Here is a 106,810-nt window from a genome sequence, read left to right on the forward strand (position 1 = left end):
ACGCCGCCGGCGCCCCGCTGGTGCGCATCGGCGGCCGGGACGGCGCCGCCCGCCGACGCCGCCCGCTGCGGCTGGGCCTGGCCGCGATGCTGGCCGCCGGCGCGGTCGGCGGGGTCGCGGTGGCGGCCGGGACCGGCGCGCTGGTGCCGTTCGGCGACGGCCCCGGGCCCGCCTCCTCCGCCTCCGCCGCGGTCAGCCCCGACCGTCCGCTGATGTCGCCCTCCCCGCGCGACGTCCCGCGGCGCGAGGACACCGACGGCTCCGCCACCGCCCCGACCGGGGAGGGTCCCTCGGCGGACGGGGACGGCGGCGCCACGGGGCAGGACCCCGGTACGGGCACGGGCGGGGGGACCGGTACGGACCCGGCCCCCGGGTCCGGCGCCGACGGCCCGGCGGACGACGGCACCACGGCGCGCGAGGGCGTCGCCGGGTCCTGCCGCGACCTGCGCGCGGGCAGGCACCTCGACCGCGGCCGCCGACGGGCCCTGACGGAGGCGGCCGGGGGCTCCGCCCGGGTCCGGGCCTACTGCGCGAAACTCCTCGCCGGCTCCGGGGAGGGGAGCGGGAAGGGAACCGGGAACGGCGTCCCGGACGGCTCCGGGGGGAAGAGCGCGGAGAACGGCGACGGCCACACCGGGGACGAGGGCCGCGGCGGGTCCGCCACGGGCGGCGGCGAGGGCGGGGACGACCGCGCGCACGGCGGGGACACCCGGCCGACGCGGAACGCCGACGCCCTGTCGGACACGGGCGCGGACACGCGCACCGGCACCGGCGCAGGCGGCCCCCGTACCCGTGCCCGTACCGCCGAGGGCCGCGGCACGGACGGCGGTGACCGGGGGAAGAGCCGGGGGGACCGGACCGGTGCGGGGCGCTTTGGACACCGCGCGGACACCCGGCGTCCCCCGTCCGGGCCGGACCCCGCCGCGCACTCGGTGACGGGCCCGGCGACGGACTCCGGCCGGCAGGCCACCCGGGTCGTCACGGCGCCGGTGTGACACTTTCGCGGGCCCCGGCGCAGTAGGAAGTGAGCCGACTGGTCATCGGCTTCGCACCGAGCCGGGATTCCCCCCGTATCCGCGGCTCGTGCACCCGCGCGGACGGGACTCGTTCCCCCGGTCCCGTCCGCGCCCTCTCGCTTCCCCGCTCCCGCCCTCTCGCTTCCCCGCTCCCGCGCTCCCCGTCTCACCGGTACACGACGACCTTGTCGCCGTCGCGGACCTGTGCGTACAGCTGCTTGATCGCCGCCTCGTCCCGGACGTTGACGCAGCCGTGCGAGGCACCGGCGTAGCCGCGGGCCGCGAAGTCCGACGAGTAGTGCACGGCCTGGCCGCCGCTGAAGAACATCGCGTACGGCATGGCGGAGTCGTACAGCGTCGACCAGTGGTCGCGGGACTTCCAGTAGACGGAGAACACGCCCTCCCGGGTCGGGGTGCCCCGCGAGCCGAAGCGGACCTCCGTCGTCGACACGGTCCGGCCGTCGATCATCCAGCGCAGCGTCCGGCTCCCCTTGCTGATGCACAGCACCCGGCCGGTCAGACAGCGCGGGTCGGGCGCGGCGGCGGGCTGGCCGCCCATGAGGTACAGGTCCCAGTGGCCCGGCTCGCGGGTCATGCCGCGCAGCCGCTCCCAGGTGACCGTGTCCGTCCGTCCGGTCACCGGCAGCCCGCGCTTGCGCTGGAAGCCGGTGACCGCCTTCTGGGTCAACTCGTCGTAGGTGCCGGTCGGTCCGTCGTACAGCCAGCCGATCTGGCGCAGCCGGGCCTGGAGTTCGCGGACGTCCCGGCCGGTGGCGCCGGGGCCCCAGAGCACGGGGGCGGGCACCACCGGGGGCGGCGGGTCGCTGCTCCGCCGCGTGGGGGCCGCGGGAGCCGTGGGGACCGCGGGAGTCGTGGGGGCGGTCGGGGCGACGGGTGCCGTGGCCGCCGGGCCACCGCTGCCCGGCAGCTCGATGTGCACCGGCGAGCGGCCCGTCCCGTCGCCGCCGACCGGCTGCACCGTGCAGCCGGCGACACCGCCGACACCCCCGACGGCCAGCGCCAGCAGCGCGGCGAACCCCGTTCCCGTACGCGCTCTACGCATCGACGTCACCCCGGATGTCTCCCCGCCCGGAGCGGTTCCGATACACGGACGGGTGACCGCGGGCGGAAGCCGCCGCGCCCCGGCTGCGCCCGTCACGCGGTGAGCCCCGCGGCGGAGGACGCCATGGCCGTACCGCGGCGGGGACGGCCGACGGAACCCGGCGGGGGACGGCCGGCGGAACCCGGCGGGGCGACGGCGCGGGCGGGGCCGCCGGGACCGGGCGTGAGCGGGTGCGGGGTCCCGGGCTGTGGCCGCCGGGGCGCTTCGGGCGCGGCCAGGACGTGCCCCTGCCAAAGTCGGCCGGCGTCCGTGCCGAGCTGTCCGCGGGCGCCCTTCCCGACGGCTGGAACGGCGCCGCGCGTTGTCGTACCCCCGTGCGACACTCCTTTCATGTTCGGCGTCATCGATCTGCCCACCTACCTCGCGGGCCTCGCCCTCATCATCCTGCTCCCCGGGCCCAACTCCCTCTACGTGCTCTCCGTCGCCGCCCGCCGCGGCGTGCGCGCCGGGTACCGGGCCGCCGCCGGGGTCTGGTGCGGGGACACGGTGCTGATGACCCTCTCCGCCGCCGGGGTCGCCTCCCTGCTCCAGGGCAACGCCGTACTGTTCGCGATAGTGAAGTACGCCGGTGCCGGGTATCTGACCTGGCTCGCCGTCGGGATGCTGCGGGCCGCCTGGGCGATGTGGCGGGCGCGGCGCGAGCGGGCCGCGGCCCGGGTGCCGGACGCGCCCGCCGGTGACGAGCGGCCGTTCCGCCGCGCCCTGGTCGTCAGCCTGGTCAACCCGAAGGCGATCCTGTTCTTCGTCGCCTTCTTCGTGCAGTTCGTGTCAGAGTCCAACCCGGTCATGGGCTTCGTGACTCTGGGCGTACTCGCCCAGTTGGCAAGCGTGTTGTACCTGTCTGCGCTCATCTTCGGCGGGTCCCGTCTAGCTGCTGCGTTCCGTCGTCGGAGGACGCTCAGCGCAGGGGCCGCCTCGGCCGCCGGGGTGCTCTTCCTGGGGTTCGCCGTCAAGCTGTCTCTGGCAAGCGCGTAGGGGGCTGGCATGTCTCACCTTGACGATGCTGCGGCCATGCTCGCTCGTATGAGCCTCCAGGAGCAGCGCGAGGCGCTAGGAGCCCTCGGTCTGCCTGAGCGGCTCCCGAAGCAGTCTCAGGAGCCCTCCAAGGTCACTCCGTTCTCTGCCCTTGTCGGCACGCCCAGCAGGCGGAAGCGGCAACCGCTCATTGTGAGGGCCGTGCGCAGCCCCGAGGCGTCCTGACCCTCGGTTTACCCGAAGACACCAATATTGCCGTGGCCGCATAGACGGGCCTGTCGGCCCCTCGTACCGTCGTAGCCACCCGGCCCCAACAGGGGCCAGCCACAAGAGGGTTTCAGCATGGCGCGTGAGGAACTGACCCGACTGACCGGCAACGGAAACGGCACCTGCGGAAAGGGCGACTGCCCGAACGTCTACCGCACGATCAGCCGTATCCCCTTGGGCCAGCCTTTGAGGCAGTCGCCGTCGAGTTCGGCCACCCAGGCGCCGTCGCGGATCTCGCCGTCAGGCTCGACGGCCGGTGTCCAGGCCGATGCCGGGACCTTCAGGACTGCCTGGTGGATGGTGTCAGTGATGGTCATGCCGACTGAGTAGGACAGCCACCGGCCGCGGGCGGAAAGCCAGTCGACGAACTCGTGGGTGCCTCCGCCCGAGTCGGTGCGGATCAGCGTCTGCCGTCCCCGTCGGTACTTCTTCGGCAGCTGCTTCAGGGCGAGTCGGGCGGCTTGGATGTGGTCTGCGGCGGTGTTGCTGCCCGCGTTCCCGGGCCTCAGCAGCCCGGCCACCGGTTCTCCGGACCCGCCCCGTCCGTGGTCGACGAACCCCATCAGCGGATGGCGTCCGAAGGCCTTCTTCCAGGTCGCGGCCGCATCCTGTTTCTCGGAATGCGCGAGGACGAGCACCCCGTCCAGGTCCACGACCACCTGCCCGGCCGCGTCCGGCGCCGCGTCACCGGCCAACCCCCAGACATTCTCGCGGACTTGAGTGCGGGCCTGCCGCAGTGCGGTCAGCACACGCTTCCCGCCCGTTGCCAGCGTGTCGATCAAGCGGCACCAGGCTCGCCTCCGCCTTCCGCCGCCGCAGGCGCCTGTCGGCGACGGTCATCTCGGCGGCCGGGGCGCTGTTCCTGGGCTTCGCGGTGAAGCTGTCGCTGGCCAGCGCCTGACCGGCACGACACGCCGGTTCGGCACTAGGCTTCCCCCGTGGCACAAGGGACTGCGGCGGCACTGGCCAGGGGCGGGCGGGAGGCCGCGGCCCGCTGGAGCGGGCTCGGCACCGTGACCCGGGACGCGGTGGTCACCGTTCTGCTCGCGCCCGTGGTGTTCGCGCCGGTGACGGCGTCGATCGGCGCGCGGTTCGGGGACCTGCCGCAGCGGCCGTACGACCTGCTGGGGCTGGTGCTCACCGCGGCGCTGTGGCTGCCGCTGGCGGTGCGGCGGCGGTGGCCCGGGGCCTGTCTGGTGCTGGTGGCGCTCGCCTTCGGGGCACGCGAACTGATCTCCTACCCGCCGGTGTTCGCGAGCGTGGGGCTGTACGCCGCCCTGTACGGCGCGGGCGCCCACGGCGGCCGTACGGCGGACCGGGTGCTGCCGGGCGCGGGCACCGCGCTGTACGCGGCGTTCGTGCTCGGGCTGCGCGCCCGCGGCGCCCCGCACGACGGGGCCGCGTACGCGCTGATGTACCTGGTGCTGGCCGCGTTCTGGGGCGCGGGCCGCACGGTACGGGCCCGGCGGGCCGCCGAGGCGGACCGCCGGCGGCTCGCGGCCGAGGCCGCCGTGGCCCGCGAACGGGCGGGGATCGCGCGGGAGTTGCACGACGTCGTCACCCACCACGTCACCGCGATGGTGGTGCAGGCCGACGCCGCGCGGTACGTGCTCGCCACCGCCCCGGAGAAGGTCGCCACCGGGCTCGGCGCGATCAGCGACGCGGGCCGGCACGCGCTGACCGACCTCCAGTACCTGCTGGGCGTGCTCAAGGCCGACGACGGACGGCCGGACCACGCGACGGCCGCCGCGCCCGCCCCGGGCAGCCTGGCGGACCTCGTGGCGCAGACCCGGGCGGCGGGCCAGCCCGTGGAGCTGACCGAGCGCGGCGAGCGGCGGCCGATGGCGTCGGCGGTGGAACTGGCCGCCTACCGGGTGGTGCAGGAGGCGCTCACCAACGCGCTCAAGCACGCCCCGGGGCGGCCGACGCGGGTGCGGGTGGAGTACGGGACCGAGCGGCTGGAGGTGGAGGTGGTCACCGCGGCGGCCACGGCCGCGGCTACGGTGGGCGCGTCCGCCGGGCCCCGGCCGCTCGGCCGGGGCGGCGGGCACGGACTGATCGGGCTGCGCGAGCGGGTGAGCGTGTGCGGCGGCGAACTGCTGGCCGGCCCGCGGCCGGACGGCGGGTTCGGCGTCCACGCCCGGATACCACTGACGGAGGCGGTATGACCCTGCGGGTGCTGATCTGCGAGGACCAGGAGCTGGTGCGGGCCGGCTACGCGATGATCTTCTCCGCCCAGCCCGACCTGGAGGTCGTGGGCGAGGCCGCCGACGGCCGGTCGGGCGTGGAGGAGGCGCGGCGGCTGCGTCCGGACGTGGTGGTGATGGACATCCGGCTGCCCGTCCTCGACGGCATCGAGGCGACCCGGCTGCTGGCCGGGCCCGAGGTCACCGACCCGGTGAAGGTGCTGGTCGTGACCACCTTCAACCTCGACGAGTACGTGTACGAGGCGCTGCGGGCCGGCGCCAGCGGGTTCCTGCTGAAGAACGCGCCGCCGCGCGAACTGATCGACGGCATCCGCACCGTCGCCGCCGGCGAGTCGCTGCTGGCGCCCGCCGTCACCCGGCACCTCGTGGGCCGCTTCGCCGACCGCATCCGCCCGGCCGGCGGACGCCACCGGGCGGCCGTACCGGAGGAGGTGTCGATGCTCGCCCCGCGCGAGACCGAGGTACTGCGGCTGATCGCCGAGGGGCTGTCGAACGCGGAGATCGCCGACCGGATGGTGCTCAGCCGCGAGACGGTGAAGACGTACGTCTCCCGCATCCTGACCAAGCTCGACCTGCGCGACCGGGTGCAGGCGGTGGTGCTCGCGCACCGGGTGGGACTGGTGTCCGCCGACTCCTAGAAGGCCGGACAGGGTCCCCCGGCAGTGGTGCCGGTGTCCCCCCGGGGAGCCACACCGCACTGTCCGCCACGGGGGGACGTCGCGCCCCGCCGCGCGCCCATAGCGTTCCGGGCATGGACCTCACCAAGGCGGCAGCGCCGTTCTCGCTGCTCAAGCCCCTGTTCGCGCAGACGCCGGTCGTCGCCTCCCGCCGGGTGCTCCCGGCCGGTGTCCGGCTGGCGGTGCTGGTGGCGGCGTTCCTCGTCGTGACGGCGCTCGCCGCCGGGGTGCGCGCCGTGGCCGGCGGCAACCCGGTGCTCTCCCTCGTGGGCGGCGCGCTGGTCGCCGTGGGCTCGCTGTGCGCCTACGCGGCCCTCGTCCGGGCCCTGGAACGGCGCCCGGTCACCGAACTGGACCCCGCGCGGGCCCGCCCGGAGCTGCGGACGGCGATCCTGACCGGCCTCGGCCTGTTCGCCGCCACGTTCGTCCTGATCCTCCTGTGCGGCGGCGGGTACGACACCACGGGCGGGGTGTCCGTCGGCGGCGCGGTCACCGTGTTCGGGCTGATGGCGGGGGTCGCCGTCACCGAGGAACTGCTCTTCCGCGGGGTGCTCTTCCGACTGGTCGAGGAGATGGCCGGAACCACGGGCGCGCTGACGGTCTCCGCCGTGCTGTTCGGCGGGCTCCACCTGGTCAACCCCGAGGCCACCGTGTGGGGCGCGCTGGCGATCGCCGTCGAGGCCGGCCTGATGCTCGGCGCCGCCTACGCCGCCACCCGCTCCCTGTGGGTGCCGATCGGCCTGCACCTCGGCTGGAACTTCGCCGTCAGCGGGATCTTCGGCGTGACCATCTCCGGCGACGACGGCGCCCCGGCCGGTCTGCTGCGCGGCACCCTCTCGGGCCCCGAGGCGCTCACCGGGGGCGGTTTCGGACCGGAGGCGAGCGTCTTCGCCATCGTGGTCTGCGCGGTGCCGACGGTGCTCTGCCTGCGGGCGGCGCGGCGCCGGGGCCGGCTGACCGGCCGCGGGCAGCGCGCCGCCTGAGCCCCGCCGCGCCGCCCGAGCCCCGCCGAGCCGCCTGAACCCCGCCGCACCGCCCGAGCCCCGCCGCGCCGCCGTCAGCTCCGGCGCCGCCGCCCCGGCCCCCGTGCGAAGGACGCCGGACATCCGCGCCGCCGGCCACCGGCTGACGCCGGGGCCGGCGGTGCCGGGGTCCCGGCGCTCCCCGGTCCACGGGGCACGGAGCGGGAGGAAGGCGGCCGGGAGGACGGTGAAACGCCACGCCGCACGGGAACGGCGGCACAGGTACGGCTGTGCGGGAACGGCGGCCCCGGGAACGGCGGCACAGGTACGGCTGTGCGGGAACGGCGGCCCCGGGAACGGCGGCCCCGGGAACGGCGGCCCCGGGAACGGGGCCGGGCCGCAGCGGGCCGACCGCCCGCAGCGGGCGGTCCCCACGGCACGCCCTGGCCGCCGTCCGGCGTCAGCCCAGTCCCACGCGCTCCAGGTACGCAGCCGGTAGGGCCGCCCCCGAGGCGCCGGCCCAGCCGACGTGACCGTCCGGCCGGACCAGGAACAGGCCGGCCCCGTACGCCCGGTGGGCGGGTCCGCGCACCACCCGCACCGCCCCCGGCAGCGACCCGGACGGCTCGGCGTCCAGCGCGACGAGCGTCCAGTGCGGCCCCCGGAACGCGTCGAAGAGCCGTACGCCCGCCACCGTGGCGTCGGGCGCGCGGTCACCGGCCAGGACCGGGCCGCCGGGGTCGGTACGGGTCTCCCGGGCGAGTGACGACTCCCGGTAGTTCAGCCCCAGTTGGCTGGTCGCCTCCCCGCGCCGCACCTCACCCCGGTGCACGCCGCTGGTGAGCCCGAGCATCTCGGCGGCGAGCGGGCGCCGTTCCTCCTCGTAGGTGTCCAGCAGCGCGGGGTCCGCGCCCCCGCGCAGCACCGCGCCCAGCTTCCAGCCCAGGTTGTAGGCGTCCTGGACGCTGGTGTTCAGGCCCTGGGCGCCGGCCGGCGAGTGGATGTGCGCGGCGTCCCCGGCGAGGAGGACGCGGCCCGCCCGGAAGCGGTCCGCGAGGGCCTCGCGGGGCCGGAAGTCCGACGCCCAGCGCACCTCGGTGACGTCCTCGGGGGCGAGGTGGGAGCGGTCGGCGACGGCCTTGCGGACCCCGTCGGGGGACAGGTCCACCTCGGTGCCCTCCGGGCACTGGGCGTAGACCTGGAAGTCCTCGGTCCCGGCGAGCGGGCAGAGGGCCAGGACGACGCTCTCCTGGGTGACCGGCCCCTCGCCCGCCGCGAAGAAGTGCCAGTTGTCCCGGTCCAGGCCGGTGATCCGGACGTCCGCCACCAGCATCGGCCTGGGGTCGACGGTCCGGCCGGTCATGCTCACGCCGAGCGCGCGGCGCACGGCCGAGCGGCCGCCGTCGGCGGCGACCGCGTACCGGGCGCCGAGCTCCGTGCCGTCGGCGCACCGGGCCCGCACCCCGGTCCCGTCCTGGACCAGCTCCACGACCTCCCGGCCGAACGCGACCCGGCCGCCCAGCTCCGTCAGCCGCGCGTACAGGATCTCCTGGGTGCGCCACTGCGGCACCATCCACGCCGAGGCGTACGGGGCGGACTCGTCCGCATCCACCGGGTCGGCCACGTGGTGCTCACCGAGCCGCTCGCCGTCCCGCCAGACCATTCCGGCCGGGTACTCGCCGCCCGCCGCGTGGATCGCGTCGATGACGCCGAGGTCGTCGAAGACCTCCCGGGTGCGGGGCTGCAGGCCCTTGCCGCGCGAGCCGGGGAACAGCCCGTCCGCCTTCTCCACCACCAGCGCGGACACCCCACGCCGGGCCAGGTCGATACCGAGGGTGAGCCCGGTGGGACCCGCGCCCACGATCAGCACGTCCATACCGTCGGTTTCCACGCATCTCTCCTTAACGTCGTTAAGTCGCGTCGACGACGAGCATGGCCTTAACAACGTTAAGGTGTCAAGCTGTCACCCGTGGAAAGTGGAACGACCGGACGACAGCGCGCCCCCCTCGACCGCCGCCGGGTCGCGGACACGGCGCTGCGCCTGCTGAACGAGGTCGGCCTGGACGGCCTGACCCTGCGCACCATCGCCCGCGAGCTGGACGTGAAGGCGCCCGCGCTGTACTGGCACTTCAAGGACAAGCAGGCGCTGCTCGACGAGATGGCGACGGAGATGTACCGCCGGATGGTCGCCGGGACGCCCCTGGACCCGGCCGACACCTGGCGCGAGCGCCTGCTGAAGGCCAACCGGGGGCTGCGCGCGGCGCTGCGCGGCTACCGCGACGGCGCGAAGGTCTTCAGCGGCTCCCGCTTCACCGGCCCGGTGCACGCCGAGCAGATGGAGGAGACCCTGCGGCTGCTCACCGCCGCCGGCTTCACCCTCCCGCAGGCCGTCCGGGCGACCACCACGACGTACGTCTTCACCCTCGGCTTCGTCACCGAGGAACAGGGCGTCGAACCCCTGCCCGGCGAGCGGCGCGAGGGCTACGACGTGGCCGAACGCACCCGCAGGATGGCCGACTACCCGCTGAGCGCGGCGGCCGGCCCGGAGATCTTCACCGACTACGACCGGCACTTCGAGGAGGGCCTGGCACTGCTGCTCGACGGCGTCGCCGCCCGCTACGGCGTCGGCTGAACGCCCGGGGACCGCGTCCCGGTCAGCAAGTCCCGGTCAGCGCGTCCCGGTCAGCGGGTCCGCGACAGCGCCGCCCGCAGCCGCGGCGTCAGCGGCTTCTCGACGAACCGGTTCAGCAGCCAGGCCAGTACGAGCATCGAGGCGACGGTCAGCACGAACGTCACCGCCGACGGCACGCCCAGCGTGCGGTGCAGGGCGTGGATCACCACCCAGCCCAGGTGCTCGTGGACCAGGTAGAACGGGTACGTCAGCGCCCCGGCCACCGTCAGCCAGCGCCAGTTCGCCCAGCGCAGCCAGCCCAGCGCGATCGCCGCCACCGCCACGAAGCCGAAGGCGACGATCGCGACGATGCCGAAGGTGGTGCGGTGGGCGAAGGCGTTCGGGTCGTCGGCGTTCCACAGGTTGTCCACCATGTAGTGCTGCCCGATCAGGAAGCAGACGGCGGTGAGGAGCCAGGCGTGGGTGTCGTGCCGGTCGCGGTGGACCAGGTACAGGCCGATCCCGCCGATGAAGAACGGGGCGTACTCCGGCATCAGCACGACGTCGAGCAGCGGCTCCCGCGCGGCCCGCGCGAGCACCGCCGCCAGCAGCCAGCCGCCGCTGAACAGCAGCACCCGGCGGCGGTCGGCGCCGGGCAGCACCACGCACACCGCGAACAGCGCGTAGAAGCGCACCTCCACCCACAGCGTCCAGCACACGCCCAGCACCCGGTCGGCGCCCAGCGGCTGCTGCATCAGCGTCAGGTTCACCAGCGCGTCGCTGGGGGACACGGCGTCGTAGACCACCTGGGGCAGCGCGAAGACCGCCGTCACCAGGACCACCGCCACCCAGTAGGCGGGCATCAGCCGGGACACCCGGGAGGCGAAGTACGACGTCAGGGAGCGCCCCCAGCCGCTCATGCAGATCACGAACCCGCTGATCACGAAGAACACCTCGACACCGAGGCAGCCGTAGGAGAACAGCGTGTGCAGGGTCGGGAACTGGTGGTCGGCGGAGCCGCCCCAGGCGGTGGTGACGTCCCCGCCGCGGCCGCCGTAGTGGTACGCGGCCACCATCAGCGCGGCCACCAGCCGCAGTCCGTCCAGGGCGCGCAGCCGGCCGCCGGAACGCCGGTCACCGGAGGGCGCGGACAACGGGAGGCGATCACCGGACACGGCGGTCGTGGGGTGGGTCTGAGGAGTACTCACGACCGTTTCAGTCACTCTGGTGCCTCTCGTTGCCCGTGTCCGGCTGGAACAGGACGACCTTAGGGCGACGTTTGACGTACTTCCGTTCGAGTGGCTCACACTTCGCACATCTGACCCACAGCGTTCACCCAGAGGTCGCCCAGATCACCGGGGGTTCGCCCGGCGGGCCCGCCCGGCGGGTCCGCTCAGGCCGCGCGCAGGAACGCCGAGTGCGCGGCCTTGCCCAGGTAGGTGAACCGCGACGCGCCCGCCAGGTGCTTGTCGAGGGCGTCCTTGACGCCGGGCCACTTGGCGTCGCCGTAGTCGTCGAGGACGACCACCGCACCGGGCGCGGCGATCCGCTCGGCCCACTGGAGATCGGCGAGGACGCCCTCGAACGAGTGGTCGCCGTCCACGACGATCACACCGTAGGAGCGGTCGGAGACGGCCGCGCGGGTGTCGGGGTCCGCCGAGAAGCCCCGCTGGACGCGGGCGGCGGCACCCGCCGGACCGGCCAGGGACAGATTGGTGCGCACCGCCCGCTCGTCCACGGGGGCACCGGTCGGATCGGGGCGCTCGGCGTTGCCCGGCTGGAGCTGCACGCCCGCGAAGGGGTCCACGATGGTCACCCTCGGGGCACGCCCGTCGCGTTCCAGCATCCGGATCAGCCCGGCGGAGAACATGCCGTACAGGGTGCCGATCTCCAGGACGTCGTCGTTCGGCGGGTCGAGCAGCGGGATGGTGCCGAGCTTGCCGCAGATGTTCATGGTGCCGCCCGCGATCCGGCCGACCCCGAGCGACTCCAGCGCCACCAGCAGCCGGTACGCGGTGGCGACGTTGCGCTCGGCCGCCTCCCGGCTCCCGGCCAGCGCCTCCACCTCGGCGTGCAGCCGCTTCAGCGGACCGTGGCTCACGATCCGCGACAGGCCCCGGGCCCGGGAACCCAGCAGCAGCTCCACGGTGAGCCGCTGCTGCTCCAGCGGCTCCACGAGCTCCTGGAGCCGCGCCGTGCGCCGGGCGTCGGCGGCGGCCGCCGCCCGCAGGCGCCGGTCGATGCGCTGGTCGATGAGATCGGCGACCGGGCGCAGCAGACGCCGGGAGGCCGGACTGGTGAGCAGGGAGCGGCTTTTCATGGAGCGAGGACCTCAATCCGTCTCAGTCGGGTCGGAGTGGTGCGGTTCGCAAGATGGAAAGGCCGTGCTGTGGTGCGGTTCGCAAGGCGGGAAGGCTGTGCTGTGGTGCGGTCGGTAAGGCGGGAAGGCCGTGCTGTGGTGCGGTCGGCGGGGTGGGAAGGCCGTGCTGTGGTGCGGTGCCGGTCACTTCTTGGCGCCCCGGCGCACCGCCGTGCGTACGGCGGTGCGGGCGTGCCGGACCCTGAGCTGGGCACGGGAGCGCGGTCGGCTGCCGGGCAGGCCCAGCTCGGCCAGGCGCAGCTGCGGGAAGTAGTGGCCGGGGGTGTGGGCGAGGTGCTCCCGCAGCCAGGCGGCGGTCGGCTCGCGCAGCTCCGGGTAGGTGTCGGGCTGCATGCAGAAGCCGACGGCCCGGACCAGTGGAGACAGTGAGTCGGGGGCGGCGCCGACGAGGGCGGGTTCCTGGTCGCGTTCCAGGTCGGGCACGAGGTGGTCGACCACGGCCAGCGGCACGCGGTTGCTGTTGGGGTACGGGTTCAGGCGCCGCAGCACCAGCGCGGTGCCGACCCGGGCGACGGGCACCCCGTAGTACGCGGAGGCGGTCACCATCGCCGTGGAGAAGCAGCCGACGACGAGTCCGGGCCGGCAGTGGTGGTACAGCGTCTCGGCCAGCAGGGGCGCGTCCAGCACGGTGAGCCGGACCCCGGCCTCCTCCGCCGCCCTGCTCAGCGCCGTCGAGTAGCCGGCGGGAGCCGTCGGGTGGGGCTTGAAGACCACCGACCGGTGCCCGGCCCGCGCGGCCCCGGTGAGCATCCGGACGTGGAGGTCCTCCTCCTCCTCGGCGCTCAGGATGTTGATCGCGGCCAGGTACTGGCCGAGCAGCAGGGCCGTCGGCTCCTGCTCCAGGACGGGGGCCAGCCGCGGGTCGTCGGCCGAGTCCCGGGATATCTCGTCGAGTACGGCGCGGAAGGCGTCGTCGGGGACGACCTCGGGGCGCACGCCGTACTCCGACAGCAGCATCGGCGTCAGGCCCGGTATCAGGTCCAGGTGGAGCAGCCGCTGTATGCGGGCGGCGGTGGCCTGCGGGAGCCGGTTGCGGGTGGGGCCGTAGCTCATCAGGCCGTCGGCGTAGACGTGGACGGCGCTCTCGGAGAAGATGCCGGCCAGCGCCCGGCCCGGGTTGACCTGGATCGACTCGACGGCGACCTCGACCCGCTCGCGCTCGTCGATGCCCCAGGCCAGGCGGAACGCCTGCTGCCAGATCAGCGTGTCGTCGCCCCGGGGGCCCCAGGTGCTGGGGTGGAAGGGGCGGATGGCGTGGTTCCAGCTGACCACCGAGTCGAACCGCCGGGCGATCGCCTCGTAGCCGTGCATCTCGTCCAGGCGCAGCGCGGTCTCCGGGACGGCGGCGTTGTTGCAGACCAGCAGGATGCGCCGGGCGCCGCCGCGCGGCCCGAACTGCCCCGCGTCGAGCGCCGCGGCGAGGGTGGCCGCCCCGTACAGGGTGGACACCTGGAAGATCTGGGTGCAGTGGGACATGGGTCAGGCAGCCTTCCGCCCGTCGCGCAGGCGGCTGAGCGCCCTGCTCCGCGTGGTGTCGATGGTTCTCAGGGTCTCCTCCAGGGCCTCTTCCGGCATCCGGTGGAGGGCGGCCCGGGCCTCGGTGCGCAGCCGCTGGGCCGCCGCGGGTTCGTACTCGTCCACCTTGTTGAGGTGGAAGGCGATCATGGCGCAGTAGGTGCGCACCGCCTTCAGGAGGAAGCGGTCGCTCTCCGGGTCGTCCAGCACGTCCTTCAGCAACGCGTCGTACGCCGGGATGAAGTCGAGCTGCCGGTCGTCCTTGACCTGGGTCAGCGAGGTGGTGACACCGCGCCGGTAGAAGACGCCGTTCAGGCCGAGGGAGGCGTAGGAGCGGGCCTTGAGGTGCAGCCGCCAGATCCACAACCGGTCCTCGGCGGTGCGCAGCTCGGTCTGGAACCGCATGCCGCCGTTCTCGAACAGGTGGCTGCGGTAGATCCCCGCCCAGACGAAGGGGTAGTCGACCATCGTCTCCATGCTGGCCGGCGCTATCCCGTCGCGCGGGTCCATCACGGTGTTGCGGGCCGGCGCCGAGGGGCGCCGTACGACCCGCTGGACGCCGGTGGCCTGGACGTGGTCGGTGCGGGCGAAGTCGCAGCCCAGCTCCTCGACGGCGCGCACCAGTTCGGCCAGGTGGCCGGGGCCGTACCAGTCGTCCCCGTCCAGGAAGGTGAGGAAGTCGCCCCTGGCGGCGTCGATGCCGCTGTTGCGCGCCTGGGCTATGCCCAGGTTCTTCTCGTGCCGGATCACCGTGACGTTGGGGAGGCGCTTCGCCCAACGGTCGATCGTCCACGGAGTGGTGTCCGTGGACAGGTCGTCGACGATCACGAACTCGAAGTCGGGGTCCGCGTTGTTGGCGAGACTTCGCAGCGTGGTCTCGGCGAAAGCCCCCACATTGTGCATGGGGACGACGACGGACAGTCTGGGCACGCGGGCCTCTCACGTTCGAAGGGGGACAAGGAGGGAGAGAGATTAGAACAGGCTATCTGGCCCCTTTGTCGGGCGGTGGCCGGCCGGTCGCGGACGGGTGAATTCCCCTTCTCCCGCGGGTGAATTCTTGGTGACCCCGGCCCGGATTCTCATCCGGTCCCGAACACGTCCCGCAGCTCCTCGATGTTCGCCCGCGTGGTCTTCCAGAGGAATTCCTGCGCCCGGTGCACGTCCGCGACCGCGCCCGCGTGGTCGTCGAGGACCGCCCCGGCCCGCTCCGCGAGGCGCGCGCCCAGATCCCGGTCGTGCACGGACAGCCCCCACTCCTCGTGACCGATGTCGGACAGGAAATAGGCGAGCTTCGGATGGGAGACCAGGCTGAGGATCGGGGTGCCGCAGCCGAACGGGATCATCCCCGCGTGCCCGCGCATCCCGATCACCAGCCGGGTACGGCGGTACAGGTCCCGGACGCCGTCGTTGGTCATGTCGTACAACGGCTCGACGGGCAGCGTGATGCCGTGCTCCCGGCGCAGGTCGTGCACGAACCTCTCGTCCGCCGGCATGTGCGCCGCGTACCGCACGTCGGTGCGCTCCCGCAGGGAGCCGAGAGCGGTCGCCAGTTCGGCGAGGAAGTGGCCGTAGTCGTGGCCGAAGCGCAGCCCCGCCCGGTCGTAGGCGCAGTTCACCAGGACCGTGTCGGCCCGCTCGGCCGGGTCGGTCCAGCCCTCGACGAGGTACCGGGCCACCGTGGTCGGACAGGGCTGGTAGCGCACCCGGTCCCGCAGCCCGGCGGGGAGCAGCTCGCGGACCCGGTCGATCGAGCCGTGGTTGCGCAGCCCGAAGAACGCCGACTTCTCCACCAGCGCCCGCAGGCTCTCGGCGAACCGGCTCCGGCGGTACCGCTGCCCGTCGAACACGTTGTAGCCCACCGCGAACACCGCCAGCGGCGCGGTGATCCGGGCCAGCACCTCGTCCGGGATGTTCCACTGCCAGTGGCTGTTGCCGTTGGGCGAGGTGTCCGGCAGGAACAGGCCGCCGCCGCCCACGACGATCCCGCGCCGCGCGTTCAGCTCGGCCAGCCCGGCCTCGTCCACCAGCCGGTGCACCGGCTGCTGGTACCAGCGGTAGGGGCCGGTGTCCGCGTCGAAGCACATCCGCACCGCCTCGGGCAGCACCTTGTCGCCCGCGTTCTCCTGCCCCTGCGCGAACAGCGCGACGTGCGCGAACTGCTCGGCCGGCGGCGCCTGGCGCTCCGACGGCGCGGCCGGCCCGGTGCGCACGTACCAGGCGTGGCAGCCGGTGTCGGTCGGGTCGGCGGCCAGCCCGTCGCGGGCGTAGGCGTGCGCGTCCCGCTCCCGGCCCAGCAGCCAGGCCAGCCGGGCGAGCTGCGCGAAGGCGCGGGGCGCCACGTCGGGCGAGGCCGCCGCCAGCAGCAGGCGGGCCTCGGCCTCGGCGTAGCGGGACAGCGCCATCAGGCACAGGCCGAGCGTCTCCTGGCAGCGCGGCGCGTCCAGCCGGTCGCCCACCACGGGGGCGAGGACCTCCACCGCCTCGTCGTAACGCCCCTGCTGCCGGTAGACGTCGGCGACCGTGCGGGCCAGCCCCAGCGAGGGCCGCACGGCGAGCAGGTGGGGCGCGCAGTGCGCCAGCAGGTCGGGGTGCTTGCCGCCGGGCAGCGCGCAGTACGCCGCCCAGAACTCCTCGTCACCCGTCTCGAACCGCCGCCGTGCCGCGGCGGCGGGACCGAACCCGGGCGCGTCGGCCGGGTGGTCGAACCGCAACACGGCCACGTGCGGCGGCACCGGCGTGTCGTCGTCCAGCCGCCGGGTCGGGAAGTCGTACCGGCCGTCGAGCGGCACCAGCACCCCGTCGGCGGGTCCCGGCACGGGCACCTTCGCGCCGGTGAACCGGTCCGCCGCCGCCCCGTCCACGTCGTCGAGCTGGATCACGAACAGGCCGTCCGGCGACAGCGCCCGCCGGTCGTCGGGCAGCAGCCGCGGCACCGCCGCCACCCCGCGCCGCAGCCGCAGCAGTTCGCCGAGGTCCCCGAGGACGACCATGTCCGGGGTGAGGGCGACGACCGTGTCGTAGCCCTCCAGCCGGAAGGCGTCCGCGCGGCCGGCGGCCCGGCGCGGGACGATCCGCGGGTGCAGCCGCCGCAGCCCGTCGAACGCGGAGTCCGCCAGCCCGGGATGGAGGACCACGACGTCCTCGCACACCTGGGGGTTGGTCAGCGCCAGGCTGCGCAGCAGGGTGGCCACCGCGGGCAGGGTGTCCTCGCCGGTGTGGACGGCGAAGGCGATCCGGCGCTTGCCGGTGATGGTTCTGCGGTCGTCCGCCAGGGAGTGGCTCATCGCAGGGCGATCCTCATCTTGCTGTCGTCGACGTGCGTCGCGTGGTCCCGGACCCAGTCGGCCTCCCGCGGCCGCAGCCGGCCGGGCGAGGAGAAGCCGACGAGGTCCAGGCGGGGGCTGACGTCCAGGAAGTCCAGCAGCCGCAGAACGGTGAACGCGGTGCTGGTCGCCGCCTCCCAGCCGGCCTCGCCGAGCAGCGCCGGGTCGGTCAGCGGCCGGCGCAGGGAGGCGTCCCCGACGTGTTCCTGCGCGCCGGGCGCCAGCCGTTCCCGCACGGCCCGGCGCCAGGCGGCGGCCGGGTCGCCGAACACCAGCCGGACACCGGCCGGCAGGGTCCAGGCCGGTCCGTCCCAGGGGGTGTCGCCGCGCAGCGTGACGGCGTGCAGGTCGGTACGTCCGCCGCCGTCCCCGGCGCGCGGCCACAACCCGTCGCAGCGCACCACCAAATCGTAGCCGTCGAGGCCGGCGCCCGGGCCGCCCGCGGCGCTCTCCGCGTCCCCGTGCACCAGCGCGACCGACTTCCCGGCGACCAGGGCGCGCAGCCCGCTCACCCCGACCGGGGCGGTCTCGCCGGCCGCCCGCTCCGGGACGCCGTCCCGCTCGACGAGCCGCCGGTAGCCGCCGTACAGCTCCAGCAGGCGCCGCACCCGGGGGTCGGCGGGGCCGTGCTCGGCCACCCGGGCCCTGACGAAGCCGGCGAAGCGTTCCGAGGCGGCCGCCGTGGGCCCGCCCAGCACCTCGCCCAGTTCCCGGCCGGAGCCGGGGAAGAGCGCGACGGCCGCCTCCAGGCACGCCCGCCGGCGCCGCAGGGTCTCCACGCGGCGGGCCACCCGCGGCGTCCCGCCGCCGCCCTGCAGCTCCAGGTAGCGCTCGTACGCCCGCAGCGCCTCCTCCTCGCGGCCCAGCCCGTCCAGCGCCAGGCCGCGCAGCCGCCACGCGCCCTTGGACCGCTGCCGCAGCTGCGCCGAGATCCCGGCGACCTCCAGGGCGAGGCCGAGGGCGGCGTCCCCGCCGGCCTCCAGGGCCCGCTCGCCGACCTGGAGCAGGGCGGCGAAGGGGTCGGCCGACGGGGTGCCGAGAGCGGCCGTGTAGCCGCCGATCGCCTCGGTCAGCCGGGCCTGCCGGGGAGCGGACCCGGTGCCGTGCGCCGCGAGGTACGCACCGCAGCTGCGGCTCCCCGCGGCGAACAGGTCCAGCCTGGCGGCCTCCTTCTTGCGTGCCGTGAACAATCCCGCCAGGGGGTTCGTCATCGCGCTCCACCGTCCTCGGATCGGAGGACGAATGTGCCGCAGCGCGAGTGTTCGAAAGTGGCTTCCGGGTGGCCGGTGGGTGAACTCTCCCCAGCCGTGCCCCGTCTGTCAGCGCTTGACCGCCTTCTTCAGGGCCCGGGCCCGCCGCACCACCCGGCGGGCGGTGGAGTTGCGCGGCAGGAACGCCAGCCGCTGCGGGATGCCGCCGGGCAGCCCGAGCGCGGTGAGCCGGCGCCGCTTGAAGTACCGCTGGGTGCGCGGGCCGAAGTGCCCGGCGAGGAACCGCTCGGCTTCCGGGCGCAGCCGCGGGTGGATCTGCGGCTGCATGGTGAAGCCGACGGTGGTGATCAGCTCGCCCAGCAGCTCGGCGGGGAGCGCGTCGCGCCGCTCGCCCTCCAGCCGGTCCAGCAGCACGTCGGCGAGGGTGACCGGCACCCGGTTGCTGTTCTGGTACGGCGTGAGCCGGTCCAGCAGCGGTTCGGTGCCGACGGCGGCGACCGGCAGGCCGTAGAACTCCTTCGCGGTGAACAGGGCGGTGGAGAAGCAGCCGACGACCAGCGCGGGCCGGGCCGTCGCGAACAGCACCTCGGCGAGGACCGGGGTGTCCACCACGGTGAGGCCGACGCCCAGCTTCTCCGCCTCGGTCTCCAGGGCGAGGCTGTGGCTCGCCGGCGCCGAGGGGTGCGGCTTGAACACGATCGCGCGGTGGCCGCGCTCCACCGCGCCCCGCATCATCCGCAGGTGCAGCTCCTCCTCCTCGGCCGGGGAGAGGATGTCCAGCGCGGACAGGTACTGGCCGAGCAGCAGCGCCGCGTCGGCCTCCAGCGCGGGCAGCTCGCCGCCGGCGCCGGTGAGGGTGCCCAGCACCTTAAGGAAGGCCTGCGTCGGCACGACCTCGGCGGGTACGTCGAACTCGGTGAGCAGCATCGGCGTCAGCCCCGGCACCAGGTCCAGGTGGAGCAGCCGCCGCACCCGCGTGCCGACCAGCGGGTCGATCTTGGAGCGAGTGGGGCCGTAGCTCATCAGGCCGTCCGCGTAGACGTGCACGGGCGCACCGGTGAAGATCTGCGCCAGCGCCAGCGCCGGGTTGACCTGGATCGACTCCAGGACCAGCTCCACCCGGTCCTCGCCCAGCTCCCACCGCTGCCGCAGGTAGCGCTCCAGCAACGGCTGGTCGTCGGCGCGCGGCGCCCAGGCGCTCGGGTGGTAGGGGTGGATGACCTCGTTGTACGACAGGACGCCGTCGAAGTGGCCGCGCAGCGGCTCGAAGCCCGGCATCCGGTCGACGGACGGCGTGGTCTCCGGGGTGGCGGTGTTGTTGAACACCAGCAGCAGCCGGCGGTCCGCCTCGTCGAAGCAGCCGGAGTCCAGCGCGGCGGCCAGCGTGGCGGCGCCGTACAGCGTGGAGACGCAGAAGATCTGGGTGGTACGGGACATCAGGCAGCCGCCTTCGCTGTGGTGATCCGGCGCCGGAGCCTGCGCAGCTTGGCCGCGCGCCGCATGTCCATGGTGTCGAGCACGTCGCCGAGGGCGTCCTGCGGCATGCGCCTTATCGCCGCCGCGGCCATCACCCGCAGCTGCCTGGCCACGGCCGGCTCGAACTTGCCGATCTCGGACAGGTGGTGGGCGATGATCGCGCAGTAGGTGCGCACCGCCTTGGGCAGCAGCCTGTCGGCGTCCGGGTCGGCCGCGGTCTCCTCCACCACCTGGTCGAAGGCGCGGATGAAGTCGAGCTGGCGCACATCACCGATCTGGGTGAGGGAGGTGGCCACGCCCCGGCGGTAGAAGACGCCCAGCAGGTTGACCACGGCGAAGGACTCGGCCTCGCGGTGCAGCTTCCAGATCCAGGGACGGTCCTCGGCGGTGCGCAGCCCGTCGGTGAAGTGCAGCAGGCCCCGCTCCAGCAGCCGGCGGTGGTAGACGCCGGCCCAGGCGTAGGCGTAGTCGACGGAGGTGGTGCGCTCGACGGGCAGGATCGCCTCGCGCGGGTTCAGCACCTCGTTGCGCCGCCCGACCGGTACCCGGTGCACGGAACGGGCGCGCGCCGTGGCCTGCACGTGGTCGGTGCGCACGAAGTCGCACCCCAGGTCCTCGACGGCAGCCACCAGGTCGCCGAGGTGGCCGGGGGCCAGCCAGTCGTCACCGTCGAGGAAGGTGAGGTACTCGCCGGTGGCCAGATCGATGCCGGTGTTGCGCGCGGTGGCCAGTCCGCCGTTGGTCTCGTGACGGACGTGGCGCACCTGCGCGACCTCGGACAGTTCCTCGGCGGCGCGTTCGAGGAGGGCCGGGGTCCCGTCTCTCGAATGGTCGTCGACCAGGATGAACTCGAAGTCCCGTCGAGCGTTCGCGCGAAGACTCCTGAGGGTCTCCGGGGCGAACTGCTGAACGTTGTAGAACGGCACGATCACGGAAAGCTTGGGCACCCGGGAGAGACTAGGAGCAGGCCCCGCAGCGGAATTTGCCGACTGGTGTATGGGGGGTGAACTCGACGTGTCGGAACGGTACATGCGCTGTACTTTCACGGCGCCGACGAGCCAGTTCGGCTGCCGGTGGGCTGCTGTTTACTTTTTGTTGCGCGCTGGTTGGGCCACAACTAGAAAACCGTCCCTAGCTTTTAGAACGTGCCACCACGTACTACGAAGCCCACGCGGATCGCGGTGCTCGCCGACTCGGACACCCGGTGGAAATGGGGTGCGCTGACCGCGGGCCGCATCGCTCCGGCCCCGTCCATGGAAGCCGCACCGCTCGACGGGGCGCAAGTCGCCCCCTCGCTGGACGGTTTCCTGCTGCGCGGCCGGGCCACCCCCACGCCCCGGCAGCTCACCGAGGTGGGGGTGAGCGCCGACTCCCTGCGCGAGGTCACCGCCGTGGAGTTCCTGCGCGCCATGGGCGAGAAGGAGTACGACCTCGTCGTCCTCGCCCTCGTCGGCGGCGGCGTCCAGGCGATGCTGCACGGCCTCGGCCGGGTCTGGGCCGACCGCCCCGACCGGCCGGTCGTCGTCACCGGCTACGTCGGCGTGGTCTACGAGAAGCTCGCCGACGGCCTGCTGCTGCGGCACGGCGCGGACCTCGTCCTCGCCAACTCCCGCCAGGACGCGGAGCGTTTCCGGGCCGTGTACGAGGGGGTCGGCGCCGACGCCTCCGCCGTCACCGAGGTCGCGCTGCCGTTCCTCGGCGGCGCCCCCTACACCGGCGAGCACGACCCCTACACGGTCGTCTTCGCCGCCCAGCCGTCGGTGCCGGAGAGCCGCAAGGACCGTGCGTACCTGCTGAACCGGCTCATCCGGCACGCCCGCAAGCACCCCGAGCGGGAGGTCGTGCTCAAGCTGCGCTCCAAGCCCGGCGAGCACACCACCCACATCGAGGAACTGCCGTACCAGAAGCTGGTCCAGAAGGCCGACCCGCCGCCCAACTTCCACCTGAGGTACGGGAACATGGGCGAGGTCCTGGACCGCACCGACCTGCTGGTCACCGTCAGCTCCACGGCCGCCCTGGAGTCCCTGCACCGCCGCATCCCCACCGTGGTCCTCACCGACCTCGGGGTGCGCGAGGCGCTCGGCAACCACCACTTCGTCGGCTCCGGCTGCCTCGCCTCCTGGGACCAGCTCGACGAGGGCCACCGGCCCACGCCCGACGAGGACTGGGTCGCCCGGCAGGGCGTGGCCGCCGACGGCGGGTACGACACCGCCTTCGACGCCGCCCGCGAGCGCATCGCCAAGCTGCTCGCCCGCCCCGGCGGCCTCTCCCCGCTCACCCCGTACTACACACCCGTCACCGCCCCCGGCTACCTGCCCGGCATCCTCGCCCGCCACCACCTCGCGCCCGACGGCCACCCGCTGCCCGGGGCGCCCGCCGCCGACAAGGAGCCCGGCCCGGTCCGGCAGGTCGTGCGCCGCGCGGCCCGCGGCGCCTACCGGCACGGCGTCCAGCGCGTCGCCCCGGTGATCCGGCGGATGGGCGAGCTGTGACCGCCCGGACCGACGGGCGGGCCGAGACCGCCGTCCCGACCCCCGACCGAGAGGTACACCTCATGTCCGATCCGCAACCGGTACGCCGCGTGCTCGCGGTCATCCCCGCCCGCGGCGGCTCCAAGGGCGTACCCGCCAAGAACCTCGCCCCCGTGGGCGGCGTGCCGCTGGTCGTCCGGGCCGTGCGCGAGTGCCTGGCCACCCGGCTGGTGACCGACGTCGCCGTCTCCACCGACGACCAGGCCATCGCCGCCGCCGCCCGCCAGGCCGGCGCCGAGGTGGTGCTGCGGCCCGCCGCCATCGCCGGGGACACGGCGACCAGCGAGGCCGCGGTGCGGCACGCCATGGACGCCCACGAGGCGGCGCACGGCGCCCCCGTCGACGTGGTGCTGCTCGTGCAGTGCACCAGCCCCTTCCTGGTCCGCGAGGACATCGACGGGGTGGCCGCCGCGGTCGCCGAGGGCGGCGCCGACACCGCCGTGACCGTCGCCCCCTTCCACGGCTTCGTCTGGCGCGAGGGCGCCGACTCCGGCGAGGAGCCCGGCGGCCACGGCGTCAACCACGACAAGTCCTACCGCCCCCGCCGCCAGGACCGCCCCCAGGACTTCCTGGAGACCGGCGCCGCCTACGCGATGGACGCGGCCGGCTTCCGCACCCACGGCCACCGCTTCTTCGGCCGCACCGAACTGGTCCGCACCGACCCGGCGCGCGTCCTGGAGATCGACGACCCGCACGATTTGGCCCGCGCCCGCGCCCTGGCCCCCCTCTTCGACGGCGCCCGCCCCGGCGCCCTGCCCACGGCCGCCGACATCGACGCAGTCGTCCTCGACTTCGACGGCACCCAGACCGACGACCGGGTGCTGATCGACTCCGACGGGCGCGAGTTCGTCTCCGTCCACCGCGGCGACGGCCTCGGCATCGGCGCCCTGCGCAAGGCCGGGATGCCGCTGCTGATCCTCTCCACCGAGGTCAACCCCGTCGTCGCCGCCCGCGCCCGCAAGCTCCGGATCCCGGTCCTGCACGGCATCGACCGCAAGGACCTCGCCCTGAAGCAGTGGTGCGAGGAACAGGGCGTCGCCCCCGAGCGGGTGCTCTACGTCGGCAACGACGTCAACGACCTGCCCTGCTTCCAACTCGTCGGCTGGCCCGTCGCGGTCGCCGGCGCCCATGACGTCGTCCGCGGCGCCGCCCGCGCGGTCACCACCGCGCACGGCGGCTCCGGCGCGATCCGGGAGATCGCCGGCTGGCTGCTCGGCCCCTCTCTCGACACCCTCACCCAGTAAGCCAAGTTAGGACACCCCTGATGAGCAACTCCCGTATCCGCAAGTTCGGCGACCGCGAGGCCGGCCCGGGCCGCCCCGTCTACATCTGCGGCGAGATCGGCATCAACCACAACGGCGAGCTGGACAACGCCTTCAAGCTGATCGACGTGGCCGCCGAGGCCGGCTGCGACGCCGTCAAGTTCCAGAAGCGCACCCCCGAGATCTGCACCCCGCGCGACCAGTGGGACATCGAGCGGGACACCCCCTGGGGCCGGATGACGTACATCGACTACCGCCACCGCGTGGAGTTCGGCGAGGACGAGTACCGCCAGATCGACGCGTACTGCAAGGAGAAGGGGATCGACTGGTTCGCCTCCCCGTGGGACACCGAGGCCGTCGCCTTCCTGGAGAAGTTCGACGTCCCCGCCCACAAGGTGGCCTCCGCCTCCCTCACCGACGACGAGCTGCTGCGCGCCCTGCGCGCCACCGGCCGCACCGTCATCCTCTCCACCGGCATGTCGACCCCGAAGCAGATCCGCCACGCGGTCGAGGTCCTCGGCTCGGACAACATCCTCATGTGCCACGCCACGTCCACCTACCCGGCCAAGGCCGAGGAGCTGAACCTGCGCGTGATCAACACCCTGCAGCAGGAGTACCCGAACGTCCCGATCGGCTACTCCGGCCACGAGACCGGCCTGCAGACCACGCTGGCCGCCGTCGCCCTCGGCGCCACCTTCGTCGAGCGCCACATCACCCTCGACCGCGCCATGTGGGGCTCGGACCAGGCCGCCTCCGTCGAGCCGCAGGGCCTGGAGCGCCTCGTCCGCGACATCCGCACCATCGAGGCGTCCCTCGGTGACGGCGTCAAGAAGGTCTACGAGTCGGAGCTCGGCCCGATGAAGAAGCTGCGCCGCGTCACCGGCGTGGTCGCCGAGGCGGAGATCGCCGCCGCGGCCGGCGAGCCGGTCAACGTCTGACCCGCGCGCCCCACCCCACCCCACGCCCAAGACGGGACGGTCACACGCCGATGAGCCCCCGCGCCGGGAACGCCGGCCCTCGCACTCTCGCCTTCGTCGAGAGCCCGGTACAGCTCCTGAACGTACTGGAGTGGGCGCACACCCGCGCCCCCCGGACGGGGCTCACCCTCGTCGTCCTGTCCCCCGTGGACCCCATGACCCGGGGCCAGCTCCGCCGCATGTCGGAGCTGGCCCGCGAGGACGGTCACGAGGTCCGCTGGGAGGAGGCGCGGGGCGGGGCCTCGGCCCCCTTCCGCACGGTCGGGGGCCTGGCGGGCCTCCTCCGCCGGGCCGAACGCGTCGTCATGGGGGACCCGTTCTCCCGCTACGTGCAGCTCCTCCTGACCATCACCCGCGCCCGCGACCTGGTCGTCGTCGACGACGGCACGGCCACCATGGAGTTCGTGGGCCAGCTCGCCCGCGGCGAACGCCTGGTGCGCTGGCACCGCAAGGGCAGCCGCCCGGGCCCCCGCGACCTGGTCTTCGCCCCGGTGTCGTCCTCGGCCCGCCGCCGGCTCACCCCGGCCGGGGACCGGCGGGTGGAGGTCTTCTCCTCCATGCCGATCGAGGAGGCCCCCGCCGGCGTCACCGTCACCGCCCACGACTTCGCCTGGACCCGGGCCCGCTTCGGCCCGCCCCGCATCACCAAGGGCGCCGACATGGTCGGCACCTCCCTGGTGGAGACCGGAGTCGTGGACGCCGAGGCCTACCTCGACGCCGTCCGCCGCCTGGCCAGGACCCACGGCGCCACCCGCTACTTCGCCCACCGCCGCGAGTCGACCGAGAAACTCCACCGGCTGGCCGTGGAGAGCGGCCTGGAGGTCGTCCGCCCCGACCTCCCCCTGGAACTGATCGCCCGCCGCGGCCCGGTCGGCCGTACGATCCTCAGCTTCCCCTCCACGGTCGTGCACACCCTCCCGCTGGCCCTGGCCGGTACGGAGGTCAGGGTCGCCGTCTGCGACATCGACCCGGCCTGGCTGACCCAGGGCGCCTCCCCCCGGGCCCAGGGCTTCCTGGACGGGGTGACGGGGACGGCCCGGGGGGTGGAGCGGCTGCTGGCGGTGCCGGGGACCTGACGTTCCCTGCCCCGCGCGGCCGTGCGCGGGGCTGCCGTCGGGGCCGGCCGGCGGGGAGGGGCGGGCGGCGCTAGTCGGTGAGCACGAGCTGGCTGACGACGCGTACGGCGTCGGCGATGACGTACCCGTCGGCGTCGTCGGACAGTTCGACGGTGACCGGCCGGTCCGCGGTGAACTGGTAGGAGCCCAGGCCGACCCACTGGCTTCCGCGTGCGCGCTGGTCGACGCGGACGACGGTGGAGCCGTTCGCGTGGTGGACGGTGAACGGGGCGTTCGACGCCCGGTTCGTCTCCGCCGTGTACCAGACGGCCACCTGGTAGAGCCCGTCGGCCGGCACGTCCGTCTGCCAGCGCGCGCTCCCGGTGCCGGTGCCCGCCGGAAGGGTCCGGTAGTTCAGGCCGTAGTACCCGCTGACGCCGGTCGCGGAGTTCCAGGCGCCGGCCACCGAGGTGTGGGCGGTGGTGTCGTTGTCGAGCACGGTGCCCTTGTGGACGAGGCGGACGGCGTCGGCGGCGACGTCCGCACCGGCGCCCGCGGAGAGGGAGACGGTGCCCGCGCCGCCGGCCTGGAAGGTGAAGGTGCCGAGCCGGACCCAGGCGCCGCCGCCGGAACCCTGGTCGACGGTGACGGTCGACGTGCCCTCCGCGTGCCGGACCGTGTACGAGGCGCTGGAGGTGAGGGCCGGGTCGGCCGGGTACCAGGTGTAGACCGAGTAGACGCCGTCCACGGGGACGTCCGGCCGGAACCGCATCGCGGCGGTGCCGGTGCTCGCGGTGTGCCGGTGGTAGCCCTGCCCGTACATCTTCACGGGGTTCCCGTCGGTCACCGCCACCCGGCTCCAGGCCCCCGAGACCACCTCGGTCGCCGGGACGAAGTCGGTGTCGGCGATCGCGTCCGGCACGTCCGGGGCGGCCCCGCCCGTGGTCAGCGTCAGTTCGTCGACGCCGATGCCCTTGTCGCCGCCGTAGCCGAGGCCGGCCAGGGTGAACCGGACCGTGTGCGCCCCGGCGGCCAGGGCGGCGGTCCCCAGCCGGTAGACCTGGTAGCCCTCACCGACCGCCACCGAGGTGTCGGCGAGCGACGCGAGGTCGTTCAGGACCGTCGGGTCGACCAGGCCCTGGCTCAGGTTCCGGCCGTCGACGCTCACCCTCAGCTGTCCGCGGTAGCGGTGCCGGTGCAGCCGTACCGCGACGTCGTAGGTGCCCGCGCCGGCGACGTCGAAGGGGACCTCGACGTAGTCGCCCACGCCGCCGGGGGCGGTGTAGCCCAGTCGCCTGCCGCCCGTGGCGTTGGCGTCGGACACGAGCGACGGTGTGCCGCCGGTGTCGGTGCGGGCGCTCGCGGTCGCCATCTCGTAGTCGTACCGGGTGAGTCCGGGGCCGGTGGCGAGGCTGTCCCGGCCCTTGGTCAGCCATTCCAGGTCGAACCGGGCGACCGCGATGCGCTCCGGGTACCCCGCGAGCGCGCCGTCGCGTCCGTAGACCAGCAGGATGGTGCCGTCGGAGAGCCGGGCCAGGTCGGAGTAGTAGGACGGCCCGCTGTTGACCACCCTGCTGTACCGGTAACTCGCTCCCTCGTCGTAGGAGATCGAGACGGTCATGTTCTCCCGGGCCGAGGAGTCCGGGCGGCTGAACAGCAGCCGGTCGACGGCGCCCACGCTGTAGGCGAGCAGGCCGGCGTCCGTCGAGACGAACGGCTTGACCGCGCCGTCGATCACCGGCGTGGACCAGGTTTGCCCGCCGTCGGTGCTGGTCGAGGTGGCACGGTAGCGGGTCCCGCCCGAACCCCACCGGCCGTTGAGGATCACGGCGCCGTCGCTCCGCTCGTACACCCGGGCCTCGTTGACCGGATAGGCGGCGTCCACCGGTGCCGGCTCGCCGCGCTGCCAGGTCGCGCCGTGGTCGTCGCTGTACAGCGCGTCGAAGCCGTAGTTGTCGGCGGGGGCGCTGTCGGGGGCGCGGTGGGTGATCGGCATCATGAGCCGGCCGTCGCGGAGCTGGATGCCGTGACCGGGGATCGGGCTGTTGCGGGTCCAGTCGTAGGGGTTGTCGGCGAACAGCGCGGTCAGTTCCTCCGCGGCCGACCAGGTGAGCCCGGCGTCGTCGCTCCGCTTGACGAACAGCCTTCCGGTGCCGCTCGCGTCGGTGGAGCCCTTGTAGAAGAGGAAGACCGAGCCCGTCTGCCCGTCCACGACCGGTGTCGGGTTCCCCCAGCTCTGGCCGGTCTGCGCGGGCACCACCTTCTCGCTCGCCGACCAGGTGAGGCCGCCGTCGGCGCTGCGGCGGACGAGCAGGTCCTTCTCGCCGCCGTCCCCGACGGTGAACCGGCCCTCGGTGAAGGTGAGCACCACGTCGTCGGGCAGTTCCCGCCCGTCGGCCGCCGGCTGTGCCGTCCCCTTCGGGATCACGGCCAGGCCCTGTACGTGGAGACTGGCGTAGGCGTCGTCGTCGGTCGAGTCCCACAGCTCGGACTCCTCGAACGACCCGGCGTCGGCCACCGAGGCCGTGGCCGCCGCCGTCGCCGCCTCGGCGCCGGCCGGTTCCGGCGTGGGGAGCGCCGTCAGGGCCAGTAAGCACGCCAGGCCCGTCCAGGCCACCCGCAGCGTTGTTCTTCGTCTCCAGCGAGTCATGTCCTCGTCCCTTCCGCCGGTTGCCCGGACGAACGTCGGCTGCCCGGTGCCGAACGCGAGGCGGCCGTCCCCGGGCGCGGTGGGAAAAACGATTCACACGGTAATCACCGGCACCACCGACCACGTCCGCGCAGCCGAAGGTTCAGCGTCCGTACGCCGGCCGGACACAGTGGCGGCGGGACGCTCCTCAGGGGCTTCAGGGGCTTCAGGGGCTTCAGGGGCTTCAAGTGGCTCAGGGGGGATCAGGAGGCCGCCGGCGGCTGCCAGCCGTCGGTCAGGATGCGGAAGATCTCCTCGATCGCGGCCCGGTGGTCGGGCTGCCCCTGGGCGAGGGCGGGGGCGTCCAGGACGAACCGGGCGAGCGCGGCGCAGGCCAGGTTGTCGTGCGCCACGCCGAACTCGTCGGCGATGGCCGCGGCCAGGGTGGCGGTGTGCCGGACCCACATCCGTTCCGCGTACGCGCGCAGCGCCGGGGTGGAGTCCACCAGCCGGTTGAACTCCACCCGCTGCGGATGCTCCGCGATCGGCAGCCAGGTGGCCAGCACGTGCTCCCGCAGGGCGTCGGGGACGGTGCTGCCCGCGGCGCGGTCGCGCACGGCCGAGACGAGGGCGGCGTCGGTGCTCTCCTCCCGGTCGAAGACGAGCGCCTCCTTGCCGCTGAAGTGCTTGAACACGGTGGTGACGGAGACGTCGGCCGCCTCGGCGACGTCCCGGACGCTTACGTGGTCGTACCCGCGCTCCAGGAAGAGGCGGAGCGCGGCGTCGGCGATCGCCTGCCGGGTCGCCGCCTTCTTGCGTTCGCGGCGCCCGGTGGCGGGGGCGGAGCCGGCGGGGGTGGCAGAGCCGGCGGGGGTGGCGGGGGCGGTGGGCTCGGGCATGGGAGCCATCCTAACCGGTCACGGCATCCGTAGCTTTATTGAATCTGTAGCTAAGTTGTCAGATTACACTTTTGCTCGTACGGTGATCCCGCCCGCTTCCGCCGAAAGGACACCCATGGCTTCCCCGCACCCCTCCCGCGCCCGGATCAGCGTCGTCGGCGCCGGTCCCGGCGGCCTGACCTGCGCCCGCATCCTGCAGCGGCACGGCATCCCGGTCACCGTCCACGACCGTGAGCCCGGCCCCGGCTCCCGCGACCAGGGCGGCTCCCTGGACCTGCACGCCGACAACGGCCAACTCGCCCTGCGCGCGGCCGGCCTGCTGGACGCCTTCTTCGAACACGCCCGCCCCGAGGGGCAGGAGATGCGGCAACTGGACCTCACCGGCGCGATCACGGACCACCGGGTCCCGGCACCCGACGAGATGTTCAAACCGGAGATCGACCGCGGGCAGCTCCGCCGGCTCCTGCTGGACTCCCTCGCCCCCGGCACCGTGCGGTGGGGACAGGCGCTGGAGGAGGTCGGCGGCCCCGCCGACGGGCCCCGCCGCCTGCGCTTCGCCGACGGCTCCACCGTCGAGGCGGACCTGGTCATCGGCGCCGACGGCGCCTTCTCACGGGTCCGCCCGGCCGTCTCCGACGCCACTCCCGCACACACCGGCGTGAGTTTCCTGGAGGCGTGGTTCGACGACGTCGACCGCCGGCACCCCGAGATCGCGGACCTGGTCGGCCGGGGCGGCGCCCACGCCCGGGACGGCGAGCGCGCCCTGTTCGCCCAGCGCAACGGCGGCGGCCACATCCGCGTCTACCTGATCCAGCGCGTCCCGGCCGACTGGATCCGCGCGAGCGGCCTGACGCCCGGGGACACCGACGGCATCCGCGCCCTGCTCCTGGAGCGCTACGCCCACTGGTCGCCCCGCCTGCTGAAGACGATCACCGACAACGACGGCCCGTACGTCGACCGCCCGATCCTCGCCCTGCCCGTGCCGCACACCTGGGAGCCCAGCCCCACGGTGACCCTGCTGGGCGACGCGGCCCACCTCATGCCGCCGCTGGGCGTCGGCGTCAACCTCGCGATGCTCGACGCCGCCGAACTCGCCGCGGCCCTCGCGGAGTCCGACACGGTCGAGGACGCCGTCCGCCGCTACGAGAAGACGATGCTGCCCCGGTCGACGGAGATGGCACGCCGACTGGAGGGCGGCGCGGAGCACTTGATCGCCGACGAAGACGGCGATGACGGCGACGGCTACGGACACGAGGGCCCTGGAGCGTCCGGGGACGTGTGACTGACCGCGCCGACCCGTCGGGGCTGATGCCCGGAGTCCTCCGGGCCGCCCGGCCTCCCCTCCCGCGAGCACTCCGGCTTCACCGCGCGGAAGGGACCGCGGCTGCCGGGGGACGGGCCGGCGCTGCGGGGGAGGGGGCGCGGGCCGCGCGGCCCGCACCGGGCGGCCGGTTCCCGACCGGAACGCCGGCCCCGGCCGACCGGGCTGTCGTCACGGCACGCCGAGGTCGGTCACCAGGCCGGACGCGACGACCTCGACGGGCCGCCCGGAGCGTTCCGCGGCCGTCTCCCGGGCGGTCACCGCGTCCGTACCCGGCGTACTCGACGAAGCGGCCGCCGCCCCCTGGGCCGCGGGCGGCCGCGCACCGCGACCGCCGGGGACCGTCAGTCGCACGCCCCGGGCCCCGTGCCGCGCCCGTCCGCCCGGATCCGGGTGCCGCCGGATCCGGGTGCCATCGGAAACGAATGCCTCGTTCCCCTGGGCGTTCACGAATGACGGTGCGCGGGTCCCGGCCGGGCCGCGCCGACGCGTAGGAGGGGTGAGGCGTGGTAACCGTGAGGAGGGACGGGTGACGGACGGGTGACGGACCGGCCCGGTGCGCTGCGCCCAGTCGGTATTCGGTGGGTTTTACCCAACCCGGCCGCCGCATACGCGTCCGGCGGCCGGATTTTCGTCCCCTGACGGGCTGAAGTTTGTTGATCGTGGGTCGGTCGGCCGTCCGGGCGTCCTACCCTTCAAAGGGTGAAGCAACTGATGTCACTGGAGTCCGAAGCCGACGTCCCCGGAGAAGCCACGCCGCCCGGCACCCTGCCGGAGGTGCTGCGGACGGAACTCGTCGCTTTCCGTCGCGACCTGCACATGCACCCCGAGCTGGGCAACCAGGAGTTCCGCACCACCGCCGCGATCAAGGAGCGGCTGGAGCTGGCCGGGCTGGCGCCACGGGTCCTGCCCGGCGGCACCGGCGTCATCTGTGACATCGGCGCCGACCTGCGGCGCCCGTCCGCCGGACCCGGCGTGCTCGCCCTGCGCGCCGACATCGACGCCCTGCCCATCCCGGACGTCAAGAGCGGATGCCCGTACCGCTCGACCGTGCCCGACCGCGCCCACGCCTGCGGACACGACGTGCACACCACCGTCGTCCTCGGCGCCGGCCTGGTCCTGGCCGCCCTGCACGAGCGCGGCGCGCTGCCCCGCCCGGTCCGCCTGATCTTCCAGCCCGCCGAGGAGGTGCTGCCCGGCGGCGCCGAGGACGTGATCGCGGCCGGGGGGCTCGACGGCGTGCACCGCATCCTCGCCGTGCACTGCGACCCCCGGGTGGACGCCGGCCGGATCGGGCTGCGCGAGGGCCCCATCACCTCCGCCTGCGACCGGCTGGAGATCGCCCTGGACGGCCCCGGCGGCCACACCGCCCGCCCGCACCTCACCACCGACCTGGTCACCGCCGCCTCCCGGGTCGCCGTCGACGCCCCCGCGCTGCTCGCCCGGCGCGTCGACAGCCGCGGCGGCCTCTCCCTGACCTGGGGCCGCATCGAGTCCGGCCACGCCGCCAACGTCATCCCGCAGCACGCGGAGCTGTCCGGGACCGTGCGCTGCCTCGACCTCGACGCCTGGCGGCAGGCCCCCGACCTGGTGGTCGCGGCCATCGACGAGATCGCCAACCTGCACCGCGCCAAGTCCGAGATCACCTACGTACGGGGCGTCCCGCCCGTCGTCAACGAGGTGACCAGTGTCGAACTCCTCCAGACCGCGATGGTCGCCCGGCGCGGCCCGGACTCCGTGGAGTCCACCGAGCAGAGCCTGGGCGGCGAGGACTTCTCCTGGTACCTGGAGCGCGTCCCCGGCGCCATGGCCCGCCTCGGCGTCCGCCCGCCCGGCGAGCGCGCGGTGCGCGACCTGCACCAGGGTGACTTCGACGTGGACGAGCACGCCATCACGGTGGGGGTGGAGCTGTTCACGGCCGCCGCCCTCATCGACACCGGCGTCTGAACGCGGGGTGCCAGGCCGCCTGGCACCCCGCCCGAGCCGGCCCAGGCCCTGAGCGCGCGTTCGCGTACCGGGCTGACCGGCTCCCCGCCGCATCCAGGCTGCTTGCCGGCAGCCACCGCGGCGCTGGTGGTCATGCGCTTCCCCCTCCTGCGTCGTTGTTCGTACGGTGGTGCGGTGCGGGCCCGGAAAGGGGCGCGTGCGCGGGCACGGTGAGAGCTGCGGACCACACCCGCCGGTCCCGGTCGTGGGACTGGACACGCACCATGTGGTCGAGCTCCGCGACGCACGGAGCGCACGCGTACACGTCACCCGTGGCGCCCGGTGTGGACACGGAACCGACCCACAGCACGCGCACCCCCTCGCGTCGGCAGTACAGCCAACAGGTGCCGGTCACCCAGGGGTTGCCGTCGTCCGGCTGTGCGACGAGCGGCCACGCGTCGCGCCACGGGCGCGTGGCGGCGGGGGCGAAGATCACGCCGAGTGCCCGTCGGCCCGCGCGAGCCGGCCGCGTACCGGGTCCTTCACGTGCAGGAAGCCGCCGGCCTTCTCGATCTCGCGCGCCACCTCGTCGTACTCCTGCGGCACGGAGGAGATCATCGAGCGGCACGCCGTGAGCACCGCCCCGGCCGCTCCCTCCTTGACGCGTTCGACGGCTCGCCACAGCCCGTCACGCCCTCGCGGCGGCAGCAGGCCCGCGCGTTCCTCGATGACGTCCGTGACCTCCCACCCGAACGCCTCGGCGTACTCCCTGCACTCCCGGCCGGGGCGCGCGATATCCGTCGGGGGAGCGCCGCACAGGTAGATCACGCAGCGGAACCGCTCGGCCTTCGCCGCCGCGGCCCGTACGTCGGCCTCACCCGGCGAGACCCCCGCCGCCGCGTCCGCCAGTGCCTGACGCCGTCTCAGGTCGCCCTCGGTGCGGCGGCGGGCCGGTTCCTGCGTCTGTGCGCTCTTGTAGCTGACCATGCGTCAACTGTGCTCGATCGATCACGCACGGTGAAGTGACGAGACGTACGACGGGGAGGGGTTGCCCGGCCCCGGCTCGTACGCTCCGTACGACTCACGCGATCAGGGGCACGCCGATCACGTCGCTGATCCTGCGCACGCGAGCCGTCGACACCTTCGCCAGACGCTTGCCGATGACACCGGGCAGCGCCTGGTGCCTGACCCACTCCGGGGCGTCGAGCCCCACCTCGATCAGGGTGTCTCCCGCCTGGTCGTAGAGGCCGGCCGCGCACTGGGCGAGGGCGACGTCGAGCTTGTAGCGGTTGCGGGCCACCTTCGACATGGATGCGGGAAGTTTCTTCATGTCCGGCTGGCCGGCGAGCGTGAGTGCGCGCCCGTAGTTCCTCAGCGCTACGTGGATTCCGACGGCCTCGGTCTTCGCTGCGGTCGGACCGAAGCTCGTCCCGTACAGCTTCTCGTCCCGGCCGAGCCTCGCCGCCGCGGCGTGCGCCTGCGACAAGTAGTCATCGGCCGCGCTCTCGTCCTCGCGCCGCGACGCGGCCACGGCCGCGGAGATCATCAGGCGACCGTACGCCAGCAACTGCGGGCGAGAGCCGGTGCTGAACGACGGCTCGATCGCTACTGCCGCGCGCTCGGCCACGGACACGGCGCGCGGCAGCTTGGCGCCGCGCAGGTGGATCCACGACAGCGTGGACTCAAGCAGCGCCGTCAGCACGGGGTCGTCGACGCTCCGCGCGAGGTGTTTCGCTGACGTCAGCGCGCTCAACGCGAGGTCACGTTGCCCGAAGCCGTTCGAGCACGACGCGGCTACGCGGTACGTGCTGGCCAGGATCGATCCCAGTCGCTCACGCTCGCTGCCGGTGGCACCGGCATACCTGACCTGTCCTTCCATGAGGACCTTCGCGGCATAACTGCTCACCTTGGCCGTGTCGCTCGCCCAGTAGGCGTCCCAGGCGCGGTCGCGGGCCTCGCTCAGTTCCTCGACGGTGCTCGGGTCATCGATGCCCTCCCACTCGCCGAGGGCGCTCTCGTGCACGGCATCGGACAGTCGGCGCAGCGCGGCGCGGTCAGCCTGATCCATGCCTCGACGCGGCGCCTGCTGCCCCAGGATCACCGACACGTCCGTGTTCAGCGCGTGGGCGAGCTTCAGCAGGGAACCGACGGACAGCTCCCCCCGGTCCTGCTCGGCCTTCTGCACCAGGGCCAGGGACAGCCCCGACGCCTCGGCCAGCCCCTGCTGGGTCAGATCGGAGCCTCGCAGGTGCTTGATGCGCTTACCGGTCGTCAGATCTGCCCAGTTGCTCACGGTCACCCCAGTGGGTCTGTTTCGCTCCGGCTTGCCGTACCTCGATGGTAAGGCCGGTGGCCGGACGTTTCCGCCCCCTTCGAACCACTGGTTCACCGCCCCGTAACTCCCTCCGCCACGAATGGATAACGGCCCCGAGGAACCCCGTTCCCAGGAGTTTCTACGCGCGTTAATGTGGCCGAACCGGGCACCCGCCGCGGGGACTTGAGGGATGGGGAACTTCAGATGCGTCGGACAACGAGTCTGCGCCGGATACCGAGACTGACCAGCGCCGTGGTCGGGGTCGCGTCGCTCGCGCTCGCCGCCACCGCCTGCGGAGGCACCAGCACCGAGGACGGCGGTGACGACGGCGGCGCCAAGGAGGACCTGGGCCTGGCCATCGCCTACGACATCGGCGGCAAGGGCGACCAGTCCTTCAACGACGCCGCCTACGCGGGTCTGGAGCAGGCGAAGAAGGAGTACGGCTACAAGACCGCCGACATCGAGCCCACCGACGGCGAGACCGACGCCGACAAGGAGCAGCGGCTCGCCTCGCTCGCCCGGCAGGGCTACAACCCGGTGATCGGCATCGGCTACGCCTACGGCGCGGCGATGGAGAAGGTCGCCGCCGACTACCCGGACACCACCTTCGGCATCGTCGACTCCGTGGTCGAGGGCGACAACGTCGCCTCCCTCGTCTTCGCCGAGAACGAGGCGTCCTACCTGGCCGGCGTCGCCGCCGCCAAGGCGACGAAGACCAGGACGGTCGGGTTCGTGGGCGGGGTCGACGTACCGCTGATCCACAAGTTCCAGGCCGGCTTCGAGCAGGGCGTCGCGGACACCGACCCGAAGGTGAAGGTCCTCTCGCAGTACCTGACGCAGACCGCCGAGGAGGGCGGCTTCTCCAGCCCCGACAAGGGCAAGGCCGCCGCCGAGGGCCAGATCGAGAAGAAGGCCGACGTCGTCTACCAGGCGGCCGGCCTCTCCGGGCAGGGCGTGATCGAGGCCGCCGCCGCCAACGAGGTGTGGGCGATCGGCGTCGACTCCGACCAGTACCGGCAGGAGGCCCTCGCCCGGTACAAGGACTTCATCCTCACCTCCGCCCTCAAGGACATCGACGGGGCCGTGTTCGCGCTGGCGCGGTCGGTGGAGGACGGCGAGCCGCTCACCGGCACCAAGACCTTCGACCTGAAGTCCGACGGCGTGGGCCTGTCCGAGAGCAACCCGAAGTACGCCGAGGCCGCCGGGTTGAAGGACGCCGTCGCCAAGGCGAAGGACGGTATCGTCAACGGCTCGATCAAGGTGCGGACCGAGCCGTAGGACGCCCCGCCCGGCCGTCCCCGGCGGACGGCCGGGTGTCACGGAACGCCACCTTCCGTTCGCACCCGGCAAGAGTTGGGCACGGCCCGATAACAAGGTGGACAGAAGGGGTTTTCAGGCACGTCTACGCGCGTTAATCTGCGGCGAACCCAGCGCCGCAGCCGAACCCCGTCCGGCGCTTGCACGACAGGAGCACCACACATGCGCCGGATTTCCCGGATCACGGTCGCAGGCGCAGCGACCGCCTCCCTGGCCCTCGCGCTCGCCGCCTGCGGTGGTACCTCGACCTCTTCCTCCTCCTCGGAGTCGGAGGGCGACAAGGGTCTCGCGATCGCGTACGACGTGGGCGGCAAGGGCGACCAGTCCTTCAACGACGCGGCCTACGCGGGCCTGGAGCAGGCGAGGAAGGAATTCAAGTACGAGACGGCGGACATCGAGCCGACCGACGGTGAGACCGACGCCGACAAGCAGCAGCGCCTGGAGTCCCTCGCCAAGCAGGGCTACAACCCGATCGTGGGCGTCGGCTACGCGTACGCCGCCGCCGTCAAGGGCGCGGCCGAGAAGTTCCCGGACGTCACCTTCGGCATCGTCGACGACTCCACCGTCGAGGCGGAGAACGTCGCCGACCTCGTCTTCTCCGAGGAGGAGGTCTCCTACCTGGCCGGGGTCGCCGCCGCCAAGAGCACGAAGAGCAACGTGGTCGGGTTCATCGGCGGTGTGGACAACCCGCTGATCCACAAGTTCCAGGCCGGCTTCGAGCAGGGCGTCAAGGAGACCGACTCCAAGGTCGAGGTGGTGTCCCAGTACCTGACGCAGACCGCCGAGGAGGGCGGCTTCTCCAGCCCCGACAAGGGCAAGGCCGCCGCCGAGGGCCAGATCGAGAAGAAGGCCGACGTGGTGTACGCCGCGGCCGGTCTGTCCGGGCAGGGCGTGATCGAGGCCGCCGCCGCCAACGAGGTGTGGGCGATCGGTGTCGACTCCGACCAGTACCAGCAGGAAGCCCTCGCCGAGTACAAGGACGCGATCCTCACCTCGGCGATGAAGGACGTCGCCAAGGCGGTCTACAGCCTGGCGAAGTCGGTCGAGGACGGCAAGCCGGAGACCGGTATCGTTCGGGGCGATCTGAAGTCCGGTGAGGTGAGCCTGTCGGACTCCAACCCCGAGTTCGCGGACGACGCCGAGCTCCAGGAAGCCATCGACACGGCCAAGGAGAAGATCATCAGCGGCGACATCAAGGTCAAGAGCAGCTGACAACGGCAGCACCCGCACCGTGCCACCAGCGCGGTGGCGCAGCTGCTCGGCGGGGTACGGGAAGGCGCCCTGGGGCGTCCCTCCCGTACCCCGCCGAGCCAGGTGTGCCGCCGCTTTCGACGCCGTAGGGGCGCTACACGCGTAGACGGCCCCCGTCCCCAGGAGAGTGCGCCATCAACGCGTCCAGCAGCCCTCCGGCCTCGGCAGCGGCGGGCAGCGGTCAGGCGACCGCCGTCCAGCTCGCCGGGATCACCAAGCGTTTCCCCGGAGTCGTGGCCAACCACGACATCCACCTCACCGTCCGCAAGGGCACCGTCCACGCCCTCGTCGGCGAGAACGGCGCCGGCAAGTCGACGCTGATGAAGATCCTCTACGGCATGCAGAAGCCGGACGAGGGGACGATCGCGGTCGACGGCGAGCAGGTCTCCTTCTCGTCCCCGGCCGACGCCATCGCGCGCGGCATCGGCATGGTCCACCAGCACTTCATGCTCGCCGACAACCTCACGGTCCTGGAGAACGTGGTCCTCGGCAGCGAGAAGCTGTACGGCATCGGCGGCCGGGCCCGCCGCAGGATCCAGGAGATCAGCGAGCGCTACGGCCTCGACGTCCGCCCCGACCTGCTGGTCGAGGAACTGGGCGTCGCCGCCCGCCAGCGCGTGGAGATCCTCAAGGTCCTCTACCGGGGCGCCCGCACCCTCATCCTCGACGAGCCGACCGCCGTGCTCGTGCCGCAGGAGGTCGACGCGCTCTTCGCCAACCTGCGCGAGCTGAAGTCCGAGGGCCTGTCGGTCATCTTCATCTCCCACAAGCTGGGCGAGGTCCTCTCCGTCGCCGACGAGATCACCGTCATCCGGCGCGGCACCACGGTCGGCACGGCCGTCCCCTCCGGGACCACCCCGCGCCAGCTCGCCGAGATGATGGTCGGCAGCGAACTGCCCACCCCCGAGACCGCCGAGTCCACGGTCACCGACCGCCCGGTCATCACTGTCGACAAGCTGCGCCTGGCCGCCCCCGGCGGCAAGGCCCTCCTCGACGACGTCACCTTCACCATCCACGCCGGCGAGGTGCTCGGCATCGCGGGCGTCGAGGGCAACGGGCAGACGGAGCTGGTCGACGCCCTGATCGGCCTGCGCGCCCCCGACTCCGGGTCGATACGCCTCGCCGGTGACGAGATCACCGGCTGGACCACCCGCAAGCGCCGCGAGCGGGGCGTCGGCTACATCCCCGAGGACCGCCACCGCCACGGCCTGCTCCTGGAGGCACCCCTCTGGGAGAACCGCATCCTCGGCCACGTCACCGAGAAGCCCAACGCCAAGGGCGTCTGGCTGGACATCAAGGCCGCCCAGGACGACACCCGCCGCATCGTCGAGACGTACGACGTGCGCACCCCCGGCATCGACGTCACCGCCGCCTCCCTGTCCGGCGGCAACCAGCAGAAGCTGATCGTCGGCCGCGAGATGAGCCACGAGCCGCGCTTCCTGATCGCCGCCCACCCCACCCGGGGCGTGGACGTCGGCGCCCAGGCCGCGATCTGGGACCACATCCGCGAGGCCCGCCGCGAGGGCCTGGCCGTGCTGCTGATCTCCGCCGACCTGGACGAGCTGATCGGCCTGTCCGACACCCTCCGGGTCATCTACGACGGCAGGCTCGTCGCCGACGCCGACCCGGCCGCCATCACGCCCGAGGAACTGGGCTCCGCGATGACGGGCGCGGCCACCGGCCACCTGGAGCACGAGGAAAGCGACGAACCCGGCACGTCCGAAGCCGCCGGGAAGGACGAGGCCCGCTGATGAAGAAGTACGACAAGGAGCGCGTGCTCCTCGCGGTGGCCGGACCGGTCATCGCGCTCGCCGTGGCCTTCGTGCTGAGCGCGATCGTGCTGATCGCCTCCGGCAAGAACCCGGTGGAGCCCTTCGCCCTGATGTTCGAGCAGGCCGGGTTCTCCGACATCCAGGTCCTGATCGTCAACCAGGCGTCGATGTACTACATCGCCGCCCTCGCGGTCGCCATCGGCTTCCGGATGAACCTGTTCAACATCGGCGTCGACGGCCAGTACCAGCTCGCCGCCATGATGGCCGCGGTCGTGGGCGCCCACGTCGCCCTCCCGGGCGTCCTCCAGATCCCGCTGCTGCTGCTCACCGCCGTCCTCACCGGCGCCCTCTGGTCCGGCGTCGCCGGCGTCCTGAAGGTCACCCGGGGCGTCAGCGAGGTGGTCGCGACGATCATGCTGAACTCCATCGCCACCGCCGTCATCGGCTACCTGTGGCTGCCCGACGTCTTCGGCGTCAAGGTCGGCAACAACAACACCACCGGCGAGATGCACGACTCCGGCTGGGTCCCCGGCATCGACCTGGGCGCGGCCGGCGAGATCTACGGCCTGGTGATCCTCGCCGTCCTGCTCGGCATCGGCTACTGGGTCGTCCTCAACCGCACCCGCTTCGGCTTCGACCTGCGCGCCTCGGGCGCCTCGGAGACGGCCGCCTCGGCCAGCGGCGTGGACCCGAGGCGCATGGTCCTGACCGCCATGCTCATCTCGGGCGGACTGGCCGGCCTCGCGGGCCTGCCCATCCTCCTCGGCGACACCCACACCTACAGCCTCAACTTCCCCACCGGCATCGGCTTCCTCGGCATCGGCATCGCCCTGCTGGGCCGCAACAGCCCCGTCGGCATCGCCTTCGCCGCCCTGCTGTGGGCCTGGCTCGACAAGGCCAGCCCCGAGCTGGACTTCCACGGCTACGACAAGGAGATCGCGGTCATCATGCAGGGCCTGATCGTCCTGGCCGTGGTCGTCTCCTACGAGGCCGTACGCGAGTGGGGCCTGCGCCGCCAGCAGCGCCGGGTCGGCGCCGAACTGGCCGCCGGGCACGTCCTGGGCGCCACCGACAACACGGACAAGGAGGTGGCGGCCCGATGACCACCGCGACCGACGTCAACCAGCCCACGCTGAAGCCCGCGGCCCCCACCGGCCGCCGCGTGTCCCTCCCCGTCCTCCTCCTGGTCATCGCCGGAGCCCTGGCGCTGACCTCCCTCGTCCGCATCATCACCGGCGCGGACGGCATCACCAACGTCAGCCAGATGTCCACCGCCCTCCAGCTCGCCGTGCCCATCGGCCTCGCGGGCCTCGGCGGTCTGTGGGCGGAGCGCGCGGGCGTCGTCAACATCGGCCTCGAGGGCATGATGATCCTGGGCACCTGGTTCGGCGCCTGGGCCGGTTTCCAGTGGGGCCCGTGGAGCGGCGTCCTCGTCGGCATCGCCGGGGGCGCGCTCGGCGGTCTGCTGCACGCCGTCGTGACGGTCACCTTCAACGTCAACCACATCGTCTCCGGTGTGGCGTTGAACATCCTCGCCCTCGGCGCCACCCGCTACCTGGCCCCCCTCGCCTTCGAGGGCCACCAGGGCGGCAGCGCCAAGCAGTCCCCGCCGGTCGACTCACTGGGCCACTTCACCGTCCCCGGCCTGTCCGACGGACTGAAGTCGCTCAACGACCAGGGCTGGTTCTTCGTCTCGGACCTCGCCGGCCTGCTCGGCGGCCTGGTCACCGACGTCTCCTGGCTCACCCTGATCGCGGTCGCCCTGATCCCCGCCACCTGGTGGATCCTGTGGCGCACGCCGTTCGGCCTGCGGCTGCGCTCCTGCGGCGAGAACCCGGTCGCCGCCGAGTCCCTCGGCGTCAACGTCTACACGTACAAGTACCTCGCCGTGATCATCTCCGGCGGTCTGGCCGGCCTCGGCGGCGTCTTCCTCTCCATCGTCGCCAACCCCTTCTACCTGGAGGGCCAGACCAGCGGCCGCGGCTACATCGGCCTCGCCGCGATGATCTTCGGCAACTGGATGCCGGGCGGCCTCGCCGTCGGCGCCGGCCTCTTCGGCTACACCGACAGCCTCAACCTGCGCGGCGGCTCGGCCAACGTGCACGCGCTGCTGCTGCTGGGGGCGCTGCTCCTGCTGGCCGGCGCCATCTGGCTGGCGGTCCGCAAGAAGTACGTCAAGGCCGCGATCACCGTGGTCGTCGGCGCGCTGGTCTTCGCCTGGTACGCGGGCACCGACGAGGTCCCCAACCAGGTCGTCTCCGCCACGCCGTACGCCATCACCCTCGTCGTCCTCGCCCTGTCCGCGCAGCGCCTGCGGATGCCGAAGGCGGACGGCATGCCGTACCGGAAGGGACAGGGCAAGTGACCGGCGTCGTCGACTGGGAGTCGCTGCGCCAGGCGGCCCGGGACGCCATGTCCCGGGCGTACGCCCCCTACTCCGGCTACCCGGTCGGCGCGGCGGCCCTGGTCGACGACGGCCGCACCGTCACCGGCTGCAACGTGGAGAACGCCAGCTACGGCCTCGGCCTGTGCGCCGAGTGCGGCCTGGTCTCCGCGCTGCGGAACTCGGGCGGCGGCCGGCTGACCCACTTCACCTGCGTCGACGGCCACGGCGAGGTCCTCGTCCCGTGCGGTCGCTGCCGCCAGCTGCTGTACGAGTTCGGCGGCGCGGACCTGCTCCTGGAGACCCCGGCGGGCGTCCTCCCGCTCGCGGAGATGCTCCCGCAGGCCTTCGGCCCCGACCACCTCACCAAGTAAGCAAGGAAGTCCCGTCATGGCCATGGACGTCATCTCCGTCATCCGCACCAAGCGCGACCGCGGCGAACTCAGCGACGAGCAGATCGACTGGGTCATCGACGCCTACACCCGCGGGGAGGTCGCCGACGAGCAGATGTCGGCCCTGGCCATGGCCATCCTCCTCAACGGCATGAACCGCCGCGAGATCGCCCGCTGGACGGCGGCGATGATCGCCTCGGGCGAGCGCATGGACTTCTCGGCCCTGTCCCGCCCGACCGCCGACAAGCACTCCACGGGCGGCGTCGGCGACAAGATCACCCTCCCGCTGGCCCCGCTGGTCGCGGCCTGCGGCGCCGCCGTCCCGCAGCTCAGCGGCCGGGGCCTGGGCCACACCGGCGGCACGCTGGACAAGCTGGAGTCGATCCCGGGCTGGCGCGCGCTGCTCTCCAACGCCGAGATGCTGGACGTCCTGGACTCCACGGGCGCGGTGATCTGCGCGGCGGGTGACGGCCTGGCCCCCGCCGACAAGAAGCTGTACGCGCTCCGGGACGTCACCGGCACGGTCGAGGCGATCCCGCTGATCGCCTCCTCCATCATGTCCAAGAAGATCGCCGAGGGCACCGGCTCGCTCGTCCTCGACGTGAAGGCGGGCAGCGGCGCCTTCATGAAGACGGCCGAGGACGCCCGCGAGCTGGCCCGGACCATGGTCGGCCTCGGCACCGACCACGGCGTGAAGACGGTCGCCCTGCTCACCGACATGTCCACCCCGCTCGGCCTGACCGCGGGCAACGCCCTGGAGGTCCGCGAGTCGGTCGAGGTCCTGGCCGGCGGCGGCCCGGCGGACGTCGTCGAACTGACCCTCGCCCTGGCCCGCGAGATGCTCGACGCGGCGGGCCTGCGCGACGCCGACCCGGCGAAGGCGCTGGCCGACGGCTCCGCGATGGACGTCTGGCGCCGCATGATCAGCGCCCAGGGCGGCGACCCGGACGCGCCGCTGCCCACCTCGAAGGAACAGCACGTGGTGACGGCCGGCGCCACCGGCGTCCTGACCCGCCTGGACGCCTACGACATCGGCGTCGCCGCCTGGCGGCTGGGCGCCGGACGCGCCCGCAAGGAAGACCCGGTGCAGGCGGCGGCGGGCGTGGAACTGCACGCCAAGCCGGGCGACGAGGTCCGCGCGGGCCAGCCCCTGCTGACCCTGCACACGGACACGCCGGAGCGGTTCGCGTACGCGCTGGAGGCGGTGGCGGGCTGCTACGACATCGCGGCCCCGGGGACGGAGTTCAGCGGCTCGCCGGTGGTGCTGGAGCGCATCGCCTGACCTGGGGACTCCCCGATCGGGTGAACGGGACCGGTGGACCGGCGCCGGTCCCGTTCGGCATGCTGGGATCGGTGATGACCGTTAGGAGACCGCCGTGAGCGCACTCACCGTGAGCCAGGACCCCGAGCAGAGCTGGGACGATCTCGTCCGGTTCTGGGAGGAGACGGAGTGGCCCGAGGGCAGCAAGGTGGAGATCATCGAGGGGATCATCACCGTGTCACCCACTCCGGCCTACCGCCACAACTTGATCGCGGCACGTCTTCAGCGCCGCCTCTACTCCGTCGTTCCGCAGGAGTGGGAGATCTTCCAGACCCTCGCCCTCGCCGTGCCGTCCAGGCTGGGCATGCTCGTCCCCGACCTCGTGGTCGCTCCGGCCGACCATGACCGGCAGGAGGCCAGCCACATCCCCGCCTCCCTCGCCGAACTGGTCGTCGAGGTCACGTCCAAGTCGAACGCCCGCCACGACCGCGTCACCAAGCCGGCCGCCTACGCCACCGCCGGCATCCCGCTCTACCTGCTGGTCGACCGGTGGGCCCCGGGCGGCCCCACCGTCACGCTGTACGGCGAGCCCCAGGGGGACACGTACCGCACGCTGCACGCGGGCAAGTTCGGCGACCCGGTCGAACTGCCCGCACCCTTCGGGCTGAAGCTGGACACCGGCGAGTTCCCGGTCGGCTGACCGGCGTCACCCCAGCACCGTCGCGATCACCACCAGCACCGGCACCGCCACCACCGTCGACACCAGCACCACGTCACGGGCCAGCCGCTCGCCCACCCGGTAGGCCGAGGCGTAGGTGTACATGTTCTGCGCGGTCGGCAGGGCGGAGGTCACCACGACGTCCAGCAGTCGCGCGCCCCGCAGCTCGAAGACGCCCGCCGCCAGCACCCAGACGACCGCCGGCTGGCCCACCGCCTTCAGGGCCACCGCCAGCAGCACCGGTCCCCGGTCCGGGCCCCGGAAGGGCATCGCGCTGCCGCGCAGGGATATGCCGAACGCCATCAGGACCGCCGGGACGGACATGTTGCCGATCAGCGTCAACGGGTCCATGACGGGCGCGGGGACGTGGAGTCCGAGGGCCGCCACCGCCACCCCGCTCAGCGACCCCACCGCGATGGGATTGCGCAGCGGGGTGAGCAGCCGGGACCACGGCGAGCCGGACCGCTGCGCACCGGCCAGGTCGAGGAAGGTCAGGCCGATCGGGGCGACCACGGTCAGCTGGAACAGCAGCACCGGCGCGACGAGGGAGGCGTCGCCCAGCACGTACACGGCGATCGGGATGCCGAGGTTGCCCGCGTTGACGTACCCCGAGCACAGGGCGCCGATCGTGATCCGGCCGGTGCCCCAGCGGCGTACCGCGCCGACCGCGACGAAGATTCCGGCCACCGCGACCGTGCTGAGCGCCGTCACCAGCAGCCGGCTGGAGAAGACCACCGACAGGTCGGCCCGCGCGCAGGTCGTGAACAGCAGCGCCGGGGAGGCCACGTGGAAGGCGAGCTTGGTCAGCACCTCGCGCCCCTGATCGCCCAGGTAGCCGCCCCGGCCGAGCAGATAGCCGACCCCGATCACGACCGCGATCACCGCGAACCCGGTCAGCACCCCTTGCACGGCACCCCCTGAGCGGCGCGAACGACCTCGGGTGACCTGCGGGAAGGGGGTACGTGCGACATACAGCAAACCCTCTGCTGTAGAGCGTGCGCAGGTCAATGTGACCCTGGCGGCATCCCCGCGGCAGGTCCGGATTCCCCGCTTCCGCAACCCGTCCCGTCGTCCCGGCGTCTGACCCCACGACGGACGGCTGCCGATCACCCGGGAGAGCACGTGGCGAAGAAGGACAAGGCGACGGCGGAGGAGAAGGACCGCGAGCGGTGGCTGGCGCGCTTCCAGGTACGGCTGGCCACGCAGCCGGGCGTGGACCGGGCCGTCGTGCTCCAGGGCGTCAAGGAGGTCACGGCGCACTGCGAGGAGACGGGGCAGCACCCGCGGACCGCCTTCGGAGACCCGGACGCCCACGCCGTGAAGACCGCCGCGCGGCTGGTCCCGGCGGACCGGGCGGAGCGGGCACGGCGGAAGGACAAGTGGCTGGACGTGCTCGGCTCCGTGGGCAAGAAGGCCGAACACGTCGCCGACCTGTGACCGGGGCGCCGCGCCCCCGGCGCCACCGATGAGTTCCGCGCCGGCCCCCGGTCTACCGGGACGTGGACGCCGTGACACCCGCCGTGCTCGTGCTGCCGGGGACCCTGTCGGGGGAGGCCCTGCCCCGGCTCTGTGCCGAGGTGCGCGCGCTGCTGGACGCCACCGGGGCCGGGGTGGTCGTCTGTGACGCCGGCGGGATGGGACCGCCGGGGCTCGCCGCGGTCGACGCGCTGGCCCGGATGCAGCTGACCGCGGCGCGGCGCGGGGGCCGGATCAGGCTGCGGGACCCCGCACCGGCCCTGCGCGCCCTAATCGGCCTGGTCGGCCTCCGCTTCGAGGTGGAGGGGGAGACCGAACAGCGGGAACCACCGCTTGGTGTCGAGGAAGCAGTGGAACCCGGTGACGCGGCCGGCTGAGATCTCCAGCACCTGGATCGCCCAGGGCGAGAAGCCGCCCTCCTGGGGGTCCGGCTTGTAGTGCGCGAAGGCCGGCAGCCCGTTGGCCTGGACCGGCACCAGACGGGAGCCGGCGCAGGACGCGCCGACGGTCGTCATGAAGCCGGTGATGTCGGCCGGGCCGGCCAGCCACAGGTCGAACGGCGGCATCGTCATGACCGCGTCCTCGTGCAGCAGCGCGGTGAGCGCCGTCATGTCGTAGCCCTCGAAGGCGGCCACGTACCGCTCCAGGAGCTTTCGCTGCTCCTCGTCCAGCGGGTCCGACACCGCCCCCGCGGTCTCCAGGTCCGCCCGCTCCGCCAGCGTCGCGCGGGCCCGCTGGAGGGCGCTGTTGACCGACGCCACCGTGGTGCCCAGCAGCTCGGCCACCTCGCTCGCCCGCCAGGCCAGCACCTCACGCAGGATGAGCACCGCCCGCTGCCTGGGCGGAAGCCGCTGCAGGGCGGCCATGAAGGCCAGCCGCACCGACTCCTTGGCCACCGCGGCCTCCGCCGGGTCGTCGGTCGCGGGCAGCGCCCGGGCGTCCGGCATCGGCTCCAGCCAGGTGTTGTCCGGGCGGGGCGTCAGGGCCGCCCGGGCCAGCGGGGTCGCCGAGGACAGGTCGACCGGGCGGGCCCGCTTGTTGCCCGCGGTCAGCATGTCCAGGCAGACGTTGGTGGCGATGCGGTAGAGCCAGGAGCGCAGACTGGAACGGCCCTCGAACGTGGCGTAGCTCCGCCAGGCACGGATCAGGGTGTCCTGGACCGCGTCCTCCGCCTCGAAGGAGGATCCGAGCATCCGGTAGCAGTACCCGGTCAGCTCGACCCGGTGCCGCTCCAGCGCGGATTCCAGCTCCGGCGTCACCGTGCCGTCGGTCATCGTCCACCCACCCCCGTGGCCGCCCTGCGGGCGCGTCTTCGCGCCCCGCACTCCGGAAGCTACCGCAGCGCACCGACATTGGCCCGTGCGGCCAGGGAATCAGCGGGTCACAGCGGTGCTGATCAGGCCGCGGCGGGGAGCTTCGCGGTCTGTCCGCGGGCCGCCCGGGTGCCGAGCAGGGTGACCGTCACGACCCCCAGCACCGCCAGCAGCCCGACCCCGACGGTGCCGGCCCAGCCCCCGGAGTGGAAGGCCACCGCGCCCACCGTGGAGCCGGCGCTGGAGCCGGTGTAGTACGCCGACTGGTACAGGGCCGACGCCTGCGCCCGGCCGTGCGTCGCCGTACGGCTGACCGCCGAGGACGCCACCGCGTGCCCCGCGAAGAAGCCCGCCGTGATCAGGACCAGGCCCAGCAGGACGAGGGGCAGGGAGTCCGCCAGCGACAGCAGCAGGCCGGCCGCCGTCGTGCCGCCCGCCAGGTACAGCGCGCCGCGCCGCCCCAGCCGGCCCACCAGCCGGCCCGACGTGGACGCGGAGACCGTGCCCACCAGGTACACCAGGAAGACGGAGCCGACGATGCCCTGGGGGAGGGAGAACGGGGCCTGCGTCAGGCGGTAGCCGATCACCGTGTAGACGCCGCCGAAGACCGTCATGAACAGCGCGCCGATCGCGTACAGGCGGCGCAGCAGCGGGTCGCAGAGGTGATCGCGGATCGTCCCGGCCAGGACGCGCGGGCGCAGCGACCCCGGGCGGAAGTGCTGCGGCCTCGGCAGCAGCGCCCGGAACGCCACCGCGCAGCCGACGGCGACGGCGCCGACCACGCCGACGGCCACCCGCCAGCCCCACTCCTGCGCGACCCAGCCGGTGATCACCCGGCCGCTCATGCCGCCCACGCTGTTGCCCGCCACGAACAGGCCGATCGCCGTGACCAGCGCCTTCGGCGTGACCTCCTCCGCGAGGTACGCCGTCGCGGAGGCCGGCACTCCGGCCAGCGCCGCGCCCTGCACCGCGCGCAGCGCGACCAGCACCGGCAGCGAGGGGGCGAAGGGGACCAGCAGCGCGACGGTCACCGCGACCGCGAGCGACGCCGTCATGACCGTACGCCGTCCGAACCGTTCCGACAGGGCGCTCATCGGGATGACGAACAGCGCCAGACCGCCGGTGGCGGCGGCCACCGTCCAGCTCGCGTCGCTCGCGGTCACCCCCAGGTCGCCGGAGATCAGCGGCAGCAGGGCCTGCGTGGAGTAGAGGAGCGCGAAGGTGGCCACGCCCGCGAGGAACAGGGCGAAGCTCATCCGGCGGTAGCCGGGGCCGCCCGGGGCCACGCGCGTGTCGGGGAGAGCGGGGACGGAGGTGGCGGCGCCCACGGTGGTGGACGCCCCGGTATCGGCGGGAGTCATGCCATGACGGTACGAAGCCCCTTACTCATCCGTCCAATGCATGAAACGTTCATAATCGTTCCCATGACGCATCAGCGAAGCTCACGAGGGCGGCTGTCACGGGACAGTGACACAGAAGACATCGTCACGCTGCTCGCGCCGCGCCTGGCGCACTTCGCCGGCGTGGCCCGCACCGAGCACGTCACCCGCGCCGCCCAGGAGATGAACGTCCCCCAGTCGACCCTCTCCCGGGCCGTCGCCCGCCTGGAGCAGGACCTGGGCGTCGACCTGTTCGCCCGGCACGGCCGCGCCCTCTCCCTCACCCCCGCCGGGCACACCTTCCTCGCCTCCGTCGAGCGCGCCCTCGCCGAGATCGAGCGGGCCGCCGACGAGGTCCGCGCGGACGCCGACCGCACCACCGGCAAGGTCGCCTTCGGATTCCTGCACACCATGGGCGCCGAGACCGTCCCCGGACTGATCCACGCCTTCCGCGCCGACCACCCCAGGGTCCGCTTCAGCCTGGTCCAGAACTACGGCGAGGCCATGCTGGAGCGGCTGCGCGCCGGGGAACTGGACCTGTGCCTGACCTCCCCGGTGCCCGACGCCCCCGACCTCGTCGCCCGCCGCCTGGACGAGCAGCGGCTGCGGCTGGTCGTCCCCGCCGACCACCGCCTCGCCGGCCGCCGCCGGGTGCGGCTCGCGGAGGCCGCCGACGAGCCCTTCGTGACCCTGGAGCCCGGTTACGGCCTGCGCCGCATCACGGACGCGCTCTGCGCGGAGGCCGGGTTCCGGCCCAGGGTGGCCTTCGAGGGCGAGGAGGCGGAGACCCTGCGGGGCCTGGTCGCGGCGGGCCTGGGCGTCGCACTCCTGCCGCCGCCGGCCGTGCCCCGCCCGGGGGTGGTGGAACTGACGGTCACCGCGCCCCGCGCGGCCCGGGAGATCGGCGTGGCGTGGCTGGCGGGGCGGGCGGACACGCCACCGGTGGCCGCGTTCAAGGAGTTCCTGCTCTCGAAGCGGGGCCGGCTGCTGCCCTGAGGCGTTACCGCCGCCAAGGCCGCCGGACCGGCGGTGCCGGCCTGTGGAGCGCGGGTGGGACCGGTACGCGTACCGGCCCGGCGCGGTGAAGCGGGAACCCGCCGAGACGGTCGGCCGACCTGGCGGGAATCCCCGGGCTTCAGCCCGGGGAGCGGAAGTCAACGCCGCGTCCTGCCGAACCCCACGGCCAGCGGCATCCGCAGCCCCAGCGGCGGCGGGGCGGCCAGCGCGTCGGCCACCGGCCGGGAGAACGGCCGCCCGAACAGCGCCCCCAGCGTGAAGTCCTCCACCAGCGCCGCCACCTCGTCGCGGTAGTGCCGCAACCCGTGCCCCTCGCTGTGCACTTCGAAGCGGCACACGTCCCGGTTGGCCTTCTTCGCCCGCGCCGCCAGCCGGAACGACAGCTCCGGGTCGCACCGCCCGTCGTCCGTGCCGTGCACGATCAGCACCCGCCGCCCGGTGAGCTGTTTCACCGGTTCGGGCGGTGCCGCGACGTCCTCGTCCGGCAGCCAGGGGGCTATCGCCAGCACGGAGTTGACGGCCTCGTGGCCGCCCGCGCGCAGCGCCGCCCGCCCGCCCATGCCGACGCCGACCAGGCAGACGGGGACGTCGCCGTAGCGCCGTACCGCCTCGTCGGCGGCCCAGGCGGCGTCCCGGGCGAGATGCGCCTCGCTGCCGTTCCAGCCCCGGTAGCGGTAGTGCACGACGTGGGCCGCCAGCCCCTCGTCGCGGCCGGCCCGGGTCAGCCGGCGCCCCAGCGCGCGCACGGAGGCGTTGGCCAGCAGGGGGGAGGGTCTGCGGCTGGAGACCTCGTCGCCCGCCGGGAGCAGCACGGCCACTCCGCTCACCGCCGCCGTCTGTGGACCCAGCGCCCGCCCCAGCCGGGCCTCGCGCACCGGCGTCGCTTGTTGTGCCATGACAAAACAGTGTCAGAAGAGCGGGTGTCCGCCATCCGTACGCGCGGTCACTGTTGCGTATCGGCCGGTGAGCCGGCCGCCCGGCCCCTTCCCGGGATCCGGCGTTCACCCCGTGATCTACGCGCGTAGGAGCTACAGTGCGGAGATGACGAGCCAGACCACCGCGAACTCCCCGACGCCGGACCAGATCCGCCGGGCGCCCAAGGTCCTGCTGCACGACCACCTCGACGGCGGGCTGCGCCCCGGCACCGTCGTCGAACTCGCCCGGGAGAGCGGCTACTTTGGGCTGCCCGAGACCGACCCCGGCGAGCTGGGCCACTGGTTTCGCCAGGCCGCCGACTCCGGCTCCCTGGAGCGGTACCTGGAGACCTTCTCGCACACCGTCGGCGTGATGCAGACCCGCGACGCCCTGGTCCGGGTGGCCGCCGAGTGCGCCGAGGACCTCGCCGAGGACGGCGTCGTCTACGCCGAGGTGCGCTACGCCCCCGAACAGCACCTGGCGGGCGGCCTCACCCTCGAAGAGGTCGTCGAGGCGGTCGACGAGGGCTTCCGGGAAGGGGAGCGGCGGGCCCGGGAGAACGGCCACCGCATCCGCGTCGGCGCCCTGCTCACCGCCATGCGGCACGCCGCCCGCTCCCTGGAGATCGCCGAGCTCGCCAACCGCTACCGGGACCTGGGCGTCGTCGGCTTCGACATCGCCGGCGCCGAGGCCGGCCACCCGCCCACCCGGCACCTCGACGCCTTCGAGTACCTCAAGCGCGAGAACCACCACTTCACCATCCACGCCGGCGAGGCGTTCGGACTGCCGTCCATCTGGCAGGCGCTGCAGTGGTGCGGCGCCGACCGGCTCGGGCACGGGGTGCGCATCATCGACGACATCCAGGTGGCCGCGGACGGCACGGTGAAGCTGGGACGGCTCGCCTCCTACGTCCGGGACAAGCGCGTCCCGCTGGAGCTGTGCCCCAGCTCCAACCTCCAGACCGGGGCGGCGGCCTCGTACGCGGAGCACCCCATCGGGCTGCTGCGGCGGCTGCGGTTCCGTGTCACGGTCAACACGGACAACCGTCTGATGTCCCACACCAGCATGAGCCGGGAATTCGAGCACCTTGTCGACGCGTTCGGTTACACGCTCGACGACATCGAGTGGTGTTCTGTCAATGCTATGAAATCAGCGTTCATTCCTTTCGATGAACGGCTGGCCATGATCAACGACGTGATCAAACCCGGATACGCGGAGCTGAGGTCCGCGTGGCTGTTCCGGTGAACCGCCCCACCAGCGGTTATTCCGGCGGCGAGGGGTGATCCGGGGGCGGGGGCGGACCGGGTGCGCGGGCTGCCTTTCGCCGCCCGCTCGCATTGCGATGTTTGCGGCGGACGGCGGTGCGTGTCTACGGTCGGGGACCGCTCGGATTCCCGATCTCCCATTTCGAGGACGCATTTCATGAAGCAGTCTGCTGTCAAGACCCTCGGTGTCACCGCCCTCGGTGCCGCCTTCGCCGCCGCCGGCGCGGGCGCGGCCAACGCGGCCCCGGTCGCCCCGGACCTCGGCCCGACGGCCGGCGGCGTCGTCCGTTCGCTCCCCGGTGCCGAGGGCCTCACCCAGGCCGTGCCCGGCGCGGCCGAGGCGCCCGGGGTGACGCGGGGCGCCGCGGCCCCCGCCGGGCAGTCGATCGCCGACCAGCTCACCAACGGTCCGGCCCAGCCGGTCGCCCAGCTGCTCGGCGGCCTGCCGGTCAAGGGCCTGGCGGTGGTCTGAGCCGCGCCCGCCACGACGCGCCGACGGGGCGCACCCGGTACTGCCGGGTGCGCCCCGTCGGCTTTCCAGAGGGAGGATCCAAAGGGACCCGGAGGGCCAGAGGGAGGGGTTTGGAGGGGGATCCAGAGGGAGGGGTCTGGAGGGGGATCCAGAGGGAGGGGTCTGGAGGGGGATCCAGAGGGAGGGACCCGGAGGGATCCAGATGGCCAGAGGGAGGGATCCGGGCGGATCCCTCCGGATCCAGGGGGAGGGACAGGGGTCCGGAGGGGGCGCCGCGGGGGCGGCCGTCACCAGGCCGCGCGCGCCGCCTTCTCCTCCGACGGGAGGAGGATCCACAGCGCCAGGTAGAGCAGGAACTGCGGACCGGGCAGCAGGCACGAGGCCAGGAAGACGACGCGCATCGTCGTCGCGGAGGTGCCGAAGCGTCGCGCCAGCGCGGCGCACACTCCGCCGATCATGCGACCGTCGGTCGGGCGGGCAAGGCGGGACATGGCGGCTCCTTCGTGAGCGTCGGTCCGAGGCGCCTTCGTCGGCCGCCTCATCTGCCCCCACGCTACGAGGACGAACAGGGGCGAAGCGTCGCTCTACGGGGCGATCCCGACCCTGGGAATCGTCGGGGTCCGACCCTGAGAGGGCTCCTCCTGGGGGAGGTCTCCGCTCTCCCCGGCCTGCGACCTGCGGCGGAGCCAGGCCCGGCCCGCCGGGACCACCGCGAGGTGCGCGAGGGCCACGCCCACGGTGTTCAGCAGCAGCGAGTCGATGTCCGCGACCCGGCCGGGCACCCCGGTCTGCAGCAGTTCGATGCCCAGGGAGAGCAGGGCGCCCGCGGCGGTGCTGCGCAGCAGCGAGGCCGGCGCCGAGACGACGGCGCGGCCGTTCACCATCGGCAGCAGGACACCCAGCGGCGCCAGCAGCCCCAGCCCGCCGCCGACGCACCGCACCGCCTCGGGCCAGCCCAGCGCCACCTCGGCCCGGATGCCGTCGAACGGGTGCAGGTTGGGGGGCGTCACCCAGGGGACGTCCAGGGGACGCAGCGTGAGCCAGGCGACGACCACGAGATGCGCGGCCAGGAGGACGCCTCCCGTCGCACGGATGCGGAGCGCGGCGCTGCCGCCGGAGAACCCTTGACGCTGCACGCCCCCCTAGACGCGGCCCCCGGCGCGGGTGGTTCCGGGCCCTCCCCCACACGGGTGAGTCATGCGCCACACCCCGGCCACGGGCCGCGGTCAGTCCCGGGTGACCTCGCTGGAGGGCGGTTCGTTGCTGCCCGGCCGGGCGCGGACCTCGTCCGTGCACACGTACCGGCGCGGCGCCCGCTCGTCCGGCCCGCCGAGGACCACGGAACCGTCGTCCTCGGCCACCGCCGACTGGGCGAAGGTGCAGACGGTCTGGGCGAGGGCGTACGAGGTGAGGTCGCCGGGCGCGGTGCTCAGCCGCAAGGTGGCGTCGGGGTCACCGTCCCGCGGCCCGGAGACCGTGATCCCGCCGGGCACGTCGGTGGTGTACCGGGCCTGTGTCTCGGCGGCCGAGGGCGGCGCGGCGAGCTGGTCCAGCAGCCCCCTCGCCACCGCCGGCCGGCGCTCGGCACCGGTCGAGCCCTCCGGCACCCGTACCGTCCGCTCCACCGTCACCAGCGAGGAGCCGCACAGCAGGGACACCCGCACGGTCACGCCCCGCGCGGTCCCGCTCGCCGCGTCCGGTCCGGCGGGCGAGCAGCGTACCCGCGACGGCGCGGGGCCGAAGTCCGTCGGCACCTCGGTGGCCCGGATACCGCATCCGGTGAGCAGTACCGCGAGCACGGGAAGCGCCAGCAGGCGGCGTACGGTCATCAGCCCTGTCCCTTCGCGTCCTTGCCCTTGCCCTCGCTCCCGGAGCCGTCGGCGCCGGCGCCGGCCTCCGTCAGCGACGACGCGTCCCGCGGCAGCCGCAGGGTGAACACCGCGCCGCCGTCGGGGGAGTTGGCCGCGCTGATCTCACCGCCGTGGATGTGCGCGTTGGCCAGGGCGATGGACAGGCCGAGCCCGCTGCCCTCGGAGCGCGGCCGGGAGGCGCTGGCCTTGTAGAAGCGGTCGAAGACGTGCGGCAGGACGTCCTCGGGGATGCCGGGCCCGTGGTCGCGCACGGCGATGACGACCGCGTCGTCCACCGCCGTCACCGACACCCGCACCGGCGAGCCGCCGTGCTTGAGCGCGTTGCCGATCAGGTTGGCCAGGATGACGTCGAGGCGGCGCGGGTCGAGGCGGGCGTGGATGCCGCGCTCGGCGTCCAGCTCGACGGCGTCCAGCCAGGCGCGGGCGTCGACACAGGCGGTGATCTGGTCGACGACGTCCACGTCGTCCAGGACCAGCCGGGCGGTGCCCGCGTCGAAGCGGGTGACCTCCATCAGGTTCTCGACGAGGTCGTTCAGCCGCCGGGTCTCGCTGACCACCAGCCGCACGGCGGGCTCGATCATCGGGTCGATCGACCCCGACCCGGCCTCCAGCTCCTCCTCCAGCACCTCCGTGACCGCGGTGATCGCGGTCAGCGGCGTACGCAGCTCATGGCTCATGTCCGCCACGAACCGCCGGGACGACGCCTCCCGCGCGGCCATGTCCTCGACCCGCTTCTCCAGCGACTCGGCCGCGTTGTTGAACGTCCGGGACAGGTCGGCCAGTTCGTCGGTGCCGGAGACCCGCAGCCGGGTGTCCAGCTTGCCCTCGCCCAGCCGGCGGGCCGCGGTGCCCAGCCGGTGCACGGGCTTGAGCACGGTCGTCGCCAGGGCCTGCGCGAGCAGCGCGGAGCCGATCAGCGCCAGCGCGGTCGCGATCCCCAGCGACCAGGCCAGCGAGTCGATGTCCTTGGCCTCCGGTTCCAGCGACTTGAGCATGTAACCGGTCGGCCCGCCGCCGACGACCCGGCTGCCGGCCACCAGGTACGGGGTGTCGTCGAGGACGATCCGCTGCCAGTACAGGTGGTACGGGGACTTGTTGGCCCCGGTGACCTCCTGCTTCCTGTTCACCGCCGTGCGCAGCGACCGGGGCACGTCGGACAGCGAGAAGCCGTCCGGCCCGCCCGCGCTGCCGTACACGGTGTCGCCGTCGGTGTCCTCGGCGACCAGCAGCACGCCGAAGCGCTGGCTGCTGTCGGCCATCTGGCCCGCGGTGTGCTGCAGTTCGTCCTCGGTGGGGTGCCGGGGCAGCGACCCGGCCCGGTTGCGCATCTCCTGCTCGAAGTCGCCCAGCACGGCGTCCTGGGCGCGGGTGAGCACCGCCTCCCGGTTCAGCCAGTAGGCGATCCCGGACGCGGACACGGCGGCGGTGAGCGCCACCAGCCCGAAGACGACGACCAGCCTGAGCCGCAGGCTGGTGAGGCGCAGCCGCGACCAGACTCCCCTGCGCGCCGCGGACCAGCCGCGGTGCCCCTGCGGATGTTCCTGTGTCACTGAGGCGGATCCAGCCGGTAGCCCACGCCCCGCACGGTACGGATCAGCGTCGGGGAGGACGGCACGTCCTCGACCTTGGCGCGCAGCCGCTGCACACAGGCGTCCACGAGCCGGGAGTCGCCGAGGTAGTCGTGCTCCCACACCAGCCGCAGCAACTGCTGCCGGGACAGCGCCTGGCCGGGCCGGCGGCTCAGTTCGAGCAGGAGCCGCAGCTCGGTCGGCGTGAGCTGGAGGTCCTCCCCGTTCTTGGTGACGGTCATCGCGGAGCGGTCGATGACCACGCTGCCGAAGGTCGCCGAGTCGGTGGACTCCCGCTCCCCGCGGCGCAGCACCGCCCGGATGCGGGCGTCCAGCACCCGCCCCTGCACCGGTTTGACGACGTAGTCGTCGGCGCCCGACTCCAGGCCGACGACCACGTCGATGTCGTCGTTGCGCGCGGTCAGCAGGATGATCGGCAGCTGGTCGGTGCGCCGGATGCGCCGGCACACCTCGAAGCCGTCGATGCCGGGCAGCATCACGTCCAGCACGATCAGGTCCGGCCGCTGCTCGCGCAGCAGCTTCAGACCGTCTTCACCGCTGGCCGCGGTGGCCACCCGGTGGCCCTGGCGCGTCAGGGAGAGCTCCAGGGCCGTGCGGATGGCGTCGTCGTCCTCGATCAGCAACAGGGAAGGCACGGTCTCATTCTGGCCCATGCGGGGGGCGGGGTTCGACCGGTGGGCGGGAAGCCGGTCCTCCTACCCCCGAACCCCGTGCGGGACCTGTGGTTTCGCCGTGACCGGGCGCTGTGACAGGTCTGTGACAGTCGGCGGACACGGCCATGAAGTGATCCCGGCATGATTTTCGGCACAGGCAAGACGGTGGCACCGCGAGACGGACACCGGTAACTCCACGACGGGGGGCGCATGATGAACACGCTGACTCGCAGCAGCACCAGCGCAGTGATCACGCGTCTGCACGACGTGAACGGGTTCCGGGGGCACGAGAAGTCCGGCACCGACGGGGGTCCCTCCCGCGCGAGCGTGTCCGAGCGCGGGGGAGGGCGGGGGTGCGCTCGCGGCGCCGCCGGGCGTCAGCACTCGACGACGTACATGTCGGTGGTCGACGCGAACACGGGGGAGAACCACGGGGGAACCGCGTACGGGGAGGACCAGGGGGAGCGGCGCTCGCTGTCGGAGGCGGAGTTCACCGCCTACGTCCAGGAGCGCCGCGCCTCCCTGTACGCGACCGCCTACCACCTGACCGGCGACCGCTTCGAGGCCGAGGACCTGCTGCAGAGCGCGCTGTTCTCGACGTACAGGGCGTGGGACCGGATCACCGACAAGGCGGCGGTCGGCGGTTACCTGCGCCGCACCATGACCAACCTGCACATCAGCGCCTGGCGGCGCCGCAAGCTCAACGAGTACCCGACCGAGGAGCTGCCGGAGACGCCCGGTGACACGGACGCCATGCGCGGCACCGAACTGCGCACGGTCCTGTGGCAGGCGCTGGCCCGGCTGCCCGAACTCCAGCGCACCATGCTGGTCCTGCGCTACTACGAGGGCCGCACGGACCCGGAGATCGCGGACATCCTCGGCATCAGCGTCGGCACGGTGAAGTCGAGCATCTGGCGCTCGCTGCGCCGGCTGCGCGAGGACGAGGTGCTCAGCTTCGGCCGGGACCGCGCGGACGCCTTCGGGGAACTGGTCGCCTGACCGGCCCGAGGGGGCGGGAAAAAAGTTCGAGCCGGGGTGTATCACGGGGGGCGCCCCGGGCTCTTACTCACGGGGGAGCACCACGGGGGAAACGGGGGAGTACGGGGGACACGGGGGAAACACGGGGGGAACGGGGAAGGAAGCGGGACTGGGGGGCCGGGGGGTCCGTCCAGTCCCGCTTCCGCGTGTTCCGGGTACTCGTGCGCGGGTCAGGCGTTCCCTGGGCTCCGGGTACCCGGGCCTGGGTCAGGTGTTCCCCGGGCTCCGGGTACTCGGGCCTGGGTCAGGTGGGGGTGGCCGTACGGGCCGTCGCGCACCGGCCCGCCGCCGCGGCGGCGGCCAGCCGGCCCATCGCCTCGTCCCGGTCGCAGGCGTGCGCGCCGAGCGCCGTCTGCCGGGCGATGATCGACCGCTCCTCGCGCAGCAGCCGCCAGCCGCGGCGCAGCAGGAACGGCACCGACTTGCGGCCCTCGCGCAGATCCCGCAGGAACCGGCGGCGGAAGGTGGTCAGCGGGCCCCGGCTCAGACAGAGCGCGTCGGCCAGCACGCCCAGTTCCCGGCAGCGCGCCACGATCTCCGCGGCGAACACGCCCTCCGCGATGAACAGCGGGGTCCGCCCGATGTCGACGGTGCCCTCGCCGGTCCGGGCGCTGAGCGCGATGTCGTAGACCGGCACGGCGGTACGACCGGTGCGGCACAGCCGGGCGATGGCGGCGACGGCCGTGTCCGCGTCCCACGAGCCGGGGTGGTCCCAGTCGATGTCCGAACTCCCCGCCACCAGCGGCAGCGTCGGGTCGGTGCCCTCTTTGTAGAAGTCGTCGAGCCGCAGCACCGGGAGGCCGGAGCGGGCTGAGAGGAGGGACTTGCCGGAGCCGGAGGGGCCGCAGAGCAGCACGACGCGGGCGGATATGGGCGGATGGGAGGTCACGGGAGACCAGTGTGCGGCATCGGACGGCCCCGGGCCGACCCGGCGGGGCGGGTTTGCGGCGGGCGTCACATGTGAACCGCGCTTCACGGGGCCCCGGGTGGAGGAGCCCGGGTGGCGCGGTCCGGGGACCCGCCAAGCGGTGCGGCCCAAGTGGGTCACCGGGACGCGGACCGCCTCCCGGCCGATGACGTACGGGACCCGGTACCCGCCGACGCACGGTCGGCGGGGGTCCGGTGATCGGTACGGGGCCGGTCCCGCGGGGCGGGGGCCGTTGGCCAGGTCGTCGACAGGCCGTCGCCAGGCCGTCGACAGTGTCGAGGGCCGTCGTGCGGCCGTCCGGACCGTCTTCCGGGAAACGGGCCGCGGTGTCCGGGGCCGGGGGCACACGGAGGATCTCGTGGGCCGCCGCTGTCGGAGTCCCGGCCGTCGGCGTACCCCGGCCGTGGGGACGCCTTCTTCGAGGGTCCCCTCAGTCGTGCCCCTGCGGCGGCCGGCGGACACCAGCGCGTCCTGCGGGTCCTTCCGTCCCTCGGGGAGACACGAGAAGGGCGGCCACGTGCCCGTGATCGGTGAAAGGGCTGGTCCCGCGGCCGTGCGCGGCTCGGCGCACGAGGGCGCCGAGCCGCGCACGGGCGGTGCTGACGGCGATCCCGGTCACGGGGCGACGACTGCCCCGGACCGCTGTCCGGCGCACCGGATCACCTCTTCCCCGGGTCCGGGCGGACCGCCGGTCAGTAAGCCGGACAGCACAGCAGTCGGTTCGCCGGCCAGTACACCGGTCAGTACGACGACCCGGAGACCCCCAGCGCCCCCGTCGGATGCCACACCGTCTTCGTCTCCAGGAAGGCGGTCAGGCGCTTCAGGTCCGGAGTCGCCGTCCAGTCGTCCACAGGCTGTGGACGCAGGACGCGCTTGAGGTTGTCCGCCGCGGCGGTCTCCAGTTCCGTCGCCAGTTCCCCCTCCGCGCCCGCGAGGTCGATCGCGTTGACGTCCTGGTGGGCGGCGAGGGTGGGGGCGATCTCCGCCGTACGGCCGGAGAGGAGGTTGACGACTCCGCCGGGGACGTCGGAGGTGGCCAGGACCTCGCCCAGGGAGAGGGCGGGCAGGGGGCACTTCTCGGCGACGACCACGACCGCCGTGCTGCCCGTCGCGATCACCGGGGCGACGACCGAGACCAGGCCCAGGAGCGAGGACCCCTGCGGGGCCAGGACCGCGACCACGCCGGTCGGCTCGGGGGAGGAGAGGTTGAAGTACGGGCCCGCCACCGGGTTGGCGCCGCCCGCCACCTGGGCGATCTTGTCGGTCCAGCCCGCGTACCAGACCCAGCGGTCGATCGCGGCGTCCACCTGCTCGGCCGCCTCGGACTCGGACAGGCCCTCGGCGTCGGCCACCTCACGGACGAACTGGTCCCTGCGTCCCTCCAGCATCTCCGCGACCCGGTACAGCACCTGGCCCCGGTTGTACGCCGTCGCGCCGGACCAGCCGCCGAACGCCTTCCGGGCGGCCACCACCGCGTCCCGGGCGTCCTTGCGGGAGGAGAGAGGAGCGTTCGCCAGCCACTTGCCCTGCGCGTCAGACACCTCGTACACCCGGCCGCTCTCCGAACGCGGGAACTTCCCGCCGACGTACAGCTTGTAGGTCTTCAGGACACTCAGTCGGTCAGACATCGAGGTACGCCTCCAGGCCGTGACGACCGCCCTCGCGGCCGAAGCCCGACTCCTTGTAGCCGCCGAACGGCGAGGCCGGGTCGAACTTGTTGAACGTGTTGGACCAGATCACGCCCGCGCGGAGCCTGCTCGCCACCGCCAGCATGCGCGAGCCCTTCTCCGTCCAGACGCCCGCCGACAGGCCGTACGGCGTGTTGTTGGCCTTGGCGACCGCCTCGTCGGGCGTACGGAAGGTCAGCACCGACAGGACCGGGCCGAAGATCTCGTCGCGGGCGATGGTGTGCGCCTGGGTGACGCCGGTGAACAGGGTCGGGGCGAACCAGTAGCCGGAGGCGGGGAGTTCGCAGGCCGGGGACCAGCGCTCGGCGCCCTCCGCCTCGCCCAGGTCGGCCAGCGCGGTGATCCGGGCCAGCTGCTCGGCGGAGTTGATCGCGCCGATGTCGGTGTTCTTGTCCAGCGGGTCGCCCAGGCGCAGGGTGGTCAGGCGCCGCTTGAGGCGGTCGAGGAGTTCGTCGTGGAGCGACTCCTGGACCAGCAGCCGGCTGCCCGCGCAGCAGACCTGGCCCTGGTTGAAGAAGATGCCGCTGACGATGCCCTCGACGGCCTGGTCGACCGGAGCGTCGTCGAAGACGATGTTGGCGCCCTTGCCGCCCAGCTCCAGCGTGAGCTTCTTGCGGGTGCCGGCGACCGTGCGGGCGATCTCCTTGCCGACGGCCGTGGAGCCGGTGAAGGCGACCTTGTCGACGCCAGGGTGGGCGACCAGGGCGGCGCCGGTACGGCCGTCGCCGGTGACGATGTTGACCACGCCGCGAGGCAGGCCGGCCTGGCGGCAGACGTCCGCGAAGAACAGGGCGGAGAGCGGGGTGGTCTCGGCGGGCTTCAGCACCACCGTGTTGCCGGTCGCCAGCGCCGGGGCGATCTTCCACGCCAGCATCAGGAGGGGGAAATTCCAGGGGATGACCTGGCCCGCGACGCCGAGCGGCTTCGGGTCGGCGCCGAAGCCCGCGTGCTCCAGCTTGTCGGCCCAGCCCGCGTAGTAGAAGAAGTGCGCGGCGACCAGGGGGAGGTCGGTGTCGCGGGTCTCCCTGATCGGCTTGCCGTTGTCCAGCGTCTCCAGGACGGCCAGCTCGCGGCTGCGCTCCTGGATGACGCGGGCGATGCGGAACAGGTACTTCGCGCGCTCGGAGCCGGGCAGCGCCGACCACTTCTCGAACGCCTTGCGGGCGGCCCGGACGGCGCGGTCGACGTCCTCCTCACCGGCCTCGGCGACCTCGGAGAGGACCTCCTCGGTGGCGGGGGAGACGGTCTTGAAGACCTTGCCCCCGGCCGCCTCGGCGAACTCCCCGTCGATGAACAGGCCGTAGGAGGGCGCGATGTCGACGACCGCGCGCGACTCGGGCGCCGGGGCGTACTCGAAAACAGGTGCCATGGTGATCAGTCCACCGTCACGTAGTCGGGACCGGAGTAGCGGCCCGTGGCCAGCTTCTGACGCTGCATCAGCAGGTCGTTCAGGAGGGAGGAGGCGCCGAAGCGGAACCAGTGGCTGTCCAGCCAGTCCGCGCCGGCCGTCTCGTTGACCAGGACCAGGAACTTCACTGCGTCCTTGGCCGTCCGGATGCCGCCGGCCGGCTTCACGCCGACCTGGACGCCGGTGGCGGCCCGGAAGTCCCGCACCGCCTCCAGCATCAGCAGGGTGTTGGCGGGCGTGGCGTTGACGGCCACCTTGCCGGTCGACGTCTTGATGAAGTCGGCGCCCGCCAGCATGCCGAGCCAGCTCGCGCGGCGGATGTTGTCGTACGTCGACAGCTCGCCGGTCTCGAAGATGACCTTGAGGCGGGCGGCCGTGCCGCACGCCTCCTTCACGGCCGTGATCTCCTCGTACACCTTGAGGTAGTTCCCCGCGAGGAACGCCCCCCGGTCGATGACCATGTCGACCTCGTCGGCGCCCGCCGCCACCGCCTCGCGCACGTCGGCCAGCTTGACGGCGAGGGAGGCGCGGCCGGCCGGGAACGCGGTGGCCACCGAGGCGACCTTGACGCCGGAACCGGCCACGGCCTCCTTGGCGGCCGGCACCATGTCCGGGTAGACGCAGACGGCGGCGGTCGACGGGGTGGCGCGGTCGGTGGGGTCGGGGCGGACCGCCTTGGCGCCGAGCGCCCGGACCTTGCCGGGGGTGTCCGCGCCCTCCAGCGTCGTCAGGTCGACCATCGAGATGGCGAGGTCGAGGGCGTACGCCTTCGCGGTGGTCTTGATCGAGCGGGTGCCGAGCGCGGCGGCCCGGGCCTGGAGGCCGACCGCGTCGACGCCGGGCAGTCCGTGCAGGAAGCGGCGCAGCGTGCCGTCGGACGCGGTGACGCCGGCGAATCCGGGGGCGGGTGCAGTGGTGGGCATGGTCACCAGCCGAGCATATCTACGCGCGTAGCGGCTGTACAGCCCCCGGGCCGGGACCGATCCGTGCGAGGCGCGTCGGGCACAATCGGCACATGACGACCCCGGAGCATCCCTCGCCCCCGCCGCAGCCCCCGGCGCCCGAGTCCAAGGACCGGGTCTACCGGTCGCCCGCGGGCATCGCCGGCGGGGTGCTGCTGCTCGCCGTCGTCCTGTGGCTGGGCCTCGACGCGGTGGTCGCGGGCGAGGGCCGCACCCCCTGGCTGGCGCTGGCCACGATGCTGCTGGTGGTGCCGCTGGTGGTCGCCTACACCCTGCGCCCGGCCGTCTTCGCGGACGAGGACCGGCTGCGGGTGCGCAACCCGCTGCGCGTCGTCGTGCTGCCCTGGGGGCGGGTCGCCTCGCTGCGCTCCGGCTACTCCAACGAGGTCGTCGCCGACTCCGGGACCAAGTACCAGCTGTGGGCCGTCCCCGTCTCGCTGCGCGCCCGCAAGAAGGCGGCCCGGCGCGAGGCGCGGCGGACCGCGGGCGAGGGCCGGGACGCGGCCGGGCGCGGCGGGTTCGGGCTCACCGGACAGCGGACGGCCGCCGCCGGGATCGCGGACGGGCCGGTGCGGGCGGAGACCGACAAGGTGATGGACGAGCTGCGTTCCCTGCTCCAGGCGCGGGAGCATGCCCGGGCGGACCAGGGGGACGAGGGGGACGTGACGGTGCGCTGGGCCTACGAGATCCTCGCACCGGCGGCGGCCGGCGCGGTGCTGCTGGCGGTACTGCTCGGCGTCGGGTGACCGGGCGCCGGTGGCTGGGTGTCGGGTGATCGGTCGCCGGGTTGGTGGGTGTCGGGTGACCGGATGCCGGCTTGGCGGGTGTCGGGTGGCTGGTTGCCGGGTGTCGGGTGATCGGTCGCCGGGTTGGTGGGTGTCGGGTGACCGGACGTCGGCTTGGTGGGTGTCGGGTGGTTGGCTGCCGGGGCGGGTGGGGCCGTTCCAGGTGTTGAGGTGTTGAGGGGGGACGCGCCGTGAGCCGCGACGGTGGGCGTGCTCGCACCGCCGAGGCCGGAGGCGCTGCCGGCCGGCGGCCGACCTCCGCCGGGGGATGACAAGGGCGAGGCCGCCGCTCACCGGCCCCGCGCCGTCCGCTCCCTGTCCGTCGTCACCGCCGCCCGGGGCGACGGGCGGGACAGGGGTGGAGGCAGGAAAAGCGAACAGTCGCCGCTGATCTGTACTCACTCCGCTCATCTGAGCGGGGTGATGACAGCGGAGGCGCCACTGCTCACCGCCCCGTACCAAGCACATGTGCTGCGGGCGCGGTGTCCCTTCCCGCCACTCTTGCCAGGAGTGCTTCGTGTCCGTTCCCCCCTCTGTCCCGGCGGTTGCCGGAGGCGTCAGGGCGGGGGTACCGGGCGGGGGTACTGGACGGGACGGCCGAGCTGGCGGACAGTCCAGCCGTTCCGTGTCCGCAGGCACGTGCCGACGACAGCGCGCACGTCGGCCAGGACAGGCCGGCGGGCCCGACCCGCGGCGACGGCGGGCAGACCGGGGGCCCAAGGGGACCGCGGCCGCTCGGTGACCGGCACGACGGCACCGGCGCCTTCGGGAACCTGGCGGATGTCGTCCGTGTAGGGGCGCTCCGGGTGCGGTCGGCGGGATTCGCCCGTGCCCTCGTCCGAGGCGACTGCCTCCGGCGGCGCCTCCCCGTCGGCCGAGGAGCCGACCACGCCCGGCCGAGCCCCCGGCCCCGGCCCCGACCCCGGATCTTGCCCTGGCCCCGGTCCTGGCCCCGGTCCTGGCCCCGGCCCCGGTCCTGGCCCCGGCCCCGGTCCCGGTCCCGGACTTTGCCCTGGCCCCGGTCCTGGCCCCGGTCCTGGCCCCGGTCCTGGCCCCGGTCCTGGCCCCGGTCCTGGCCCCTGCCTTGGCCCTGGCCCTGGCCTTGGGCCCAGCCCTGGCCCTTGCCCTGGCCCCGGTCCCGGCTCCTGTCCTGGTCCTGGCCTCTGTCCTGGCCTCGGCTCCTGTCCTGGTCCTGGCCTCTGTCCTGGCCTCGGCTCCTGTCCTGGTCCTGGCCTCTGTCCTGGCCTCGGCTCCTGCCCCGGCCCCGGCTCCTGCCCCGGCCCTGGCCTCTGTCCTGGTCCCGGCTCCTGCCCTGGTCCCGGCTCCTGCCCTGGTCCCGGCTCCTGCCCCGGTCCCGGCTCCTGCCCTGGTCCCGGCCTCTGTCCTGGCCCCGGCTCCTGCCCCGGTCCCGGCCCCTGCCCCTGCCCTGGCCCTGGCCCCGGCCTCTGCTCTGGCCCCGGACCCTGACCCGGAAAAGGCCGGGGGCGGGCCAGGGGGCCGTCCCCGGCCCAGGGCTGGGCGCCCCGCGGTGCGAAGGGGACGGCGGGACGTCGGCGCGAACGCCTCCGCCGGAGGCCTGTGTGTCCTTCGCCGAGGCACCGCTCGTCAGCGTCTCCGACGGACACTTCCCGGGCCCGGTGACGCCGCCCCCAGGGCGTCTGTTCGACAGGGGGCGGCAGTCATGCCGGGCCCGGCCCGGAGGCCGGAGGCCCTCTCGCGGGACCGCGGAGAGGACGGCGGGGCGGAAACGTTCGCGCTCCGCTCCACCGTGCGGCGGCCGTGACCGTGATGGACGCGCGGGGCGCGTGCGACGGGCCGGCAGCCGGTGGAAGAAGGGCGGTGGGGGCTCAGAGACCGGCCGCGGCGGACAGGTCCCGCTTGATCTCCGCCAGCAGCTCGGCCGCCCCGGCCCGGGCCGCGGGCAGACCGGCCCGGCCGGCGACCGGGACGACCACCTCCAGGTAGCACTTGAGCTTGGGCTCGGTGCCGCTGGGCCGGACGATGACGCGGGCCCCGTCCAGGGTGTACCGCAGCCCGTCCGTCGGCGGCAGTCCCGCGCCCCCCCGCGCCAGATCCTCGCTCCGCACGACCGGCAGGCCCCCCAGCGCGGCCGGCGGACGCTCCCGCAGCCGGCGCATGGCGTCGGCGATGACGGTGAGCTCCTCGACCCGGACCGAGAGCTGGTCGGTGGCGTGCAGGCCGTGCGCGACGGCGAGGTCGTCGAGCAGGTCGAGGAGGGTACGTCCCTCCGCCTTGAGCACGGAGGCCAGCTCGGTGACGAGGAGGGCGGCGGTGATGCCGTCCTTGTCCCGCACGCCCTCCGGGTCGACGCAGTAGCCGAGCGCCTCCTCGTAGCCGTAGCGCAGGCCCTCGGCGCGGGCGATCCACTTGAAGCCGGTGAGGGTCTCGGTGTGCGGCAGGCCGGCCTCCGCGGCGATGCGGGCGAGGAGGGAGGAGGAGACGATCGACTCCGCGAAGGTGCCGGTCGCTCCGCGGTTCACCAGGTGGGCGGCGAGCAGCGCCCCGACCTCGTCGCCGCGCAGCATCCGCCAGCCGTCCCCGTCCTCCACGGCCACGGCGCAGCGGTCGGCGTCCGGATCGTTGGCGATGACCAGGTCCGGGCCGGCCGCGCGGGCCGCCGCGAAGGCGAGGTCCATCGCGCCGGGCTCCTCGGGGTTGGGGAAGGCGACGGTCGGGAAGTCCGGGTCCGGGTCGGCCTGTTCGGCGACGAGGACGGGTTCCGGGAAACCGGCGCGGGCGAAGGCGGCGAGGAGGGTGTCCCGGCCGACGCCGTGCATCGGGGTGTAGACGGTACGGGCCGTCCGCGGGGAGCCGGGGGCGAGGACGGCGTCCGTGCGGGCGAGGTAGGCGTCGAGGACGCGGTCGTCGAGCGTCTCCCAGCCGGAGTCGGGCCGCGGTACGTCGTGCAGGCTCCGCACGGCGTCGATCTCGGCGGCGATCTCCGCGTCCGCCGGGGGCACGATCTGGGAGCCGTCACCGAGGTACACCTTGTAGCCGTTGTCGCGGGGCGGGTTGTGGCTGGCGGTGACCTCCACGCCCGCGACGGCGCCGAGGTGCCGGATCGCGAAGGCGAGGACGGGGGTGGGCAGGGGGCGGGGCAGGACGGCCGCGCGCAGACCGGCGCCGGTCATGACGGCGGCGGTGTCACGGGCGAAGTCGAGCGACTTGTGCCGGGCGTCGTAGCCGACGACGACGAGGCCGTTCCCGTGGCCCTGCTTCCTCAGGTACGCGGCGAGTCCGGCGGCGGCGCGGATGACGACCGCGCGGTTCATGCGCGTCGGACCGGCGCCCAGCTCGCCGCGGAGCCCGGCGGTGCCGAACTGGAGGGTGCCGGAGAAACGGGCGGCGAGTGCGGTGACGTCCTCCTTGTCGATGAGCTCGGCGAGCTCGGCGCGGGTCTCCGGGTCGGGGTCCTCGGCCAGCCAGGTCCTGGCCTGTGCGATGACATCGGCGTGCACGGGAGTCCTTTCGGTGCGGTGCGGTGGGGGGCGCGTTCCGGGGGCTCCGCCCACCACCCGGCTCGGTCGGCCGAACGGTTCACCTCTCGGCCGACAGTAAAGCGGGTGGTGGGCGGGCGAAGGCCGGGGTCCGGAGGGCGGGGCCCCGGCGCGGCGTCTACAGGCGCCCCAGCACCTGCCCCAGCAGCGAACCCATCCGCGCCGCGGAGTCCCGCCCGGCCCGCAGCACCTCCTCGTGGTTGAGCGGCTCCCCGGTCATCCCCGCGGCGAGGTTGGTGACCAGGGAGATCCCCAGCACCTCCGCCCCCGCCTCCCGCGCGGCGATCGCTTCGAGCACGGTCGACATGCCCACCAGGTCCGCCCCGATCACCCGGGCCATCCGGATCTCCGCCGGCGTCTCGTAGTGCGGCCCGGGGAACTGGGCGTACACGCCCTCCTCCAGCGTCGCGTCGACCTCCTTGCACAGCGCCCGCAGCCGCGGCGAGTACAGGTCGGTGAGGTCCACGAAGTTCGCCCCGACGATGGGCGAGGCCGCCGTGAGGTTGATGTGGTCGCTGATCAGGACCGGCTGGCCGGGGCGCATGCCCTGGCGCAGGCCGCCGCAGCCGTTGGTCAGGACGACCGTCTTGGCGCCGGCCGCGACGGCGGTCCGCACGCCGTGGGCGACGGAGGCCACGCCGTGACCCTCGTAGTAGTGGGTGCGGCCCAGGAAGACCAGGGCGCGGCGGTCGCCGATGCGGTACGAGCGGATCTTGCCGCCGTGGCCCTCGACCGCCGGAGGCGGGAAACCGGGCAGGTCGGTGACCTGGAGTTCGGCCTCGGGGGCGCCCAGGGCGTCCACCGCCGGGGCCCAGCCGGAGCCCATCACGAGGGCGACGTCGTGGGTCTCGGTGCCCGTCAGCTCGCGCAGGCGGGCGGCGGCGGCGTCGGCGGCGGCGTAGGGGTCGCCCTGGAGGTCGTCCGGAAGAAGAGATGCGTTCACGCGGACGAGGGTAGCCGGTCCCGGCCTACGCGCGTAGATGACGAGGTCGGCCGGTTCCCGATCGTTGCGCCGCCGTGTCTGACCGGGGCCCCGGCGTCAGCAGGGCCGCTTGCGCAGTTCCATCACGTAGTCGTGCGGCGCCCCCGCCGACTCCGCGGCGTCGGCCAGCTCGCCCAGGTAGCGGGCCGAGGGGAGGCCGCCCTCGTAGGCGTTCAGGACGTAGGTCCAGGCGCCCTCCTCGCCGTCCAGGGTGTGGACCCGGACCCGGGTGCGGCGGTAGATGTCCAGGCCCGCGCCCTCCCACCGGTCCAGCGGGTCCTCGTCCATCGGGGCGATGTCGTACAGGGCGACGAAGACCTGGCGGAGCGGGTCCTCGACGAGCGTGGCCAGCGCGCCCTCCCAGCCCAGCCGCTCGCCCCCGAAGGTCAGCCGCCACCCGTTCAGCCAGCCGGTGGCGCGCAGCGGCGAGTGCGGGGCGCGGCGGGACATCAGCCGCGCGTCGAGGTTGCCGGCGTACGCGGCGTAGAGCGACATGGGGAGAGGGTACGGGTCTTCCGGATGGCAGGGGCGCATCGGGCGGGCCCCCCGGGCGGTGCGCCCCCGAAGCGTGCGGGACAATGGAGTACGTGACTCGGATCGTGATCATCGGTGGCGGACCCGGCGGATACGAAGCGGCGCTGGTCGCCGCACAGCTCGGCGCGGAGGTGACCGTCGTCGACTGCGACGGTCTGGGCGGGGCGTCGGTGCTCACCGACTGCGTGCCGTCGAAGACCCTGATCGCCACGGCCGAGGTGATGACCACCTTCGACTCCTCCTACGAGGAGCTGGGCATCATCGTCGCCGACGACACCCCGCACATCGAGCAGGCCGCCCGGGTCGTGGGCGTGGACCTCGGCAAGGTCAACCGGCGCGTGAAGCGGCTCGCGCTCGCCCAGTCGCACGACATCACCGCCTCCGTGACGCGCGCCGGAGCGCGCGTCATGCGCGGGCGCGGGCGCCTGGAGGGCATGCAGGCCCTGGACGGGTCGCGCAAGGTCGTGGTGCGCGCCGCCGACGGCAGCGAGGAGACGCTGACCGCCGACGCCGTGCTGATCGCGACCGGCGGTCACCCGCGCGAGCTGCCCGACGCCCGCCCCGACGGCGAGCGCATCCTGAACTGGACCCAGGTCTACGACCTCGACGAGCTGCCCGAGGAGCTCATCGTGGTCGGGTCGGGTGTCACCGGTGCCGAGTTCGCCGGGGCCTACCAGGCGCTCGGCTCCCGGGTCACCCTCGTCTCCTCCCGCGACCGGGTGCTGCCCGGCGAGGACCCGGACGCCGCCGCCGTCCTGGAGGACGTCTTCCGGCGGCGCGGCATGAACGTGATGGCCCGCTCGCGCGCCCAGTCCGCCAAGCGGGTCGGCGACCGGGTCGAGGTCACCCTCGCCGACGGCCGGGTGATCACCGGCTCGCACTGCCTGATGGCCGTCGGCGCCATCCCCAACACCGAGGGCATGGGCCTGGAGGAGGCCGGGGTCACCCTCAAGGACTCCGGGCACATCAAGACCGACAAGGTGTCCCGGACCTCCGCGCCGGGCGTGTACGCCGCCGGTGACGTGACCGGCGTCTTCGCACTGGCGTCGGTCGCCGCCATGCAGGGCCGGATCGCCATGTACCACTTCCTGGGCGACGCGGTCACCCCGCTCAACCTGAAGACCGTCTCCGCCAACGTCTTCACCGACCCCGAGATCGCCACGGTGGGCTACTCGCAGTCCGACGTGGACGCCGGGAGGATCGACGCCCGGGTGGTCAAGCTGCCGCTGCTGCGCAACCCGCGCGCCAAGATGCAGGGCATCCGGGACGGCTTCGTCAAGATCTTCTGCCGGCCGGGGACCGGGATCGTGGTGGGCGGTGTGGTGGTCGCGCCGCGCGCCTCGGAACTGATCCACCCCATCTCGATCGCCGTCGACAACAATCTGACGGTCGAACAGATCGCGAACGCCTTCACCGTGTACCCCTCGCTTTCGGGCTCGATCGCCGAGGTGGCACGGCAGCTGCACACCCGCAAGAGCGGCGCGGAGGGCTGACCCGCGGGGCGGTTCCCCGCAGGTCAGTGCCGGTTCCTCGCGGGGCCCCACCGGTCTCCTCCAGCCTCTTCCGGTCACCGGACCGGTCACGGGCTTATACCACTTCCGGTGGGGCGGTGCGAACAACTTCTGTTATTCAGTGCAAACTGCTGAAAGCAGACGGTCGCTGGGGTTACTGTCAGTTTCGTGTTCGCTGCAGAACGTCGCCAATTGATCCTCGAAATGGTGCGAGCGAACGGGGCCGTGTCGCTCCGTGAACTCGCCCGCGTCGTCCAGACCTCCGAAGTGACCGTACGGCGGGACGTGCGCGCGCTGGAGGCAGAAGGACTCCTCGACCGCCGGCACGGCGGTGCGGTGCTGCCGGGCGGTTTCACGCGGGAGTCCGGCTTCCCGCAGAAGTCCCATCTCGCGACCGCCGAGAAGACGGCCATCGCCGATCTCGCCGCGGGCCTCGTGGAGGAGGGCGAGGCCGTCGTGGTGGGGGCGGGAACCACCACCCAGGAGCTGGCCCGCCGGCTCGCCAGGGTGCCCGGCCTGACCGTGGTCACCAACTCCCTGCTGGTCGCCCAGGCGCTCGCCCACGCCAACCGGGTGGAAGTCGTGATGACCGGAGGCACCCTGAGGGGGTCCAACTACGCCCTCGTCGGCAGCGGTGCCGAGCAGTCCCTCCAGGGGCTGCGGGTCTCCCGGGCCTTCATCTCGGGCAGCGGGCTGACCGCCGAGCGGGGGCTGTCCACCTCCAACATGCTCTCGGCCTCCGTCGACCGGGCGCTGGTGCAGGCCGCCGCCGAGGTCGTCGTCCTGGCCGACCACACCAAGCTGGGCACCGACACGATGTTCCAGACCGTGCCCACGCACCTGATCACCCGCCTGGTGACGGACGAGCCGCCCGGTCACGACGAGCGCGCGGGTGCCGAACTCCAGGCCCTCGCCGACCAGGGCGTACAGATCGCCGTGGCCGGTGCCCCGGGGGGAGCGGCGGGCCGGCCAGGCCCGGGGGATGAGGCCGGCCCGGCGCGTCAGCAGCGCCGGGACGTGCCCCTGCCCGGCCCGCGCCGCCAGACTCCCGGGGCGGGTCCGGGACTGCGCACGGCCGCGGCGCTGGACCAGGGCGCCGGGGCGGAACAGCGGTCCCGGGTCGCCGATCTGCGGCGGCGCTGAGCCGGTGGGGTCCGCCGCGTCGCACGCACAGGGCGCCCGGCGGACCGACCGCTGCGGTCCGCCGGGCGCCCTGTGCGTGCCGTGGGGATGCCCCTGATGGATGTCAGCCCTTCGGACGTCAGCCCTTCGGACGTCAGTCCTTGATCTCGCAGATCACGGCACCGGACGTGACCGACGCGCCGATCTCGGCGCCCAGGCCCTTGACGGTGCCCGACTTGTGGGCGTTGAGCGGCTGTTCCATCTTCATGGCCTCCAGGACGACGATCAGGTCGCCCTCCTTGACCTCCTGGCCCTCCTCCACCGCGACCTTGACGATGGTGCCCTGCATGGGCGAGGTGAGGGAGTCGCCGGAGACCGCCGGGCCGGACTTCCTCGCCGCCCGGCGCTTGGGCTTGGCGCCCGCCGCCAGGCCCGTACGGGCCAGGGACATGCCCAGGGACGACGGCAGGGAGACCTCCAGGCGCTTGCCGCCGACCTCGACGACGACCGTCTCGCGGCCGGCCGTCTCCTCGTCGGTGTCCGCGCCGGCGCCGGCCGTGAACGGCTCGATCTCGTTGACGAACTCGGTCTCGATCCAGCGGGTGTGGACCGTGAACGGGTCGGTGGAGCCGGTCAGCTCCGGCGCGAACGCCGGGTCCCTGACGACCGCGCGGTGGAACGGGATGGCCGTCGCCATGCCCTCGACGGTGAACTCCTCCAGCGCCCGCGAGGCCCGCTCCAGGGCCTCCTTGCGGGTGCGGCCGGTGACGATCAGCTTGGCGAGCAGGGAGTCCCACGCCGGGCCGATGACCGAGCCGGACTCCACGCCCGCGTCCAGCCGGACGCCGGGGCCCGACGGCGGGGCGAAGGCGGTGACGGTGCCGGGGGCGGGGAGGAAGCCCCGCCCCGGGTCCTCGCCGTTGATGCGGAACTCGAAGGAGTGGCCGCGCAGCACCGGGTCGCCGTAGCCCAGTTCCTCGCCGTCGGCGATGCGGAACATCTCGCGCACCAGGTCGATGCCGGCGACCTCCTCGGTCACCGGGTGCTCGACCTGGAGGCGGGTGTTGACCTCCAGGAAGGAGATCGTGCCGTCGAGGCCGACCAGGAACTCGACCGTGCCGGCGCCGACGTAGCCGGCCTCCTTCAGGATCGCCTTGGAGGCGGAGTACAGCTGGTCGAGCTGGTCCTGGGAGAGGAACGGCGCCGGGGCCTCCTCGACCAGCTTCTGGTGGCGGCGCTGCAGCGAGCAGTCACGGGTGGAGACGACCACCACGTTGCCGTGGGTGTCGGCCAGGCACTGGGTCTCCACGTGCCGGGGCTTGTCCAGGTAGCGCTCCACGAAGCACTCCCCGCGCCCGAACGCCGCCACGGCCTCGCGGACCGCCGAGTCGTACAGCTCGGGGACCTCTTCGAGGGTGCGGGCCACCTTCAGGCCGCGTCCGCCGCCGCCGAAGGCCGCCTTGATGGCGATCGGCAGGCCGTGCTCCTCGGCGAACGCGACGACCTCGTCGGCCCCGCTCACCGGGTCGGGCGTGCCGGCGACCAGCGGGGCGCCGGCACGCTGGGCGATGTGCCGGGCGGCGACCTTGTCACCGAGGTCGCGGATGGCCTGCGGCGGCGGGCCGATCCAGATCAGACCGGCGTCCAGCACGGCCTGGGCGAACTCGGCGTTCTCCGAGAGAAAGCCGTAGCCGGGGTGGACCGCGTCCGCGCCGGACTCCTTGGCGGCCTTCAGCACCTTCCCGATGTCCAGGTAGCTGCTCGCCGGGGTGTCACCGCCCAGGGCGAACGCCTCATCCGCGGCGCGGACGTGCAGAGCGTCCCGGTCCGGGTCGGCGTAGACGGCAACGCTCGCGATCCCGGCGTCCCGGCACGCCCGGGCCACGCGGACAGCGATTTCGCCACGGTTGGCGATGAGCACCTTGCGCACGATTGAGGCTCCCTCCTTGAAACAAGCCGAGTTTAGGGACTGCCGACACGGACCTTCGACCCGTCCCCATCGGTGAGCTTGCCCACACGGAGTGTGATTCGAGGCGCGCTCGACCCGCGAAAGCCCTTGTCGCACCTGGGTGCGGCGGACTCCTCCGGCAAACCCTAGCCGCCCGGTGTGGTCAAGGTCTCTGTGAGAGCGTGCTGCGCCCCACTCCGTTTCTTTGTCGAGTCCCTACGAATGGCCCAATGTTTCTTTGCCGCCGGCGTGGCTCCCGTCCGGGTCAGCCCTTTGCCGGCGTGGCTCCCGTCCGGGTCAGCCCTTTGCCGGCGTGGCTCCCGTCCGGGTCAGCCCTTTGCCGGCGCCCACAGGTCCGTGATGCCGACGCCCAGGTCCGCGAGGAGCCGGCGCAGCAGGGGCAGGCTGAGGCCGATCACATTGCCGTGGTCGCCGTCGATGCCGTCGACGAACGGCGCCGAGCGGCCGTCCAGGGTGAACGCCCCGGCGACGTGCAGCGGCTCGCCGGAGGCTACGTAGGCGGCGATCTCCGCGTCGCTGGGGTCGCCGAAGCGGACGACGGTGGAGGCGACGGCGGAGGTGTGCCGGCCGGTGGCCGTGTCCCAGACGCAGTGCCCGGTCTGGAGGGTGCCGGCCCGGCCGCGCATCGCCTTCCAGCGGGCGGTGGCCTCCTCGGCGTCGGCGGGCTTGCCGAGGGCCCGGCCGTCCAGGTCGAGGACCGAGTCGCAGCCGATCACCAGGGCGCCGCGCACCTCGGGCCGGGCGGCCACGACGGACGCCTTGGCCTCGGCCAGGGCGAGGGCCAGCTCGGCCGGGGTCGGCGCGCTGACGGCGTCCTCGTCGACGCCGCTGACGATCACCTCGGGGGCGAGTCCGGCCTGCCGGAGCAGGCCCAGCCGGGCGGGGGACTGGGAGGCGAGGACGAGACGGCGGGGCTGATCAGTCATGCGGTCAGGTTAGCCACGCCGGTACGGGGGCTTCACCTCGTGTAGATCACGATCATCGCCAGGATCATGGCCAGGGCCATGAGCAGGCCGAGCCGCCGGAGCATGGCCTGCGCGTCGCGCAGCTCCTTCGGCGGCTTGTCGTCGGGGTCGGACCAGAGCATGCCCCCAGCGTGGGGCCTGACGGGGGAGGGCGCCTGAGTAGGGGTACTCAGATCGGCGCCCTCGGCCGTGGGACCCCGCGCGCGGTTCCCCGCGCCGCCGGCCGGACGCCCTCAGCCCGGCCAGTACGTGCGGGCCCATGACGCCGGGCCCGGGCGGGGCAGTCCGGTCCTCGCGATGCGCGACGGGTCGGACCAGGCGTCCCGCACCGGCTCGGGGGGCGGTTCGGGGGCCGTCGCCGTGGCGCGGGCCTTGACGACCGCCAGGGCGGCGGCCAGTTCCTCCGGGGACGGGTTGCCCCGTATGACCTTGATGGTCACAGCGGCTCCTCACAGGGACAGGGCTCAGAGGGGGATGTTGCCGTGCTTCTTGGGGGGCAGGGACTCGCGCTTGGTGCGGAGCTGGCGCAGGCCGCGCACGAGGTGGGCGCGGGTGTCGGACGGCATGATCACGGCGTCCACGTAGCCGCGCTCGGCGGCCGTGTAGGGGTTGAGGAGGGTGTCCTCGTACTCCCGCATCAGGCGGGTCCGGGCGGCCTCGGGGTCGTCGGCCTCGGCGATGGCACGCCGGTGCAGGATGTTGACCGCGCCCTGCGCGCCCATCACGGCGATCTGCGCGGTGGGCCAGGCCAGGTTGAGGTCGGCGCCCAGGTGCTTGGAGCCCATCACGTCGTAGGCGCCGCCGAACGCCTTGCGGGTGATGACGGTGATGAGGGGGACCGTCGCCTCCGCGTAGGCGTAGATCAGCTTGGCGCCGCGGCGGATGATGCCGTCGTGCTCCTGGTCGACGCCGGGCAGGAAGCCGGGGACGTCGACGAAGGTGAGGACGGGGACGTTGAAGGCGTCGCAGGTGCGGACGAAGCGGGCCGCCTTCTCGCTCGCGGCGATGTCCAGGCAGCCGGCGAACTGCATCGGCTGGTTGGCGACGATCCCGACCGGGCGGCCCTCGACGCGGCCGAAGCCGGTGAGGATGTTCGGCGCGAACATCGCCTGCGTCTCGAAGAACTCCGCGTCGTCCAGGACGTGCTCGACGACCGCGTGCATGTCGTAGGGCTGGTTGGCGGAGTCCGGGACGATGACGTCCAGCTCGCGGTCCTCGTCCGTCACCGTCAGGTCGGCCTCCTCGGGGAAGGCGGGCGGCTCGGAGAGGTTGTTGGACGGCAGGTACGACAGCAGCTGCTTGACGTACTCGATGGCGTCCTTCTCGTCGCCGGCCATGTGGTGGGCCACGCCCGAGGCGGTGTTGTGGGTGCGGGCGCCGCCCAGCTCCTCGAAGCCGACGTCCTCGCCGGTGACCGTCTTGATGACGTCCGGGCCGGTGATGAACATGTGGGACGTCTGGTCGACCATGACGGTGAAGTCGGTGATCGCGGGGGAGTAGACCGCGCCGCCCGCGCAGGGGCCGACGACCAGGCTGATCTGCGGGACGACGCCGGAGGCGTGGGTGTTGCGGCGGAAGATCTCGCCGTACGCGCCGAGCGAGGCCACGCCCTCCTGGATGCGGGCGCCGCCGGAGTCGTTGATGCCGATGACCGGGCAGCCGGTCTTCAGCGCGAAGTCCATCACCTTGCAGATCTTCTGCCCGTACGTCTCGCCCAGCGCGCCGCCGAAGACGGTGAAGTCCTGGGAGAAGACGGCGACCGGGCGGCCGTCGACCGTGCCGTAGCCGGTGACGACACCGTCGCCGTAGGGGCGGTTGTCCGCCAGGCCGAAGTTGGTCGAGCGGTGCCGGGCGAGCTCGTCCAGCTCGACGAAGCTGTCCTCGTCGAGGAGCAGGGCGATCCGCTCACGGGCCGTCAGCTTCCCCTTGGCGTGCTGCTTCTCGACGGCACGCCGCGAACCGGCGTGCGTCGCCTCCTCGACACGGCGTCGCAGGTCCGCGAGCTTGCCCGCGGTCGTGTGGAGGTCGGGCTGCTGCTCTTCCGGCTCGGACATCGGGATGCGGCTCCCTGCCTGGTCGACTGAGGGGTCGGTTGTTCATCGCAGCGTAGTGGGGCGCCTACCGATCGGCAGTGCGGCGTTTGCCACACCTAGGGTGGCTTGCATGACGCCGCGAGATGTCCCGGCCCGCAACGACGGGAACGACGAGAGCAACCGGAACCACGGGAACGACGAGAGCAACCGGAGCGACAGGAGCGACGGGGACAACAGGAGCGGCAGGAGCGGTAGGAGCGGCAGGAGCGACGGGAACCGCAGCCGGTGGTCCGACCTGGACCGGCCGCCCCTCGACGCCACCGCCCTGCGGCGCGGCCTGGTGCGGCCGGGCGGGCTGTGGCGGGAGGTGGACGTCGTGCAGCGCACCGGCTCCACCAACTCCGACCTGGTGGCACGGGCCGCCGCCGGCCGGGCGGCGGAGGGCGCCGTCCTGGTCGCGGAGGAGCAGAGCGCCGCCCGGGGCCGCCTGGACCGGCGGTGGACCGCACCGGCCCGCTCGGGCCTGTTCTTCTCCGTCCTGCTGACGCCCGCCGAGGTCCCGGTCGCCCGCTGGGGCTGGCTGCCGCTGCTCACCGGGGTCGCGGTGGCCACCGGGCTGTCCCGCGCGGCCGGCGTCGACACCGCCCTGAAGTGGCCGAACGACGTCCTCGTCACCGTCGGCGGCCAGGAGCGCAAGGCCGGCGGCATCCTCGCGGAACGGGCCGGACCCGACGGCGTGGTCGTCGGCGTCGGCGTCAACGTCACCCTGCGCGCCGACGAGCTGCCGGTCCCCAACGCCGGCTCGCTGGCCCTGGCCGGCGCGGCCGGCACCGACCGCGACCCGCTGCTGCGCGCCGTGCTGCGGTCGCTGGAGCAGTGGTACGGGCGCTGGCGCGCGGCCGGCGGCGACCCGGGCCCCTCGGGGCTCCAGGAGACGTACGCCGCCGGGTGCGCGACGCTCGGCCGCACCGTACGGGCCCAGCTGCCGGGCGGCACCGACCTGGTCGGCGAGGCGGTGGCCGTGGACGGCGACGGCCGGCTGGTGCTCGCCACCGAGGACGGGGTGCGCGAACCGGTGGGCGCGGGGGACATCGTCCACCTGCGGCCGGCGTAGCGGCGCCGCCGCGGCGGGCGCCGGCCGTCGGGAGTGAGCTGGCCCACAGCTGTCGTAAAGTTGGGCCCGGTCGATATCTGACCGCGGCAGATCGGAAGGCAGCAGGCGTGACCGTCGACGACACGGGCTCCGGCACGGACGGGGACGGCGAGGTGGACTCCGCCGACTCCGGCGACGACCCGCTCGCGCTCCGTCTGGAACAGCTCATCCTGGGCGCCGGGCGCCGCTACACCCCCTTCCAGGCCGCCCGCAGCGCGGGTGTCTCCATGGAGCTGGCCTCCCGTTTCTGGCGGGCCATGGGCTTCGCCGACATCGGCCAGGCCAGGGCGCTCACCGAGGCCGACGTGCTGGCCCTGCGGCGGCTGGCCGGTCTGGTGGAGGCGGGGCTGCTCAGCGAGGCGATGGCCGTGCAGGTGGCCCGGTCCACCGGGCAGACCACCGCCCGGCTGGCCGAGTGGCAGATGGACTCCTTCCTGGAGGGGCTGACCGAGCCGCCGGAGCCGGGGATGACCCGCACCGAGGTCACGTACCCGATCGTCGAGCTGCTGCTGCCGGAGCTGGAGGAGTTCCTCGTCTACGTCTGGCGGCGCCAGCTCGCCGCCTCCGCCGGGCGGGTCGTGCAGGCCACCGACGACGAGGAGATGGTCGACCGGCGCCTGGCCGTCGGCTTCGCCGACCTGGTCGGCTTCACCCGGCTGACCCGCCGGATGGAGGAGGAGGAGCTGGGCGAGCTGGTCGAGGCGTTCGAGACCACCGCCGCCGACCTGATCGCCGCCCGCGGCGGCCGGCTGGTCAAGACCCTCGGCGACGAGGTCCTCTACGCCGCGGACGACGCCGGTACGGCCGCCGAGATCGCCCTGCGGCTGATCGAGACCATGTCGGGTGACGAGACGATGCCGGAGCTGCGGGTCGGCATGGCCTTCGGCACGGTCACCACCCGGATGGGCGATGTCTTCGGCACCACCGTCAACCTGGCCTCCCGGCTCACCTCGATAGCGCCGCGCGACGCCGTCCTCGTCGACTCGGCCTTCGCGCAGGAGCTGATCCGCACCGGGGACGCGCCGGCCTCCGAGGCCGAGGCGGCGGCGGAGGCGGAGGCGGCGGAGAAGGAGGGCGAGGAGCCGCCGGCGTACCGCTTCGCGCTCCAGCCGATGTGGCAGCGCCCGGTGCGCGGACTCGGGGTCGTCGAACCCTGGCTGCTGACCCGGCGGGGGGAGCCCTCGCCGTAGCACGCTGACTGTCTCGATGGAGGGGTGTCATGAGCGAGGAGCGGTACGGGGAGTGGGTGCTGGTACGGCGGCACGCGGACGGACACGTCGCGGAACTGGCGCTGGACCGGCCCAAGGCCATGAACGCCGTCTCGACCGGCATGGCCCGGTCCATCGGCGCGGCCTGCGCGGCGCTGGGCGCGGACCCGGCCGTACGGGTGGTGGTGCTGACCTCGACCCATGAGCGGGCGTTCTGCGTCGGCGCCGACCTCAAGGAGCGCGGCTCCCTCAGCGACGCCGACCTGCGGCGCCAGCGGCCGGTCGCCCGGGGCGCGTACACGGGCGTGCTGGAGCTGCCGGTGCCGGCGGTCGCGGCCGTGCACGGGTACGCGCTGGGCGGCGGCTTCGAGCTGGCGCTCTCCTGCGACGTGATCGTCGCCGACCGTACGGCCGTGGTGGGGCTGCCCGAGGTGTCCGTCGGGGTGATCCCCGGGGGCGGCGGTACGCAGCTGCTGCCGCGCCGGGTGGGGGCGGCGCGCGCCGCCGAGCTGGTCTTCACGGCGCGGCGGGTGGAGGCGGTGGAGGCGCGCGAGCTGGGCCTGGTCGACCGGCTGGTGGACGAGGGACGGGACCGGGAGGAGGCGCTGGCCCTGGCCGGCCGGATCGCGGCCAACTCCCCGGTCGGCCTGCGCGCCGCCAAGCGGGCCCTGCGGCTCGGACAGGGGCTGGACCTGCGGGCCGGCCTGGAGGTCGAGGACGCGGCGTGGCGGACGGTGGCGTTCTCGGGGGACCGGGCGGAGGGCGTGGCGGCGTTCAACGAGAAGCGGAAGCCGGACTGGCCGGGGGAGTAGCGGGGAGACGGCTCCCCCGGCGGCGGCCTGCCTGGTATGTCCCTAACCTGATGAAATGGGTGAGGACAGACGTCTCGCGGCCGTCGTCGCGCTGGCGCAGGGGATGGCCGCCGCGCACGGCCTGCGGGAGGCGTGGCGGGCGGCGGCCGTCGGCGGCTGCCGGGCGCTGGGCGGCAGCTTCGCCGCGCTGTCGGTGTGGGAACGGGAGCTGGGCCGCCTGCGCGTGCTGGTCAACGTGGGGGAGCTGGCCGAGGGCGAGGAGGAGTTCCCCGAGGACGAGTCCTACCCGGTGCACCAGTTCGCGGAGATCACCGAGTTCCTGCACGAGCGCTGGGCCGGCGGCGGCGAGCCCGACGCCTGGGTGGAGACGGCGGCGGGTCCGGCGGCCGGGCGCCCCGGCTACGTCCATCAGCGCGTCGCCGCCCTGCGCCGCCGGGGCCGCGGCTGCTGCGTCGTCGCCCCGATCGTGCTGCACGGCCGCGCCTGGGGCGAGCTGTACGTGGCCCGGCCGGTGGGGGAGCCCGTCTTCGCACGGGCCGACGCCGACTTCGCCACCGTCCTGGCCTCCGTCGTCGCCGCCGGGATCGCGCAGACCGAGCGCCTGGAGGAGGCGCGGCGCCTGGCCTACACCGACGCGCTGACCGGCCTGGCCAACCGCCGTGCCGTCGACGCCCACCTGGACGAGGCGGTGGAGCGCCACCGCCGCGACGGGGTCGTCGTCAGCCTCGTCGTCTGCGACCTCAACGGCCTCAAACGGGTCAACGACACCCACGGGCACGCCGTCGGCGACCGGCTCCTGGAACGCTTCGGCTCGGTCCTGTCGCTGTGCGGCGCGATGCTGCCGGGCACGCTGGCGGCCCGGCTCGGCGGTGACGAGTTCTGTCTGCTCGCGGTCGGACCGCCGGCCGACGCGGTGGTCGGGGCGGCCGGGGAGCTGTGCCGCCGGGCCGCCGTACTGGAGCTGGGCGACGGGGTGGCCTGCGGGGTGGCCTCCACCGGCGACCCGATCGGCCCGGTCCGCTCCGCCCGCCGGCTGTTCCGGCTCGCGGACGCGGCGCAGTACCGCGCGAAGGCGGACCGCGCCGACTGCCCGGTCGTCGCCGGGCGCGAGGGCCCCGACGACCCGGTCGTCCGCCTGGCGGACCAGCCGCCCGGGCGGGAGCGGGACGGGGAGCGCCGCCGCTTCCGGGGGCGGCACGCGCCCTAACGCCTCCTGGTCAGCCGTCGCAGCCAGCCGCGCAGTCCGCCGGGGGGTGTCTGCGGTCCGCCGTCGTCGGCCGCGGTGCGGGCGCGGTTGAGGGCGGCGCGGTGACCAAGCACGGAGGCTTCCGCCACGGTGAGCGCGGCCAGCTCGCAGCCATGCTGGTGCCGGTGCCTGTGGTGACAGGCGGGACAGAGATCCGTCGGCGGCGGCCCGCATAGCGGCACGGTGGCGCGGTACGTGACGCGGGCGAACGCGGCACGGTATCCGAGTACCGCCGCCTCCTCCACCGGCAGCGGCTCCAGGGGGCAACCCGATTGGTGCCGGTAGGTGTGGTGGCAGGCGGGGCAGGCCGCCGACGGGGGCGGCGGGGCGCCCGGCATGGGGTATCCGCCGCCCCGTGCGCGGACGCGGGCGAGCGCGGCGTCGTGGCCGAGGGCGGCGGCGTCGTCCACTGGCAGCGGCTCCAGGGGGCAACCCGGTTGGTGCCGGTAGGTGTGGTGGCAGGCGGGGCAGGCCGCCGACGGGGGCGGCGGGGCGCCGTACGCCTGGGGGTGCAAAGCCGGTGGAGAGTCGCCGTCGGCGGAGGCGGGCGGTGGTGCCGCCCTGTCGCGCTCGTAGTCGCCCCACCACTCCCGCGGATCACCGCCCGTCATGCGTCCCCCCGGAGCAGTCGGCGCCGCCGCATCCGGCGGCTGATCGATGGATACGTGCTCCACACCGCCTCGCCCACCGCCGCGCCCGCCGCGACCACGGCCGCCGCCCAGCGGAACGGTGTGTCCAGGGTGGTACCCGGCGCGGGCGGTACCAGAACCAGGGACACGCCCAGCCACAGCGTGATCAGACCGCCGCTGTAGGCCGCGTAGGTGCGGCGGCGCCAGCCGTCCCACAGTTCGAAGTCGTGGTCCTGCTCCTCGCGCAGCAGGTCACGGCGGTCCCGTACCTCCTCCTCCGTCCACCAGGCGGTGATGTCGGCGTACGAGTACAGGTGCCGGCGGGCGTGGAAGCCGAACTGCACGCAGGTGACGAAGAGCAGGGCCGCCAGGGTCAGGAACAGCAGCACGGGACCGGGCCAGCGGAACTTGTCGCTGTCCGCGGCCACCACCCCGATCGCGGCGACGGCGAACCCCGCCAGCAGCGGCGCGGCGACATTGCTCACCGCGTCCACGGCCACCCCGAAACCCAGCGGCGACGGCTTGCGCCACTGCGGCGACGACGGGTTGTACGGGCTCAACGGGACCTCCGGATACGGGTGTTCGGCGCAGCAAACTACCGGTCCGGCGGGCGGTACCGCTCGATGTAAGGGGTGAAACCGCACCCCGGGGGTGACACCGTCGCATTCACTGCGTACGCTCCTGAATATGGATATGCATACTGTGGTGGTGGGGACGGCCGGGGTCACCGCGTCCGACGTCCTCGCCGTGGCGCGCGGCGGCGCCCGGGTCGAACTCTCCGGGGAGGCGGTGGCGGCGCTGGCCGCGGCCCGCGAGACCGTGGCCGCGCTGGCCGCCAAGCCGGACCCCGTCTACGGCGTCAGCACCGGCTTCGGCGCCCTGGCGACCCGGCACATCAGCCCCGAGCTGCGGGCCCGGCTCCAGCGCAACATCGTCCGCTCGCACGCCGCCGGGATGGGGCCGAGGGTGGAGCGGGAGGTCGTACGGGCGCTGATGTTCCTGCGGCTGAAGACCGTCTGCTCCGGACGCACCGGCGTCCGCCCCGAGGTCGCGCGGACCATGGCGGACGTGCTCAACGCCGGGATCACCCCCGTCGTGCACGAGTACGGCTCCCTCGGCTGTTCCGGTGACCTCGCGCCCCTGTCCCACTGCGCGCTGACGCTGATGGGGGAGGGCGAGGCGGAGGGCCCCGACGGGACCGTGCGGCCCGCCGGCGAGTTGCTCGCGGAGCACGGGATCACCCCCGTCGAGCTGCGCGAGAAGGAGGGCCTCGCCCTGCTCAACGGCACTGACGGCATGCTCGGCATGCTGGTCATGGCCCTCGCCGACCTCGACACCCTCTACACGTCGGCCGACGTCACCGCCGCCCTCACCCTGGAGGCCCTGCTCGGCACCGACAAGGTGCTCGCCCCCGAGCTGCACGCCATCCGCCCGCACCCCGGACAGGCCGCGTCCGCCGCCAACATGGCCGCCGTGCTGGCGGGCTCCGGCCTCACCGGCCACCACCAGGACGACGCCCCCCGCGTCCAGGACGCCTACTCGGTGCGCTGCGCCCCGCAGGTCGCCGGCGCCGGCCGGGACACCCTCGCCCACGCCCGCCTGGTCGCGGAGCGGGAGCTGGCGGCGGCGGTGGACAACCCGGTGGTGCTGCCCGACGGGAGGGTCGAGTCGAACGGCAACTTCCACGGCGCCCCCGTCGCCTACGTCCTCGACTTCCTCGCCATCGCCGTCGCCGACCTCGCCTCCATCGCCGAGCGGCGCACCGACCGGCTGCTGGACAAGAACCGCAGCCACGGTCTGCCGCCGTTCCTCGCCGACGACCCCGGGGTGGACTCCGGGCTCATGATCGCCCAGTACACGCAGGCCGCGCTGGTCAGTGAGCTGAAGCGGCTGGCCGTACCGGCGTCGGCGGACTCCATCCCGTCCTCCGCCATGCAGGAGGACCACGTGTCGATGGGCTGGTCGGCGGCGCGCAAGCTGCGCACGGCTGTCGACAACCTCACCCGGGTGATCGCCGTCGAGCTGTACGCCGCCACCCGGGCGCTCCAGCTCCGCGAGGGCCTCGTCCCGGCCCCGGCCTCCCGGGCCGTGATCGACGCCGTACTGCGGGCGGGGATCGGGGGGCCCGGCCCGGACCGCTTCCTGGCGCCCGACCTGGCCGCCGCGGACGCGTTCGTGCGGGACGGCCGGCTGGTCGAGGCGGCGGAGACGGTGACCGGACCACTGCGCTAGCCATACGAAAGCGCTGTGCCGGTGGAGCCACCGGCACAGCGCGTCAAGAAAAAGCCAAGAACGCCAAAAGCTTTGAGAAACCCTCAGAAGCCTTCAGAAACCCCCGAAGGTCCTCGGAATCCCTCGGAGTCCCTCGGGAGTTCCTCACGAATCCTTCGCGAGTTCCTCAGAAGTCCAGGCGTTCGCGGCGCATCGAATAGACCACGAAACCGGCGCCGAGCCCCAGACAGGCGGTGCCGCCGATGACGTACGGAGTGCTGTCGAAGCTGCCGGTGTCGGCCAGCCGGGTGTCCCCGCCGGCCGCCCCGGAGGCCGTGGCGGCGAGTCTCGCCTCTTCGGTGACCTGCGAAGACGAGCGGTCCGACGGGGTGTTTCCCGCGGTGGTCTCCGGGGTCGCGTTGGCGGACGGGACGAACCACAGGGCGCACAGCAGGGAGCCCGCGGCGGCGGCGGTCAGCAACGGACGGCGAGCGGATGACACTGAATATCGATCCCCTTGTGGCGCTGGTGTTTTGGCCGTGTGGGGCGATGTTAGTGAAAGGCGCGGGTCACCGGAAAGCCGCAGAGGTCACCGGCCGTACGCTCCGGGCATGAGCACTGATGAGACATCACGGTATGTACGGATTCGCGTCGACCTCATCCTGGAGGTCGAGGACGACGCGGCGGTCACCCGGGCCGCGCTGGAGCGGATCGCCGGGGACGCCGCCCTGCCCGAGGCGGAGCGGACGGGCGCCGAAGGCGCTGTGACGGAGGACACCGCCGAGGCCCTGGCTCATCTCATCGACCCGTTCGACCTGGTCGGCGAGGTGCCGGGGGTCGAACTCCAGCAGGCGTCGTGGAGCAGCGAGTGGATCGACCACGACCCCGATTCGCCGGACTGGGGGCTCGGTGAGGATGATGGCCCCCTGTACGACGCATACGGCGACGACGGCGACGACGAGTACGGCGACGGCGAGTACGGCGACGACGGCGACGACGGCGACAAGGAAGACGGCGGCGACGGTGGCGACGGAAGCGGCGGCCACGAAGGCGGCGGCCACGAGGCGGCGGCCACGAGGCGGTGACGGCGGACGCGGCGCGGACGTGACGGCGGGCACGGTGCGGACGTGACGGCGGGCACGGTGCGGACGTGACGGCGGACGCGGTGCGGACGTGACGGCGGACGCGGTGCGGACGTGACGGCGGGCACGGTGCGGACGTGACGGCGGGCACGGTGCGGACGTGACGGCGGGCACGGCGCGGACGTGACGGCGGACATGGCGCGGACGTGACGCGGAAGTGGCGGTCGGCTGACGTTCCTTGGGGAAACCGTGACCCCGGGCGGCAACCGCCACCCGGGGTTTCGCCGTCTCACCCGGCGCACGGACCGACACCGGTACCAGGCCGTCCGCCCCGCGGACGTGGTGTGGCCCACACCTGGGGGCCATGTGGAACGGGACGAACCGGTCGTAGCGTTGAACAGGTTGACGGGGAATCTCGTGGTTTCCGGAATCGGTAGCGATGGAGAAGCGTGTGATGACGAACAGTAAGCGGCGCAAGGGCCTCGCGGCCGCGTCCGCGCTGCTCGGGGGTGTACTGGTGCTCTCGGCGTGTTCCGGCGGCGACGACACGGCCGGCGGCGGGGGCGGGTCCTCGCAGGCCCAGGTCGACAAGGCGGCTGCCGAGAAGACCTCCGAGGCGCAGATCGAGATCACGCCGAAGAACGGGTCCGACAACGCGTCCATCAACAACTCCGCGACCGTCTCCGTGACCAAGGGCACGCTCACGGAGGTCACGATGACGACCTCGGACGGCACCGAGGTCAGCGGCGAGATATCCGCCGACAAGACCAGCTGGAAGCCCAGCGCGCAGCTGGAGCGGGCCACCACCTACAAGCTGACGGTCACCGCCGAGGACTCCGCCGGCCGCGCGGCGCACGAGAACGCGTCGTTCACCACCGTCGCCCCGGACAACAGCTTCATCGGCACCTTCACCCCGGACGACGGCACCACGGTCGGCGTGGGCATGCCCGTCTCGATCAACTTCGACAAGGAGATCACCGACAAGGCCGCCGTCCAGAAGGGCATCACGGTCAACAGCGACAGCGGCCAGGAGGTCGCCTGTCACTGGTTCAGCGCCCAGCGCATGGACTGCCGCCCCGAGGAGTACTGGAAGGAAGGCTCGACCGTCACCCTGAAGCTCGCGCTCGACGGCGTCGAGGGTGCCGACGGCGTCTTCGGCGTCCAGCAGAAGACGGTCACCTTCAAGATCGGCCGCAACCAGGTCTCCTACGTCGACGCGCAGACCAAGCAGATGAAGGTCACGCAGGACGGCAAGACCATCAAGACCATCCCGATCTCGGCCGGCTCCCCGGAGAACAAGACCTACGAGGGCCAGATGGTGATCTCCGAGAAGTACAAGGAGACCCGGATGGACGGCTCGACGGTCGGTTTCACCGACGACGACGGCAAGGGCGAGTACGACATCAAGGACGTACCGCACGCCATGCGGCTGAGCACCTCCGGCACCTTCATGCACGGCAACTACTGGGGCGCCAAGTCCATCTTCGGCAGCCAGAACACCAGCCACGGCTGTGTGGGCCTGTCGGACACCAAGGGTGCCAACGACCCGGACACCCCGGCCGCCTGGATGTACGAGCACTCCCTCATCGGTGACGTGGTCGTCGTCCAGAACACCGGCGACGAGACCATCGCCCCGGACAACGGCCTCAACGGCTGGAACATGGACTGGGCCGAGTGGAAGGCGGGCTCGGCGATCTGACGCCCCCGCAACTCACCGCTGCCGCACCGCCGTTCGCCCCTCGGGGGCGGGCGGCGGTTCGCTTTGGTCACACATCGGCATCCCTCAGCCTTCTCATCCTCCTCTTATCCGAGGCTTATCCGCCCATCACGCGCCGTCCCTACTTTGCGGCCATGTTCTTCACCTACCTGAGGCGCGAACTGCGCCGCCGTAGAAAGGCGGCCCTCGTCGTCGCCTCCGGACTCGCGCTGGGCATCGCGCTGGTCATCGTCGTCAACTCCGTCTCCTCCGGCATGGGCAAGGCCCAGGAGAAGGTCCTGGAGTCGTTGTACGGGCTCGGCACCGACATGACCGTCACCAAGGCCGCCGAGGCGCCGGACTCCAGTGAGAGCGGCGGGCAGGGGGGCCGTCCCAACTTCCAGTTCGACGCGCAGGACAGCGACTCCGACGAGGAGCAGTCCAGCGACCGCGTCATGGTGCAGGGCTTCCAGTCGCTGGCCGGCTCGACCGTCGACAAGGTCGCCGGCCAGAGCGGGGTGGCCGACGCGGTGGGCGGGCTCAGCCTGCAAGTCATGAAGGTCAGCGGCCAGTTCACGCGTGGTCAGGTCCAGCAGGACGGCAGTGGTGAAAGCCAGGGCCAGGGCCAGGGCGGCGCTCCGGGCGGTGGCACCGGCGGCCAGGGCGGCAGCGTCCAGGGCGGCGGCGCCAACTTCGACGTCAACAGCTACTCCGTCTACGGCACCGACGTCACCAAGACCGAGCTCGGCCCGCTGACCTCCTCGAAGATCACCAGCGGCCGGACCTTCAAGTCGTCCGAGACCAACGCCAAGGTCGCCGTCGTCGACTCGGCGTACGCCAAGGAGAAGGAGCTGAAGAAGGGCTCCACCCTCACCATCAGCGACACCAAGTTCACCGTCATCGGCATCGCCACCGCCGACAGCGGGGACGCCGCGGCCAACGTCTACATCCCGCTGAAGCAGGCCCAGACGCTGGGTGACGCCAAGGACAAGGTCACCACCATCTACGTCCAGGCCTCCGACTCCCAGCAGATCGACAGCGTCAAGTCGGCCATCCAGAAGAACATCTCGGGGACCACGGTCACCACCTCCGCCGACCTCGCCGACACCGTCTCCGGCTCGCTGTCCACCGCCTCCTCGCTGGCCACCAGCGTCGGCAAGTGGCTCTCCATCCTGGTGCTGGCCGCCGCGTTCCTCGTGGCCGGCCTGCTCACCTCCTCGGCCGTCTCCCGCCGGGTGCGCGAGTTCGGCACCCTGAAGGCGCTCGGCTGGAAGTCCGGCCGGGTCACCCGGCAGGTCGTCGGCGAGGCCGTCGTCAACGGCCTGGTCGGCGGCGTCCTCGGCATCGCGCTCGGCCTGGCGGGCGCGTACGCCGTCACCGCGGTCAGCCCCACGCTGGAGGCCTCGCTCGGCTCCACCGGCGGCGGTGGCGGCGGCATGGGCGGCGGGCCCGGCGGTGGCGGCATGGGCGGCCCCGGCGGGCAGTCGGCCTCCAAGACCCTGGAGGTCGCCCTCACCGCGCCGGTCAGCCTCACCACCATCGCCCTGGCCGTCGTCCTCGCCGTGGCGGGCGGTCTGATCGCCGGCGGCTTCGGCGGCTGGCGGGCCTCCCGGCTGCGCCCGGCGGACGCCCTGCGCCGCGTCGAGTAGCGCGCGCCCCGCCCCGCCCCTTTCCTCACGTTTTCCAGGAGTCGGACCATGTACGAACTCAGAGGCGTCACCAAGCGCTATACGCGCGGCAAGGACACCGTCAACGCCCTCGACGGCATCGACCTGACCATCCCCGACGGCGACCGGCTGGTCATCCAGGGCCCCACCGGCGGCGGCAAGTCCACGCTGCTCCAGATGCTGGGCGCGCTGGACCGGCCCACCTCCGGCGAGATCGTCCTCGACGGCACCGACCTGGCCAAGCTGTCCGAGGCCCGGCTGACCCGGGTGCGCAGCGAAACCATCGGCATCGTCTTCCAGTCGTTCAACCTGATCCCCACGCTGACCGCGCAGGAGAACGTCGAGACCGCGCTCGTGCCGCTCGGCGTCAAGACCAAGGAGCGGCGCGAACGCGCCGCCGAGGCACTGGCCTCGGTCGGCCTCGGCGAGCGGCTCGGCCACCTGCCCAGCGAGATGTCCGGCGGCCAGCAGCAGCGGGTCGCCATCGCGCGGGCCCTGGTGAAGCAGCCCAAGGTGCTGCTCGCCGACGAACCCACGGGCAACCTCGACGAGTCGATGCGCGACGAGATCATGGACGTACTCGAACGGATGTGGAAGGAGCTGGGCCTGACCTTCGTGATGGTCACCCACGACTCCTCCATCGCCAAGAAGGCCCCGCGCCTGGCGACGATCCGCAAGGGGAAGATCACGATCAGGGAGAACGCCGAGGCGTGACCCGCGGAGCCCCTGTGACCGGGGGGAACCCATCGGTCGGGTAACGGAGTCCACGCGGGCGCGTAACAGTAGTCCGGCGGTTCTCTCACCTTTCTCTCATCCGATTGAGGCGGATGATCGCCCCCCGGCATACTGCGTGCACCGGGGGGTGCGCACTGGCGTACGAGACCACCCCTGGCCGGGTGAACCGTGTGGTTGGCCCGGACATCCGCTAGGGGGATCCTTGCGCAGACACAAGAACAGAGGGCACGCCGCCACGGTCGCCGTGGCGGCGGCCGTCGCTCTCGCCGCCGGACTGACCACCCCGGCCGGCGCGGCCGGGACCGGGGCGCGGGACGCGGCCGGCACCGCGCTCTCCGCCGCCCGCCACGTCACCCTGATCACCGGTGACCGGGTCGTCGTCGACGCGCGGGGCCGGGTCACCGGCCTCGAGCGGGCCGAGGGCCGCGAGCACATACCCGTCCAAGTCCGCCGGGCCGCCGGGCACACCTACGTCGTCCCGGCCGACGCCGCCCGCCTGGTGGCCTCCGGCAAGCTCGACCGGCGCCTGTTCGACGTCACCGAGCTGAACAAGGCCACGACCCGCAAGGCCCAGAAGAAGGGCCTGAAGGTCATCGTCGGCTACCGGGGCGCCCCGGCGGCGACCAGGGCCGACGTCCGGGAGGCGGGCACCCTGCGCCGCACCCTCACGTCCCTGAACGCCGACGCCGTACAGACCCCGCAAGCGGACGCTCCCGACCTGTGGAAGGCGGTCACGGACGGCGAGAAGGCCGCCTCCGGCATCGCCCACGTCTGGCTGGACGGCGTCCGCGAGGCCAGCCTCGACACCTCCGTCGCGCAGATCGGCGCCCCGCGGGCGTGGGCGGCCGGCTACGACGGCAAGGGCGTCAAGATCGCCGTCCTGGACACCGGCGTCGACGCCACCCACCCCGACCTGAAGAGCCAGGTCGTCGCGTCCAAGAACTTCACCACCGCGGCCGACGCCACCGACAGGTTCGGCCACGGCACCCACGTCGCCTCCATCGCGGCCGGCACGGGTGCCAAGGGCGGCGGGACGTACAAGGGCGTCGCACCCGGCGCCCAGCTGCTCAACGGCAAGGTGCTCGACGACAGCGGCTACGGCGACGACTCCGGCATCCTGGCCGGCATGGAGTGGGCCGCCGAACAGGGCGCCGACGTCGTCAACCTCAGCCTCGGCGGCGGCGACACCCCCGAGATCGACCCGCTCGAAGCCCAGGTCAACAAGCTCTCCGCGGAGAAGGGCATCCTCTTCGCCATCGCCGCCGGCAACGAGGGCGAGTACGGCGACCAGACCATCGGCTCCCCGGGCAGCGCCGCCGCCGCCCTCACCGTCGGCGCCGTCGACGGCAAGGACGCGCTCGCCAGCTTCTCCAGCACCGGCCCCGGCCTCGACGGCCAGCTCAAGCCGGACGTCACCGCCCCCGGCGTCGACATCACCGCGGCCTCCGCGCCCGGCAGCGTCATCGCCCAGGAGGAGGGCGAGAAGCCCGCCGGGTACGTCACCATCTCCGGTACGTCGATGGCGACCCCGCACGTCGCGGGCGCCGCCGCGATCCTCAAGCAGCAGCACCCGGACTGGACGTACACCGAGCTGAAGGCCGCCCTCACCGGTTCCGCCAAGGGCAACGGCGCCTACACGCCGTTCCAGCAGGGCGCGGGCCGCGTCCAGGTCGACAAGGCGCTCACCCAGACCGTGATCGCCGAGCGGTCCTCGGTCAGCTTCGCGCCGCAGCAGTGGCCGCACACCGACGACCAGCCGGTCACCGAGAAGCTGACGTACCGCAACCTCGGCACCGAGGACGTCACCCTCCAGCTGACCTCGACGGCCACCGACCCCAAGGGCAGGACGGCCCCGGCCGGCTTCTTCACCCTGGACGCCGACACGGTCACCGTCCCCGCGGGCGGCACCGCCTCCGTCGGCGTCACCGCCGACACCCGCCTCGGCGGCACCGTCGACGGCGCCTACTCGGCGTACGTGACGGCGACCGGCGGCGGCCAGAGCGTGCGCACCGCCGCCGCGGTCCAGCGCGAGGTGGAGTCCTACGACCTCACGCTGAAGGTCATCGGCCGCGACGGCAAGCCGTCCGCCGACTACTTCGCCGACCTGGCCGGCGTCTCCGGCCTGGCCGCGGACGAGTGGTACAGCCCCTACGAGGCCGACGGCACCGTCACCGTGCGCGTGCCCAAGGGCGGTTACATCCTCAACTCCTCGGTCTACGTCAACGCCGACCCGGAGAAGTACGAGGGCGCCGACTGGCTGGCCCAGCCCAAGCTGAGCATCACCAAGGACACCACGGTCACGCTGGACGCGCGCACCGCGAAGCCGGTCGACATCACCGTCCCCGACAAGGCGGCCAAGCCGGTCCTCGGTTCCGTCGACTACTACCTGGACACCGGGGACACCGGCTACGGCTTCGGCTGGTTCCTGGACTCCTACGCCAACTTCCGCACCCGCCACCTCGGCCCGCAGATCACCGACGGCTCCCTGGTCCAGCAGTGGGACGCGCACTGGGCCAAGGGCACCAAGGAGCAGTACGACACCGTCGCCGGCGGCGCGGTCAAGCAGCTCGCCACCGGCTTCACCCGGCACTACAAGGCGAGCGAGCTGGCCACGGTGAAGGCGGGCCTGGGCGCCTCCGCGAGCGGCAAGAAGGGTGACGTCAGCGCGGTCGGCCGGCTCCCGGCCACCGGCTCCGGCTCCAGCACCAGCGTCCTGCAGAGCCTGCCCGGCACCCGCACCCTGCACCTGTCCACCACGTCGGGCGTCCGCTGGGACCTGTCGGCCACGCAGTACGGCGGCACCGACTCCGAGGGCTTCCCGATCCCCGAGGCCTACTACACGCAGAACCCCGGGCAGGTCTACAAGGGCGGCAAGAGCTACTCGACGGCCTTCAACACGGCCGTCTTCTCCCCCCGCATCACCTCCGAGTGGGGCCTCTTCCGCGAGGGCAACGGCATCGGCGGCCTCGTCCCGCTGTTCGCCGACGGCAAGGGCCACGCGGGTTCGTCGGACTTCTCCTCGGTCACCACGACGCTCTACCGCAACGGCACCAAGGTCGGCTCCAACAAGGACCCGCTCTTCGGCGAGGAGGAGTTCCAGGTTCCCTCCGGTGACGCGGCGTACAAGCTGACGACGTCGGTGAAGCGTTCGTCCAAGGTCGCCGCGGCGGCCAGCCGGATCGACGCGACCTGGACCTTCCGCTCCAAGCGGACCAGCGCCCACACCCAGCTGCCCGCCTCCTCGGCCCGCTTCGGCGCGACCGTGACGCTGGACAGCAAGAAGACGGCCGGCCAGAAGGCGGTCATCCCGGTCACGGTGGAGGGCGCCGCCAAGGGCTCCAACCTGAAGTCGCTGACGGTCTACGCCTCCTACGACACCGGCAAGACCTGGAAGAAGGTCACCGTCACCAAGGGCAAGATCACCGTCAAGAACCCGTCGAAGGGCAAGGGCATCTCCCTGCGCGCCAAGATCACCGACAAGAAGGGCAACACGTCGACGATCTCGCTGTACAACGCCTACTACGGCAAGTGAGCCGTCAGCCCGTAGCGCCGGGGCCCGCCGGAGTCACCGACTCCGGCGGGCCCTTGTGCGTGGGAACGCCAGAAGTCGAGCAGCGCCGACGCCGTCTCGGCAGGCCGGTGGACGTTGGGTGAATGCCCACCGCCTTCGCTCCGGACGAACCGGTCCCCGAGCTCACGGGCCATCCGCTCGACCCCTTCGGGCGGCCACGTCTCGTCCGGCGTACCCGAGATCACGCACTTCGGGACGGACAGCACGGCCAGCCGGGACGTCTCGCCGATCTCGCTCAGCATCTGCTGTGCGGCAGCCGCCAACTGCTGCGGGCTGTTGCTCAGCCACCGCCGCTCCATGAATTCCTCCACGTCCGGAAGCGCGGACACTTCCTTGTTCTTCACGAACGGCCACATGTCGGCGAGCGTCATCGATCCGACGACGGAAAGCAGCAGGCGGAGTCGCTCCTGCTGCGCGGCCGAGACGCCGGCGGGGCCGAAATTCATGAAGGTGACGGACGCCCAGAGAGCGGGATCCCCCTGGGTGGCGAGAACGGCCGCCCGAGCGAGCAGCCCTCCGTACGAATGACCCACCAGGTGTACGGGTCCGGTGCCGAGCGCTTCGACGACGGCCACGAGATCACGTGCGAGGTCGTCCCGCGCGTACGAGGGCCGCGGCGAGGCCGAACCGGTTTCGTACTGCCCGCGGTTGTCGATGGCCACGACGCGCAGGCCCGCTTCGCTCAAGGGGGACAACAAGGGCAGGAAATCCTCCTTGCTGCCCATGAACCCGGGAACCAGCAGGGCTGTCCCCCCGGCGGGAGAAACCCGTCCGTCAGGTCTGACATCGAGCCCAGCGAAGACGCCTCGCTCCGTGCGCAGGCGGACCGGACGCGCGTTGTCCGGGGCTTCCAGGGTCAGCAGCTGGCTCATAACGAGATCCCAGCCTTCGCCCCGCTCCTGGACGGCATCGACCTGACCGGTGTCGTCATCACCGCGGACGCCCTGCACACCCAGCACGACCACGCCCCCCTACCTGCACGAACGCGGGGCTCACTATCTGGCCGTCGTCAAGTGGAACCATTCCGGACTGCATGAGTGGGTCCGTGGCCTTCCCTGGCGCGACATCCGCCTGGACCACATCGAGCGCACCCGGGCCCATCGCCGCGACGAGATCCGCCGGTTGAAGACCACCGCGTTCGCCCGCATCGACTACCCGCACGCACGCCAGGCCCTCCAAGTCGTGCGCTGGAGAAGTGACCTGGGCACGGGCAAGCTGACGATCGAGCGGATCTACCTGGTCACGAGCCTGCCGTCCGGCGCAGCCGACGGCAGGGAGCTCGCGGCCTGGATCCGCGGCCACTGGCGCATCGAGAACCAGCTCCACCACGTCCGCGACCTCACCTTCCACGAGGACGCCTCGCACATCCACACCCGGCACCTGCCCCGCGTCATGGCCGGCCTGCGCAACCTCGCCATCGGCGTCCACCGCCAGGACGGCCACACCAACATCGCAGCCGCCCTCCGCCGCACTGCCCGAGACCACCTATGGCCCCTCACCACCCTCGGACTCACCTGACCAACCCGGACACAAGATCACTTTTCAAAGATCCTGATGACCAGCGGCTGTGGGAATTCCGGGGGGCGTTCGCTCAGCAGTTCCTTCCGGATTCTCCACAGCTGCGGGTCCTGTTGTGCCCGGTCTTTTCAGCGTCCGAATCATCTGCGGAATGTGTTTTTTTTCTGCGCCTGGCCTGTCTGTGCCTGGTACGAGCTCTGTGCTGAGGTACCGGAGGGGTGGGTCGGGTCGTAGGTGTCCGGCAAGGAGGTGTGGTCCCAGGCGTGGGAGGCGAACGGGTTGTGCAGGCCGGAGGGGGTGGAGGCTGGGGGCTGCCACTGTGCGAAGTCGGGGTCGTACCCGGCTACGTGCGGGGTGATGGCGGGGCGGAAGGACGTGTTGGGATTGAGGGGAGGGTTCTTTTTGTAATAGACATCCAGCGCGGTGGCGGCCAGGGTTATATCCAATTCGTTACAGTTGTTCTCCTCGAGTTTCTGGGTTATTGGCTCATACAGTCCAGGTAGATTGTAGGGATTCAGGGAGGGGTCGATGAGGATCCGTATCCCCCCTTCGGAGTGCGACGTCGACTGCACGGCCGTGTCACCGAGGGTGATCATGATTACGTCGGAGTCTGATTCCGGTTCCACCACCTGTGAGTTCACTGCGATCGTCATTCCTGGCGGGGGCTGTTCCGGCAGCAGGTGGGGCATTGTCCGATGGTATTCGGTGTAAATAGCAACGGCTTCCTCCTGCAGCTCCTCCATGTCGAGAAGCATCTGTGCCGCTGCGGAGTCCGACCAGGGATCGGTGGGCATCTGTGCCGCGAAGGCCGTGTGCTCCATGCCGGTGCTGGGCATCTGCGCCATGGGGCCCTGCTGCCCCGAGGGGGACTGGGGGGGGGTCGGCGAAAGGGTTGTTCTGCGGAATGCCCGCGGGCACAGTCAGCCCAGGAACACCAGAAGACACCGCGGTCGCTCCCGGGTAGCCATGGAACGTGGCTTTGTACTTATCCCCGACCCGGTTGATTTTCAGCCCCATTTTTTCCAGCTCCTCCTCCATTTCCTCACTCGGCCTATGGTTCCACCCTTTATACCGCAGGCCGTGAACCACCAGGCCGATGTTTACCCTTTCGCCTGTATCGGGAAAAATGACGTATGCGTATTGGGTGGGAAGGTCGGTTTTAGTTTCATTCCATATTTTGAGCGCGGCTGCATACTTTTTATCGTCCCGTAGCGTGATATTATGGCGGGGTGGCAGTCTCCACCTTCCGTCCGAGCCATGTACGGGGACCAGTTTTTCGTCGTAATCCTCCATCGCTTCGCGCAGTTCAGGACTCAAACTCACTCGCCCTCCATCTTTACCTTTTTTCCTCAAGGTCGAAAGGAGACTGGAGAGGGGGTTCTGCAGCTTTCCCCCGGTAGCAGGGTCTGTGATGTACCGGGGAATCGGGACGCCTCTGGGCAGACCCCTGAACATTGCCGCGAGCTCGGCGTCGGTAAGTTGTGGCACGGGAAGAGCCCTCCAAGGTCGGCGTACTTGCTCCCTCTACGACTCCCGCTCCGTGACGGTTCACCGTGCCCGGGCCGGAGGCCCATCCGGGGAGCCGGGGCCTCCGAGCAGGATCAGGGGCTCGGCCTGGTCGGCTCACGCCCGATTGCTGGCGTCTCGTCGTGTTGGGCAGGCTTCGGCGCAGAGCCGGCACGGACGTTCCTGATCATGGAGCTTTCTGCGCTCCGTGATCTTGGACTGCTCGTGCCCGGTGCTGCGTCGTCTCTGCTCTCCCCTGTCTTTGAACAGATCAGGCCGTATCCGGAAGTGTCCGGGAGTGGGCTTCCAGATCTGCTGGAACGCCTCCCGCAGGTCCCGGACCCGCGTGACCCGTGAGGTGTGCGGCATCCACTCGTGACGCTCCTCGCGCTGATGGCCGGCACGTGTCGGCGTACAGGCGGACGTGCGCCACCTCGTACGGAGGGCAAGATCCTCGCCCATGTGCGTATTCCGAAGATCTACTTGTTCCACATGGCGCTGTCGTGCTCGTGTGATCCGTTCCGCTGCTTCGCCACCAGCCAGGACCTGACGACGTTCCTCGACTGCCATCGGGCTGCGTTCGCGTACTTCGGCAGGGTGCCGATGAGCATCGTCCACGACCGCACCAAGATGGCCGTGCACCGGCACGTCGCCCCGGGCGAGGCGGTTCCGCTGTACCCGGAAGCGGTCGCCTTCGCCGGGCACTACGACTTCGGCGTCGACGCGCTGGCCGTCCACCGGCGCTTCGACCACCCCGGTGTCCACCGGGCCCTGCGCGTCATGCGCTGGCGCAAGGACACTGGCCGGCAAGAGGACCACGGTCGAGCGGCTCCACTCCGTCACCGGCCTCCCGCCCGGCGCCGCCACGGGCGCACAGCTCGCCGGCTGGATCCAAGGGCACCGGAAGAGCGAGAACCAGCTCCACCACGTCCGCGACCGCACCTTCCACGAGGACGCCTCGCACATCCGCACCCGGCACCTGCCCCGCGTCATGGCCGGCCTGCGCAACCTCGCCATCGGCGTCCACCGCCAGGACGGCCACACCAACATCGCAGCCGCCCTCCGTCGCGTCGACGAGGGCCAGTCCACGTCCGGACTCGCACCTGTCCGACGCGGGCCACAGGATTGGCAGGGCGCGCGGGTCGGGGTCGGTGACCTCCACCCGGACGCGGCCGGTCCCGGTGGCTGCGCCGGAAAACCGTGAGCACTTCGGCCCCAAGTGTTCACCGTTTTCCGGAGCACCTCCCCGGACCGCCCGTCACCGCCTCGTCATCCGCGCAGGTCGGCCGGGACGGTGGTGGACAGCAGGCGCGGATCGGGTTCGCGGGTCATCGACGCCAGGCCCTTCACCGCCTTGGCGAGCTTGAGCAGGTCGCGCGGGTTCTTGAAGTCGAGCGCCTTGAGGAGCTGACGGAGCATGGAGAGGGTGTCGAAGTAGACCCGCTCGCATATCAGGCGCTCGTCCTCGTCGAAGAGGAAGTACGCGGTCATACGCACCCGGAAGCGACCGCCGGTGGGCGGGATCTCGCCGAGCGGTCCGCGGTGGGTGCCCAGCAGCCAGAACTCGACGATGACGGCGTCCGCGCTGTGCCGCAGCTCGATGGTCTCGTGGTCCTGGTCGGGGAAGGCGACGCGGGTCTCGTGGTAGTAGCCGCGGACCGCGGAGTCGCCGTCGTGCACGGTCATGGTCGGGATCAGCTCGTAGTGCGGGTGCGGGAAGGTCGACAGCACGTCGTCCCACGCGTGGACGACCTCGTCGTGGAAGTGGTCGAGGACCAGCTTCTGCCGGGCCTGGAGGACGTCACGGTCGGGGATGTCGAAACGCGTGCGGGTCATCGCTGTTCTCCCTGGGGCTGGTGGTCGGGCGGAGCGGGTGAGCGTCCGCGCGTGAGCCGCAGCGTAGGGGTGACCGTCGCACGCCGGCGGACCCGCCCCGGGACGCGGCGCGCCGCCCCCGTCCGCCGTCGCTACCGCGCGCCGGGCGAGCGGGTGGCGCGCAACGACGCCAGCAGGCGCAGCCGGTCCGCGTCGGGGCTGCCCGGCTCGGCGGTGAAGACGAGCAGGAACGGGCCCAGAGCGCCGGGCAGCGGGTACGTGTCCCAGTCCAGGACGAGGTCGCCGACCTCCGGGACCCGGAAGGTCTTGGTTCCGCTGACCGACGTGCGCACGTCGTGCCGGGCCCACAGCCGGCGGAACTCCGCGCTGCGGATGGACAGCTCGCCGACGACCGCGGTGGCGCGCGGATGGGTGGGGTCGGCGGCGACGGCGGCGCGCATCATGCCGATGTACTCCAGGGCCTGCCGCTCCCAGTCCGGACAGCTCCGTCCGCCGGTCAGCGTGTCGTCGAACAACAGCAGGAGCATGTTGAGCCGGTCGCGCGGACGGTCCCCGGGGCTGCCGAGCAGCGCCTCCGCCAGCGGGTTCCAGGCCAGCAGGTCGAGGTGCCGGCCGAGCACGACCGCCGGGGTGTCCAGTACCCGCAGCAGCCGCCGGGTGCCGTCCGGCACCCGTTCCGGACCGTGGTCCCCGCGGGCGGGCACGGGCCTACGGGCGGCGCGGGCCAGGCCGAACAGATGGCGGCGCTCCGCGTCGTCGAGACCGAGCGCGCCGGCCAGCGCGTCCAGGACGTCGTCGGACGGACGTACCTCCCGGCCCTGCTCCATCCGCTGGTAGTAGTCGGTGCTCAGCCCGGCCAGCAGGGCCAGTTCCTCCCGCCGCAGCCCGGCGACCTTGCGCCGGCCGCCCGGCTCCAGGCCGACGTCCTGCGGCCGCAGCCTGCCGCGCCGGGCCCGCAGGAAGTCGCCGAGTTCACGGGCGTAGGGATGCGTCATGCCGCAAGTGTGCCGTCCGGCCGGGCGCCGAAGGTAGGTCCCGCAGACCTAGGCGGGCGGGAACGACGGAACCGGCGCGCGCCGCTCCTAGCGTGGTCGCCCCACGGCACCACCACACCCCAGGAGCAGCGGATGACCGAATGGACCGCCGACCACATCCCCGACCAGCACGGCCGGACCGCCGTCGTGACCGGCGCGAACTCGGGGCTCGGCCTGGTCACCGCGACCGAACTGGCCCGCCGCGGCGCCCACGTCGTGCTCGCCGTACGGAACACCGCGGCCGGTGAGGAGGCCGCCCGCCGGATCGGCGGCGCCACCGAGGTCCGTGAACTGGACCTGGCCTCCCTCGCCTCGGTCCGGGCGTTCGCACAGCGGCTGGCCGCCGACCACCCGGTGATCGACCTGCTGGTCAACAACGCGGGCGTGGTGCTGCTCGGGCCGCGCCGCACCACCGCCGACGGCTTCGAACTGCACCTCGGCACCAACCTGCTGGGCCAGTTCGCACTGACCGGCCTGCTGCTCGGCCCGCTGGCCGCCGCACCCGCGGCCCGGGTGGTCAGTCTCAGCTCGATCACCCACAAGAGCGCGCACCTCGACTTCGACGACCTCATGTCCGAGCGGGGGTACCAGCCCGCCACCGCCTACGGCCGCTCCAAGCTCGCCACCACGGTCTTCGGCGTCGAACTGGACCGCCGGCTGCGCGCCGTCGGCTCACCGGTCGTCAGCGTGCTGGCCCACCCCGGCCTCACCCGCACCAACCTGACCCCGCGGGCGTGGGAACACCGCGGCCGGCTGGGGCGGCTGATCGCGTCGGCCGGTCTGCTGGCCACCCAGCCGGTGGAGCGGGGCGCGCTGCCGCAGTTGCGCGCGGCGACCGAGCCCGGTGTGCGGGGCGGCCGGTTCTTCGGACCGGCCGGGCTGTGGGAGACCCGGGGCCGGGTCACCGACGCCCGGCTCAGCGAGGAGGCGGCCGATCCGGCCGTCGGCGCACGGCTGTGGGCGGTGGCCGAGAAGCTGACCGGCGTCAGCTACCCGTGAACCCGGTTGTCCGTGAACCCGGCCGCCCGTGAACCCGCCGGTCCGGCGCCGTCGGTGGCGAAGCGGCCGCCGTCACTCCCCGCCGTCCCCGTCCGTGAACCCCCACTCCGCCCGGGCCCCCGGCCCGACCACGAGCGTGGAGTTCCCGATCCGCTCCACGTGCCGCTCGGCCACCGGCCGGTCGAGGGCGAAGCCGAGAAACCGCAGCCCCGCCCGATCGCGCGCGACGGCGTCCAGCCGGATCCTCGTGGTGCCGTCGTCCGCGACGACGCCACCGCCCGCCACCGCCCGCACCGCGAAACCGCCCGCGCGCAGCAGCGGCACCGTGTCGGCCAGGTCCCCCTCCGTCACCCCGATGCGGACGGACGTCACGTTCCGCATCAGATGGTCCCGGTAGCCGTCGGAGAGGTACCGCTCCCGGCCGACGTCCCCCGGCCCGCTCGCCGGCTCCGTGCCGCCGCGCGGATCGGCGAAGTACTCGGGCCGGTACTCCATCCCCCACGCCCCGAAGGCGTCGTACCGCGTGTCGGTGAACACCGCGTCGAACCACGGCACCGGCACCCCGTCCCCGAAGTCACGGGTCTGCTGGAACTCCACCGGCTCGGGGACGCCGTACCGCGGCAGCCGCTCGACGACCTTCGCCAGGTCACCGGCGCGCTCGACGGACACCCCGAGCCCGGCGGAGCCCAGCGTGCCGTCCTGGCCGGGCAGGTCGCCCACCCCGAACAGCTCGACGTACGTCTCGCGCCCCATCAGGTAGCGCCCGGTCCACGTCCGCCCGTCCGCCCCGGTCGTGGTCCGCACCTGGAAGTCGGCGAACTCCCGCAGGTACGCCGAGCCCTCGATCGCGTCGGCGGTCTCCCGGTCGAGCACCCCGTACGCGTGGTTGAAGTACAGCAACGACTCTCCGCCCGCCCGTGCCGCCACACCGCTCGCGGCCACCCCCCGTCAGCGTCACGGTGAACATCATGACCACGCGTGACATTCCGCGAAGCAGCATGCGCGCGAGGGTAGTTGAGTCACGGCTGCCGCGTGCGGCTTTCAGACGTGAGCGGTGGTCTCCGCGCTCCAGCTCGCCAGCAGGCGCAGCGCGTCCGCCGACGGGGAGCCCGGCTCCGCGTGGTACGTGACCAGGGACTGGTCCGCGTCGTCCACCAGGCGGAACGTCTCGAAGGACAGGGTCAGCTCCCCGACCAGCGGATGCCGCATCCGCTTGACGCCGTGGCCCTTCTCCTTCACGTCGTGCGCGGCCCACAGCCGCCGGAACGTCCCGCTCTTCATCGACAGCTCCCCGACCAGCGAGGCCAGCAGCGGGTCGTCGGTGTGGCAGCCGGCGTCCATCCGCAGGTAGCCGACGAGGTCGGACGCCTTCGCGTCCCACTCCACGAACAGCTCCCGGTAGTCGGGCCGCAGGAACACCAGCCGGGCCCAGTTCCGCTCCCGGGCCGGCATCCGGTCCCAGTCGCCGAAGAGGGCCGAGGCCAGCGGGTTGTAGGCGAGGATGTCGGTGCGCCGGCCGGTGATGTACGCCGGGACCGTGTCGATCGAGTCCAGCAGTTGCCGCAGCGCCGGCCGCACCTGCTGGGCCCGCACCGCGTGCCTGCCCCGTTGCTGCCTCGGCTTGGCCAGGTGCGTCAGGTGCGCGCGCTCGGCGTCGGTCAGCCGCAGCGCGCGGGCGATGGCCGCCAGGACCTCCGCCGACACGTTCCGCCCGTTGCCCTGCTCCAGACGGGTGTAGTACGCCACGGACACCCCGGCGAGCTGCGCCAGCTCCTCCCGGCGCAGTCCCGGCACCCGGCGGGCCCGCCCGTACGAGGGCAGCCCGACGTCCTCGGGCTTCAGCCGGGCCCGCCGGGTGCGCAGGAACTCGCTCAGCTCGGCACGCTGGTCCAGGCCGGGGCCGGCCCCTGGTGCGGGCGAGGGTGCGGATTCGGGCGGTACGTCCATGCTCCCCAGTATCCCCGTCCCTGTTCCCGGACCCCGGCGGTCGTACGCACGGCAGCCTGTTCCTGTCAGTGGTACGCACGGCGGGCGTACGCAAAACCGTGGTCTGGGCGGCGGCCCGTCCGGGCGGCACGCTGGACGACGCGCCCCGGCCGACCGGCCGGCCGGCGCTCCGCAAGACCCCGCTACGAAGATTCCGGAGAACCCGGCATGACCTCTGTCGCCGCGTACGCCGCCCCCGCCGCCAAGGCTCCGCTGGAGCGCACCACCATCGAGCGGCGGGACGTCCGCGAGCACGACGTCCTGATCGACATCCAGTACGCAGGCATCTGCCACTCCGACATCCACCAGGCCCGTGAGGGCTGGGGCGAGGCCATCTTCCCGATGGTCCCCGGCCACGAGATCGCCGGTGTCGTCTCGGAGGTCGGCCCCGGTGTGACGAAGTTCAAGGTCGGCGACCGCGTCGGCGTCGGCTGCATGGTCGACTCCTGCCGCGAGTGCGAGAACTGCGAGGCCGGCCAGGAGCAGTACTGCCTCCGCGGCCAGGTCGGCACGTACAACGCCGTCGGCCGTGACGGCGAGCCGACCTACGGCGGCTACTCGCAGAAGATCGTTGTCGACGAGGCGTTCACGGTCCGCATCCCGGACGGCCTGTCCCTCGACGAGGCCGCGCCGCTGCTCTGCGCCGGCATCACCACGTACTCCCCGCTGAAGCGCTTCGGCGCCGGTCCCGGCAAGAAGGTCGCCGTCGTCGGCCTGGGCGGCCTCGGCCACATGGCCGTCAAGATCGCGCACGCCCTCGGCGCCGAGGTGACCGTCCTGTCGCAGTCGCTGCGCAAGAAGGACGACGGTCTCAAGCTGGGCGCCGACCACTACTACGCCACCAGCGACCCGGCGACCTTCACCGAACTGGCCGGCGCCTTCGACCTGATCGTCTCCACGGTCTCGGCGCCCCTGGACTTCGGCGCGTACCTGGGTCTGCTGAAGGCGCAGGGCACCCTGGCCAACGTCGGCGCCCCCGAGGAGCCGGTCTCGCTGAACCTCTTCTCCCTCATCGGCGGCGGCAAGAACCTGGCCGGTTCGATGATCGGCGGCATCGCCGAGACCCAGGAGATGCTGGACTTCTGCGCCGCGCACGGCATCGGCGCGGAGATCGAACTGATCGAGGCGAGCCAGATCAACGAGGCCTACGAGCGGGTGCTCGCCAGCGACGTGCGCTACCGCTTCGTGATCGACGCGGCGACGATCTGACCCCACCTCCCCACCGCACGGTACGCACGCGCCCCGTCGCCCGCTCTCCCGCCGGCCGACGGGGCGCGTGCTGCCGGAGTGCGGGCGGGGAGGCTCAAGGACACACCCGCGTACGTGTCCGTCCTCGTCGTGATCACCGTCGGCGTGCACTACGGAACCAAGTGCGCGGCCGCCGGCCCGGCGGTCCGCGGCAGTGTCGCGCGCGCTTTCTCCGCCGGGCAGGGACGGGAACTCCTTTGCCGCCGGGGCATCAGGTGAGGCCGGCCACGTGGACGGGCGCGGAATCGCGCGGAGCGCTCGTGCGTTGTGAGGGGTGGCCGTGGGCGCCCGTGGTGTGTGAGCCGAGGGACCCGAGTGATTCAGTGACGCTGAAGTGACAGGAAGTGGAGGGCCGTGATGGCCGCGCAGACGCAGAGGGCCGTGCTGGCGGGCGGATGTTTCTGGGGGATGCAGGACCTGATCCGCAAGCTGCCGGGCGTGACGGCGACCCGGGTCGGCTACACGGGTGGTGACGTGCCGAACGCGACGTACCGCAACCACGGGACGCACGCGGAGGCCATCGAGATCCTCTTCGACCCGGAGCGGACCGACTACCGGGCGCTCCTGGAGTTCTTCTTCCAGATCCACGACCCGAGCACCAAGAACCGCCAGGGCAACGACATCGGCATGAGCTACCGCTCGGCGATCTACTACGTGGACGACGAGCAGAAGCGCATCGCCGAGGAGACCATCGCGGATGTCGACGCCTCCGGCCTGTGGCCGGGCAAGGTCGTCACCGAGGTGGAGCCGGCCGGCCCCTTCTGGGAGGCCGAGCCCGAGCACCAGGACTACCTGGAGCGCTACCCCGACGGCTACACCTGCCACTTCCCGCGCCCGGGCTGGCGGCTGCCGGCCCGCGCCGAGGGCTGACCGCGGGGGGCTTCGGCGCCGGGGCCCGCACCGGGGCCGACGCCCCGGACCGCGCGGCCGTCACCGCGCCTCGCGCAGCCGCAGCAGATACGTCGCGGTGAGCGACACCGCGCGGTCCGGGTCGGACGACAGCTCCACGAGGGCGCGGGACGCCGTGGGCCCCGGGACGTCCGCCAGCGCCTGGGTCAGCCGTACCCGGGCGGGCGCGGTGGAGGCGTCCTGGGCGAGGCGGTCGGCCAGCGCGGCGGCGATGCGCTCCGCCGTCGCCGCGTCGCCCGCCAGCACACTCAGCGCGTCGGCCGCGTCGGTGTCGTTCCTGCCGTCCGCGATCATGTCGACGAGCGTGGGGACCGTGTCCGCCGACCCCCGCGTCCCGAGCGCCAGGGCGGCCCGGCCGCGGACCACGGCGTCGGAGTGGGTGAGGGCCTCCCGCAGCCGGGCGGCGGCCCGGTCGCCGGGCAGCGCGGCGAGGGAGCGGACGGCCCGTTCCCGCACCGCGGCCACCGGTGAGCCGAGGGCGTCGGCCAGCAGCGCCGTACCGTCACCGTCGCCTGATCGTGCCAGCGCCCAGCGCAGGGCTCCGGCGACGTTCGGGTCCGTCTCGTTCAGTACCGCCTCGACCAGGGCCTCCACCGGCACCGGGACCTCGTCGCCCGAGGTCAGGGCCGCGCGCTGACGGTCGACGGCGCTCTTCGAACCCAGCGCCCGCAGGACCGCGACGACCTGGAGGACGTCCGCCCAGCCGGCCGGCCGGGCGGCGTCGATCCGGCGCAGCCGCGTCAGCAGTTCGGTCTCGGCCGCGATGCGCCGTCGCGTCTGCCGGATCAGGTCGTCGACGAGCGCCGAGGGCGTGAAGCCGGGATCGTCGAGCGCGCGCCCGATCTCGCGCAGCGACAGCCCCAGCGACCGCAGGCTCTCGATGTGGAAGATCCGCCGGATGTCCTCGCCGGAGTACTCCCGGTAACCGGAGCCCGTCCGTCCCGAAGGCCGCAGCAGGCCCAGCGACTCGTAGTGCCTGAGCATGCGGGCGCTGACCCCGGACCGCCGCGCCACCTCACCGATCAGCACGCCCTATCGTCCCCCCCCCTGGCGGCCGGACCCGCCGAGGGCCACGACGCGCTTCGCCTCCTCGACCGCGGACTCGAACCCCGCGTCCGGGTCGCGCAGCAGCCGTTCCGTGGCGAGCGCGTGCGCCCGCGCCTCCCGGTCGGGTCCGGCGGCCGCGGCCCGCAGGAACGGCGTCACCGCCTCCCCCAGCGCGGCCAGCGCCCGGCTGAGACTGAGCCGCGTCTCCCGCCCGCCCCGCCCGAGCCGCGTCGCCAGCACCGCGGCCAGGGCCGGCTCCTCACCCTCCGGCACCAGCAGGACCGCGGCCCGCCAGGCACTGCGCGCCACCTCGTCGTCGGCGTCGGTCAGCACGTCCCGGGTGATCGCCGGCCACGCCCGCCGGTCCCCGATCTTGGACAGCGTGTGCAGGGCCTGACTCCGCGCCCGCGCCCGCTCGGAGCGGACCTCACGGAGCAGCGCGGGGAGCGTCAGAGACACCGGGTGCCGGGTGAGCGCCCAGGTCAGCATGTCGAGCACGAAGAACTCGGGCTCGACCGCGCACCGCTCGACCAGCGGGCCGACGTAGCGCGGATCCGGCGCCGTACCGACGGCCAGGGCCGTGCTCAGCCGTACGGACGCCCGGTCGTCGGCGAGCCCTCGCAGCGCTCGCGTCACCGCGTCCGTGTCGTGTCGCGTCCCGGTCATCGTCACCCTCCTCGGCAGACAGTGAGGGCAGTGAACGCCTTGCCACCGTGTCAAGGTCAACGGGACGCGGCTGCGGTCAGGGCGCGGGAAGGCCGACCGTTCGTCTCCGCCGGGAGCGGCCGCCGGGATCAGTGCGGCAGCGTCGCCGGGCTGCCCCCGTTGGCCTCGTAGCCCGCCACCGCCAGGGCCCGGTGGACCGCGAACTCGGCCGCCGGGTCGGCGGACAGGGTCCAGGGGAGGGCACCGACGTGGCCGTCTATGTGGACCAGCTGGTTCATGGCCTCGGCCCAGCGCTCGCCGCGGACCAGGAAGAACAGCAGCAGATGGCGGACGTGCGCCGACATCGGGTCGTCGGGGCGGGCGCCGTGGACCGCGTGCAGGGCGCCGTGGACCGCCTTGGTGACGACCTCGCTCTGGTGGAAGCCGCTGACCAGGTTGACCTCGGGCAGGTGCTCGAACACCGCGAACAGCGGCAGCGCGGCCAGCAGCGAACCCCGGGGCGCGCGGGCCGCCGCGGCCTCCGCGAAGGAGTAGGCCAGCTCCCGGGAGCCGTGCCACTTCTCGCACCAGTAGTGCAGCGCGGCCAGGTGCGCCCCCATGTGCGCCGGCGCGCGGTCGAGGATCTTCAGCCAGAGCTGCTCGAACTCCGCGCGCTCGTACCCCAGACCGCGGGCCACCGCCAGCTCGATGATGTACGGGACCGGATCGCCGGGGGCCAGCAGCGCCGCGTCGCCGCACGCCGCCCTCGCCTCCTCCATGATGATCCGGAACTCGTCCGTGCCCGGCGTCGACGTCCGCCACGCCTGCTGCACCAGGAACTCGGCGTGCACCGCCGCGCCGCCCGCCTCCTTGGGATTCTCCGCCCGCCACACCCGCAGCCACTGGCCGCCCGGCGTGTCCGAGACCCCGCCCGGCCGCTGCTGCAGCTCCAGCGCCGCCGCACCCGCGAAAGCCTGCACGCGCTGCCAGCGCCGCTCGCTCCGCGCCCCGGTCCCGGCGAGGAGCTGCTGCGCCGCGCGGTAGTCCTGGGTGCGCTGCACCAGGTCGAGGACGTCGATCAGGTCCTGGTCGGGGCCGGGCATCCGGATGTCCAGCTCCTCCTCCAGGGCGAAGCCGTAGCGCGCGGGGTCCGCGGCGTCCGGATGGCCGGGCGGCACCTGCTCGATCATGCCGCGCCGGCGCCGGAAGACGGGGAGCAGCACGAAGCCGATCATGACCAGCGCCAGCAGGACCCAGAGAATCTCCATACCTCAAGCGAACCAGACCACGCCGACAATTGGCCAACCTGTCCCCGGTCCTGTGGAAAACCCGCCCGGCCCCGCGTCCCGGCGGACCGTCGCGGACCCTCCGGGCGCATTACCCTCAGGCCCATGAGCGACAGGCACTTCAGTCAGCACTTCGAGACCCTCGCGATCCACGCGGGCAACACCGCCGACCCCCTGACGGGCGCGGTCGTCCCGCCGATCTACCAGGTCTCCACCTACAAGCAGGACGGCGTCGGCGGCCTGCGCGGCGGCTACGAGTACAGCCGCAGCGCCAATCCGACCCGCACCGCGCTGGAGGAGAACCTCGCCGCTCTGGAGGGCGGCCGCCGCGGCCTCGCCTTCGCCTCCGGGCTGGCCGCCGAGGACTGCCTGCTGCGTACGCTGCTGCGCCCCGGCGACCACGTGGTCATCCCCGCCGACGCCTACGGCGGCACCTTCCGGCTCTTCGCCAAGGTCGCCACCGGCTGGGGCGTGGAGTGGTCGGTGGCCGACAGCGCCGACCCCGCCGCCGTGCGGGCCGCGCTCACCCCGAGGACCAGGGCCGTCTGGGTGGAGACGCCCTCCAACCCGCTGCTCGGCATCACCGACATCGCCGCCGTCGCCCAGGTGGCCCGGGACGCCGGGGCCCGGCTCGTCGTCGACAACACCTTCGCCACGCCCTACCTCCAGCAGCCGCTGACCCTCGGCGCGGACGTCGTCGTGCACTCCCTGACCAAGTACATGGGCGGCCACTCGGACGTCGTCGGCGGCGCGCTGGTCGTCAGCGACCCCGAACTGGGCGAGGAGCTGGCGTTCCACCAGAACGCGATGGGCGCGATCGCCGGCCCCTTCGACTCCTGGCTGGTGCTGCGCGGCACCAAGACGCTCGCGGTGCGCATGGACCGGCACAGCGAGAACGCCACCAAGGTCGCCGACCTGCTCACCCGGCACGCGCGCGTGACGAGCGTCCTGTACCCGGGGCTGCCGGACCACCCCGGGCACGAGGTGGCCGCCAAGCAGATGCGGGCGTTCGGCGGCATGGTCTCCTTCCGGGTGGAGGGCGGCGAGGAGGCGGCCGTCGAGGTCTGCAACCGCGCCAAGGTGTTCACGCTGGGCGAGTCCCTGGGCGGCGTCGAGTCGCTGATCGAGCACCCGGGCCGGATGACGCACGCCTCGGCGGCCGGTTCCGCCCTGGAGGTCCCCGCCGACCTGGTGCGCCTGTCGGTGGGCATCGAGAACGCCGACGACCTGCTGGAAGACCTCCAGCAGGCCCTGGGCTGACCGGTCACCAGCCGGTCAGCGGCGGCGGCGTCCCGGACGGCGGCTCCGCCCACGGCTGGACGGTCAGCGCCCAGACCGCGCAGGCCGAGGCGGCGGCCAGGAGCAGCAGCCACAGCAGGCGGCGGGCGGCGGTCCGGCGGCGCAGCGCGCGGTCGCCGAGCCGGACGGCGTCGCCGTACAGACCGGGCGGCACCCGGGGCGGCGACCGCTCCATGATCCGCCGCACCGCCGCCTCCCGCCCGGGCCGGTTCACGGCCGTCTCCCGCTCGGGCCGGTTCACGGCCGCCTCCCCGCGCCGCCGGTGCGCCCGGCGGCCCCGTCCGGAACCCGCCGCACGCGCGCGTGCCGCGTGACGTCGTCCGCGCGCGGGTCCGCCAGCGCC

At 73.1% G+C, this 106,810-nt stretch carries 94 protein-coding genes and 2 pseudogenes; 46 read left to right on the top strand and 50 right to left on the bottom strand.

The window, feature by feature from the left end:
• On the top strand, positions 1–995 hold a 995-nt coding region (locus tag ACY1JF_RS20655), incomplete at its 5' end, for a hypothetical protein (RefSeq protein WP_462706651.1).
• 187 nt (positions 996–1,182) lie between these two features.
• On the opposite strand, the gene ACY1JF_RS20660 is transcribed toward ACY1JF_RS20655, so the two are convergent.
• On the bottom strand, positions 1,183–2,079 hold the full coding sequence (locus ACY1JF_RS20660) for a L,D-transpeptidase family protein (RefSeq protein ID WP_462706652.1): 897 nt from the start codon (positions 2,077–2,079) through the stop codon (positions 1,183–1,185).
• 390 nt (positions 2,080–2,469) lie between these two features.
• On the opposite strand from ACY1JF_RS20660, the gene leuE reads away from it, so the two are divergent.
• Complete coding sequence (gene leuE / locus ACY1JF_RS20665) at positions 2,470–3,114, top strand: leucine efflux protein LeuE (RefSeq protein ID WP_462706653.1); 645 nt, start codon at positions 2,470–2,472, stop codon at positions 3,112–3,114.
• A 419-nt stretch (positions 3,115–3,533) separates the two neighbouring features.
• Here the strand turns inward: leuE and ACY1JF_RS20670 are convergent.
• Positions 3,534–4,166, bottom strand: a pseudogene (locus ACY1JF_RS20670) (transposase); the annotation flags it as partial.
• Here ACY1JF_RS20670 and ACY1JF_RS20675 point away from each other — a divergent pair.
• From ACY1JF_RS20675 to ACY1JF_RS20690, 4 genes are all read left to right on the top strand, one after another.
• Positions 4,145–4,282, top strand: a complete 138-nt coding sequence (locus tag ACY1JF_RS20675) for a hypothetical protein (RefSeq protein ID WP_462706654.1) — start codon at positions 4,145–4,147, stop codon at positions 4,280–4,282. The pseudogene ACY1JF_RS20670 and the gene ACY1JF_RS20675 overlap by 22 nt on opposite strands.
• 37 nt (positions 4,283–4,319) lie before the next feature.
• A complete protein-coding gene (locus tag ACY1JF_RS20680) occupies positions 4,320–5,549 on the top strand; it encodes a sensor histidine kinase (protein ID WP_462706656.1) in 1,230 nt (409 codons plus the stop codon).
• Positions 5,546–6,226 (top strand): response regulator transcription factor, encoded by a 681-nt coding sequence (locus ACY1JF_RS20685; RefSeq protein ID WP_462706657.1) that lies wholly within the window; start codon positions 5,546–5,548, stop codon positions 6,224–6,226. Before ACY1JF_RS20680 ends, ACY1JF_RS20685 begins: the two co-directional genes overlap by 4 nt.
• 113 nt (positions 6,227–6,339) lie before the next feature.
• Positions 6,340–7,248: a lysostaphin resistance A-like protein gene (locus ACY1JF_RS20690; protein ID WP_462706658.1), complete on the top strand. Its 909-nt coding sequence runs from the start codon at positions 6,340–6,342 to the stop codon at positions 7,246–7,248.
• 439 nt (positions 7,249–7,687) lie between these two features.
• On the opposite strand, the gene ACY1JF_RS20695 is transcribed toward ACY1JF_RS20690, so the two are convergent.
• Entirely contained in the window at positions 7,688–9,103 is a 1,416-nt protein-coding gene (locus ACY1JF_RS20695) for an FAD-dependent monooxygenase (protein WP_462706736.1), read from the bottom strand.
• 93 nt (positions 9,104–9,196) lie between these two features.
• Here ACY1JF_RS20695 and ACY1JF_RS20700 point away from each other — a divergent pair, with 93 nt between their 5' ends.
• Positions 9,197–9,859, top strand: coding sequence for a TetR/AcrR family transcriptional regulator (locus tag ACY1JF_RS20700; protein WP_462706659.1), 663 nt, complete (start codon positions 9,197–9,199; stop codon positions 9,857–9,859).
• Between the two features lie 50 nt (positions 9,860–9,909).
• Here the strand turns inward: ACY1JF_RS20700 and ACY1JF_RS20705 are convergent, their stop codons facing one another.
• The 8 genes from ACY1JF_RS20705 to ACY1JF_RS20740 form a co-directional block, all read right to left on the bottom strand.
• A complete protein-coding gene (locus ACY1JF_RS20705; RefSeq protein WP_462706660.1) occupies positions 9,910–11,046 on the bottom strand; it encodes an acyltransferase family protein in 1,137 nt (378 codons plus the stop codon).
• A 185-nt stretch (positions 11,047–11,231) separates the two neighbouring features.
• Positions 11,232–12,158, bottom strand: a complete 927-nt coding sequence (locus ACY1JF_RS20710; RefSeq protein ID WP_462706661.1) for a class I SAM-dependent methyltransferase — start codon at positions 12,156–12,158, stop codon at positions 11,232–11,234.
• 183 nt (positions 12,159–12,341) lie between these two features.
• Positions 12,342–13,694, bottom strand: coding sequence for a polysialyltransferase family glycosyltransferase (locus ACY1JF_RS20715; protein WP_462706662.1), 1,353 nt, complete (start codon positions 13,692–13,694; stop codon positions 12,342–12,344).
• Between the two features lie 3 nt (positions 13,695–13,697).
• Positions 13,698–14,663 carry a glycosyltransferase family 2 protein gene (locus tag ACY1JF_RS20720; RefSeq protein ID WP_462706663.1) on the bottom strand — a complete coding sequence of 322 codons (966 nt, stop codon included), beginning with the start codon at positions 14,661–14,663 and terminating at the stop codon, positions 13,698–13,700.
• 149 nt (positions 14,664–14,812) lie between these two features.
• The gene (locus tag ACY1JF_RS20725) at positions 14,813–17,017 is read right to left on the bottom strand and encodes a polysaccharide pyruvyl transferase family protein (RefSeq protein WP_462706664.1); all 2,205 of its coding nucleotides are present in this window, start codon (positions 17,015–17,017) and stop codon (positions 14,813–14,815) included.
• The gene (locus ACY1JF_RS20730; protein WP_462706665.1) at positions 17,014–18,267 is read right to left on the bottom strand and encodes a hypothetical protein; all 1,254 of its coding nucleotides are present in this window, start codon (positions 18,265–18,267) and stop codon (positions 17,014–17,016) included. The genes ACY1JF_RS20725 and ACY1JF_RS20730 overlap by 4 nt, the downstream gene beginning before the upstream one ends.
• Before the next feature lie 108 nt (positions 18,268–18,375).
• Positions 18,376–19,704: an alpha-2,8-polysialyltransferase family protein gene (locus ACY1JF_RS20735; RefSeq protein ID WP_462706666.1), complete on the bottom strand. Its 1,329-nt coding sequence runs from the start codon at positions 19,702–19,704 to the stop codon at positions 18,376–18,378.
• Complete coding sequence (locus ACY1JF_RS20740) at positions 19,704–20,690, bottom strand: glycosyltransferase family 2 protein (RefSeq protein ID WP_462706667.1); 987 nt, start codon at positions 20,688–20,690, stop codon at positions 19,704–19,706. The genes ACY1JF_RS20735 and ACY1JF_RS20740 overlap by 1 nt, the downstream gene beginning before the upstream one ends.
• 198 nt (positions 20,691–20,888) lie before the next feature.
• Here ACY1JF_RS20740 and ACY1JF_RS20745 point away from each other — a divergent pair, with 198 nt between their 5' ends.
• The 4 genes from ACY1JF_RS20745 (at position 20,889) to ACY1JF_RS20760 (ending at position 25,589) form a co-directional block, all read left to right on the top strand.
• The gene (locus tag ACY1JF_RS20745; RefSeq protein WP_462706668.1) at positions 20,889–22,235 is read left to right on the top strand and encodes a DUF6716 putative glycosyltransferase; all 1,347 of its coding nucleotides are present in this window, start codon (positions 20,889–20,891) and stop codon (positions 22,233–22,235) included.
• A gap of 62 nt (positions 22,236–22,297) precedes the next feature.
• Positions 22,298–23,518, top strand: a complete 1,221-nt coding sequence (locus ACY1JF_RS20750; protein WP_462706669.1) for a cytidylyltransferase domain-containing protein — start codon at positions 22,298–22,300, stop codon at positions 23,516–23,518.
• Positions 23,519–23,535: 17 nt separating this feature from the next.
• Positions 23,536–24,474, top strand: coding sequence for an N-acetylneuraminate synthase family protein (locus ACY1JF_RS20755; protein ID WP_462706737.1), 939 nt, complete (start codon positions 23,536–23,538; stop codon positions 24,472–24,474).
• A 50-nt stretch (positions 24,475–24,524) separates the two neighbouring features.
• Positions 24,525–25,589, top strand: coding sequence for a hypothetical protein (locus tag ACY1JF_RS20760; protein ID WP_462706670.1), 1,065 nt, complete (start codon positions 24,525–24,527; stop codon positions 25,587–25,589).
• A 70-nt stretch (positions 25,590–25,659) separates the two neighbouring features.
• Here the strand turns inward: ACY1JF_RS20760 and ACY1JF_RS20765 are convergent, their stop codons facing one another.
• Entirely contained in the window at positions 25,660–28,218 is a 2,559-nt protein-coding gene (locus ACY1JF_RS20765) for a golvesin C-terminal-like domain-containing protein (protein WP_462706671.1), read from the bottom strand.
• 242 nt (positions 28,219–28,460) lie between these two features.
• On the bottom strand, positions 28,461–29,096 hold the full coding sequence (locus tag ACY1JF_RS20770; RefSeq protein WP_462706672.1) for a TetR/AcrR family transcriptional regulator: 636 nt from the start codon (positions 29,094–29,096) through the stop codon (positions 28,461–28,463).
• Between the two features lie 115 nt (positions 29,097–29,211).
• Here ACY1JF_RS20770 and ACY1JF_RS20775 point away from each other — a divergent pair, with 115 nt between their 5' ends.
• A complete protein-coding gene (locus ACY1JF_RS20775; RefSeq protein WP_462706673.1) occupies positions 29,212–30,378 on the top strand; it encodes an FAD-dependent oxidoreductase in 1,167 nt (388 codons plus the stop codon).
• A gap of 753 nt (positions 30,379–31,131) precedes the next feature.
• The gene (locus tag ACY1JF_RS20780) at positions 31,132–32,364 is read left to right on the top strand and encodes a M20 family metallopeptidase (RefSeq protein ID WP_462706738.1); all 1,233 of its coding nucleotides are present in this window, start codon (positions 31,132–31,134) and stop codon (positions 32,362–32,364) included.
• 471 nt (positions 32,365–32,835) lie between these two features.
• Here ACY1JF_RS20780 and ACY1JF_RS20785 read toward each other — a convergent pair whose 3' ends face one another.
• On the bottom strand, positions 32,836–33,330 hold the full coding sequence (locus tag ACY1JF_RS20785; RefSeq protein WP_462706674.1) for a recombinase family protein: 495 nt from the start codon (positions 33,328–33,330) through the stop codon (positions 32,836–32,838).
• A 94-nt stretch (positions 33,331–33,424) separates the two neighbouring features.
• Complete coding sequence (locus tag ACY1JF_RS20790; protein ID WP_462706739.1) at positions 33,425–34,636, bottom strand: helix-turn-helix domain-containing protein; 1,212 nt, start codon at positions 34,634–34,636, stop codon at positions 33,425–33,427.
• 243 nt (positions 34,637–34,879) lie between these two features.
• Between ACY1JF_RS20790 and ACY1JF_RS20795 the strand changes: the two genes are divergently transcribed.
• The 8 genes from ACY1JF_RS20795 to ACY1JF_RS20830 all read left to right on the top strand — a co-directional run bounded on the left by ACY1JF_RS20795 (position 34,880) and on the right by ACY1JF_RS20830 (position 43,733).
• The gene (locus ACY1JF_RS20795) at positions 34,880–35,935 is read left to right on the top strand and encodes a BMP family lipoprotein (protein WP_462706740.1); all 1,056 of its coding nucleotides are present in this window, start codon (positions 34,880–34,882) and stop codon (positions 35,933–35,935) included.
• Positions 35,936–36,136: 201 nt separating this feature from the next.
• The gene (locus ACY1JF_RS20800) at positions 36,137–37,186 is read left to right on the top strand and encodes a BMP family lipoprotein (protein ID WP_462706675.1); all 1,050 of its coding nucleotides are present in this window, start codon (positions 36,137–36,139) and stop codon (positions 37,184–37,186) included.
• A gap of 173 nt (positions 37,187–37,359) precedes the next feature.
• Complete coding sequence (locus ACY1JF_RS20805) at positions 37,360–38,976, top strand: ABC transporter ATP-binding protein (RefSeq protein WP_462706741.1); 1,617 nt, start codon at positions 37,360–37,362, stop codon at positions 38,974–38,976.
• On the top strand, positions 38,976–40,100 hold the full coding sequence (locus ACY1JF_RS20810) for an ABC transporter permease (RefSeq protein ID WP_462706676.1): 1,125 nt from the start codon (positions 38,976–38,978) through the stop codon (positions 40,098–40,100). Before ACY1JF_RS20805 ends, ACY1JF_RS20810 begins: the two co-directional genes overlap by 1 nt.
• Complete coding sequence (locus ACY1JF_RS20815; RefSeq protein WP_462706677.1) at positions 40,097–41,362, top strand: ABC transporter permease; 1,266 nt, start codon at positions 40,097–40,099, stop codon at positions 41,360–41,362. The genes ACY1JF_RS20810 and ACY1JF_RS20815 overlap by 4 nt, the downstream gene beginning before the upstream one ends.
• Positions 41,359–41,754 carry a cytidine deaminase gene (locus ACY1JF_RS20820; protein ID WP_462706678.1) on the top strand — a complete coding sequence of 132 codons (396 nt, stop codon included), beginning with the start codon at positions 41,359–41,361 and terminating at the stop codon, positions 41,752–41,754. Before ACY1JF_RS20815 ends, ACY1JF_RS20820 begins: the two co-directional genes overlap by 4 nt.
• A 16-nt stretch (positions 41,755–41,770) precedes the next feature.
• Positions 41,771–43,054, top strand: coding sequence for a thymidine phosphorylase (locus ACY1JF_RS20825; RefSeq protein WP_462706679.1), 1,284 nt, complete (start codon positions 41,771–41,773; stop codon positions 43,052–43,054).
• A gap of 94 nt (positions 43,055–43,148) precedes the next feature.
• Positions 43,149–43,733, top strand: coding sequence for a Uma2 family endonuclease (locus tag ACY1JF_RS20830; protein ID WP_462706680.1), 585 nt, complete (start codon positions 43,149–43,151; stop codon positions 43,731–43,733).
• A 6-nt stretch (positions 43,734–43,739) separates the two neighbouring features.
• On the opposite strand, the gene ACY1JF_RS20835 is transcribed toward ACY1JF_RS20830, so the two are convergent.
• Positions 43,740–44,660: an AEC family transporter gene (locus ACY1JF_RS20835; protein WP_462706681.1), complete on the bottom strand. Its 921-nt coding sequence runs from the start codon at positions 44,658–44,660 to the stop codon at positions 43,740–43,742.
• Between the two features lie 213 nt (positions 44,661–44,873).
• Between ACY1JF_RS20835 and ACY1JF_RS20840 the strand changes: the two genes are divergently transcribed.
• Together ACY1JF_RS20840 and ACY1JF_RS20845 are read left to right on the top strand one after the other, a co-directional pair.
• The gene (locus tag ACY1JF_RS20840) at positions 44,874–45,188 is read left to right on the top strand and encodes a hypothetical protein (protein ID WP_462706682.1); all 315 of its coding nucleotides are present in this window, start codon (positions 44,874–44,876) and stop codon (positions 45,186–45,188) included.
• A 140-nt stretch (positions 45,189–45,328) separates the two neighbouring features.
• Positions 45,329–45,604 (top strand): STAS domain-containing protein, encoded by a 276-nt coding sequence (locus tag ACY1JF_RS20845; protein ID WP_462706742.1) that lies wholly within the window; start codon positions 45,329–45,331, stop codon positions 45,602–45,604.
• Here the strand turns inward: ACY1JF_RS20845 and ACY1JF_RS20850 are convergent.
• A complete protein-coding gene (locus ACY1JF_RS20850) occupies positions 45,497–46,501 on the bottom strand; it encodes a sigma-70 family RNA polymerase sigma factor (protein WP_462706683.1) in 1,005 nt (334 codons plus the stop codon). The two genes, ACY1JF_RS20845 and ACY1JF_RS20850, sit on opposite strands and share 108 nt — an antisense overlap.
• Before the next feature lie 122 nt (positions 46,502–46,623).
• Complete coding sequence (locus ACY1JF_RS20855; RefSeq protein WP_462706684.1) at positions 46,624–47,901, bottom strand: MFS transporter; 1,278 nt, start codon at positions 47,899–47,901, stop codon at positions 46,624–46,626.
• A 63-nt stretch (positions 47,902–47,964) separates the two neighbouring features.
• Between ACY1JF_RS20855 and ACY1JF_RS20860 the strand changes: the two genes are divergently transcribed.
• On the top strand, positions 47,965–48,915 hold the full coding sequence (locus tag ACY1JF_RS20860) for a LysR family transcriptional regulator (protein ID WP_462706685.1): 951 nt from the start codon (positions 47,965–47,967) through the stop codon (positions 48,913–48,915).
• Positions 48,916–49,073: 158 nt separating this feature from the next.
• Here the strand turns inward: ACY1JF_RS20860 and ACY1JF_RS20865 are convergent, their stop codons facing one another.
• A complete protein-coding gene (locus ACY1JF_RS20865; RefSeq protein ID WP_462706686.1) occupies positions 49,074–49,832 on the bottom strand; it encodes an alpha/beta hydrolase family protein in 759 nt (252 codons plus the stop codon).
• Positions 49,833–49,977: 145 nt separating this feature from the next.
• Here ACY1JF_RS20865 and ACY1JF_RS20870 point away from each other — a divergent pair.
• Positions 49,978–51,134, top strand: a pseudogene (locus ACY1JF_RS20870) (adenosine deaminase).
• Between the two features lie 139 nt (positions 51,135–51,273).
• Positions 51,274–51,588, top strand: a complete 315-nt coding sequence (locus ACY1JF_RS20875; RefSeq protein WP_462706687.1) for an ATP-binding protein — start codon at positions 51,274–51,276, stop codon at positions 51,586–51,588.
• A 287-nt stretch (positions 51,589–51,875) separates the two neighbouring features.
• Here ACY1JF_RS20875 and ACY1JF_RS20880 read toward each other — a convergent pair whose 3' ends face one another.
• The 5 genes from ACY1JF_RS20880 to afsQ1 form a co-directional block, all read right to left on the bottom strand.
• A complete protein-coding gene (locus ACY1JF_RS20880; RefSeq protein WP_462706688.1) occupies positions 51,876–52,079 on the bottom strand; it encodes a PspC domain-containing protein in 204 nt (67 codons plus the stop codon).
• 93 nt (positions 52,080–52,172) lie between these two features.
• Positions 52,173–52,724 (bottom strand): VanZ family protein, encoded by a 552-nt coding sequence (locus ACY1JF_RS20885; RefSeq protein WP_462706689.1) that lies wholly within the window; start codon positions 52,722–52,724, stop codon positions 52,173–52,175.
• Between the two features lie 90 nt (positions 52,725–52,814).
• Positions 52,815–53,417, bottom strand: a complete 603-nt coding sequence (locus ACY1JF_RS20890) for a hypothetical protein (protein WP_462706690.1) — start codon at positions 53,415–53,417, stop codon at positions 52,815–52,817.
• Positions 53,417–55,009 (bottom strand): ATP-binding protein, encoded by a 1,593-nt coding sequence (locus ACY1JF_RS20895; protein ID WP_462706691.1) that lies wholly within the window; start codon positions 55,007–55,009, stop codon positions 53,417–53,419. The genes ACY1JF_RS20890 and ACY1JF_RS20895 overlap by 1 nt, the downstream gene beginning before the upstream one ends.
• Positions 55,006–55,683, bottom strand: coding sequence for a two-component system response regulator AfsQ1 (afsQ1, locus tag ACY1JF_RS20900; RefSeq protein WP_215168516.1), 678 nt, complete (start codon positions 55,681–55,683; stop codon positions 55,006–55,008). Before afsQ1 ends, ACY1JF_RS20895 begins: the two co-directional genes overlap by 4 nt.
• Positions 55,684–55,914: 231 nt before the next feature.
• On the opposite strand from afsQ1, the gene ACY1JF_RS20905 reads away from it, so the two are divergent.
• Positions 55,915–56,700 carry a SigE family RNA polymerase sigma factor gene (locus ACY1JF_RS20905; RefSeq protein ID WP_462706692.1) on the top strand — a complete coding sequence of 262 codons (786 nt, stop codon included), beginning with the start codon at positions 55,915–55,917 and terminating at the stop codon, positions 56,698–56,700.
• A gap of 283 nt (positions 56,701–56,983) precedes the next feature.
• On the opposite strand, the gene ACY1JF_RS20910 is transcribed toward ACY1JF_RS20905, so the two are convergent.
• The 4 genes from ACY1JF_RS20910 to deoC all read right to left on the bottom strand — a co-directional run bounded on the left by ACY1JF_RS20910 (position 56,984) and on the right by deoC (position 61,686).
• Entirely contained in the window at positions 56,984–57,628 is a 645-nt protein-coding gene (locus ACY1JF_RS20910; protein ID WP_462706693.1) for a uridine kinase, read from the bottom strand.
• Positions 57,629–58,407: 779 nt separating this feature from the next.
• A complete protein-coding gene (locus ACY1JF_RS20915; RefSeq protein ID WP_462706694.1) occupies positions 58,408–59,295 on the bottom strand; it encodes an aldehyde dehydrogenase family protein in 888 nt (295 codons plus the stop codon).
• Entirely contained in the window at positions 59,288–60,724 is a 1,437-nt protein-coding gene (locus ACY1JF_RS20920; protein WP_462706695.1) for an aldehyde dehydrogenase family protein, read from the bottom strand. The genes ACY1JF_RS20915 and ACY1JF_RS20920 overlap by 8 nt, the downstream gene beginning before the upstream one ends.
• Before the next feature lie 5 nt (positions 60,725–60,729).
• Complete coding sequence (deoC, locus tag ACY1JF_RS20925) at positions 60,730–61,686, bottom strand: deoxyribose-phosphate aldolase (protein ID WP_462706696.1); 957 nt, start codon at positions 61,684–61,686, stop codon at positions 60,730–60,732.
• A 92-nt stretch (positions 61,687–61,778) separates the two neighbouring features.
• On the opposite strand from deoC, the gene ACY1JF_RS20930 reads away from it, so the two are divergent.
• Entirely contained in the window at positions 61,779–62,471 is a 693-nt protein-coding gene (locus ACY1JF_RS20930; protein WP_462706697.1) for a PH domain-containing protein, read from the top strand.
• Between the two features lie 1,886 nt (positions 62,472–64,357).
• Here the strand turns inward: ACY1JF_RS20930 and ACY1JF_RS20935 are convergent.
• From ACY1JF_RS20935 to ACY1JF_RS20945, 3 genes are all read right to left on the bottom strand, one after another.
• Entirely contained in the window at positions 64,358–65,989 is a 1,632-nt protein-coding gene (locus tag ACY1JF_RS20935; RefSeq protein WP_462706698.1) for a phospho-sugar mutase, read from the bottom strand.
• 157 nt (positions 65,990–66,146) lie between these two features.
• On the bottom strand, positions 66,147–66,971 hold the full coding sequence (locus tag ACY1JF_RS20940; RefSeq protein WP_462706699.1) for a purine-nucleoside phosphorylase: 825 nt from the start codon (positions 66,969–66,971) through the stop codon (positions 66,147–66,149).
• Between the two features lie 96 nt (positions 66,972–67,067).
• Entirely contained in the window at positions 67,068–67,505 is a 438-nt protein-coding gene (locus ACY1JF_RS20945) for a gamma-glutamylcyclotransferase (RefSeq protein ID WP_462706700.1), read from the bottom strand.
• 83 nt (positions 67,506–67,588) lie between these two features.
• Between ACY1JF_RS20945 and ACY1JF_RS20950 the strand changes: the two genes are divergently transcribed.
• Positions 67,589–69,037 carry an NAD(P)H-quinone dehydrogenase gene (locus ACY1JF_RS20950; RefSeq protein WP_462706701.1) on the top strand — a complete coding sequence of 483 codons (1,449 nt, stop codon included), beginning with the start codon at positions 67,589–67,591 and terminating at the stop codon, positions 69,035–69,037.
• Positions 69,038–69,223: 186 nt separating this feature from the next.
• Positions 69,224–70,198: a DeoR/GlpR family DNA-binding transcription regulator gene (locus tag ACY1JF_RS20955; protein WP_462706702.1), complete on the top strand. Its 975-nt coding sequence runs from the start codon at positions 69,224–69,226 to the stop codon at positions 70,196–70,198.
• Positions 70,199–70,331: 133 nt separating this feature from the next.
• Here ACY1JF_RS20955 and ACY1JF_RS20960 read toward each other — a convergent pair whose 3' ends face one another.
• The 5 genes from ACY1JF_RS20960 to ACY1JF_RS20980 form a co-directional block, all read right to left on the bottom strand.
• On the bottom strand, positions 70,332–72,107 hold the full coding sequence (locus ACY1JF_RS20960; protein ID WP_462706703.1) for an acetyl/propionyl/methylcrotonyl-CoA carboxylase subunit alpha: 1,776 nt from the start codon (positions 72,105–72,107) through the stop codon (positions 70,332–70,334).
• Positions 72,108–72,454: 347 nt separating this feature from the next.
• Complete coding sequence (locus tag ACY1JF_RS20965) at positions 72,455–73,072, bottom strand: nucleoside triphosphate pyrophosphatase (protein ID WP_462706704.1); 618 nt, start codon at positions 73,070–73,072, stop codon at positions 72,455–72,457.
• Positions 73,073–73,104: 32 nt separating this feature from the next.
• Positions 73,105–73,233 (bottom strand): morphogenic membrane protein MmpB, encoded by a 129-nt coding sequence (gene mmpB / locus ACY1JF_RS20970; RefSeq protein ID WP_462706705.1) that lies wholly within the window; start codon positions 73,231–73,233, stop codon positions 73,105–73,107.
• Between the two features lie 111 nt (positions 73,234–73,344).
• Positions 73,345–73,551: an acyl-CoA carboxylase epsilon subunit gene (locus tag ACY1JF_RS20975; RefSeq protein ID WP_462706706.1), complete on the bottom strand. Its 207-nt coding sequence runs from the start codon at positions 73,549–73,551 to the stop codon at positions 73,345–73,347.
• Between the two features lie 24 nt (positions 73,552–73,575).
• A complete protein-coding gene (locus ACY1JF_RS20980) occupies positions 73,576–75,165 on the bottom strand; it encodes an acyl-CoA carboxylase subunit beta (RefSeq protein ID WP_462706707.1) in 1,590 nt (529 codons plus the stop codon).
• 109 nt (positions 75,166–75,274) lie between these two features.
• Here ACY1JF_RS20980 and ACY1JF_RS20985 point away from each other — a divergent pair, with 109 nt between their 5' ends.
• The 4 genes from ACY1JF_RS20985 to ACY1JF_RS21000 all read left to right on the top strand — a co-directional run bounded on the left by ACY1JF_RS20985 (position 75,275) and on the right by ACY1JF_RS21000 (position 79,524).
• Positions 75,275–76,258 (top strand): biotin--[acetyl-CoA-carboxylase] ligase, encoded by a 984-nt coding sequence (locus ACY1JF_RS20985; RefSeq protein WP_462706708.1) that lies wholly within the window; start codon positions 75,275–75,277, stop codon positions 76,256–76,258.
• Between the two features lie 107 nt (positions 76,259–76,365).
• Positions 76,366–77,487, top strand: coding sequence for an adenylate/guanylate cyclase domain-containing protein (locus tag ACY1JF_RS20990; RefSeq protein WP_462706709.1), 1,122 nt, complete (start codon positions 76,366–76,368; stop codon positions 77,485–77,487).
• Positions 77,488–77,516: 29 nt separating this feature from the next.
• On the top strand, positions 77,517–78,317 hold the full coding sequence (locus tag ACY1JF_RS20995; RefSeq protein ID WP_462706710.1) for an enoyl-CoA hydratase/isomerase family protein: 801 nt from the start codon (positions 77,517–77,519) through the stop codon (positions 78,315–78,317).
• Positions 78,318–78,372: 55 nt separating this feature from the next.
• A complete protein-coding gene (locus tag ACY1JF_RS21000; RefSeq protein ID WP_462706711.1) occupies positions 78,373–79,524 on the top strand; it encodes a GGDEF domain-containing protein in 1,152 nt (383 codons plus the stop codon).
• Here ACY1JF_RS21000 and ACY1JF_RS21005 read toward each other — a convergent pair.
• Positions 79,521–80,174, bottom strand: a complete 654-nt coding sequence (locus ACY1JF_RS21005; RefSeq protein WP_462706712.1) for a hypothetical protein — start codon at positions 80,172–80,174, stop codon at positions 79,521–79,523. The genes ACY1JF_RS21000 and ACY1JF_RS21005 overlap by 4 nt on opposite strands.
• A complete protein-coding gene (locus ACY1JF_RS21010; protein ID WP_462706713.1) occupies positions 80,171–80,752 on the bottom strand; it encodes a hypothetical protein in 582 nt (193 codons plus the stop codon). The genes ACY1JF_RS21005 and ACY1JF_RS21010 overlap by 4 nt, the downstream gene beginning before the upstream one ends.
• Before the next feature lie 133 nt (positions 80,753–80,885).
• On the opposite strand from ACY1JF_RS21010, the gene hutH reads away from it, so the two are divergent.
• Complete coding sequence (gene hutH / locus ACY1JF_RS21015; protein ID WP_462706743.1) at positions 80,886–82,424, top strand: histidine ammonia-lyase; 1,539 nt, start codon at positions 80,886–80,888, stop codon at positions 82,422–82,424.
• 166 nt (positions 82,425–82,590) lie between these two features.
• Here the strand turns inward: hutH and ACY1JF_RS21020 are convergent, their stop codons facing one another.
• Positions 82,591–82,905: an LPXTG cell wall anchor domain-containing protein gene (locus ACY1JF_RS21020; RefSeq protein ID WP_462706714.1), complete on the bottom strand. Its 315-nt coding sequence runs from the start codon at positions 82,903–82,905 to the stop codon at positions 82,591–82,593.
• A 109-nt stretch (positions 82,906–83,014) separates the two neighbouring features.
• On the opposite strand from ACY1JF_RS21020, the gene ACY1JF_RS21025 reads away from it, so the two are divergent.
• The 5 genes from ACY1JF_RS21025 to ACY1JF_RS21045 all read left to right on the top strand — a co-directional run bounded on the left by ACY1JF_RS21025 (position 83,015) and on the right by ACY1JF_RS21045 (position 91,115).
• Entirely contained in the window at positions 83,015–83,488 is a 474-nt protein-coding gene (locus ACY1JF_RS21025) for a hypothetical protein (RefSeq protein WP_462706715.1), read from the top strand.
• 451 nt (positions 83,489–83,939) lie between these two features.
• Positions 83,940–85,184 carry a L,D-transpeptidase gene (locus ACY1JF_RS21030; RefSeq protein WP_462706716.1) on the top strand — a complete coding sequence of 415 codons (1,245 nt, stop codon included), beginning with the start codon at positions 83,940–83,942 and terminating at the stop codon, positions 85,182–85,184.
• A 152-nt stretch (positions 85,185–85,336) separates the two neighbouring features.
• Complete coding sequence (locus tag ACY1JF_RS21035) at positions 85,337–86,830, top strand: ABC transporter permease (RefSeq protein ID WP_462706717.1); 1,494 nt, start codon at positions 85,337–85,339, stop codon at positions 86,828–86,830.
• Between the two features lie 48 nt (positions 86,831–86,878).
• The gene (locus ACY1JF_RS21040) at positions 86,879–87,562 is read left to right on the top strand and encodes an ABC transporter ATP-binding protein (protein ID WP_462706718.1); all 684 of its coding nucleotides are present in this window, start codon (positions 86,879–86,881) and stop codon (positions 87,560–87,562) included.
• Between the two features lie 223 nt (positions 87,563–87,785).
• Positions 87,786–91,115: a S8 family serine peptidase gene (locus tag ACY1JF_RS21045; protein ID WP_462706719.1), complete on the top strand. Its 3,330-nt coding sequence runs from the start codon at positions 87,786–87,788 to the stop codon at positions 91,113–91,115.
• On the opposite strand, the gene ACY1JF_RS21050 is transcribed toward ACY1JF_RS21045, so the two are convergent.
• Positions 91,103–92,119 carry an alpha/beta fold hydrolase gene (locus ACY1JF_RS21050; RefSeq protein ID WP_462706720.1) on the bottom strand — a complete coding sequence of 339 codons (1,017 nt, stop codon included), beginning with the start codon at positions 92,117–92,119 and terminating at the stop codon, positions 91,103–91,105. The genes ACY1JF_RS21045 and ACY1JF_RS21050 overlap by 13 nt on opposite strands.
• Between ACY1JF_RS21050 and ACY1JF_RS21055 the strand changes: the two genes are divergently transcribed.
• Positions 92,076–92,672 carry an ISAs1 family transposase gene (locus tag ACY1JF_RS21055; protein WP_462706721.1) on the top strand — a complete coding sequence of 199 codons (597 nt, stop codon included), beginning with the start codon at positions 92,076–92,078 and terminating at the stop codon, positions 92,670–92,672. The genes ACY1JF_RS21050 and ACY1JF_RS21055 overlap by 44 nt on opposite strands.
• Positions 92,673–92,812: 140 nt before the next feature.
• Here ACY1JF_RS21055 and ACY1JF_RS21060 read toward each other — a convergent pair whose 3' ends face one another.
• Both ACY1JF_RS21060 and ACY1JF_RS21065 read right to left on the bottom strand, forming a co-directional pair.
• Entirely contained in the window at positions 92,813–93,508 is a 696-nt protein-coding gene (locus ACY1JF_RS21060) for a hypothetical protein (protein ID WP_462706722.1), read from the bottom strand.
• Between the two features lie 787 nt (positions 93,509–94,295).
• Positions 94,296–94,931: a hypothetical protein gene (locus ACY1JF_RS21065; RefSeq protein ID WP_462706723.1), complete on the bottom strand. Its 636-nt coding sequence runs from the start codon at positions 94,929–94,931 to the stop codon at positions 94,296–94,298.
• Between the two features lie 4 nt (positions 94,932–94,935).
• On the opposite strand from ACY1JF_RS21065, the gene ACY1JF_RS21070 reads away from it, so the two are divergent.
• Entirely contained in the window at positions 94,936–95,382 is a 447-nt protein-coding gene (locus ACY1JF_RS21070) for a transposase (protein ID WP_462706724.1), read from the top strand.
• A 65-nt stretch (positions 95,383–95,447) separates the two neighbouring features.
• On the opposite strand, the gene ACY1JF_RS21075 is transcribed toward ACY1JF_RS21070, so the two are convergent.
• Entirely contained in the window at positions 95,448–96,014 is a 567-nt protein-coding gene (locus ACY1JF_RS21075; RefSeq protein WP_462706725.1) for an ester cyclase, read from the bottom strand.
• Positions 96,015–96,145: 131 nt separating this feature from the next.
• On the bottom strand, positions 96,146–97,009 hold the full coding sequence (locus ACY1JF_RS21080) for a helix-turn-helix transcriptional regulator (RefSeq protein ID WP_462706726.1): 864 nt from the start codon (positions 97,007–97,009) through the stop codon (positions 96,146–96,148).
• Between the two features lie 132 nt (positions 97,010–97,141).
• Between ACY1JF_RS21080 and ACY1JF_RS21085 the strand changes: the two genes are divergently transcribed.
• Positions 97,142–98,047 (top strand): oxidoreductase, encoded by a 906-nt coding sequence (locus ACY1JF_RS21085; RefSeq protein WP_462706727.1) that lies wholly within the window; start codon positions 97,142–97,144, stop codon positions 98,045–98,047.
• A gap of 72 nt (positions 98,048–98,119) precedes the next feature.
• On the opposite strand, the gene ACY1JF_RS21090 is transcribed toward ACY1JF_RS21085, so the two are convergent.
• On the bottom strand, positions 98,120–98,989 hold the full coding sequence (locus tag ACY1JF_RS21090; RefSeq protein WP_462706728.1) for a DUF5829 family protein: 870 nt from the start codon (positions 98,987–98,989) through the stop codon (positions 98,120–98,122).
• Positions 98,990–99,088: 99 nt separating this feature from the next.
• Positions 99,089–99,994, bottom strand: a complete 906-nt coding sequence (locus tag ACY1JF_RS21095; protein WP_462706729.1) for a helix-turn-helix domain-containing protein — start codon at positions 99,992–99,994, stop codon at positions 99,089–99,091.
• Positions 99,995–100,201: 207 nt separating this feature from the next.
• Between ACY1JF_RS21095 and ACY1JF_RS21100 the strand changes: the two genes are divergently transcribed.
• A complete protein-coding gene (locus ACY1JF_RS21100; protein ID WP_462706730.1) occupies positions 100,202–101,242 on the top strand; it encodes an NAD(P)-dependent alcohol dehydrogenase in 1,041 nt (346 codons plus the stop codon).
• A gap of 396 nt (positions 101,243–101,638) precedes the next feature.
• Positions 101,639–102,151 carry a peptide-methionine (S)-S-oxide reductase MsrA gene (msrA, locus tag ACY1JF_RS21105; protein ID WP_462706731.1) on the top strand — a complete coding sequence of 171 codons (513 nt, stop codon included), beginning with the start codon at positions 101,639–101,641 and terminating at the stop codon, positions 102,149–102,151.
• Positions 102,152–102,211: 60 nt separating this feature from the next.
• Here the strand turns inward: msrA and ACY1JF_RS21110 are convergent, their stop codons facing one another.
• The 3 genes from ACY1JF_RS21110 to ACY1JF_RS21120 all read right to left on the bottom strand — a co-directional run bounded on the left by ACY1JF_RS21110 (position 102,212) and on the right by ACY1JF_RS21120 (position 105,150).
• Positions 102,212–103,219, bottom strand: a complete 1,008-nt coding sequence (locus ACY1JF_RS21110) for a HEAT repeat domain-containing protein (RefSeq protein ID WP_462706732.1) — start codon at positions 103,217–103,219, stop codon at positions 102,212–102,214.
• 3 nt (positions 103,220–103,222) lie between these two features.
• Entirely contained in the window at positions 103,223–103,903 is a 681-nt protein-coding gene (locus ACY1JF_RS21115; protein ID WP_462706733.1) for a HEAT repeat domain-containing protein, read from the bottom strand.
• A 128-nt stretch (positions 103,904–104,031) separates the two neighbouring features.
• Positions 104,032–105,150: a hypothetical protein gene (locus tag ACY1JF_RS21120; protein ID WP_462706734.1), complete on the bottom strand. Its 1,119-nt coding sequence runs from the start codon at positions 105,148–105,150 to the stop codon at positions 104,032–104,034.
• A gap of 123 nt (positions 105,151–105,273) precedes the next feature.
• Between ACY1JF_RS21120 and ACY1JF_RS21125 the strand changes: the two genes are divergently transcribed.
• Entirely contained in the window at positions 105,274–106,428 is a 1,155-nt protein-coding gene (locus tag ACY1JF_RS21125) for a cystathionine gamma-synthase (RefSeq protein ID WP_462706735.1), read from the top strand.
• A 4-nt stretch (positions 106,429–106,432) separates the two neighbouring features.
• Here the strand turns inward: ACY1JF_RS21125 and ACY1JF_RS21130 are convergent, their stop codons facing one another.
• Complete coding sequence (locus ACY1JF_RS21130) at positions 106,433–106,681, bottom strand: hypothetical protein (RefSeq protein ID WP_462706744.1); 249 nt, start codon at positions 106,679–106,681, stop codon at positions 106,433–106,435.
• Positions 106,682–106,810: the final 129 nt, after the last annotated feature.

The organism is Streptomyces sp. SYSU D01066-1 (genome assembly GCF_054956795.1).

Coding starts and splice junctions, on each gene's coding strand:
- ACY1JF_RS20780 (WP_462706738.1), top strand. CDS start 31,132: ATGTCACTGGAGTCCGAAGCCGACGTCCCCGGAGAAGCCACGCCGCCC.
- ACY1JF_RS20695 (WP_462706736.1), bottom strand. CDS start 9,103: ATGGACGTGCTGATCGTGGGCGCGGGTCCCACCGGGCTCACCCTCGGT.
- ACY1JF_RS21075 (WP_462706725.1), bottom strand. CDS start 96,014: ATGACCCGCACGCGTTTCGACATCCCCGACCGTGACGTCCTCCAGGCC.
- ACY1JF_RS20875 (WP_462706687.1), top strand. CDS start 51,274: ATGAAGCAGTCTGCTGTCAAGACCCTCGGTGTCACCGCCCTCGGTGCC.
- leuE (WP_462706653.1), top strand. CDS start 2,470: ATGTTCGGCGTCATCGATCTGCCCACCTACCTCGCGGGCCTCGCCCTC.
- ACY1JF_RS20775 (WP_462706673.1), top strand. CDS start 29,212: ATGGCTTCCCCGCACCCCTCCCGCGCCCGGATCAGCGTCGTCGGCGCC.
- ACY1JF_RS20735 (WP_462706666.1), bottom strand. CDS start 19,704: ATGTCCCGTACCACCCAGATCTTCTGCGTCTCCACGCTGTACGGCGCC.
- ACY1JF_RS20815 (WP_462706677.1), top strand. CDS start 40,097: ATGACCACCGCGACCGACGTCAACCAGCCCACGCTGAAGCCCGCGGCC.
- ACY1JF_RS20890 (WP_462706690.1), bottom strand. CDS start 53,417: ATGACCGTACGCCGCCTGCTGGCGCTTCCCGTGCTCGCGGTACTGCTC.
- ACY1JF_RS21080 (WP_462706726.1), bottom strand. CDS start 97,009: ATGACGCATCCCTACGCCCGTGAACTCGGCGACTTCCTGCGGGCCCGG.
- mmpB (WP_462706705.1), bottom strand. CDS start 73,233: ATGCTCTGGTCCGACCCCGACGACAAGCCGCCGAAGGAGCTGCGCGAC.
- ACY1JF_RS20825 (WP_462706679.1), top strand. CDS start 41,771: ATGGCCATGGACGTCATCTCCGTCATCCGCACCAAGCGCGACCGCGGC.
- ACY1JF_RS20980 (WP_462706707.1), bottom strand. CDS start 75,165: ATGTCCGAGCCGGAAGAGCAGCAGCCCGACCTCCACACGACCGCGGGC.
- ACY1JF_RS21115 (WP_462706733.1), bottom strand. CDS start 103,903: ATGACCGGGACGCGACACGACACGGACGCGGTGACGCGAGCGCTGCGA.
- ACY1JF_RS20725 (WP_462706664.1), bottom strand. CDS start 17,017: ATGAGCCACTCCCTGGCGGACGACCGCAGAACCATCACCGGCAAGCGC.
- ACY1JF_RS20685 (WP_462706657.1), top strand. CDS start 5,546: ATGACCCTGCGGGTGCTGATCTGCGAGGACCAGGAGCTGGTGCGGGCC.
- ACY1JF_RS20800 (WP_462706675.1), top strand. CDS start 36,137: ATGCGCCGGATTTCCCGGATCACGGTCGCAGGCGCAGCGACCGCCTCC.
- ACY1JF_RS20785 (WP_462706674.1), bottom strand. CDS start 33,330: ATGGTCAGCTACAAGAGCGCACAGACGCAGGAACCGGCCCGCCGCCGC.
- ACY1JF_RS20995 (WP_462706710.1), top strand. CDS start 77,517: ATGAGCGAGGAGCGGTACGGGGAGTGGGTGCTGGTACGGCGGCACGCG.
- ACY1JF_RS20850 (WP_462706683.1), bottom strand. CDS start 46,501: ATGACCGACGGCACGGTGACGCCGGAGCTGGAATCCGCGCTGGAGCGG.
- ACY1JF_RS21085 (WP_462706727.1), top strand. CDS start 97,142: ATGACCGAATGGACCGCCGACCACATCCCCGACCAGCACGGCCGGACC.
- deoC (WP_462706696.1), bottom strand. CDS start 61,686: ATGCCCACCACTGCACCCGCCCCCGGATTCGCCGGCGTCACCGCGTCC.
- ACY1JF_RS20690 (WP_462706658.1), top strand. CDS start 6,340: ATGGACCTCACCAAGGCGGCAGCGCCGTTCTCGCTGCTCAAGCCCCTG.
- ACY1JF_RS20750 (WP_462706669.1), top strand. CDS start 22,298: ATGTCCGATCCGCAACCGGTACGCCGCGTGCTCGCGGTCATCCCCGCC.
- ACY1JF_RS21035 (WP_462706717.1), top strand. CDS start 85,337: ATGTTCTTCACCTACCTGAGGCGCGAACTGCGCCGCCGTAGAAAGGCG.
- ACY1JF_RS20930 (WP_462706697.1), top strand. CDS start 61,779: ATGACGACCCCGGAGCATCCCTCGCCCCCGCCGCAGCCCCCGGCGCCC.
- ACY1JF_RS21030 (WP_462706716.1), top strand. CDS start 83,940: ATGACGAACAGTAAGCGGCGCAAGGGCCTCGCGGCCGCGTCCGCGCTG.
- ACY1JF_RS21125 (WP_462706735.1), top strand. CDS start 105,274: ATGAGCGACAGGCACTTCAGTCAGCACTTCGAGACCCTCGCGATCCAC.
- ACY1JF_RS20945 (WP_462706700.1), bottom strand. CDS start 67,505: ATGTCGCTCTACGCCGCGTACGCCGGCAACCTCGACGCGCGGCTGATG.
- ACY1JF_RS20915 (WP_462706694.1), bottom strand. CDS start 59,295: ATGTCTGACCGACTGAGTGTCCTGAAGACCTACAAGCTGTACGTCGGC.
- ACY1JF_RS20715 (WP_462706662.1), bottom strand. CDS start 13,694: ATGTCCCACTGCACCCAGATCTTCCAGGTGTCCACCCTGTACGGGGCG.
- ACY1JF_RS20660 (WP_462706652.1), bottom strand. CDS start 2,079: ATGCGTAGAGCGCGTACGGGAACGGGGTTCGCCGCGCTGCTGGCGCTG.
- ACY1JF_RS20765 (WP_462706671.1), bottom strand. CDS start 28,218: ATGACTCGCTGGAGACGAAGAACAACGCTGCGGGTGGCCTGGACGGGC.
- ACY1JF_RS21100 (WP_462706730.1), top strand. CDS start 100,202: ATGACCTCTGTCGCCGCGTACGCCGCCCCCGCCGCCAAGGCTCCGCTG.
- msrA (WP_462706731.1), top strand. CDS start 101,639: ATGGCCGCGCAGACGCAGAGGGCCGTGCTGGCGGGCGGATGTTTCTGG.
- ACY1JF_RS20855 (WP_462706684.1), bottom strand. CDS start 47,901: ATGACTCCCGCCGATACCGGGGCGTCCACCACCGTGGGCGCCGCCACC.
- ACY1JF_RS21040 (WP_462706718.1), top strand. CDS start 86,879: ATGTACGAACTCAGAGGCGTCACCAAGCGCTATACGCGCGGCAAGGAC.
- ACY1JF_RS20730 (WP_462706665.1), bottom strand. CDS start 18,267: ATGACGAACCCCCTGGCGGGATTGTTCACGGCACGCAAGAAGGAGGCC.
- ACY1JF_RS21095 (WP_462706729.1), bottom strand. CDS start 99,994: ATGGACGTACCGCCCGAATCCGCACCCTCGCCCGCACCAGGGGCCGGC.
- hutH (WP_462706743.1), top strand. CDS start 80,886: ATGCATACTGTGGTGGTGGGGACGGCCGGGGTCACCGCGTCCGACGTC.
- ACY1JF_RS20905 (WP_462706692.1), top strand. CDS start 55,915: ATGAACACGCTGACTCGCAGCAGCACCAGCGCAGTGATCACGCGTCTG.
- ACY1JF_RS21120 (WP_462706734.1), bottom strand. CDS start 105,150: ATGGAGATTCTCTGGGTCCTGCTGGCGCTGGTCATGATCGGCTTCGTG.
- ACY1JF_RS20860 (WP_462706685.1), top strand. CDS start 47,965: ATGACGCATCAGCGAAGCTCACGAGGGCGGCTGTCACGGGACAGTGAC.
- ACY1JF_RS20880 (WP_462706688.1), bottom strand. CDS start 52,079: ATGTCCCGCCTTGCCCGCCCGACCGACGGTCGCATGATCGGCGGAGTG.
- ACY1JF_RS20950 (WP_462706701.1), top strand. CDS start 67,589: ATGGAGTACGTGACTCGGATCGTGATCATCGGTGGCGGACCCGGCGGA.
- ACY1JF_RS20760 (WP_462706670.1), top strand. CDS start 24,525: ATGAGCCCCCGCGCCGGGAACGCCGGCCCTCGCACTCTCGCCTTCGTC.
- ACY1JF_RS21025 (WP_462706715.1), top strand. CDS start 83,015: ATGAGCACTGATGAGACATCACGGTATGTACGGATTCGCGTCGACCTC.
- ACY1JF_RS20865 (WP_462706686.1), bottom strand. CDS start 49,832: ATGGCACAACAAGCGACGCCGGTGCGCGAGGCCCGGCTGGGGCGGGCG.
- ACY1JF_RS20770 (WP_462706672.1), bottom strand. CDS start 29,096: ATGCCCGAGCCCACCGCCCCCGCCACCCCCGCCGGCTCTGCCACCCCC.
- ACY1JF_RS20710 (WP_462706661.1), bottom strand. CDS start 12,158: ATGAAAAGCCGCTCCCTGCTCACCAGTCCGGCCTCCCGGCGTCTGCTG.
- ACY1JF_RS20920 (WP_462706695.1), bottom strand. CDS start 60,724: ATGGCACCTGTTTTCGAGTACGCCCCGGCGCCCGAGTCGCGCGCGGTC.
- ACY1JF_RS21000 (WP_462706711.1), top strand. CDS start 78,373: ATGGGTGAGGACAGACGTCTCGCGGCCGTCGTCGCGCTGGCGCAGGGG.
- ACY1JF_RS20810 (WP_462706676.1), top strand. CDS start 38,976: ATGAAGAAGTACGACAAGGAGCGCGTGCTCCTCGCGGTGGCCGGACCG.
- ACY1JF_RS21005 (WP_462706712.1), bottom strand. CDS start 80,174: ATGACGGGCGGTGATCCGCGGGAGTGGTGGGGCGACTACGAGCGCGAC.
- ACY1JF_RS20965 (WP_462706704.1), bottom strand. CDS start 73,072: ATGACTGATCAGCCCCGCCGTCTCGTCCTCGCCTCCCAGTCCCCCGCC.
- ACY1JF_RS21060 (WP_462706722.1), bottom strand. CDS start 93,508: ATGCCCAGCACCGGCATGGAGCACACGGCCTTCGCGGCACAGATGCCC.
- ACY1JF_RS20985 (WP_462706708.1), top strand. CDS start 75,275: ATGACGCCGCGAGATGTCCCGGCCCGCAACGACGGGAACGACGAGAGC.